This window comes from Pseudomonas sp. PDM27 (genome assembly GCF_019219205.1).
In the GTDB taxonomy this organism is placed as follows: Bacteria; Pseudomonadota; Gammaproteobacteria; order Pseudomonadales; family Pseudomonadaceae; genus Aquipseudomonas; species Aquipseudomonas laurylsulfatiphila.
This window is the reverse complement of sequence record NZ_JAHUWF010000003.1, coordinates 172,458-284,976: the sequence shown is the minus strand read 5'-3', so window position 1 is coordinate 284,976 and position 112,519 is coordinate 172,458. Positions and strand designations below refer to the sequence as shown.

Below are 112,519 nucleotides of genomic sequence, written 5' to 3'. Positions count from 1 at the left end.
AGAGCTGAAAGTCAGTCATAGCTTCAGTGAGGCTGATGACGCCTTCGCGAGCAAGCTCGCTCCCACAGGGGATTTGTGAACGGCCCAGATCTAATGTGGGAGCGAGCTTGCTCGCGATGACGCCCAAAAGAACACTACAACATTCAAGCCTTGCCGGTAATCTTGCGGTACTTCTCCATCAACTGCTCTTCAGTCTCCGGATGGGCTTCGTCCAGTGGAATGCAATCCACCGGGCAGACCTGCTGGCACTGCGGTTCGTCGTAGTGGCCGACACACTGGGTGCACAGGTTCGGGTCGATCACGTAGATCTCTTCGCCCTGGGAAATGGCGGCGTTCGGACACTCGGGTTCGCAGACGTCGCAGTTGATGCAATCGTCGGTGATGATCAGGGACATGCTAACTCCAGCCGGGGCGGCAGGCCCGGGCGCAATAAACCAATGCGTGTAATTGTGCCGCATTGGCGCCCGTGTTGCACGCAGGTGCGACGCACTGTAGGAGCCAGCCTGCTGGCGATGAAGCCGAGAACGCCGCGGGGTGTCAGGTTTCCCGCGTTATCGTTGACGTCCATCGCGAGCAGGCTCGCTCCTACAGTATTGCGGGGTTATTTCTTGAAGCGCTCGGTCAGGGCGTCCGCCACCGCAGGGTGTACGAACTTGGTGATATCGCCACCCAGGGCCGCAATTTCACGGACCAGCGTCGAGGAGATGAACGAATAACGCTCGGACGGGGTCAGGAACAGGCTTTCCACATCCGGCGCCAGTTGGCGGTTCATGTTGGCCAGCTGGAATTCGTATTCGAAGTCCGACACCGCGCGCAAACCACGCAGGAACACGTTGGCATTCTGCTCTTTGGCGAAATGCGCCAGCAGCGTCGAGAAACCGACGACTTCAACGTTCGGCAGATGTTTAGTGACCTCGCGCGCCAGTTCCACCCGTTGTTCCAGAGGAAACAGCGGGTTTTTCTTCGGGCTGGCCGCGACGGCGATGATCACGTGATCGAACAGGCGCGAGGCGCGTTCGACCAGATCGCCATGGCCCTTGGTAATAGGGTCGAAGGTACCTGGGTACAACACTCGGTTCATCGCGTCGTCCTGGCGGGAATCCGTTGGGGAGTCGGATGGTATCGCAGCCTTCCCGGTCGGCCAAGTCGCCTGTTGGGTAAGAAAGCACTATAGACGATGGGAATAATCGTCATTTTCATGAGTTTTTTAAACGCTCGGCCAGGGAAGTCGCCAGTTGTGCGGTCAGTCCGTAGACCGACAGCTGCGGGTTGGCGCCAATGCTGGTGGGGAACAGCGAGCCGTCGTGGATCGACAGATTGCCCAACTGATGGTGCCGGCCGAGGCTGTCGGTCACAGCATTTGTCGGGTCTTCACCCATGGCGCAGCCGCCCATCACATGGGCACTGCCCAGGCGCGTGCGATACAACTCCAGGCTCAGGCCATCAATCAGCGTACGGGCTTCGGCGAGGGTCTTCACGTAACGGGCGTCGGCGTGCATCGGCATGACGGCCTTGGCGCCACCGGCAAACTGGATCTCGGCCATGCTGTGGAATGCCCGGCGCAAGCCATCCCAGGCGTAAGGTGAGAGTTGGTAATCCAGCACCGGTGTGTCGTCGCTGCGCAATTCGACGCTGCCACCGGGGCTGTCCGGGTGAAAGCCGTCCCGCAGCAACGCCAGCATGGCGTGGGTATGGGGCAGATTGGCCATGTGTTGCGAATTCTCCTGCCCGAAACCGCCGAGCAAGGTTGCGGCCAGCGCCGGATGCAATGGCGGGACCTCCAGTTTGAAGGACATTTTGCCGGTTGTGCCGTCCTGCCACTGGAAATGGTCGGAATAGATCGACTGCGGCGCGCCGTAGAACGGGTTGACGACTTCGTCGAACAACGCGGCGGACATGTTCACCGGGTGCAGGAACGTACGTTTGCCCAGGCGCTTGTGCGGGTCGGGTGCCCCGGAGCGCATCAGCAAGGCCGGGCTGTTGATGCCGCCACCGGCCAGCACGAAATGCCGTGCCTTGACCGTGATGGTGCGCCCGGTCGGTGCGACGCAGCGATCATCCATCGCCGAGCAGTGCAGGCCGGTGATCTTGTCGCCGCTGATCATGAGTTTTTCGGCGCGGGCCAGATAAAGCAGCTCGCCGCCTTTTTCCAGGGTCGCCGGAATGGTGGTGACCATCATCGATTGCTTGGCGTTGGTCGGGCAGCCCATGCCGCAGTAGCCGAGGTTCCAGCAGCCGCGAACGTTGCGCGGGATGACGTGCCAGCTGTAACCGAGTTCCTGGCAGCCCTTGCGGATCACATCGTTGTTGGCGTTGGGCGGCACCATCCACGGCGCGACGCCCAGGCGCTGCTCCATTTTCTCGAACCACGGTGCCATGTCCGCCGGGCTGTGACCCTTGACGTTGTGCTCTTTGGCCCAGTGTTCCAGGGTCGGTTCCGGGGTGCGGAAACTGGAGGTCCAGTTGATCAGCGTGGTGCCGCCCACCGCCCGGCCCTGGAGGATGGTGATTGCGCCATCCTTGCTCATGCGGCCGATGCCTTCCTGATAGAGGCTGCTGTAGGCCTGGTCTTCGAGCAGTTTGAAGTCGCTGCTGGTCTTGAGCGGGCCTTCCTCGATCAGCAGCACTTTGTAACCGGCCGCGCTGAGGATTTCGGCGGTGGTGCCGCCGCCGGCACCGCTGCCGATGATCGCCACGTCTGCTTCGAGTGTCAGGTCCTGGGTCAGTTGTGAGCCGTTGTAGGTTTTCCAGCCTCGGGCCATGCCTTCGCGAAACGGATCGGGTACGGGCATCTTCGGGTTCTCTTTTTATTATTGGGGGGGCACGGTCAAATGTGGGAGCGAGCCTGCTCGCGATAGGGTCGACTCGGTTTCAGACCGTAGGCGGCCCGGGATACCCGCAATGCGCCCAGGATTCCTTGCGGCCGTACCACGCCATCATCACCAATTGCAGTAAAGAGCTGTGGCCCATGCGCAACAGGCTCAACGAGCTGTTTTCCCAGCGATCGAGGAAGTGCCGGATATCGTCGGCGCTGGCGTTTTCCCAGCTGCCCCAGATTCCGGTCAACGGTCCGCGGGTGACGGCCATGCCCAGCACATCGAACAGTTGGCGGGTCAGTTTGAGCATTTCCGGCGACAGGTGCGCGAGGTTGTAATCCAGGCTTTTAAGTGTGCCTTCGACAGTCTCGGGCATCCGATCGGAGGTCACGGCGCCATCGAGCATGACCGGAATCAACGCTCGCAAGAACAGCAGGTCGCCGCTGCGCAGCGTGACGAAGCCACTGGCCGGGACGCTCGCCGAACAGCCGCTGAGGCTGGCGCCCAACCCGGCAGTGGCGAGAAAGGCGCTGGCGCCGAGGCTGAATTTGAGCAACCCGCGCCGTGACAGTGCGGGTGTATCGGACAGACTGGGATTCATTCTTGTTATTTCCCGGCGGTGATGATCGTTAGCGGATGAACAGCTTCTGGATCAGCTTCTGGATCGATTTGCCATACGGCGGGTAAATCAGTTTCGCCGCGTTGAACCGCTGTTTGATCAAGACACCCTTGGCCTTGCTGAAGGTCAGGAAGCCTTCATGGCCATGGTAGTGACCCATGCCCGAGGCACCGATGCCGCCGAACGGCATGTCGTCCTGGGCGACGTGCAGCAGTGTGTCGTTCAGGCACACGCCGCCGGAGTGGGTTTCGTGCAGCACGCGCTGTTGTTCGCGCTTGTCGTAGCCGAAGTAATACAGCGCCAGTGGGCGCGGGCGTTGATTGATGTAGGCAAACGCCTGGTCCAGATCCTTGTACGGCACGATCGGCAGCAGCGGCCCGAAGATTTCGTCCTGCATCACCGTCATCTCGTCGGTGACATTGAGCAGCAGGCTATGGCCCATGCGGCGGCCCTGGCCCTGGTCGAACAGCGGCATCAACAACGCACCCTTGCTGGTGGCGTCGCTGATATAGCTGTTGAGGCGCGCCAGTTGTCGCTCATTGATGATCGCGGTGTAGTCCGGGTTGTCGGCCAGCGTCGGATAAAACCCGCGGACGGCAGAACGATAGGCTTCGACGAAACCTCCCACGCGATCCTCCGGCACCAGCACATAGTCCGGGGCTACGCAGGTCTGGCCGGCGTTCAGGGTTTTGCCGAAGGCGATGCGCTCGGCAGCGTCCTTGAGCGGTACATCGTGGGAAACGATGGCCGGGGACTTGCCGCCCAGCTCAAGGGTCACCGGGGTCAGGTTTTCCGCAGCGGCGCGCATCACGTGTTTGCCAATGCTGGTGGCGCCGGTGAACAGCAGGTGATCGAACGGCAGACGTGAAAACGCCACGCCAATATCTGCCTCGCCAAGGACCACGCACACCAGGTCTTCGGGGAAGATGCGCGCCAGCAGTTGCTTCATCAGCAGGCCGGTCGCGGGGGTCGACTCACTGAGCTTGAGCATCACCCGGTTGCCCGCCGACAGCGCGCCGACCAATGGACCAACGGCCAGGTACAGCGGGTAGTTCCACGGCACGATGACCCCGACCACGCCCAGCGGTTGGTAAACGACTTTGGCAGAGGCGGGCTGGAATGCGACACCGACCTTGCGCCGCGAAGCTCGCATCCAGCCCTTGAGGTGTTTGCTGGCGTAATGGATGCCGTGCAGGCTGGGCATCAGTTCGGCGACCAGGGTTTCATCGGCGCTGCGATGGCTGAAGTCCTGGCTGATCGCATCGATCAAGGCCTGGCGTTCGCTGTTCAATAAATCCTTCAGGGCCTTGAGCCATTGCTGACGCTGCGCGGCGGGTGGCATCGGGTTGGCGGCGTAGGCGACACGCTGAGCGTCGAACAGGGCCTGAAGCTCTTCCAGCGGCTGCTGTAGGTTTTGCAGGTAGGAAATGTCAGCAGTCATGGTCGGCTCCGGATTTATTGTAATGAAGCACTTTTTAGAGTGTATGCTCTAAAAAGTCAAATGACATCCTGTAACAGCTTTGTTTTATCCGCTCGCGGATAGATCTAAGATGCCCGTCAACGCACTCTGAATTAAAGCTCAAGCCATGGCCCCACGGATCAAAACCAGCGAGCGCATCGTGCAGAACAGCCTGGAGCTGTTCAACCAGCAGGGCGAGCGCAGCATCAGTACCAACCACATTGCTGCCCATATGGAAATTTCCCCGGGCAATCTGTACTACCACTTCCCTAACAAGCAGGCGATCATCGCCGTGCTGTTCAGCGAGTACGAAAGCCTGGTGGACAGCTTCCTGCGCCCGCCCCAGGGCCGCGCCGCCACGGTGGAAGACAAGCGCTTCTACCTCAAGGAGCTGCTGTCGGCGATGTGGCGCTACCGCTTTCTGCATCGCGATCTCGAACATTTGCTCGACAGCGACCCCGAGCTGGCCGACCGCTATCGACGCTTTTCCCAGCGTTGCCTGATCCAGGGTGGGGCGATTTATGAAGGTTTTGTCGCCGCCGGCATTTTGAAAATGGACAAGGTGCAGATCGAATCCCTGACTCTCAATGCCTGGATCATCCTCACGTCCTGGGTGCGCTTCCTGTGCACCACGCGGGAGAACTCCAGCCACTTGAGCGAACAGGCCATTAAACGCGGGGTTTATCAGGTGCTGGTGCTGGAAGCTGGGTTCGTCACGGATCAGTCCCGCGATGCGGTCAAGGCCTTGTTCGAAGAGTTTTACGTGCCCCTGGCCCAGGCGCTCGAGGAAGTGTCGTAGGATCGACGTCTGATAAAAATCACAGGAGCCCGTTATGCCCATTGCGCAACTGATCAGCCCGCAAGCACTGGACCTGAAAAAGGACCAGCCGGGGCTGGTGATTCTGGATTGTCGTTTTGCCCTCGAAGACCCGGTTTACGGTCAGCGCAGCTATGCCGAAGGGCACATCGCCGGTTCGAGCTACGCCGACCTCGAGCGTGATCTGAGTGGCGTGGTGGTCAAGGGCGTGACCGGGCGCCATCCGCTGCCCGAGCCGGCGCAACTGATCGAGCGCCTGCAAGCCTGGGGCATCAACGCCGATAGCGAAGTGGTTCTGTACGACGACGGTCCGGGGGCCTATGCGGCGCGGGCCTGGTGGTTGCTGGCCTGGTTGGGTAAACGCGACGGTGTATTCATCCTCGATGGCGGCCTCAAGGCCTGGCATGCGGCCGGTTTGCCGCTGAGCCTGGATGCGCCGGCGATCACTCGTGGTTCCTTCACCGGCAGTCCTGACACGGCGTTGCTGATCAGTGCCGAACAGCTGCAGAAGCGCCTCGCCCGGCCGGAACTGACCCTGCTCGATGCCCGCGCACTGCCGCGCTTCAAAGGTGAAGTGGAACCGATCGATCCGATCGCCGGGCACATTCCCGGCGCCCGGTGCGCGGCGTTTACCGACAACCTGGGCAGTGACGGGCGTTTTCTGCCGGCCGATCAGCTCAAGCAGCGTTTTGCCGCAAAACTGGGCGATCGTTCGCCGAAGGATCTGGTGGCGTACTGCGGTTCCGGCGTAACGGCGTGCCACAACCTGTTTGCGTTGTGTCTGGCCGGTTATCCGTTGGGTTCGCTGTATGCCGGGTCGTGGAGCGAGTGGATCAACGAGCCTGCGCGGGGCATTGCCACGGGCGAGTGAGCATCACGAAACCTTGTGGGAGCGAGCTTGCTCGCGATGGGGCCATCACATTCAATATTGATGCTGATTGTTAAGCCGCCATCGCGAGCAAGCTCACTCCCACAGGGATGGATGGTGTCTGTGAGATCTAGTTAAGCCTCGAGTCCCCTTTTTGCACTGCGATACGCCCCCGGTCCAACCCCATACACCTGCTTGAACTGCCGACTCAGGTGGCTCTGGTCGGCAAACCCCAGTTGCATGGCGACTTCCAGCGGCAGACAGCCACTCTGCAGCAACGCCCGTGCCCGGGCGATGCGTTGTTGCATCAGCCAGGTGTGCGGCGGCATGCCGGTGGCCCGGCGGAACACCCGGGCGAAATGGAAGGGCGAGAGGTTGACCGCCGCCGCCAGCGTCTCCAGTGAGGGTGGCGCTGCCAGTTGCGCGTGCAGCAATTCCTTGGCCAGGCTCACGGCCCGGTGTTCCTTGCCGGGCTTACCGGCATCGGGCACCGCCGCGTGACGCTGCAACAGCGACAGCACCAGTTCGCGCCAGACCGTTTGTTGCTGCAACGCGGTGGCGGGGCTTTCCAGCAGGCGATGAAGTTGGCAGAAGCCGTTCACCAGATCCTGATCGCGATACAGCGTGGCGCCGAAGGCCGGCAGGTGGTGGGTCGGCAGTTCGAGTTCGGCCAGCAGCGAGGTTATCTGCCCGCTGTCCGGATAAAACGCCCGGTAAAGCCAGCCATCCTCGGTGCCTTTGTGGCCGGTGTGCAATTCATCGGGGTTGATCAGCACCAGCGTGCCGCTGCCCGCGAGGTGTTCGGCACCGCGATAGCGATAACGCTGGGCACCGGCCATTATCATGCCGATCACATAGCCGTCATGCACGTGCGGGGCAAAACGATGATCGATGTAGCGGGCGGACAACAACTCGACCCCGGCCAGGGGCGGGGTTTGCCAGAAGTGGATTGACTCGCCCTGGTCAGCGTCCATGAGTCAGGCGCGCCCTGTGGCGGCCAGCCACTCGGGGATGCGCCGTTCAAGGTAGTAACCCGGTTGCCTTAGCGTACCGTCGACGAAGCCGACATGCCCGCCCTTGGCTTGCAGCTCGAATTGCGTGGATGCGGACAACTCATCGGCGTGCGGCAGGCTGTGGGGAAACACGAACGGATCGTCGGCGGCCTGAATCATCAAGGTCGGCGTACGAATCTCGCCGAGGAAGTAGCGGCTCGAGGCGCGGCGATAATAATCCTCGGCATCGACAAAGCCGTTCAGCGGTGCGGTAACCCGGCCATCAAAATCCCAGAACGTGCGCATGTTTTCCAGCGAGCCAAGCGCAGCCAATGCGGCCAGTCCATCCTCGCGTCCGTCGTGCTGGAACTGTCGCTGTTTGTTCTTGATGTAGGCGACCATCTCGCGCATGAAATGTGCCTGGTAAACCTTGGAGAAACCCTGGCCGATACGGTCGGCGCACTGGTCCAGGCGGAACGGCACCGATACCGCCACGGCGGCCGTCACGCCGCTGTCGCTGCCGGTTTCGCCCAGATGCTTGAGCAGGACATTACCCCCGAGGGAGTAGCCCACCGCATACAGGGGGGCGAGAGGTCGTTTGGCTCGCAAGTGTCTGATCGCTTCGGCCAGGTCTTCACTGGCACCGGAATGGTAACTGCGTGGCAGCAGATTGGGTTCGCCCGAGCAACCGCGCCAGTTCAGCGCGACGCTGGCCCAGCCCCGGTCACCCAAGGCTTTTTGTAGGCCAGCGACATAAGGTGAATTCGAGGACCCGGTAAGCCCGTGCAGCACCAGCACCAAAGGCGCGTCGGCGCTGTGCGGACCGTGCCAGTCCAGATCGAGGAAGTCGCCATCTTCAAGCCACAGGCGTTCGCGTTCGCGGCCGATGTGCACGGTTTTACGCCACAGCGGCCCCCACAAGGTTTGCAAGTGCGGATTGCCGAGGCCGAAGGCTGGGGTGAAGCGTTCTGGCGGATGGGGCACGTTCTTTCTCGATGCAGCGGTGCGTAGCAGGTACGCACCTTTTTCAGGCCGGTCGATTAACCGGCGATCTCTGCCATACGTTGCCACAACGAGTAGTAGACGCGCCCGGATTTCTGCTCGCGGTGCAGGCGCCAGTTCTCCGGCAGGCCCAGGGTCGACGGCGCGGACTCGCTTTCGGTGTACACCCAGGCATCTTCGGCCAGCCATTGGCGCTCTTCGAGCAACTTGCAAACGGCGGGCAGCAGGTTCTGGTTGAACGGCGGATCGAGGAACACCAGGTCGTAGGCCGTTGCGGTCTGGGTTTCCAGGTAGCGCAGGGCATCGGCGGTCTGGACCTGGCCGTTGGTGCACCGCAGGGTGCCCAGGTGCTCCTTCAGGCTGGACACTGCGATGCTGCTGGCGTCCAGCGCCTGGCCCATGGCCGCGCCACGGGACAGGGCTTCGAGGAACAACGCGCCGCTGCCGGTGAACGGGTCGAGCACCTTGGCGCCCGGCACGTACGGCGCGAGCCAGTTGAACAGGGTTTCACGCACGCGGTCCGGCGTCGGGCGCAGGCCCGGGGCGTCGGGGAAGCTCAGTTTGCGGCTGCGCCATTCGCCACCGATGATGCGCAACTGGTTCACGCCGTTATGGACGTTTTTGGCGGGTTTCTTGGGGCTGGCCATTAATGCTCCGGAACCCCGAGCGGCTGCTCGGAAGGTTTATCAGTAGGGGCCGGTAACGGCTTTTGCGGCACGGTCGGGCCAGCGCTGACGATGACCATTTTGTCCGTGCCCAGGTGTTTGTTCATGGCGGCTTTGACCTGTTCAACGGTCAAGGCCTGGGACTGTTGCATGAATTCTTCCAGGTGGCTCAACGGCAGGTTGTAGAAGCCGATGGCGCCCAGTTGGCCGACGATATCGGCGTTGCTGGCAGTAGACAGTGGAAAACTGCCGGCCAGTTCGCGCTTGGCGTCGTCGAGTTCCTTTTCGGTCGGGCCGGTTTCAAGGTAGTCGGCCAGGACGTCCTGCACCAGTTTCAGGGTGCCTTCGCTCATCTCGGCGCGGGTCTGCAGGTTGATCATGAACGGGCCGCGCACCTGCATCGGGGTGAAGCCAGAATACACGCCGTAGGTCAGGCCACGCTTCTCGCGCACTTCGCTCATCAACCGGGTGCCGAAACCGCCGCCACCGAGAATCTGGTTGCCCATGGACAGCGCCGCGTAGTCCGGATCGTCGCGATCGATGCCCAATTGCGCGAGCATCAGGTTGGTCTGCTTGGACGGGAATTCTATGTGGCCGATGCTCGCCTTCGGCTCAGTCGGCTGCGCGATTTTTGGCAGCGCCGGACCTTGGGGCAGGGCGGCGGAAACCTGTGCGGCAATCGTTTCGGCTTCGGCGCGGGACAGGTCGCCGACCAGCGCGATCACCACGTTACCGGCCGCGTAGGCTTTCTCGTGGAAAGCACGCAGTTGTGCCTGAGTGATCGCCGGTACGCTTTTCGCCGTGCCGTCGCTGGAATGCGCGTACGGGTGATCACCGTACAAGCGGCTCATCAGTTCCAGGCTCGCCAGTTTGCCGGGGTTCTGTTTCTGGTATTCGAAACCGGCGAGCATCTGGTTCTTGATGCGCAGCAGTGAGTCGGCAGGGAAGGTCGGCTTGCCGATGACTTCGGCGAACAGCTTCAGGGCCGGCTCGCGCTTGTCCTTGGCACTCAGGCTGCGCAGTGAAGCGATTGCCATGTCTTTGTAAGCACCGTTGCCGAAATCGGCGCCCAGGCCTTCGAAGCCCTGGGCAATGGCGCCGACGTCTTTGCCGGCCACGCCTTCGTTGAGCATGGCGTTGGTCAGAAGCGCCAGGCCTGGTGCATCGCCATCCTGGCTGCTGCCGGCGGCGAAGATCAGGCGCATGTCGAACATCGGCAGCTCATGGGCTTCGACGAACAGCACCTTGGTGCCTTCGGCCGTGTTCCAGGTCTGCACGTCCAGCTTGCGGTGGTCCGGCGCCTTGCCGTTGAGTTCGGTCAGCGATTGCAGTTTCTGGCTGGCCTTGGCTTTGTCCAGGGCTTCACTGGCACTGGTTTCGCCGGAGCGCGACAGATAGAACGCGGCAGAGCCGATAACGGCGGCAGCGATCAGCCCGATCAGGGCCAGGCGGGAGGGTTTACGCTCACTCATGAGTCGTCTCCAGAGGCAGTACATGGGCGACGCTGAGACGTTCGCGGGTGAAATACAGCTTGGCGGCTTTCTGGATATCTTCCGGGGTCACGCTTTCCAGGTCGGCCAGTTCGGTGTCCATCAGCTGCCATGACAGGCCGACGGTTTCCAGTTGGCCGATGGCGGTGGCCTGGCTGGTGATCGAGTCGCGCTCGTAGACCAGGCCGGCGATGACTTGTGCGCGAACCCGTTCGAGCTCTTCGGCCGTCGGCGCAGTGGTTTTCAACTGATCGAGCAGCTTCCACAATCCGGCTTCTGCCTGGGCGATGGTCTTGTGTTTCTGCGAGTTCGGCGACGCCGACAGGGTGAACAGGCTGTCGCCACGGGTGTAGGCGTCGTAACTCGACGAGCCGCCGGACACCAGTTCTTCTCCGCGCTCCAGTTGCGTCGGGATGCGTCCGCTGTACCCGCCATCGAGCAGTGCCGAGATCAGGCGAAGGGCATTGACCAGGCGCTTGTCTTCGGCGGTGGCAATGCTCGGCACGTTGAAGGCCAGCATCAAGCTTGGCAGTTGGGTTTGCACATGCAGGGTGATCTGGCGCTCGCCCGGTTCGGCCAGTTCCAGCGGCTTTTTCGCGGCTGGCACATCACGCTTGGCGATCGGACCGAAATAGCGTTGGGCCAGCGCCTTGACTTCGTCAGGCGTCACGTCGCCGACCACCACCAGCGTGGCGTTGTTCGGCACGTACCAGGTCTGGTACCAGTTGCGCAGTTCTTCGACCTTCATCCGCTCAAGATCGGCCATCCAGCCGATGGTCGGCGTGTGATAGCCGCTGGCCGGGTAAGCCATGGCCTTGAAGCGCTCATAGGCCTTGGACATCGGCTTGTCGTCGGTGCGCAGGCGACGTTCTTCCTTGATGACTTCAATTTCCTTGGCGAACTCGTCGGCCGGCAGGCGCAGGCTGGCCATGCGGTCGGCTTCCAGTTCGAAGGCCACGCCCAGGCGATCCCGGGCCAGCACCTGGTAGTACGCGGTGAAGTCGTCGCTGGTGAAAGCGTTCTCTTCGGCGCCGAGGTCGCGCAGGATCAGCGAGGCTTCACCGGGGCCGACCTTCTCGCTGCCCTTGAACATCATGTGTTCCAGAGCGTGGGACAGGCCGGTATTGCCCGGCGTCTCGTAGCTGGAGCCGACCTTGTACCAGACCTGGGAAACCACAACAGGTGCACGATGGTCTTCGCGCACGACCACCTTCAAGCCATTGTCTAGAGTGAATTCGTGGGTGGGTTGCGGGTCGGCAGCCAGGGCCGAAAGGGGCAGGCAAACTGTGCTGAGCAGCAGGCCTGCGGCGCGGCGGGCAAGAGCATTCATTCGTTTTCAAACCTTTGGGGCTGCCCGCTTGTTCTTAGCGTCAGCGGGCGAGAGGGTGCTAGGATACTGATCCGTTTTAGCGGCGGCCACGCCTATCAGGCCTTTATGCTTGATCAGGTTGAATGGGTTTGCGACGGAAGGTGGATATTTATCAACTGAATTCCGCGTTTTCGCCGATTTTGCTGCTTTAGTCCAATGAGAATTCGATTCCGTGAGGTGCCATTGAGCACCTCGACAAAATGTTGCGCGTGAACAAGCTGGGTGAAACACAGTCTGTTCTGCATCGATTATTTATTTGCCGGGGCGCCATTGGCGCGTCGCTACCGTGAGATAGCCGTCCTCCATGTTTGGTTCCAACGACGACAAGAAGACCCCAGCTGCGGCTGGCGAGAAAAAAAGCCTGTTCGGATGGCTGCGCAAAAAGCCGCAGGAACCCGTCGTCGAACAGCCACAAGCCATTCCTGAGCCAGCACCGACGCCGGTTCCGGTAATAGAAGAAGTGCCCGCGCCGGTTGTTCTGCCGGTTGCCGAGCCGTTGCTGCAGCCCAAGGTTGAAGCCGCTCCCGAACCTGTCAGCGAAATCGTCACCGAACAGCCGCTGGTCCCGACGGCCGAACCGTGGTTGACCCTGCCGGTAGCCGAAGAGCCCGTGGCGTTGGTCGAAAATGACCTGGCCCCCCACGTGACCCCGCCGATTCCGGCCCCGGCAGCGTTTGTGCCTGCACCGGTTCATGCGCCTGTGGTCGAAGCGATTGTTGAACCCGTCGTCGTGGCCGAGCCTGTTTCCGTTGTCAGCCAGCCAGAGGTTCCGGTATTCGATGCTCCGGTTGCTCCGGTTGCTCCGGTTGCTCAAGCACCGGCACCCGCTCCGATTCCTGCGCCGATCGCGACGCCCGTCGAAACCCCGGTAGAACCCGTACGCACCGAAGAAACCAAAGCCGGTTTCTTCGCCCGCCTCAAGCAGGGCCTGTCCAAGACCAGCGCCAGTATCGGCGAAGGCATGGCCAGCCTGTTCCTCGGCAAGAAGGTTATTGATGACGAACTGCTCGAGGACCTCGAGACCCGTCTGCTGACTGCCGACGTCGGTGTCGAAGCCACCTCGGTGATCATTCAGCGCCTGACGCAGAAGGTTGCGCGCAAGGAGCTGGCTGACGCCGATGCCCTGTATAAATCCCTGCAAGCCGAGCTGGCGGCCATGCTCAAGCCTGTCGAGCAGCCGCTGAAAATCACCTCGCAGAACAAGCCGTTCGTGATTCTGGTCGTCGGCGTCAACGGTGCCGGCAAGACCACCACCATCGGCAAGCTGGCGAAGAAACTGCAGCTGGAAGGCAAGAAAGTCATGCTCGCCGCAGGCGACACCTTCCGTGCGGCGGCGGTAGAGCAGTTGCAGGTCTGGGGCGAGCGCAACAAGATCCCGGTGATCGCCCAGCATACTGGCGCCGACTCGGCCTCGGTGATCTTCGACGCTGTGCAGGCCGCCAAGGCCCGTGGCATCGATGTGCTGATCGCCGACACCGCCGGCCGCCTGCACACCAAAGACAACCTGATGGAAGAACTGAAAAAGGTTCGCCGGGTGATCGGCAAGCTCGACGCCGACGCACCTCACGAAGTGCTCCTGGTGCTTGACGCCGGTACCGGCCAGAACGCCATCAACCAGGCCAAACAATTCAACCAGACCGTCGAACTGACCGGCCTGGCGCTGACCAAGCTCGACGGCACCGCCAAGGGCGGGGTGATTTTTGCCCTGGCCAAGCAATTCGGCCTGCCGATCCGCTACATTGGCGTCGGCGAAGGCATCGACGATTTGCGTACCTTTGAAGCAGAACCCTTTGTCCAGGCATTGTTTGCCGAGCGGGAGCGTTCATGATTCGTTTCGAACAGGTCGGTAAGCGCTACCCGAACGGTCACGTCGGCTTGCATGAGCTGAGCTTTCGAGTCCGTCGTGGCGAGTTCTTGTTTGTCACCGGCCATTCCGGCGCCGGTAAATCCACGCTGTTGCGCCTGTTGCTGGCGATGGAGCGCCCGACCAGCGGCAAGTTGCTGCTCGCCGGGCAAGACCTGAGCACCATCAGCAACGCGCAGATTCCTTTCTTGCGCCGGCAGATCGGCGTGGTGTTCCAGAATCACCAGTTGCTGTTCGATCGCACGGTGTTCAATAACGTCGCGTTGCCTTTGCAGATCCTGGGCCTGTCCAAGGCCGAGATCGCCAAGCGCGTGGACTCGGCACTGGAGCGCGTGGCGCTGTCGGATAAAACCGATCTGTACCCGGGTGACCTGTCCACCGGTCAGCAGCAGCGCGTCGGCATCGCCCGCGCCATCGTCCACCGTCCGGCCTTGCTGCTGGCGGATGAACCGACCGGTAACCTCGACCCGCGTCTGGCCGCCGAGATCATGGGGGTGTTCGAAGACATCAATCGCCTGGGCACCAGCGTGCTGATCGCCAGTCACGACCTGGCCCTGATCGCCCGCATGCGCCATCGCATGCTGACGCTGCAACGCGGTCGATTGATCGGTGACGGGGAGGCCGCGGTATGAGTGCAACACGTAGCCCCAAGGTTTCCGAGCGCGTGGCCCCGAAAGCCGCCGATCCGCAGCCGCAAAAGAAAAAACACGACGATGATGACGGGCCGGACTTCGCCACGTTGTTCCGTGCCTGGATCGAAAGCCATCGCGCCAGCATGGTCGACAGCCTGCGTCGCCTGGGCAAGCAGCCCATCGGCAGCTTTTTCACCTGCATGGTGATGGCGGTGGCCCTGAGCTTGCCCATGGGGCTGTCACTTTTGCTAAGTAACGTCGAGCGCCTGGGTGGTTCCTGGCAGCGCGCGGCGCAGATTTCCCTGTATCTGGACCTTGAGGCCAAGCCAGCCGAAGGCGAATCGCTGCGCGATCAGATCAAGGGCATGCCTGGCGTCGCCGACGCCGAATACGTTGGCCGGGATCAGGCGCTGGAAGAGTTCCAGCAACAGTCCGGTTTGGGCGAAGCCCTCAAGGAGTTGCCGGAGAACCCGTTGCCAGGCGTGGTGTTGGTAACGCCGACCGAAGTCGACAAGCCGGCCCTTGAAGCATTAAGACAAAAACTATCCGAGCTGCCGAAGGTACAGCAGGCGCAACTTGATTTAGTCTGGGTTGAGCGTCTGGCAGCCATCCTCAAGCTGGGTGACCGTTTTGTCTTCGGTTTGACCGTACTTCTGGTTTCTGCATTACTTTTGGTGATAGGCAATACCATTCGTCTTCATATTGAAAACCGCCGCACAGAGATAGAAGTGATTAAACTGGTCGGCGGCACTGACAGCTATGTCCGCAGGCCCTTCCTGTACATGGGGGCGCTGTATGGCTTCGGTGCGGGGATTCTGTCCTGGGGCGTGCTTGCGTTCGGCCTTGATTGGCTGAACGACGCGGTGGTAGGGCTGGCCGGTTTGTACGGCAGTGATTTTGCGCTGGCTGGAGTGCCAGTTGCCGACGGTCTGTCTCTCTTGCTTGGCGCGGTGCTGTTGGGGTATATCGGTGCATGGATTGCAGTCGCACGCCACCTGAGGGAGCTTGCGCCTAAGTAGTATCATTTTGCTCGTATTGACCTTTCAGCGTTTATGGGTTTTAGGGAACTTGTCTTTCGGTTTCCGGTCAATTTTCGCAGTGCTGAACTGCACGAGTTTGTAAGTCGGAGGTTTTTTCGTATGACCAATTCTTTGCAACCTGCATATGCTCTGGTCCCGGGTGCGAACCTGGAGGCCTATGTGCACACCGTCAACAGCATTCCATTGCTGTCGCCGGAGCAGGAGCGTGAACTGGCCGAGAGTCTCTATTATGAGCAGGATTTGGGGGCGGCTCGGCAGATGGTGCTCGCCCACCTGCGTTTTGTCGTACATATCGCCCGTAGCTATTCCGGCTACGGCCTGGCTCAGGCTGACCTGATCCAGGAAGGCAACGTCGGCCTGATGAAGGCCGTGAAGCGCTTCAACCCGGAAATGGGCGTGCGCCTGGTGTCCTTTGCCGTGCACTGGATCAAGGCGGAAATCCACGAGTTCATCCTGCGCAACTGGCGCATCGTGAAGGTCGCGACCACCAAGGCCCAGCGCAAGCTGTTCTTCAACCTGCGCAGCCAGAAGAAACGCCTGGCCTGGTTGAATAACGAGGAAGTTCATCGCGTCGCTGAAAGCCTGGGCGTAGAGCCTCGGGAAGTGCGCGAGATGGAAAGCCGCCTGACCGGCCATGACATGGCCTTCGACCCGGCTGCCGAAGCGGACGACGACAGTGCTTTCCAGTCGCCGGCCAACTATCTGGAAGACCACCGGTACGATCCGGCCCGTCAACTGGAGGACGCCGACTGGAGCGACAACTCCAACCACAACCTGCACGAAGCGCTGGAGGTGCTGGACGACCGTAGCCGTGACATTCTCTACCAGCGCTGGCTGGCGGAAGAAAAAGCCACGCTGCACGACCTGGCGCAGAAGTACAACGTGTCGGCCGAGCGTATTCGCCAGCTCGAGAAGAGCGCGATGAACAAGCTCAAGTTGTCGATCGCTGCGTAACTGGCGGGCAGGCAGTAAAAAAACCGAGCAGTGATCCTGTGGGAGCGAGCTTGCTCGCGATGAGGTCCGAACATTCAATACATAAGTTGAATGTCAGGCCGTCATCGCGGGCAAGCCCGCTCCCACAGTGGTTTTCAGGGCCTGAAGAATTGTGATCGGTTATTGAGACCAAGGTGCCCGACGCGAATCGTTCAGGCCCACCAGATAGCTATCCCCGCCCAACTGGCTCATCTGCTGTCGAATCCAGCCCGCTCGCCGCGAAACGTATGAAGTCGGATGGCTTGCGCTCCAGACCCGTGGGTTTGGCAGTACGGCGGCCAACAAGCTCGATTGCTGACGGCTGAGGTTCCTGGCGCTCACACCAAAATGATGCCGTGCCGCAGCCTCCGCGCCAAACACCCCGTCATCCCACTCGACACTGTTGAGGTACACCTCAAGAATCCGCTGCTTGGGCCAGAACACTTCGATCAGTCCGGTGAACCAGGCTTCCAGGCCTTTGCGCAGCCAGCTGCGGCCAGACCACAGGAACAGGTTTTTCGAGACTTGCTGGCTCAGGGTGCTGGCACCACGGATCGAACCGCCGCGCTCGTTATGGGCAAACGCCGCCTGAATCGCGCCGATATCGAAGCCCCAGTGCTCCGGGAATTTCTGGTCTTCGCCGGCAATCACCGCGACTTTCAGGTCGTCGGAGATCTCGTCCCAGGGTTTCCAGGTCCGTTGCAGGTCGATGGGTTCGCCGTCAATCCAGGATTCGATCTTGCGCTCGATCATCAGTGTCGTCCCCGGAGGCGGCACCACGCGAAAGATCAGCACCAGCAATACGCTGCCACCCATGAACCAGAGCACGGCCTTGGAGAAATGACGGAAATAGATACGCAGCATAGAGATGGCTTGGCCGAACCCGTTGAGCGGGCCATTATACAGACCCTTTGGATCGAAACTGACTGGAGTTCTGCATGCTGCGTGGCTTTCTGATGCTGGCCGCTTTTTTCGGCTTCACCGGTGTCGGCCTAGGGGCCTTTGCCGCCCATGGCCTGAAGAGCCGCCTGAGCGCCGAGTACCTGGCGATCTTCCACACTGGCGTCACCTATCAACTGGTGCACGCCTTGGCGTTGCTCGGTATCGCAGCGCTGGCCACGCAAATTCCCGGTCGACTCGTCACCTGGGCCGGTGCGTCGTTTGCCATCGGTATCCTGCTGTTCTCCGGCAGCCTGTACATCTTGACGCTGACCGGCATCAGCAAACTCGGCATCATCACGCCTTTCGGCGGTCTGGCCTTCCTGGTCGGCTGGCTCTGCCTGGGCCTTGCCGCCTGGCGCCTGACCTGATCCGGAATACGACCTCATGTAGGAGCTGCCGCAGGCTGCGATCTTTTGATCTTAAAAAACAAAAGGCAAAAGATCGCAGCCTGCGGCAGCTCCTACATGAAATGCACGAATCGCATTTCAAGACGAATGGCTTGGGTCAGCCTGACTGATCGGGCTAGAATGCCTGCCCCAAAAAATGATGGCGGCATCCGGCATGCGCATTCAGTTGAACGGCGAATCCTTTGAACTGCCCGACGGTGAAACCGTTGCGGCCCTGATCACCCGTCTGGACCTGACCGGACGCCGGGTGGCGGTCGAACTCAATCTGGATATCGTCCCGCGCAGTCAGCATGCAGACACCACGTTGAACGACGGCGATAACGTCGAAGTGGTGCACGCCATCGGCGGCGGCTAGTAGTCTCGGCCGAGAGGCCACAGAATTCTGCAAGTACCTCACCCCTACAGAGGATTTCCCATGAGCATCGTTCGCAGCGACAAGCCTTTCGTCCTGGCCGGTCGTACTTACCAGTCGCGTTTGCTGGTCGGTACCGGCAAGTACCGTGACATGGAAGAAACCCGCCTGGCCATCGAAGCCTCGGGTGCCGAGATCGTCACCTTCGCCGTGCGCCGCACCAACCTCGGTCAGATCGAGGGCGAGCCGAACCTGCTCGAAGTGCTGTCGCCGGATCGCTACACCTTCCTGCCGAACACCGCCGGTTGCTACGACGCCATCGAAGCCGTGCGCACCTGCCGCCTGGCCCGTGAGCTGCTCGACGGCCACAACCTGGTGAAGCTGGAAGTGCTGGCCGATCAGAAAACCCTGTTCCCCAACGTGATCGAAACCCTCAAGGCCGCCGAAACGCTGGTCAAGGAAGGCTTCGACGTGATGGTCTACACCAGTGATGACCCGATCATCGCCCGGCAATTGGCGGAAATCGGCTGTATCGCGGTGATGCCGCTGGCCGGTCTGATCGGTTCAGGTCTGGGGATCTGCAATCCGTACAACCTGCAGATCATCCTCGAAGAAGCCAAAATCCCGGTGCTGGTGGATGCTGGCGTCGGTACCGCTTCCGACGCCACCATCGCCATGGAACTGGGTTGTGATGCGGTGCTGATGAACTCGGCCATCGCCCACGCCCAGCAGCCGGTCATGATGGCTGAAGCCATGAAACATGCGATCGTCGCAGGCCGCCTGGCTTACCTCGCCGGCCGTATGCCGAAAAAACTCTATGCCAGCGCCTCTTCGCCGCTGGATGGTCTGATCAAGTAAGAGCCATTGATGACTGAATCGAACGACACGCCTATCCAGACGGAAGAAGGCGACGAGCGCCAACACCGCCGCATCAAGAGTTTCGTGATGCGCGCCGGGCGCATGACCGAAGGCCAGCAACGCGGCCTGGAGCAGGGCGCGCCGCTGTTCGTGCTGCCGCTGGCCGACGCGCCGGTGGACTTCGACCAGGTGTTCGGTCGCTCGGCACCGCGCTCGCTGGAAATCGGTTTTGGCATGGGCCATTCGCTGCTGGAAATGGCAGCGGCTGCACCGGACCAGGACTTCATCGGCGTCGAGGTTCACCGTCCGGGTGTCGGGGCGCTGCTCAATGGCGTGCTGACCCAGGGGCTGACCAACCTGCGAGTCTACGATTGTGATGCGATCGAAGTGCTCAACCGCTGCGTGGCCGATAACAGCCTTGATCGCCTGATGCTGTTTTTCCCGGATCCGTGGCACAAGAGCCGTCACCACAAGCGCCGTATCGTCCAGGCGTCCTTCGCCGAGCTGGTGCGCAGCAAGTTGAAGGTCGGCGGTATTCTGCACATGGCCACCGACTGGGAACCGTACGCCGAGTACATGCTGGAGGTGATGAATGTCGCCCCGGGTTACCGCAACCTCGCCGAAGACGGCAAGTGCGTACCGCGCCCGGCCGAGCGCCCGATCACCAAGTTCGAACGCCGTGGCGAACGTCTTGGGCATGGTGTGTGGGATTTGAAGTTCGAAAAACTGGCTTAAACTGCAATACAAAACAATGTGGGAGCGGGCTTGCTCGCGAAGGCGTCGTGTCAGTCGACATTAATGTTGTCTGATACACCGCTTTCGCGAGCAAGCCCGCTCCCACAGTCGTTTTGTGTGTGCTGCAGGGTCAGCGGCGATCCGCGACCACGCCAATCAACACCAACACCACCAACAACACCGGCGCCAGGCTGTAGTTGTTGAACTGGTTCAAGCCGCGCACGACCCATGGCGTGGCGTAGATCAGCGCCGCGCCGCTGCCGATCATGCACAGCAGGGACATCAGCGGCACGCGCAAGGCGCCGGCGATGCTGCCCAGGCGCTGCTCGACCCAGCCTTTGAAATCCGCACCAAACAGCACCAGCAGGCAGCCCACCAGGGCCAGGGCGATTTCCGAGAGGTTGCTGCGGCTCCAGCGAGACACGGTGGCAAGCAGGTCGAGTACCAAATCCATTCGATTTCCTTATGTCAGAAATTTCTGCAGCAAGTCGTTGAGGAAGAGTTGTCCGCGCATCGTGGCTACCAGGCGTGACGGTTCGACCTGCAACAGGCCGCTTTGTTCGGCTTCACGTCGGCTTTCAGCAAGGCTTTCCAGGGGCATGCCGGTACGTTCAGGGTACAGCCGCGATTCTACGCCTTCAGTCAGGCGCAGCGCGTTCATCAGGAATTCGAACGGCATTTCATCGTTGCCCAGCGCTTTCTCGCCGGCCCGGAAGCTTTTCGCCGGATTCAGGTAGTCCTTCGGCAGGCGGGTTTTCCAGGTGCGGACAATGCGCCCGTCCGGGTGACTGAGCTTGCCGTGGGCACCGGCGCCGATGCCGATGAAGTCGCCAAAACTCCAGTAGTTGAGGTTGTGTCGCGCCGGGCGACCGGGCAGGGCATAGGCCGAGACTTCGTACTGTGCGTAGCCGTGTTCAGCCAGCAGCGCTTGCCCGGCCTCCTGGATGTCCCACAGCGTGTCGTCTTCCGGCAGTGTCGGCGGCTGGTTCCAGAACACCGTGTTCGGTTCCAGGGTCAGTTGATACCACGACAGGTGTGTCGGTTTCAGGGCGATGGCTGTGCGCAGGTCGGCCAAGGCATCGTCCAGGGACTGATTCGGCAAGCCGTGCATCAAGTCCAGGTTGAAGTTGTCGAACCCGGCCTGCCGCGCCATGCCGGCGGCACGTACGGCTTCGTCGCCGTTGTGAATCCGCCCCAAGGCTTCAAGCTTTTCTTGCTGAAAACTCTGGATGCCGATCGACAGGCGATTGATCCCCAGTTTCCGGTATGCCACGAACTTGTCTTGCTCGAACGTACCCGGATTGGCTTCCAGCGTGATTTCGATGTCGCTGGCAAAGGGGATGCGTTGTTCGACGCCTCTGAGCAAGCGACCCAGGGAATCGGCACTGAACAGGCTCGGCGTGCCGCCACCAAAGAAGATCGAGCTCAGCTCACGGCCATAGACGGCGTGCAGGTCCTGGTCGAGATCGGCCAGCAACGCGTCGACATACTCTTCCTCCGGCAGCACAGGGCTGGCGGTGTGGGAGTTGAAGTCGCAATAAGGGCATTTGCGCACACACCACGGGATGTGGATGTACAGCGCCAGGGGCGGCAACACAGGCAGTGCCGCCCGGGGCGATGAAGCATCGCCGCCGAAGATCAGCGGCGACGCGGATGATTCACGGGTCATTTCAAGCCCAGACGCTGGCGCAGCAGATCCATTGCACGGGCGCGGTGGCTGATCTGGTTCTTGTCGGCCGGGCTCAGCTCGGCGCTGGAGCAATCGCGCTCCGGCACCCAGAACAGCGGGTCGTAGCCAAAACCGTGTTCGCCGCTGGCCTGGGTCAGGATTCGCCCGTGCCACAAACCTTCGCAGAGGATCGGCAACGGATCGTCGGCATGACGTACCAGTGCCAGCACGCAGACGAACTGCGCCCCACGCTCGGCTTCAGGCACGTCTTTCAACACGTCGAGGAGCTTGGCGTTGTTCGCCGCATCGCCCTTGCCGTCGGCATAACGCGCCGAGTAGATACCCGGCGCACCGCCGAGGAAATCCACCGCCAGCCCGGAATCGTCGGCCAGCGCCGGCAAACCGGAAATGCGCGCGGCATTACGGGCCTTGAGGATGGCGTTCTCGACGAACGACAGGCCGGTTTCTTCAGGTTCGACGCTGCTGAACTCGCCGATCGAGCGCAGATGCACCGACTCGCCGAGCATGGCCTGGAGTTCTTTGAGTTTGCCGGCGTTATGGCTGGCCAATACGAGTTGCGTGAAGTTGATCATTGGCCAGGGAAGAGCTCTTGGTTGAAATTGATGGTGTTGATTTTGTCACCGGTCTGCACCTTGATGTCGAAGGTGCGGACTTCCTGCTGATCCACCGGATATTGTGCGATGTAGTAGATCGCGCCTTGTTCGGTGATCTGTTTGAACTGCAGTGGCACGGTCTGGCTGGTCAGGTCTTTGACCGAACCGCTCACCTGGGCCATCAGTGGCTTGCCTTCCTTGAGCACCGAGACATTGATCACGCCCTGGTTCTTGCTGCGGATCAGTTCGGCGGACTTGGCAATGTCCGGGGTCAGGTAGGTGGAGTTGAACGTGTTGTAGTGCACCGTCACGTCGCCAAAGGTTTCCTGGCGCTCGCCCTTGATGGCTTCGGCGCCCATGGCGGTGACGCTCAGGCAGGCAGTGAGTAGAAACAAAGCAAGACGACCCATGATCGTTCTCCTTGAAATAGGGTGGATCAGACCGCGACCTTGTGGTCGGAAAGTCCCGGACTGCTGACGCGGTAGATTCCGATCTCACCTAACAGATTAGGCCATAGCTTACTGGCCCACCCGTGCCGATGCTGTTGATCCACGGCAAGCCGATCAATGACCTTCGCTTCACGTTCGCGACACAAGGCTTCAAAGTCCGCGAAGGTGCAGAAGTGGATGTTCGGCGTGTTGTACCAGGTGTACGGCAGGAACTCGGAAACCGGCATCCGGCCCTTGCTCGCCAGGTACCAGCGGCAGCGCCAGTGACCGAAATTGGGGAAGGTGATGATGCACTGACGGCCCACGCGCAGCATTTCTTCGAGGATCTTGTCCGGGTAGTGCACGGCTTGCAGGGCCTGGGTCATGACCACGATGTCGAAACTGTTGCTGGCGAAGTTGCCCAGGCCCTTGTCCAGGTCCTGTTCGATGACGTTGATGCCCTTGGCCACGCACTCGGCGATGTTGTCGGCGTCGTTTTCCAGGCCATAACCGGTGACTTGCTTGTTATCGCGCAGCCAGGTCAGCAGTTCGCCATCGCCGCACCCGAGGTCGAGCACGCGGCTGCCGGCGGGGATCCATTCCTGGATGATTTCCAGATCAGCTCTCATGGCTTTCTCACAGCGTAATGCGGTTCATGTAATTGCCGAATGCCTGCAGGTAGCGCGGGATCGGAATCAGGAAGGCGTCGTGGCCTTGCGGTGCGTCGATCTCGAGGTAGCAGACGTCCTTGCGCGCGGCCATCAGTGCGTCCACCAGCTCGCGCGAGCGGGCAGGGGAGAAGCGCCAGTCGGTGGTGAACGACATCACGCAGAACTTGGCTTTCGCACCTTCGAAGGTTTTCGCCAGGTTATCGTCGAAGTTCGCCGCCGGATCGAAGTAATCGAGCGCCTTGGTCATCAACAGGTACGTGTTGGCATCAAAGCGCCCGGAGAACTCTTCGCCCTGATAGCGCAGGTAGCTTTCGACCTGGAACTCGACGCTGTGGAAGTCGTAGTTGAGCTTCTCGCTCTTCAGGCCGCGGCCGAATTTTTCGCCCATGGAGTCGTCGGACAGGTAGGTGATGTGCCCGACCATCCGCGCCAGCATCAGGCCGCGCTTGGGGATCACGCCCTGTTCCTGGAACGAACCGCCGTGGAATTCAGGGTCGGTGAGGATCGCTTGGCGCGCCACTTCGTTGAACGCGATGTTCTGTGCCGACAGCTTGGGGGCCGAGGCGATGGCCAGGCAGTGACGGATGCGGTCGGGGTAGGTGATGCTCCATTGCATCGCTTGCATGCCACCGAGGCTGCCGCCGATCACGGCCGCGAACTGGGCGATGCCGAGGCGATCGGCCAGGCGCGCCTGGCTGTGGACCCAATCTTCGACGGTCAATACCGGGAAATCGGCGCCGAACGGCTTGCCGGTGTCCGGGTTGATGCTGCTCGGGCCGGTGGAGCCGTTGCAGCCGCCGAGGTTGTTCAGGCTGACCACGAAGAACTTGTTGGTATCGATCGGCTTGCCGGGGCCGATGCAGCTGTCCCACCAACCGGGTTTGCGGTCGTCGGCGCTGTGATAGCCGGCAGCGTGGTGGTGCCCGGACAAGGCGTGGCAGATCAGCACGGCATTGCTCGCCGTGGCGTTGAGCGTACCGTAGGTTTCGTAGATCAGGTCATAGGCCGGGAGCGAACGACCACAGGCCAAAGCCAGCGGCTCGCTGAAGTGCGCCACTTGCGGCGTCACCAGACCAACAGAATCGGGGGGAAAGGCAGCTGGCATCGACCCTGCTCTCATTGAAATGAGGCGTAAGTCTAAAGACCGCTGGGGTTAGCGGCAAGCAAAGGCCGGGCCTGATTTCTTTCAGTAAGTCCGAGGTGCGCCATTCGCGAGCAAGCCCGCTCCCACAGAGGAACGCATTCCCCTGTGGGAGCGGGCTTGCTCGCGAAGGCAGCGCCTCGGTATATCAGTTCTGTCGCGCCAAACCAGGCAAGTCCGGCAACTTCTTCGGCGAGCAAATGCGCACCCGTTTCTGCCGGTTCAACTCGCCACTGATCAAGCTGACCTGGCTCTTGGACACGCCAAAGGCCTTGGCCAGAAACGCCATCAGGTACGCGTTGGCCTTGCCCTCGACTGGCGGCGCGGTCAGGCGGATCTTCAGGCGATCACCGTGCAGCCCGGCGAAATCATCGCTACGGGCTGCCGGTTGCAGGTGACACTCCAGAATCAGGTCGTCACCGTCCCAGCGAAACCAGCTCACCGGGTCAGATCAGCACGCGGAGGATTTGCGGCATCATGGTCAAGGCGGCGAGGTTGTTGATCACCAGCATGTCGATCAGTTTGATCGCCAGGAACGCAAAGATCGGCGACAGATCAAGCCCGCCCAGGTTTGGCAGGAACTTGCGGAATGGCGCCAGGGCCGGCTCGCAGACGTCGTTCACCAGTTCGGCGCCCGGGTTATGGCTGCCCGGTGCGACCCAGGACAGGATCACGCTGATGATCAGGGCAAAGAAGAAGATGTTCAGGAATAGCGCGGTCACACCGATGATCGACCAGATCAGCAGTTGCAGCGGATTGCCGGTGGTGCCGTAGGTCAGCAACAGGGTCAGGGCCATCAGGGCCAGTTGCACCAGGATCGCCAGCACCAGCGAGGACATGTCCAGGCCGAACACGCTCGGGATGATCCGGCGCAGCGGCTTGAGCAGGGGCTGGGTGGCCTTGACGATGAACTGGCAGATCGGGTTGTAGAAGTTCGCCCGCACCAGTTGCAGCACGAAGCGCATCAGCACGATCAGCAGGTACAGGCTGCCGAGGGTTTGCAGCACGTAGACCGCTGCGGTGTTCAATCCAATCATGAAAAGCTCCTTATTGACCCAGTTGTTCGGCCATCTCGGCCGAGCGATGCGCGGCAGCGCCGAGTGCTTTTTCGACCAGGGCTTCAAAACCATTGGCCTGGAACGACTTGATTGCAGCTTCAGTAGTGCCCGCAGGGGAGGTGACACGGCGGCGCAGCTCGGCTGCGTCGACGTCGCTGGAGACCGCCATGTGCGCGGCGCCCAGTGCGGTTTGCAGGGTCAGTTGCGCGGCGATGTCCGCCGGCAGGCCAAGTTTCACGCCGGCGGCGGTCATGGCCTCGATCAGCAGGAAGAAATACGCCGGGCCCGAGCCGGAAACGGCGGTGACGGCATCCAGTTGCTGCTCTTCATTGAGCCATAAGGCGATGCCGACCGCAGACAGCAGCTCCTGGGCTTGCTGACGCTGTTCGGCGCTCACTTGGGCTGTTGCGAACAAGCCGCTCACGCCCTGACGCAGTAGCGCCGGGGTGTTGGGCATGCAGCGCACGATCGGCTGGGCGCCAAGCCAGTTGTTCATGCTGGCGCAGGTGATGCCTGCGGCAATCGACACCACCAGTTGATGGGGCTTGAGGCTTGGGCGAATCGCTTCGCACACGGCTTTCATCGCCTGCGGCTTGACCGCAAGGACGACGACGTCGGCGCCGTCGATGGCCTGGGCGTTGTCGGCGAAGGTTTCGATGCCGTGTTCAGCGCTCACGCGGGCGCGGGTTTCTTCGCCCGGATCGCTGGCGCGGATCTGCGCGGCTTCCAGACCCTTGGCCCGCAGGCCGCCGATCAGGCTGGCGGCCATGTTGCCGGCACCGATAAAGGCAATACGCGTCTTGCTCATGTCAGGTCCTTATAAAGAAGAGAGTCGGTCATGGGTTATGGCCGATCGTAATCGCGGGCGCCAAACAGGGCCGTACCGATACGGACCCAGGTGGCGCCCTGGGCAATGGCCGACTCAAGGTCGTGGCTCATGCCCATGGAAAGTGTGTCGAGTGGCAGGTTCAGGCTGGCTTGCAGGCTTTGCACGGCCGCAAACGCGGCGTCCTGGGCGGCGCGATCTTCGGTCGGCTCAGGGATGGCCATCAGCCCGCGCAACGTCAGGCGCGGCAGGGCGCTGATGGCACTGGCCAGGGCCGGCAGGTCAGCCGGGGTGCAGCCGGATTTGCTGGCTTCACCGCTGACGTTGACCTGAATGCAGATATTCAGGGGCGGCAAATCGGCAGGACGTTGTTCGGACAGGCGTTGTGCGATTTTCAGGCGATCCACGGAATGCACCCAGTCGAAGTGCTCGGCGATAGCACGAGTCTTGTTCGATTGAATGGGGCCGATGAAGTGCCAGATCAAGGGCAGGTCGGCCAGTTCAAGCTGTTTGCCCAGCGCTTCCTGCAGGTAGTTCTCGCCAAAGTCGCGCAGGCCGGCGGCGTAGGCTTCACGCAGGTCCTGTGCAGGTTTGGTCTTGCTCACGGCCAGCAGATGGACGCTGTTTTCGGCGCGATTGGCGGCAAGTGTTGCGGCATGGATGCGCGAACTAACTTCGAGAATGTTGTCTGCTATGGTGGACATCAAGAGGCGCCAGCGGTCTGAAGGTTCGCGGCATTCTACTGGAATTGAGAGGCGCTATGGATATCACTGAACTGCTGGCGTTCAGCGCCAAACAGGGGGCGTCGGACCTGCATTTGTCTGCTGGCCTGCCGCCGATGATTCGGGTGGATGGCGATGTGCGGCGCATCAACCTGCCGGCCTTGGACCACCAACAGGTGCAGGCGCTGATCGATGCCATCATGAACGACACCCAGCGGGCGGACTTTGAGAAGCATCTGGAAATCGACTTTTCCTTTGAGGTGCCCGGTGTGGCGCGTTTTCGGGCCAATGCGTTCAATCAGAGCCGTGGCGCGGGTGCGGTGTTTCGCACCATTGCGGCGAAAGTGCAGAGCATGGACGAACTGGGCATGGGAGAAGTGTTTCGCAAAATGACCGACGCTCCCCGCGGCCTGGTGCTGGTGACCGGCCCGACCGGTTCCGGAAAATCCACCACGCTGGCGGCGATGATCGATTACCTCAATAACCATCGCCATCACCACATCCTCACTATTGAAGACCCTATCGAGTTTGTCCACGAGCCACGCAAGTGCCTGATCAACCAGCGTGAGGTCCACCGCGATACCCGCAGCTTCGCCACGGCCCTGCGCTCGGCGTTGCGGGAGGACCCGGACGTGATTCTGGTGGGGGAGATGCGCGATCTGGAAACCATACGCCTGGCGTTGACCGCCGCCGAAACCGGCCATCTGGTGTTCGGCACGCTGCACACCACGTCGGCGGCGAAGACCATTGACCGGGTGGTGGACGTGTTTCCGGGGGACGAGAAGTCAATGGTGCGCTCGATGCTCTCCGAGTCGCTGCTGGCGGTGGTGTCCCAGACGCTGGTGAAGAAGGTCGGCGGCGGGCGCATCGCGGCCCACGAGATCATGCTGGGGACGTCGGCGATCCGCAACCTGATCCGCGAAGACAAGGTGGCGCAGATGTACTCGGCGATTCAGTCGGGAGGGGCGTTGGGCATGCAGACGCTGGATATGTGCTTGAAGGACCTGGTGAACAGGGGGTTGATCAGTCGTGATCATGCGCGGGAGAAGGCGCGGTCGCCGGAGGGGTTTTGAGGAGGATGCTTGGTGCTTTCAAGGGCCTCTTCGCGAGCAAGTCGGATCGCGGCGGGAATTTCAAATCAGCGCTGAACAACCCGCATCTGATTCGGCTCTTTCGGCAGAACCCGCTTGGCAACCACGTAGTGGTTTTCCCAGTACGGTTTCTTCAAGGTGTCGATGCTCACCGACTTGCCGCGACGTGGCGCGTGGATGAAACGGTCATTGCCCAGGTAAATGGCGACGTGATTGACCCGACGGCTCTTGATGTTGAAGAAAATCAGGTCGCCCGGCTTCAGGTCGTTGCGATCGACTTTCTCCCCATGACCGCTGGCCATGGCATTGGAGGTGCGTGGCAGGTCGAACGTGGCGTCGTTGAACGCGTATTTCACCAGGCCGCTGCAGTCGAAGCCTTTGCTTGGGCTGCTGCCGCCCCAGCGATAGGGAGTGCCAAGGACGTTTACGGCGCGGCTCAGCACGTCGCTGCTTTCCTTGGTGCCCATCGGTGGAACCAGGCCGCTTTTGCTGTTGGCCAGGCTTGGAGCATATTTGGCGGATTTCTTGTCTTTGCTCGAAGGAGCAGAGACATGGGATTTAGGGGTGTAACCATTAACGTTAGGAAGACGTTGCTCACGATTGGTGGCGTGGGCGGCCAGTGGCATCAAAAGGCAAATGGTTAGCCATGTCTTGAAAAATGAACGCATTAGGCAAGGCTCTTAATAAGTTAGCGCGCAACTTTATAACAGCTTTTTTGCCGCTTCCGAGGCCGTTGGTCGATTCAACCTGGGGGACAATGGTGGCAAAAAAGCGGCAAAATGGCGCAATTGTCGGACAGAAGTCCGGTGTTACAAGGCTTTGACGGGAGTGAAGGTAGCATTTGCCATACGTCGGGTGCCTGTAAAAAAGTCACAAAGAATTGAAGAATATTTATCTATCGTGTGAATCGAGGTCATTCATGAACCCCTATCAACAGACTTATCCGCAGCAAGACACCCACAGCAAAGTGATCGGTTATTTGCTGTGGATTTTCGGATTTACCGGCGCTCACCGCTTCTATTACGGCAAGCCGGTGACCGGGACGATCTGGTTCTTCACCTTTGGTTTGCTGGGCATCGGCTGGCTGATCGACCTGTTCCTGATCCCGGCGATGGATCGCGAGGCTGACCTTCGGTTTACCGCGGGGCCCATCGAATACAACGTGGCGTGGATTCTGCTGACGTTTCTCGGGGTGTTCGGTGTGCACCGGATGTATCAGGGGAAATGGATCAGCGGGCTGCTGTACCTGCTCACCGGCGGGTTGTTCTTTCTCGGGGTGCTGTATGACTTCTGGACGTTGAATGACCAGGTGTCCGTGCGTAACGCGCAGCGTCGATAAGCGAAGCGCAAAAGATCGCAGCCTGTAGGAGCTGCCGCAGGCTGCGATCTTTTGTTTTCAAGCCTGGTGGCTAATGCGCCCATCCACCAGGGTGTAACGCACCACACCCGGCAAGCTGTGGCCAATGAACGGGCAGTTCTCGCCCTTCGACAACCAGGTTTCGCCCGCGACGGTCGAGGCCGCCGGGTCGAACAGCACGATGTCCGCCGCGCCACCCACCGCCAGTTTGCCTGCCGGCAGGCGCATGGCCTCGGCAGGGCCGGCGCTCAGGCGCTTCAGCAACGTCGGCAGGTCCAGCAAGCCGTCTTCGACCAGGGTCATCGCCAGTGGCAATAGCAGTTCAACGCTGCTGATGCCCGGCTCGGTGGCGCCGAACGGTGCCAGCTTGGCGTCACGCTCATGGGGTTGGTGATGGCTGGAGATGGCCGAGATCACGCCGGATTTCACCGCTGCGCGCAGGCCATCGCGGTCGGCGCGGGTGCGTAGCGGCGGCTGGACGTGATACAGGCTGCTGAAGTCGATCAGGGCTTCGTCGGTCAGGATCAACTGGTACAGGGCGACATCCGCGGTCACCTTCAGGCCTCGGGCCTGGGCCTGGGCGATCAGTTCCACGCCGCGGGCACTGGTGAGCTGGCTGAAGTGCGCGCGCACGCCGGTCTGTTCAACCAGCAGCAGGTCCCGGGCCAGGGCGACGGTTTCGGCGCTTTCCGGGATGCCCGGCAAGCCAAGGAAACTGGCGGTCGGGCCTTCGTGAGCCAGACCGCCTTCGGCCAGGTCGTGATCCTGGGAGTTGAAAATCACCGTCAGGTCGAAAGTGGCCGCGTAGTCCAGTGCCCGGCACAGGGTGCGGGTGTTGCGGAAGCTCTCCAGGCCGTTGCCGAAGGCCACGCAACCGGCGTCGCGCAAGGCAACCAGCTCGGCCAGTTGCTCACCGTCCAGGCCTTTGCTCAGGGCGCCAATCGGGAAGACTTTGGTGTTACCGGCCTCACGGGCGCGGTCGAGGATCAGTTCGGCCACCGCCGAGGTGTCCAGCACCGGTTTGGTCTTCGGCGGGCAGCACAGGCTGGTCACGCCGCCAGCCGCCGCCGCGCGGGTTTCGCTGACAATCGAGCCTTTGCGGCTGTAACCCGGCTCGCGCAGGGCAACGTTGAGGTCGACCAGGCCGGGAGCGGCCACCAGGCCTTTGGCGTCGATCGTGTCGACGGCGACAAAACCGGCGGGCGCCGCGCCAAGGGCGACGACTTTGCAGGCTTCAATGTGGATATCGGTCACTTGATCCAGGCCGCTGGCCGGATCGATCACGCGGGCGCCGAGAATGCTGAGCTTCACTGTGCGTTCTCCTGTTCGAATTGGCCCTGCTCGAATTGACGCTGCGCAGTCTGCCCGCTCATGGCCATGGACAGCACGGCCATACGAATGGCGATCCCGTAGGTCACCTGGTTGAGGATCACCGAGTGCGGGCCGTCGGCCACTGCCGACTCGATTTCCACGCCGCGGTTGATCGGCCCCGGGTGCATCACGATGGCATCGGGTTTGGCGCCGGCCAGGCGCGCGGTGGTCAGGCCGAACAGGCGGTAGAACTCGCCCTCGCTCGGCAGCAGGCCGCCGGTCATGCGTTCACGCTGCAGACGCAACATGATCACCACGTCGACGTCCTTCAGGCCTTCGGTCATGTCGGTGTAGACCTTCACGCCGTATTGCTCGATGCCGATCGGCAGCAGGGTCTTCGGCGCGATCACGCGGATGTCCGGGCAACCGAGGGTTTTCAGGGCCAGCATGTTCGAGCGCGCTACCCGCGAGTGCAGGATGTCGCCGACGATGGCCACCGAAAGGTTTTCGAAACCGCCCTTGTGCCGGCGAATGGTGAGCATGTCGAGCATGCCCTGGGTCGGGTGCGCGTGCCGGCCGTCACCACCGTTGATGATCGCCACTTGCGGGCAGACATGCTCGGCGATGAAGTGCGCGGCACCGGAGTCACCGTGGCGCACGACGAACATGTCGGCGGCCATGGCTTCCAGGTTGCGCAGGGTGTCGAGCAGGGTTTCGCCCTTGCTCGCGGACGACGTGGACACGTTGAGGGTGATCACGTCCGCCGAGAGCCGCTGGGCCGCCAGTTCGAAGGTGGTGCGGGTACGGGTCGAGTTCTCGAAGAACACATTGCACACGGTCTTGCCGCGCAGCAACGGGACTTTCTTCACGGCCCGGGCGCCGACTTCGAGGAAGGAGTCGGCAGTGTCGAGGATTTCCGTCAACAGCTCACGGCGCAAACCGTCGAGCGAGAGGAAGTGGCGCAGCTGGCCCTGATCATTGAGCTGCAGCGGGCGCTTGGTGTCTAGAGGCGTCATCGCAAGGGGGACTCTCAATAGGGCGAATTAAAGGGCGAGGTCTTGCAGTTCGAGCGCGAGTTCCGGGCCGGACAGCTTCACCCGTTCGTGGGCGGCCAGCGACAGGGTCGCGCCCACCACGTTCGGGCGGATCGGCAGTTCGCCGGCGTCCAGGTCCAGCATGCACACCAGCGTCACGCTGGCCGGGCGGCCGTAGTCGAACAGTTCGTTCATGGCGGCGCGGATGGTCCGGCCGCTCATCAGCACGTCGTCGATCAGCACCAGGTGCTGGCCTTCGATCTCGAACGGCAGCGCCGAAGGGCGAACCTGCGGGTGCAGGCCGTTCTGGCTGAAATCGTCGCGGTAGAAGGATACGTCGAGGGTGCCGAGGGGCTCATTGCTGCCCAATTCCTTGAGCAGGGCCTGGGCCACCCAGACGCCGCCGGTACGAATGCCGACGAAACGCGGGTCGCTGATGCCACGGTGTTCCAGGTGGGCCTTCAGGCGCGTGGCCATCTGGCTGATCAGTTCGGCGGGATTGGGCAGGCTCATGGTTGCTCCTTCTTGGGCCCGAGCCGGGTTTCACGCGAGGTGGCTCGGGTTGTAGCTAAGAGAGACGCATCGCGGCTCTTCAGGATTCGAACAGTGCGCCATTTTCGTCGAGCCAGCCTTGCAGCAGCAGGGCGGCGGCGATGGCGTCGACCGGGTTGTCGCGGTAACTGCCTTTCTGGCCGCCACGAGCCAGGCGTTCGCCCTTGGCCTCGAAGGTGGTCAGGCGTTCATCGTGGGTATAGAAGGGCAGGTTGAAGCGGCCGTTCAGGCGCCGGGCGAACTTTTCCGCGCGGGCGCACATGTCGCTGGGCGTGCCGTCCATGTTCAGCGGCAGGCCGACCACCACGGCATCGGGTTTCCACTCGTTGATGAGGGCTTCGACCTGGTTCCAGTCAGGAATGCCGTTCTGCGCTTTCAGGGTGCATAGCTCACGGGCCTGGCCGGTAATCACCTGGCCGACCGCAACGCCGATCTGTTTGGTGCCGTAGTCAAAACCCAGAATCAGCTTCAGGGCCATCAGGCGTGCCCCGCCTGGCTGGTCAGCAGGCTGAGGTTGACGCCCAGGTGTCTGGCGGCCGCTTCCAGGCGAAGTTCGCTGCTGGTGTTGAACAGGATGTCGGCGTCAAACGGGCAGTTCAGCCAGGCGTTCTGCGCCAGTTCGGCCTCCAGTTGCCCGGCTTCCCAGCCGGCATAACCGAGGGCGATCAGGCTTTTTGCCGGGCCGACGCCGTCAGCGATGGCGAACAGGACGTCCTGGGACGTCGACAGGGACAACTCATCTTCCAGATCAACGGTCGCCTGGAAACTCTGCCCCTTGGGGTGAAGGACGAAGCCGCGATCGGTTTGCACCGGGCCGCCGATGAAGATCGGCACATGCTGGCAGAGCGCTGGTGGTTCGATTTCCGGGCGTAATTGCTCAAGGATATCGGCCAGATTCAGCTCTTGCGGACGGTTGACCACCAGCCCCATGGCACCATTGGCCGTGTGCTCGACGATGTAGGTCAAGGTGTGCGCAAAGTTCGGGTCGGCCATGTGCGGCATGGCGATCAGGAATTGATGCTTGAGGTAGCTGGGGCTGACGTTTTTCATGTGCGCTAGTGTGGCGTTCGAGGGGCGAACTGACAAGCTTGAGAGCGCCAAAAGATCGCAGCCTTCGGCAGCTCCTACAGGGGGAATGTGTACATCTGTAGGAGCTGCCGAAGGCTGCGATCTTTTAATTACTGGAAAGGCGATCGCCGCGGGCAAACTTCCAGGTCCGGATGATCTCCAGCCGGTCAACATCCGACAGATCCCCGGTAAAGGGTGCGAACGGCGCCGCCAGCCGGACGATCCGTTGCGCCGCCTGGTCCAGCAGCGGCTGGCCTGAAGATTCCAGCACCAGCACCTCATACAGCGAGCCGTCACGGTTGATCGACACCATCAGGCGCAAATTGCCGTAGATCTGTTTGCGCCGTGCTTCGTCGGGGTAATTGAGGTTGCCGATGCGCTCGACTTTCTTGCGCCATTCGTCCTTGTACCAGGCGCCCTTGTCGCGCATGGTCGAGGCGGCGCTCAAGCGGTGGATGCGCGGGCGCTTGGCGTACAGTTGTTGTTCGGCGGCCAGTTCCGCTTCGAGGCTGGCGATGTCGCTGGACAGTTGCTCGCTGTCGAACGTCGGCGCCTGGACCTGGGGTTTGACCTCGGTCTTGGGCTCCTCGGTCTTGGCGGGGGCTTTTTTCGGCTTCGGCGCCACGGTGGTCACGGCAGCCTTCGGTGGGGCTACCTGCACTTCAGGCTTGGCGGCCGGCGGTGGCGTGACTTTCTGTACCTTGTTGTCTTGGAAGGGCGCGACCTCGGTGGTCTTGGGAATTGCCTTTTTATCCAGGGTGCCGCTGCCTTGCTGGTTCTCTTGCGCCAGGAAATCGGCCTTTTCAGGCTTCTTTTCGCTTTTGAAGGTGGCGAGGGTGATTTCCAGGGTTTTGCTGATCTGCTTGGGCTCGACCACGGCAAACCCGACACCCAGCAGCAAGGCCAGGTGGATCAGCGCCGCCAGGAACAGGGTAAAACCGAGGCGATCGGCCGGGCGCACGCCACGGTGGGCGAGTTCGGCAGGCAGATCGGACGGGAGGGTCATGGCAAAAAAAACCAACATCGCGTTTTTACGGGCCCGGCATGATAACGCAATGTTGGTTTTTAGCTTCAAGCTTCAAGCTGCAAGCGACAAGCTGTAGAGGGGCAGCTTCAAGCTTGTGGCTTGTGGCTTGCGGCTTGCAGCTTCTTCTCGATGGCATCCATCAGCAGGCCGCCGATATCGGTGCCAAAGGCATTGTCGATTTCGCGGATGCAGGTCGGGCTGGTGACGTTGATCTCGGTCAGATGCTCGCCGATCACGTCCAGGCCAACGAACAACAGGCCTTTTTCACGCAGGGTCGGGCCGACTTGTGCGGCGATCCAGCGATCCTTTTCGGTCAGTGGACGGGCTTCGCCACGGCCGCCGGCGGCGAGGTTGCCACGGGTTTCGCCCTGGGCCGGAATCCGTGCCAGGCAATAATCCACAGGCTCGCCGTCGATCATCAGGATGCGCTTGTCGCCGTCCTTGATGGCCGGCAGGTAGGCCTGGCCCATGATCTGCTGGGCGCCGAGGGCCGTGAGGGTTTCGAGGATCACCGACAGGTTAGGGTCGCCCGCGCGGTGACGGAAGATCGACGTGCCGCCCATGCCGTCCAGCGGCTTGAGGATCACATCGCCGTGTTTGGCGGCGAACTCACGCAACACGTCGGCGCGGCGGCTGACCACGGTCGGCGGTGTGCACTGCGGGAACAGCGTGGCGAACAGCTTTTCGTTGCAGTCGCGCAGGCTCTGCGGCTTGTTCACCACCAGCACGCCGGCGCGCTCGGCCTGTTCCAGCAAGTAGGTGGAATAGACGAACTCCATGTCGAACGGCGGATCCTTGCGCATCAGGATCACGTCCAGATCGCTCAGCAGCGCGTCGCTTTCGGCACCCAGTTCGAACCATTTTTCCGGGTTGGCGAACACCTGCAGTGGACGCATCCGTGCCCGGGCCTCACCTTCGCCCTGATACAGGTCGCGCTGTTCCATATAGAACAGCTCCCAGCCACGCTTCTGCGCGGCCAGCAACATGGCCAGCGAGCTATCCTTTTTATAGGAAATGCTGGCGATAGGGTCCATGACAATCCCGACGCGAACGCTCATTGGGTTTTCCTCGAAATTTGGGGGCCGGACGTTGATCTTCTGTGGGAGCGAGCCTGCTCGCGATGGCGTGTCAGTCGACATCAATGCAGCTGATACACCATCGCGAGCAGGCTCGCTCCCACAAAAAGCGATCAGGCCAAAGGGCCGTATAAAAGTGGCGTCAGAGTGGCGCTGAGTGTGTTTGCGGTCAAGGAAAAACCATCGCCCCGGTCGGCCGATAGATTGGTTCTGGAGACTGTGCTAAAAAGGCTGCCATGCCGTGCTGGCCCTTGAGTATCAAGGGTTTCGAGCCGCCAATTACCCGCAAACGGACAATTTGATTCGTAAAGGCGACGCAGAGCATCTTATGGAACAGCACCCCAGCGCCTTGAAGGTCATGGTGATCGACGATTCGAAGACGATCCGTCGCACCGCCGAAACGCTGCTCAAGAACGTGGGTTGTGAGGTCATCACGGCCATCGACGGCTTCGATGCCCTGGCCAAGATTGCCGACAACCACCCCGGCATCATCTTTGTCGACATCATGATGCCGCGCCTGGATGGCTATCAGACCTGCGCCCTGATCAAGAACAACAGTGCGTTCAAGTCCACCCCGGTGATTATGCTGTCATCCAAGGATGGCCTGTTCGACAAGGCCAAGGGGCGCATCGTCGGCTCCGACCAGTTTTTGACCAAGCCTTTCAGCAAGGAAGAATTGCTCGACGCGATCCAGGCCCATGTACCTGGTTTCGCCGCCGTTTTGCCGCAGTAGGACACGCACAGTGATGCTCGGCCATCGGGCCCTGCGTCGACAAGAATGGGGAAGACCATGGCTCGTATTCTGATCGTCGATGATTCGCCGACCGAAATGTACAAACTGACCGGCATGCTGGAAAAGCACGGTCATGAAGTGTTGAAAGCCGAAAACGGCGCCGACGGCGTGGCCCTGGCCCGCCAGGAAAAGCCCGATGCCGTCCTGATGGACATCGTCATGCCCGGCCTCAATGGCTTCCAGGCAACACGCCAGTTGACCAAGGACCCGGAAACCGGACACATCCCGGTGATCATCATCACCACCAAGGACCAGGACACCGACAAGGTCTGGGGTACGCGCCAGGGCGCCAAGGACTACCTGACCAAACCGGTCGATGAAGAGACCCTGATCAAAACCCTGAACAACGTGCTGGCCGGTTGATCGTCAAGCCATGAACGAGTCGCTGACGGCTTTCGAACTGCTGCTGCAGATCGACCAGCGTTGTCGTTTGCTGGCGGCGGACTTGCCGTCCCAGCCGACCCGCCGGGACAGCTGGAGCGGTATCGGTTTTCGCCTGGGCGAGCATTGGTACGTCGCACCCATGAGTGAGGTCAGCGAAGTCTTGCATGAGCCGCGACTCACTCAGCTGCCGGGGGTCAAATCCTGGGTCAGGGGTGTCGCCAACCTGCGTGGGCGATTGCTGCCGGTCATGGATCTGAGCGGTTTTTTCGGGCACGAACTTTCGGCGGTGCGCCGGCAGCGCCGGGTGTTGGTGGTGGACCACGATGAGGTGTTTGCCGGGTTGCTGGTCGATGAAGTCTTCGGCCTCCAGCACTTTGCCCAGGACAGCCTGGAGCCGGTGCCGGCAGACGCGTTGAAGGGGGCGGTGGCGGCATTCGTCAAAGGCCGGTTTCAGCGCGGGCAGTGCTGGCAGGTGTTCAGTCCGTTTGCGTTGACGCGGTCTCAGGGGTTCATGAACGTCGCGGTGTAGCCGGAACAACACAGATCCAAAGTGGGAGCGGGCTTGCTCGCGAAGGCGGCAGTCCATTCAACATTGATTTTGGCTGATCTACCGCTTTCGCGAGCAAGCCCGCTCCCACAGGGTTCCGGGCAGGCCAGGAAGTGGGTTAACAGGCGAGGACCGATGACAAAAACAAAAGCAGGCAAGCCAATGGAAGGGTCGCGCAGCCGGTCGCAGATCATCGTGCTGTTCATCGCGCTGATCGTCTTCATCATGCTGCTGTTCGCCAACTTCGCGTACCTCAACACCCAGGCTACCTACGACAAACAGTACATCGGCCACGCCGGCGAACTGCGCGTGTTGTCCCAGCGTATCGCCAAGAACGCCACCGAAGCGGCCGCCGGCAAGGCTGCCGCGTTCAAGTTGCTCAGCGATGCGCGCAACGATTTTGCCCGGCGCTGGGGCTATCTGAAGAAGGGCGACCCGGCCACCAGCCTGCCACCGGCCCCCGCCACCGTGCGTCCTGAGATGCGTGCGGTGCAACAGGACTGGGACCGCCTGCTGAAAAACACCGACGCGATCCTCTCCAGCGAGCAAACCGTACTGTCCCTGCATCAGGTCGCCGCGACGCTGGCCGAAACCGTGCCGCAGTTGCAGGTCGAGTACGAAAAAGTCGTCGAGATCCTCCTGCAACGGGGCGCCCCGGCGGCCCAGGTGGCCATGGCCCAGCGCCAATCGCTGCTGGCCGAGCGGATCCTCGGTGCGGTCAATACGGTATTGGCCGGCGACGAAAACTCACAGCAGGCCGCCGATGCGTTCGGGCGTGACGCGACGCAGTTCGGCAAGGTGCTCAACGGCATGCTCCAGGGCGACCCGGCGCTCAAGGTCAGCCAGGTCGAAGACCGCGACGCCCGTGCGCGACTGACGGAAATCGCCGAGCTGTTCGAGTTCGTCTCGGGCTCGGTGGACGAGATCCTCGAAACCTCGCCTGAGCTGTTCAAGGTCCGTGAATCGGCCTCGAACATTTTCAGTCTCTCGCAAACCCTGCTCGACGAAGCCTCACACCTGGCCAGCGGTTTTGAAAACATGGTCGGCGGGCGCACCACCGACACCATAGGCGGTTATGTGCTGGGCTTGCTGGCGCTGACTTCGATCATCCTGATCGGCCTGGTGATGGTGCGCGAAACCAATCGCCAGCTGCGCGAAACCGCCGAGAAAAACGAGCGTAACCAGAACGCGATCATGCGTTTGCTCGACGAGATCGAAGACCTGGCCGACGGCGACCTCACGGTGACGGCCTCGGTGACGGAAGACTTTACTGGCACCATCGCCGACTCGATCAATTACTCCGTCGACCAGTTGCGCGATCTGGTCGCGACCATCAACCTCACCGCCGGCCAGGTCGCCGCCGCCGTGCAGGAAACCCAGGCCACCGCCATGCACCTGGCCCAGGCTTCGGAACATCAGGCCCAGCAGATTTCCGAGGCCTCGATGGCGATCAACGACATGGCCGAGTCCATCGACCAGGTGTCGGCCAATGCCGCTGAATCTTCGGCGGTTGCCGAACGCTCGGTGGAAATCGCCAACAAGGGCAACGAGGTGGTGCACAACACCATCCACGGCATGGACAACATTCGCGAGCAGATTCAGGACACCGCCAAGCGCATCAAGCGCCTTGGCGAGTCGTCCCAGGAAATCGGCGACATTGTCAGCCTGATCGATGACATTGCCGACCAGACCAACATCCTCGCTCTCAACGCGGCCATCCAGGCGTCCATGGCTGGCGACGCCGGTCGCGGTTTCGCCGTGGTGGCCGATGAGGTGCAGCGGCTGGCCGAGCGCTCCTCCGCCGCCACCCGGCAGATCGAGACCCTGGTGCGGGCGATCCAGACCGACACCAACGAGGCGGTCATCTCCATGGAGCAGACGACGACCGAAGTGGTGCGCGGCGCCCGACTGGCGCAGGATGCCGGTGTGGCCCTGGAAGAAATCGAGGGTGTGTCGAAGACGCTTGCGGCGCTGATCCAGAGCATCTCCAATGCCGCGCAACAGCAGACGTCGTCGGCCGGCCAGATTTCCCTGACGATGAACGTGATCCAGCAGATCACCTCGCAGACGTCGTCGGGTTCCACCGCCACGGCCGACAGCATCGGCAACCTGGCTAAAATGGCCAGTCAGTTGCGTCGTTCGGTGTCCGGTTTCACCTTGCCGGATGCCAAGGCGCAGGTTGTGGACAAAGCTTGAACCGCCCATGGGTATCTGAATTGTGATTGGAGTGGTTATGGGTGATCGGCACGACTATGTGGCCCTCGAGTGGGTCAAGGGCGAGATTGCCGAAACGCTGAAACAGGCTCATCACGCGATTGAAAACCTGCTCGATGACCCGCAGGCGACGCACGCGCTGGATGAATGCCTTGCGTGCATCCATCAGGTCCACGGCAGTTTGCAGATGGTCGAATTCTACGGTGCGGCGTTGCTCGCCGAAGAAATGGAACAGCTGGCCATGGCCTTGCAGGGCAACCGTGTCAGCCATCGCGACGAGGCGTTGCACCTGTTGATGCAGGCCCTCGGGCAGTTGCCGATCTACCTGGACCGGGTGCAAGGTGCGCGCCGCGACTTGCCACTGGTGGTGCTGCCACTGATCAACGACCTGCGCAGCGCCCGTGGCGAAAGCCTGCTGTCGGAAACCAGCCTGTTCAGCCCGCAATTGCCCGAGTTGCCTGCGCTGGACGCAGAAACGCTGGCGCAGCTGGAGCCGGCCGAATTGCCCAATGTGCTGCGCAAGCTGCGGCAGATACTGCAAATGGCGTTGGTCGGGTTCCTGCGTGAGCAGGACAACGAAACCAACCTCGATTACCTGGCCAAGGTCTTCGCCCGCCTCGAAGCACTGTGCGCCAATGCACCCCTGAGCCCGCTATGGCAGGTGGCCTCGGCGCTGGTCGAAGGCATGCAGGGCGGTGCGATTGCCAACAGCCCGGCCTTGCGCAGCCTGTTCAAGGATGCCGACAAGGAGCTCAAGCGCCTGCTCGAAGAAGGCATGCGCGGCATCAACCAACCGGCGCCACCGGAGCTGCTCAAGAGTTTGCTGTTCTACATTGCCAAAGCCGAACATCCCACCGGGCAGATGCTGACCATGAAAGAACGCTACTCACTGGACGACGCACTGCCCGACAGCGCAATGGTCGATGAAGAACGCGCGCGGCTGGCCGGTCCCGACCGTGACGCCATGCGTTCGGTGCTGGCAGCGCTCTGCGAAGAGCTGGTGCGGGTCAAGGAGCGCCTGGATCTGTTCGTGCGCAGTGACCGCCAGCACACCGCCGACCTCGACAGCCTGCTGGCACCACTGCGGCAAATCGCCGATACCCTGGCGGTCCTGGGCTTCGGCCAGCCGCGCAAGGTGATCATCGATCAATTGGCGGTGGTGCTCAGCCTCGCCCAGGGCCAGCGCGAACCCAACGATGCGATCCTCATGGACGTTGCCGGGGCCTTGCTGTACGTCGAGGCGACGCTGGCCGGCATGGTCGGCACCGTGGAGCCGGAGAGCCAGGATGACAATCGCCTGCCGACCACCGACCTGACGCAGATCCATCAGATCGTGATCAAGGAGGCCCGCATCTGTTTGCAGCAGGCCAAGGACATGATCGTCGACTACATCGACGCCGATTGGGACCGCCAGCATTTGCAGGCGCTGCCGGCCTTGCTGACCCAGGTACGCGGCGCGCTGGCGATGATTCCGTTGAGCCGGGCGGCGAGCCTGGTCGACACCTGCAATCACTTCATTCGCGAGCACCTGTTGCTCGAGCCGGGTCAGCCGGGCTGGCAGGAACTGGACAGCCTGGCCGACGTGATCACCAGCCTCGAGTACTACCTCGAGCGCCTCGGCGATGACCCGCAGGCGCAGGGTGAAAACCTGCTCGATGTCGCGGAAAAAAGCCTGGCGAGCCTCGGGTTCTTCCCCAGTGAGCAGCATGTGCCCGTGCTGGATGATGTGCTCAACCCGAGCGAAGCGCAGGTCATGCAGATGATGCAGGAGCTGGATGACCCGCAGATCGTCCAGACCCTGGCCGATGTGCTCGCCAGCCCAGTTTCGAGCCTGAACCCGCCCGCCCTGGACACCCCGGGCAGCCTGCTGCCGCCACCCCCGGGCGAAGTACCGGTGGACGAGGAACTGCGCGAGGTGTTCCTTGAAGAGACCGACGAAGTCCTGGAAATCCTGCGCGAGTATTTGCCGCGCTGGTCGGTCAACCCTGACAACCGCTCGGCCTTGAGCGAACTGCGCCGCGCCTTTCATACCCTCAAGGGCAGTGGCCGCATGGTGCGCGCCCTGGTGCTGGGCGAGCTGGCCTGGGCCGTGGAAAACCTGCTCAACCGCGTACTGGAAAACAGCGTGGAGCCGGGCGCTACGGTGCAGCAACTGATTGGCGATGTGCTGCAGCTGCTGCCGGAGCTGGTGGCTGAATACGCCGCCAATGCCCAGCGCCAGCGCAACGATGTCGACCAGTTGGCCGCCCGCGCCCATGCCTTGGCCAAGGGCGACGAACCGGTGTCCGATGAGGATACGCAGGATGTCGCGGCCCTCGATCCGCTGTTGCTGGAGATCTTCCGCAAAGAAGCGCAAACCCACTTGGGCAGCCTCAATCGCTTCCTTGATCAGGCTGCCGAGCACGTGCCGTTGCAGGCCAGCGACGAATTGCAGCGGGCCTTGCACACCCTCAAGGGCAGTGCCTCCATGGCCGGTGTCTTGCCGATTGCCGAGCTGGCCGCGCCACTGGATCAACTGGCCCGGGAATACAAGGCGCACCTGATCGCGCTGGACCTGGACGAAGTGGAATTGCTGCTGGAGGCAGAAGGGCTGTTCCGCCTCGGTTTGCGCCAGCTCAAGAGCGATCCGCTGGCGGAAATTCCCGGCGCCCGGGATTTGACCGAGCGAGCCAAAGCGCTGCTGGCCGAGCGCCTGGAAAACCTGCTGAACACTCCGAACACCGGGTTGCGGATCAAGCGCGACCCGCAACTGATCAACAACTTCCTCGCCCAGGGCATGGACATCCTGCTGGACGCCGAGAGCCTGCTGCAACGTTGGCAGCAACACCCCGGCGAACGCCAGGAACTCAGCGCGCTACTGGATGAATTGACCACCCTCGGCGAAGGCGCCCACCTGGCCGACCTGCACCCGGTGGATGAGCTGTGCGAGGCGTTGCTCGACCTCTACGGTGCCGTGGAAGAAAGCAGCCTGGCGGTCAGCGAGCGGTTTTTCCATGAGGCTCAGGGTGCCCACGAAGCGCTGATCAACATGCTCGACGAACTGGCCGCCGGTCAGGAAGTCAGCCCGCAACCGCAACGGATCAGGGCCTTGCGCGAGCTGCTCGACGAGAGCCTCGACCCGTCGGCCACGGGCCTGATCCGCAGTGATGGCAGCCGCACCCTGAGCATCCGCGAGCTGGGTGCAGCCACCGAGGAACTTGAGCGCACGCTACCCCCTGCCCCTGTGGGAGCGAGCTCGCTCGCGATGGACTCAAATGCGCCGCGCTTATCCAATGACAACGCGTCATCGTTAACGCCCATCGCGAGCGAGCTCGCTCCTACAGGAGAGGGGCGCGAACTGGACGATGAAATCGTCGCGATCTTCCTTGAAGAAGCGGTGGACATCCTCGAAAGCGCCGGTCAGGCCTTGCAGCGCTGGTTGCGCGACTCGGACAACGCCGCGCCGCTGTCGTCCCTGCAACGGGATTTGCACACCCTCAAAGGCGGCGCGCGCATGGCCGAGGTCGGGCCGGTCGGTGATCTGGCCCATGAACTGGAAAGCCTTTACGAAGGCCTGGTGGATCGGCGCTACGCCTACAGCGACTCATTGGCGGTGCTATTGCAGCAGAGCCATGACCGCTTGGCGCAGTACCTTGACCAGTTACAGCACAACCAGCCCCTGGGCGATTGCGCTGAGCTGATCGAGGCTATTCGCGCCTACCGGCTGGGCCACTCCGGCGCCGCCGAGGTCAGCGAACTGGCGGCCACCAATGACTCGGTCGCCCATGATCCGGAGTTGCTGGAGATCTTCCTCGAGGAAGGTTTCGACATCATCGAAAGCTCCGGTGCGGCGCTGGAGCGCTGGCAGGCCCAGCCTTCTAGCCGTCAGGAAGTGGAAACCCTGCTGCGCGACCTGCACACCCTCAAGGGTGGTGCACGCATGGTGGAAATCGCCGCGATTGGCGACCTGGCCCATGAACTGGAGTTCCTCTACGAAGGCCTGTCCACCGGCGTGCTGCAACCGACGGCGCCGTTATTCGCGCTGTTGCAACGCAGCCATGACCGCCTGGCGCAGATGCTCGACGCGGCCCGCGCCGGTGAGCCGATGCCGCCCGCCGACCGCTTGATCGATGCGATCAAGAACTTCAGCCACCCGGCCGTGCCCGAGGCGCCCACGCCGGTTGCGTCGCCGGCCACGCCCAAGGCCGAACCACTGGCGCCGCCGTCCGATGCCGGCGCCGACATGGTCAAGGTCTCGGCAGAGCTGCTCGACGATCTGGTCAACCTGGCCGGTGAAACATCGATCTTCCGTGGCCGGATCGAACAGCAGGTCAACGATGCGCACATCGCCCTGAGCGAGATGGAGACCACCATCGAGCGCATGCGCGACCAGTTGCGCCGCCTCGATACCGAAACCCAGGGGCGGATCCTCAGCCGCCAGCAAGTCGACGCCGAACGCCTGGGCTATGAAGAGTTCGACCCGCTCGAAATGGATCGCCACTCGCAATTGCAGCAACTGTCCCGCGCGTTGTTCGAATCGGCCTCTGACTTGCTCGACCTCAAGGAAACCCTCGAGCGGCGCAATCAGGACACGGAAAACCTGCTGCAACAGCAGGGCCGCATCAACACCGAGTTGCAGGAAGGGCTGATGCGCACGCGCATGGTGCCGTTCGAACGCATGCTCCCGCGGTTACAGCGCATCGTCCGCCAGGTGTCCAGCGAGTTGGGCAAGGACGTGGATTTCATCGTCGATAACGCTGAAGGCGAGATGGATCGCAACGTGCTTGAACGCATGGCCGCGCCCCTGGAACACATGCTGCGCAACGCCGTCGACCATGGCCTGGAGTCCGTCGAAGCGCGGCTGGCGGCGGGGAAACCGGCCAAGGGCAAGATCACCCTCGATCTGCTGCGCGAAGGCGGCGACATCATATTCGACATCCGCGACGACGGCGCCGGTGTGCCGCTGGACGCGGTGCGGCGCAAGGCGATCAAGCGCGGCATGCTCGCCCCGGACAGCGTCATCAGTGATCACGACGTGTTGCAGTTCATCCTGCAACCGGGGTTTTCCACCGCCGAGAAAATCACCCAGATCTCCGGGCGCGGCGTCGGCATGGACGTGGTGCACGAAGAGGTGCGGCAACTGGGCGGCACCATGAGCATCGACTCGGTGCCCGGGCAGGGTGTGCATTTCCGCATTCGCCTGCCGTTTACCGTATCGGTCAACCGGGCGCTGATGGTGCAGTGCGGTGAGGACCAATACGCGATCCCGCTCAATACCATCGACGGCATCGTTCGCGTCCTGCCCAATGAGCTTGAAGGCTATTTCCGTTTCGATTCGCCCACCTACGAATACGCCGGGCAGCGTTACGAGCTGTGCTATCTGGGTGAGCTGCTGAAAACCATCCCGCGCCCGAAACTGTTGGGCCAGAGCCTGCCGTTGCCGGTGCTGCTGGTGCAGTGCAACGAACGTCACATCGCGGTGCTGGTAGACGCCATGGCCGGCACTCGCGAGATCGTGGTCAAGAGCCTGGGGCCGCAGTTCGCGGCGGTGCAAGGGGTGTCCGGGGCGACGATTCTCGGCGATGGCCGGGTGGTGCTGATCCTGGATCTGCTGGCGCCGATCCGCGCCATGCAGGCCCGCGTACCCCAGCATCCCGCGGGGCAGGAGATCGAGGTCGAACCGCATCGGCCGTTGCTGGTGATGGTGGTCGACGACTCGGTCACCGTGCGCAAGGTCACCAGCCGCTTGCTCGAACGCCACGGCATGAACGTACTGACCGCCAAGGACGGGGTCGATGCCATGCTGCTGCTGGAAGAGCACATGCCCGACCTGATGCTGCTGGATATCGAGATGCCGCGCATGGACGGCTTCGAGGTCGCGACCCAGGTGCGCAATGACGAACGCCTGCAGCACCTGCCGATCATCATGATCACTTCCCGCACCGGTCAGAAACACCGCGATCGCGCCATGGCCATCGGCGTCAATGACTACCTGGGCAAGCCGTACCAGGAATCGGTGCTGCTCGAAAGCATCGCCTTTTGGAGCAAGACCCATGCTTGAACACCGCACCAGCAACCTCACCGGCCTGCTGCTGCCGTTGGCCGACCGCAACCTGATCCTGCCCAACGTCGCCGTGGCCGAGCTGATCGATTACCAGCAACCGGGGACCTTCGATCTCGACACACCGCCGTGGTACCTGGGCCTGGTGACATGGCGCGAACGGCAGATACCGCTGCTGAGTTTCGAGTCGGCCTGCGGGCAGAAAATCGTCATCGGTGAACGCGCGCGGATCGTCATCCTCAACGCCCTTGGCGGGCGCCCCGAACTGAAGTTCATCGCGCTGCTGGTGCAGGGGATTCCGCGTTCGTGCAAGCTCTACAGCCAGTTGAGTTATGTGGATGTGCCGTTGTGTGCGCTGGAGCAGGCGGCGGTGCAGGTGGCGGATCAGGTGGCGAAGGTGCCGGATTTGTTGGCGCTGGAGGCGTTGTTGGTGGATGCCGGGTTGATAGACTGATTGCGGGTTTTGTGTTGATTGTGCTGGCCTCTTCGCGAGCAAGCCCGCTCCCACACTGGATTTGTGTTCGCCGCCGACCCAGTGTGGGAGCGGGCTTGCCCGCGAAGGAGTCAGTCCAGACAACCATTACCCTGAGCGTAACGATCCGCCACTCTGCTTGATTGATGCCCCCACCCAACACTCCTAATGTGACCCCCACGACAGCGAACCCGTGGAGTGGTCATGACAACAACAATATCCCCCGACTCGCGATGGACGCGGCGGCGCAGCGAAAAGCAGCGGCGTCTCGAGCTGGTGCGAGGTCTTGCCGACGGTGTGGTGTTGCCCACCGATAACATCGTCGCGGCGCTGGAGGCGTTGATCCTGCCGGGCGACCGCGTGGTGCTCGAAGGCAACAACCAGAAGCAGGCGGATTTCCTTTCACGTTCCCTGGCCAAGGCCGACCCCGCGAAGCTGCATGACCTGCACATGATCATGCCCAGCGTCGGGCGCGCCGAGCATCTGGACCTGTTCGAACGCGGCATTGCGCGCAAGCTCGACTTCTCTTTCGCCGGCACCCAAAGCCTGCGCATCAGCCAGTTGCTCGAAGACGGCCTGCTGGAAATCGGCGCGATCCACACCTACATCGAACTCTACGCACGGCTGGTGGTGGACCTGATTCCCAACGTCGTGCTCTCGGCCGGCTTCATGGCCGACCGCGCCGGCAACATCTACACCGGGCCGAGCACCGAAGACACCCCGGCACTGATAGAACCGGCGGCCTTCAGCGACGGCATCGTCATCGTCCAGGTCAACCAATTGGTGGACGATGTCAGCGACCTGCCGCGCGTCGACATTCCCGCCTCCTGGGTCGACTTCGTGGTGGTAGCCGACAAGCCGTTCTACATCGAACCGCTGTTCACCCGCGACCCGCGGCACATCAAGCCGGTGCACGTGCTGATGGCGATGATGGCGATCCGCGGCATCTACGAAAAACACAACGTGCAGTCCCTCAACCACGGCATCGGTTTCAACACCGCGGCCATCGAGCTGATCCTGCCGACCTACGGCGAATCCCTCGGCCTCAAAGGCAAGATCTGCCGCAACTGGACGCTCAACCCGCACCCGACCCTGATTCCGGCGATTGAAAGCGGCTGGGTCGAAAGCGTGCATTGCTTCGGCACCGAACTGGGGATGGAGAACTACATTGCGGCGCGGCCGGATGTGTTCTTTACCGGGCGCGACGGTTCCCTGCGTTCCAACCGAATGTTCAGCCAACTGGCCGGGCAATACGCCGTGGACCTGTTCATCGGTGCGACTTTGCAGGTCGATGGCGACGGCCACTCCTCCACCGTGACCCGTGGGCGCCTGGCCGGTTTCGGCGGTGCGCCGAACATGGGCCACGACCCGCGCGGTCGTCGCCACGGTACACCCGCCTGGCTCGACATGCGCAACACTGACGTGGCCGAGCCGATGCTCGAACGTGGCAAGAAGCTCGTGGTGCAGATGGTCGAGACCTTCCAGGAGGGCGGCAAACCGACCTTCGTCGAAACCCTTGATGCCGTTGAGGTGGCGAAGAAAAGCGGCATGCCGCTGGCGCCGATCATGGTCTACGGCGACGACGTGACCCACTTGTTGACTGAAGAAGGCATCGCCTACCTGTACAAGGCGCGTTCGCTGGAAGAACGCCAGGCGATGATCGCCGCCGTCGCCGGGGTGACCGCCATCGGTTTGCGCCACAACCCCAAAGACACCGCGCGCATGCGCCGCGAAGGCCTGATCGCCTTGCCCGAAGACCTCGGCATCCGCCGCACCGACGCCACCCGCGAGCTGCTCGCGGCGAAGAGCGTGGCCGATCTGGTGGAGTGGTCCGGTGGCCTCTACAACCCGCCCGCCAAGTTCAGGAGCTGGTAATGCACGCATTCAACCTGCAACCCAAAACCCTGAGCCTGGCCGAGCGGCTGGCGGACCTGGCGGTGGACGCGCTGATCGACGAGGCTGATCTGTCGCCGAAACCGGCACTGGTCGACCGTCGCGGCAGTGGCGCCCACAGCGATTTGCACCTGGGGCTGATGCACGCTTCGGCGCTGTCCCTGTGGCCGGCCTTCAAGGCGATGGCCGACGCCGCGACAGCGTTCGGTGAGATCGGCTTGCCCCTGCGCGAAGCCGTCGGCCGCATCGGTCGTGAAGGCGAGCAAGCGATGCTCGACACCACGGGCGGCGTGAATACTCATCGCGGGGCGATCTGGGCCTTGGGCCTGTTGGTCACTGCCGCTGCGCTGGACCCTGAATCCACGGCTGCAAGCAGCGTATCGATTCGTGCGGCGCGTCTGGCATTGCTCGACGACCGTTACGCGCCGCGTCCACTCAGCCACGGCGCTCAAGTCGCTCAACGCTACGGCGCACGGGGCGCCCGTGAAGAAGCACAACTGGGCTTCCCGGCGGTGTTGCAACGCGCGTTGCCGCAACTCAAATGCAGCCGCGCCGCCGGCCATGGCGAACAGAACGCCCGGCTCGATGCACTGCTGGCGATCATGACGAATCTGGCCGACACCTGCGTGCTGTACCGCGCTGGAGAGCAAGGTCTGCACACCATGCAACTCGGCGCCCAGGCAGTGCTCGATGCCGGGGGTAGCGCCAGCCTCGCCGGACGTCGCCGCCTGCATGAGCTGGACCAACAACTCATCGCGTTGAATGCCTCGCCCGGCGGCGCTGCCGACCTGCTCGCAGCCTGCCTGTTCATCGACCGTATCGAGTCGGGCGACAGCCTCAAACAGGGAGCTTTCTGATGGAAACCTTATCTTTTGAATTCCCCGCCGGGCAGCCGCCACGCGGTCGTACCCTGGTGGGCTGTGTCGGCTCGGGCGATCTGGAAGTGCTGATCGAACCGGGTCAGGCCGGCAAGCTGACGATTAACGTGCAGACCTCGGTCAATGGCAGTGAACAACGCTGGCAGCATCTGTTCGCACGGATGTTCGATGGCCAGACGCCGCCGGCGATGGACATCGACATCCACGATTTCGGCGCGACCCCCGGCGTGGTGCGCCTGCGTCTGGAACAGGGTTTCGAGGAGATCGGCCATGACTGACAGCGCATCCCTGCTGAACAAACACAGCTTCGTCGAGCTCGGTGCGCGGCAACGGGCCAAGGCCCTGCTCGATGCCGGTACCTTCCGCGAACTGCTCGACCCCTTTCAACGGATCATGTCGCCGTGGCTGTCGCGCCAGGGCGTGGTGCCGCAAGCCGACGACGGCGTGGTGATCGCCAAGGGCAACCTCGATGGTTTGCCGGTGGTGATCGCCGCCATCGAAGGCGCGTTCCAGGGCGGTAGCCTGGGCGAAGTCGGCGGGGCAAAAATCGCCGGTGCGCTGGAGCTGGCCGCCGAAGACAACCGCAACGGCATCCCGACCCGCGCCGTGCTGCTGCTGGAAACCGGCGGCGTGCGCTTGCAGGAAGCCAACCTCGGCCTGGCGGCGATTGCCGACATCCACGCGGCGATTGTCGATTTGCAGCAGTACCAACCCGTGGTCGGAGTCGTGGCGGGCAGTGTCGGTTGCTTTGGCGGCATGTCGATTGCCGCCGGGTTGTGCAGCTACCTGTTGGTGACCCAGGAAGCGCGACTGGGCCTGAACGGTCCACAGGTGATCGAGCAGGAAGCCGGACTCGAGGAATACGACTCCCGCGACCGGCCCTTCATCTGGAGCCTGACCGGAGGCGAGCAGCGCTTCGCCAGTGGTCTGGTGGATCGCTATGTGGCCGACGACGTGGCGCAGATTCGCCTGCAGGTGGGTGAGTTGCTCCAGCAGGGTTTGCCGGCGCAATCACGCAGTCGTCAGGCTGAACTGTTCCTGCAACGCCTGGCGCGTCTGGACGCCGAACCGCAAATCGAGCCGTCCGTGGTTCGCGATCTGTACCAAGGAGAACGCCCATGAGCTCGTATTCCCTGCGTGGTTTGAACTGGTTCAACGCCTTGAGCGCCGGGGCGAAAGCGGTCGAGGGTTTGCCGGCTTCGCTGAAAGTCGCGGACGGTGCGCTGGGCGATCAGCCTGTGCGTTTCATCGCGGTGGTGGCCGATCCGGAAAACCGCTTCGTCCGTGCACGCAATGGCGAAGTAGGTTTGCTCGAAGGCTGGGGCCTGGCCAAGGCCGTGGATGAAGTCATCGCCGCCGATCAGAACAAGGCCCGCAAACGCGCCCTGATCGCCATCGTCGACGTGCCGAGCCAGGCTTACGGCCGACGTGAAGAAGCCCTCGGCATTCATCAGGCGCTGGCCGCAGCGGCGGGCAGTTACGCCCGTGCCCGCCTGGCCGGTCATGCGGTGATCGGTTTGCTGGTGGGCAAGGCAATGTCCGGGGCGTTCCTGGCCCACGGCTATCAGGCCAATCGCTTGATCGCCCTGCGCGATCCGGGGGTGATGGTGCATGCCATGGGCAAGGCGTCGGCGGCGCGGGTGACCTTGCGCAGCGTCGAAGAGCTCGAAGCCCTGGCGGCCAGCGTGCCGCCGATGGCCTATGACATCGACAGCTATGCCAGCCTCGGGCTGCTGTGGGAAACCTTGTCGGTGGAACAGATCGAGCAGCCGACTGCGGCGGATCTGGCGCGGGTGACCGGGTGCCTGAGTCAGGCGATGGGCGATATCGCCGAGAAGGGTGCAGATCTCAGCGGTCGTCTCGGTGCGGCCAATCGTGCGGCGTCGAGCAAGGTTCGCCAATTGCTGAGAGCACAGTGGTGAGTGCGCTTCTGGCTCACGACCTGCTGTGGGGCATGACCCCGCGGCAGTTGCCTGCGGATGCCCCGACCTGGGTGATCGACTCGATCAGTGCCGGCCAGCCGGTGGTGGTCCGTCGTGCCTTGTGCGCGGCGGGGCAGGTGGCGGTGGGTGTGCGCGGGCCGTTGCGCGAGCAGCGGTATGCGACGCAGATGGAAGTCGCCGCCATTACGCGGCGAGTGCGGCCGGAAGAACTCTGCCATGTTCAAGGCCTGCGTGATTTCCCGGCGCTGCGTGCCTTGGCGCAACTGCGCTCGCACCTTGATGAGAGTGGCTGGGTCTGGGGTGTCAGTGGCAGTGCCGGGTTTGAGTTGGCCAGCGGGTTTGCCGCGCTGCACGAGGGCAGCGATCTCGATCTGATCCTGCGTACACCGCGTCCGTTGAGTCGTGCCGATGCGCAGGCGCTGGTGGCCGTTCTCGACACGGCCGTGTGCCGCGTGGACCTGCAGTTGCAGACACCCTTGGGCGCCGTTGCCTTGCGCGAGTGGGCCGGCACTGCGTCGCGGGTCCTGTTGAAAAGTGCCACTCAGGCCAGTCTGGTCACTGACCCGTGGCATCCACAGGAGCAGGCAGCGTGAGCAGCTTGCTGGTGTTCCCCGGCCAGGGTGCGCAGCAACCCGGCATGCTGGCGCGTTTGCCTCGGGAAACGTTGAACGAGGCGAGCGATTGGCTCGGTGAAGACGTGACGCAGCTGGACTCTGCCGAAGCATTGCGGTCGACGAGGGCGGTTCAGCTTTGCCTGCTGATCGCTGGCGTCGCCGCTTCACGCCAGCTGGCCATGGCCCCGGACTACGTCGCCGGCTTGTCGATCGGCGCTTATCCGGCGGCAGTGGTGGCGGGTGCCTTGGGTTTCAGCGATGCGCTGCATTTGGTCAGCCTGCGCGGTGAGCTGATGCAGCAGGCTTATCCACAGGGCTACGGCATGACCGCGATCATCGGTCTGGAGCTGGCCTTGGTGGAAGATTTGTTGGCGCAGGTTCACAGCGCCGATGTGCCGGTCTATCTGGCCAATATCAACGCCGATAACCAGGTGGTGATTGCCGGTTGCGATGCGGCGATGAAAGCGGTGGCGGAGTTGGCGAAAGGTTGCGGAGCTGGCCTGGCCAAACGTCTGGCAGTGAGCGTGCCGTCCCACTGCCCACTGCTTGAGGTGCCCGCGCAACGGTTGGCCGAAGCCTTCGCCAAGGTGCCGCTGCAAACCCCGAAGGTGGGCTACCTGAGCGGCAGCCGTGCGCGTCCGCTGATCAAACCTGAAGCCTTGCGTGACGACCTGGCCTTCAACATGTGCCGCATCGTCGATTGGCGCGGCACGGTACAAAGCGCCTACGAGCGCGGCGTACGTCTACAGATCGAACTGCCGCCCGGTGCGGTGCTGACCGGGCTGGCGCGCCGGGTGTTCGAGCAGGGCACCGTGATTGCCTTCGACGGTGCGCGGCTCGATACCCTGCAGGCGCTGATGCGTGAGGAGGGAAGCCGCCACTCCTAAAACTCAGGCTTCGAACAACAAAAACAACATTCGAAATGCACTTTGAGGACTACGACAATGATTATTTACGGTGTGGCGCTGCTGGCGATCTGTACGCTGGCAGGGGTGATCATGGGTGACATGCTCGGCGTGTTGCTGGGTGTGAAATCAAACGTCGGCGGCGTCGGGATCGCGATGATCCTGCTGATTTGCGCACGGTTGTGGATGCACAGACGTGGCGGCATGACCCGGGAGTGCGAGATGGGCGTCGGTTTCTGGGGCGCGATGTACATCCCGGTGGTGGTGGCGATGGCGGCGCAACAAAACGTGGTCACGGCGCTGCACGGTGGCCCGGTGGCGGTGCTGGCGGCGATCGGTTCGGTGGTGGTTTGCGGTTGCACCATTGCCCTGATCAGCCGGACCCACAAAGGCGAACCCTTGCCCGATGAACCGGCGGATGTAACGCAGGTTGGCGCACCGGCAGGAGGTCGCTGATATGTGGGATCTGATCAAGAACGGTCTGGAACACAACGGTCTGGTCACCGCATTCGCCTTCGTCGGCGTGATCATGTGGGTGTCAGTGGTGATCTCCAAACGCCTGACCTTCGGACGCATCCACGGTTCGGCGATTGCCATCGTCATCGGCCTGGTGCTGGCCTGGGTTGGCGGCACGATGACCGGCGGGCAAAAGGGCCTGGCGGACTTGACGCTGTTTTCCGGCATCGGGTTGATGGGCGGCGCCATGCTGCGGGACTTCGCCATCGTCGCCACGGCATTCGAGGTGCAGGCCACGGAAGCGAAAAAGGCCGGTTTGATCGGCGTGATCGCGCTGCTGTTGGGCACGGTGCTGCCGTTCATTGTCGGTGCGTGCATGGCCTGGGTATTCGGTTACCGCGATGCGGTGAGCATGACCACCATTGGCGCCGGTGCGGTGACCTACATCGTCGGCCCAGTGACCGGAGCCGCGATTGGCGCCAGTTCCGATGTGGTGGCGCTGTCGATTGCCACCGGCCTGATCAAGGCGATCCTGGTGATGGTTGGCACGCCGATGGCGGCGCGCTGGATGGGCCTGGACAACCCGCGTTCGGCGATGGTGTTCGGTGGGCTCGCTGGCACGGTCAGCGGCGTGACCGCCGGCTTGGCGGCGACAGACCGGCGCCTGGTGCCTTATGGCGCGTTGACCGCGACCTTCCACACCGGGCTTGGCTGCTTGCTCGGGCCTTCGCTGTTGTTCTTCATTGTTCGCGGGATTGTCGGGTAGGTTCAGGGGCTGAGTTGTCGGGTCTGACGCTTTCGCGAGCAAGCCCGCTCCCACATTTGGAATGCGGTCGAATGTGGGAGCGGGCTTGCTCGCGAAGGGCGCGACTCGGTTTCAAGCCTGGCGATTGGCATACATCCGACACTCCGCCAGCAACGCCAGCAGGTTCGGATCACGCTCCTTGGCCTTCAGGAACACCACGCCAATGTGTTGCTGCAAGCGGTACTTTTCCTGCAACGGGATCAGCTTCACCCGGTTCTCGTACACCGCCGCAATCCGCCCCGGCAGCAACGCATAACCCACGCCCGAACTGACCATGCTCAGCAGGGTGAAGATGTCGTTGACCTGCATCGCCACCTTTGGCTCGAACCCTGCCTGCTCGAATACCCGCTTGCCGTCCTGATGGGTGGCGAAGCCCTGGGTCAGGGTGATGAAGGTTTCGTCGCGGACCTCGGCCAGGTCGACTTCAGTCCGTTGGGCAAACTTCGAGTCGGCGGGTGTGGCGAGGAAGATGTCGTCGGAAAACAACGGGATCTGTTCGCAATCCGGGTCGTTGATGCTGTCGTCCAGCGACACAAGGATCGCATCGACTTCCATGTTCTTGAGCTTGTAGAGCAGGTCGATGTTGGAGCCCAGAATCAGGTCGATGTTGAGTTCGCTGCGGCGGATTTTCAGGCCCATGATCAGTTGCGGTACGGTCTTCACCGTCAGCGAATACAGCGATCCCAACTTGAAACGCTCGGCCGAGAACCCGGCGGCCTCGCGGGTCAGGCGCACGCTTTCGACGACATCCTGAATCAGCTTCTGCGCCCGCTCTTCCAGCACGTAAGCGCTTTCCAGCGGCGTCAGGCTACGGCCTTCGTGCTTGAACAACGGGCAGCGCAGGGCACTTTCCAGGGAATGGATCGCCCGATGCACGCTGACGTTGCTGGTCTGCAATTCGGCGGCGGCGCGTGCCAGGTTGCCGGTGCGCATGAAGGCCAGGAACACCTCGAGTTTTTTCAGGGTCAACTCTTCATCGATCAGCATGGGGCGGACTCTCTTTGGTATCGATCAATTGTGCCCGTTAAACACTGAGCGTTGTAGGAGCTGCCGAAGGCTGCGATCTTTTGATCTTGATTTTTCGCAGCCCTTGAAGGTGCTGAAAATCAAAAGATCGCAGCCTTCGGCAGCTCCTACACGGGATTGCGCTATACGGAAAGATTGCGCTTTTAACCTTGAGGCCTGAGCCTTGCGCGTTGCGCTGATGAAATTCGAGGTGAGCACCACATGTATCACGGAGAAAGACTGAACGCCTGGACGCATCTGGCCGGGGCGGTGGCGGCGTTTATCGGCGGGGTGTGGCTGATTGTGCTGGCCAGTCTCGACGGCAGCCCGTGGAAGATTGTCAGCATGGCGATCTACGCCTTTACCTTGCTGGTGCTTTACAGCGCATCGACCGTGTACCACAGCGTGCGCGGACGCAAGAAAGCGATCATGCAGAAGGTCGATCACTTCTCGATCTACCTGTTGATCGCCGGCAGCTACACGCCGTTCTGCCTGGTGACCCTGCGCGGGCCGTGGGGCTGGACCTTGTTCGGGATTGTCTGGGGGCTGGCGCTGATCGGCATCCTGCAAGAGATCAAGCCGCGTTCGGAGGCGCGGATTCTGTCGATCGTGATTTATGCGGTGATGGGCTGGATTGTGCTGGTGGCGGTCAAGCCGCTGCTCGCGGCACTGGGCGGCGCCGGATTTGCGTGGTTGGCCTCGGGCGGGGTGTTGTACACCGTGGGGATTATCTTTTTTGCCCTTGATCATCGCCTGCGCCATGCCCACGGGATCTGGCATCTGTTCGTGATCGCCGGGAGCTTGCTGCACTTTGTGGCGATTTTCTTTTATGTCCTTTAAGGCTGTACCGGGGCCAGCCGATCCAGCTGCTCCCGGGCTCGGCGGCTGAATACCTGCAACAGATCGTTCAAGGTGTGGGGCGGTGGTTCGGCGGCGCGGGTCACTGCGTACAGGGTGATGGGTAACGGCGGTGCCAGAGGGCGGATCATTGTGTTGGCGGGAGAGGCGCCAAGGGCGGTGAACGGATCGATCACCGCCAGGCCCGCGCCGGATTCCACCATCGCCCGTGCCAGTGAGTAGGTTTGCACGGCGATGCGTACCCGGGGCGGCGGTTCGACCGCTTCCAGGTAACTGTCGAGCCGCGCGGCCAGTGGATCGGCGCTCGATAAACCGATTAGCGGCGCATCCGCCAGCGCCATCAGCGGCAACGGTTTACCCACCTCTTCCTGAGACCAGTAACCACTCGGCGCCAGCGCCACCAGCACGCCGGACGCCAGCGCCTGGGCCTTGAGCCCCGGGTGATCCGGGCGTTGCAGGGTCAGGGCGACATCCACTTCGCGCATCAACAGGTTCTGTACCAGTTCGCGACTGTGGGCGCTGGAGAGTTCGCAAGCGATGTCCGGGTAACGCCCGGTCCATTCGTGAATGGCCGGCGGCAGCAAAGACAGGGCCAGCGCCGGGGTGGCACCGATGCGCAGGCTGTGGCCCGGTTCGCGGCGTAGGCTCTGCGCCAGGCGTCGCACGCCTTGCAGGCTTTCACTGACCTTGTCCACTTCACGCTCCAGCTCCAGCGCTTCCGGCGTCGCCTGCAACTTGCCGCGTACCCGCAGGAACAGCGGGAAACCCAATTGTTGCTCGGCGTGCTGCAACACCTTGCTCACCGCCGGCTGCGAGACGTGCAGCAATTGCGCGGCAGCGCTGATCGAACCGGTCTGGCGGATGGCCTGGAAAATCTCGATATGGCGAAGACGCATGGCAAGTCCATAACCTTTGTTTATGGGTTTGCCATCTTTATGCATTGTTCAACGTCTGTCACCTGGCTCTAACCTTGGCCTCGTCTTCACAACGGTTTTAAGGACGGACATGGCTCAGCGTGTGTGCATCATCGGTGGCGGTGTGATTGGCCTGGCAACGGCCTATGCGCTGGTGCGCGACGGCTTCGAGGTGACGGTGGTCGAGGCACGGGGCTCGCTGGGCAGCGAAACCAGCTTCGCCAACGGCGGCCAGTTGTCCTATCGCTATGTCGCCCCCCTGGCCGACGCCGGTGTGCCTTTGCAAGCCATAGGCTGGATGCTGCGCGGCGACTCACCGTTGAAACTGCGCCCGCGCTTTGACCCGGCCCAGTGGCGCTGGATGGCATCGTTCCTCGGCGCCTGCCGCCGCTCGGTCAACCGCGAGAACGCCGCGCACTTGCTGCGCCTGGCGCTGTTCAGCCAGGACACATTGAAGTCCTGGCGCGAGGGCGATGGGCTGACGGGATTCCAATGGCGGCGCAATGGCAAACTGGTGACCTTCCGCCAGAACAGCAGCTTCGAGCGTGCGCGCCAGAGCCTGGCCGACCCGCAGCAACAGCAGGTGTTGTCGCCGGCCGAATGCGCGCAACTGGAACCGGCGCTGATCGATGCGCCCTTTGTCGGGGCGATCTACACCCCGGACGAAGAGGTGGGCGACTGCCACGGTTTTTGCCAGCAACTGGCCGCCCGGCTGCAAGCGTCCGGCCGTTGCGAGTTTCGTCTCGGGCAAGCGGTAACCGGCATCCGCCACAGCAACGGCAGCGTCAACGCCATCGAACTGGGCGAGCAAGTGCTGTCGGTCGATCAACTGGTGATCGCCGCCGGTCACCGCAGCCCGCTGTTGGCGCTTCCCGGGCTGCAACTGCCACTTTACCCGCTCAAGGGCTACAGCCTGACCGTGCCGATCGGCGCCGGTCACCGGGCGCCGGACGTGAGCATCACCGACTACGACCGCAAGATCGTCTATGCGCGCATCGGCAAGCAATTGCGAGTGGCGGCAATGGTCGACATTGTCGGCTTCGACCCTGCTTTGGACCCCAAACGCCTGGCGCTGATCAAGCGTCAGGCCCATGACACCTTTCCCAATGCCGGCGCCTATGACGAAGCCGTCGAGTGGGCTGGCATGCGCCCGGCCACCCCTAGCGGCGTGCCGTTGCTGGGCGCGACGGCGTATCGCAACCTGTGGCTCAACCTCGGCCACGGCGCGCTGGGTTTTACCCTGGCATGCGGCAGCGGGCGCTTGATCAGCGAACTGATCGGCGAGCGCCAGCCGTCCATCGACCTTCAGGGTTTCAGCCACCGGGCCGCCTGAATGCTGATTTCTGAAGAGGACACTGCAATGACCATTACCCGACTGCACAGCAACCCGCGCCTGTCTGGCGCCGTGACCTTTGGCGACCTGGTGTTTCTCTCCGGGCAGGTGCCGGGCGATGCCCGGGATGCCAGCGGCCAGACCCGCGAAGTGCTGGCGAAAATCGATACCTTGCTGGCCGAGGCGGGCAGCGACAAGGATCATCTGCTCAGTGCGACCATTTACCTGAAGAACATCACCGAGGATTTCGCCGCGATGAACGAGGTCTGGTCGGCCTGGCTGTCGCCGGGGCAGGCACCGAGCCGCACCACGGTGCAGGCCGAACTGGCCCGCCCGCAGGTGCTGGTGGAAATCACCGTCATCGCTGCACGCGTCTGATAAACCAACACCCACAACGGAGAATAACAATGCAAAAAATCACGTTGCTCGCTTGTACGCTTGGCCTGTTGCTCGGCAGTCAGGTTCAGGCCAATGAAGCGCCCCTGACCGGCACCCTGAGCAAAATCGCCAGCGCCAACAGCATCACCCTGGGCTATCGCGATGCTTCGGTGCCGTTCTCCTACGTGGGTGATCACAGCGGCAAGCCGATGGGTTACTCGGTGGATCTGGCGGGCAAGATCGTCGAGCGCATCCAGCAGCAACTGGCGCTGCCGGACTTGAAGGTGAAGTACAACCTGGTGACCTCGCAGACCCGTATTCCACTGGTGCAAAACGGCACCGTGGACCTGGAGTGCGGCTCCACCGGCGTGACTGCCGAACGACAGAAGCAGGTGGCGTTCTCTTATGGTTTCATCTATGTCAAAGGCCAGTTGCTGACCGCGAAGGACAGCGGGATCAAGAGCTTCGCTGACCTGCGCGGCAAGAATGTGGTGACCACCGCCGGTACCACCAACGAGCGCTTCCTGAAAAGCTACAACGTCGATCACAAGATCGACATGTTCGTGATCAGCGCCAAGGACCACGGCGAAGCCTTCCAGATGCTGCAGTCGGGCCGGGCGGCGGCGTTCTACATGGACGACGCGCTGCTCTATGGCGAGCGCGCAAAGGCCAACGACCCGCACAAATGGGTGGTGGTCGGGGAGGAGCAATCGCGGGAGATCTACAGCTGCATGGTGCGCAAGGACGATCCGCAGTTCCTGGCGCTGGTCAACGGTGCGTTGGCGGATCTGTACAGCTCGGGCGAGATCAATGGCATCTACAAACGCTGGTTCGAGCAGCCGATCCCGCCGAAGGGTTTGAACCTTGAGTTCCCGATGACCAGCGAACTCAAGGCGATCATTGCCAAACCGGTGAGCGATCCGGTGCAGTAGCAGCCAGATCGGCCTCTAGACCGTGTCGAGGCCATTCGCGAGCAAGCCCGCTCCCACAGAATGCGTTCCAATGTGGGAGCGGGCTTGCTCGCGAAGGCGGCCTAGAAATCACCCCAGAGTTGCTGGGCCACCGCCAGTGCAACAACCGGCGCGGTTTCGGTGCGCAGTACCCGTGGACCGAGGCGGGCGGCGTGGAAGCCGACGGCCTTGGCCTGATCGACTTCGGCATCGGACAAACCACCTTCCGGACCGATCAGGAATGCCAGACTTGAAGGTTTGGCATGGCTCACCAGCGGCTCGGCCACCGGATGCAGCACCAGCTTCAACTCGGCTTGCGTCTGCTTCAACCAGTCAGTCAGCAACAGCGGCGGATGAATCACCGGTACCCGTGAACGGCCGCATTGCTCGCAAGCGCTGATCGCCACCTGGCGCCAGTGCAGCAGGCGTTTGTCGGCGCGCTCGTCCTTGAGCCGGACTTCGCAGCGTTCGGTGAAGATCGGGGTGATTTCGCTGACGCCCAGTTCCGTGGCTTTCTGAATCGCCCAGTCCATGCGCTCGCCCCGGGACAGGCCCTGGCCGAGATGGATTTGCAGCGGCGATTCGATTTGCCCGGCGAAGCTTTCATCGATCTGCACCACCACGCGCTTTTTGCCGACTTCGACCAGCCTGGCGCGAAACTCCTGGCCCGAGCCGTCGAACAATTGCAACGCATCGCCCTCGGCCATGCGCAGCACGCGGCTGATGTAATGGGCCTGGGCTTCGGGCAACTCGTGCTCGCCGGTGCTCAGGGGGGCGTCGATGAAGAAGCGGGACAGTCTCATGCGGGGTCTCTGTAATTCGTGTGTAGGTCTTATGGGCGCCTTAGCGGGCAAGCCCGCTCCCACAAAGTAATGCGGTCAACTGTGGGAGCGGGCTTGCTCGCGAAGGCGTCAGCCCTGACCCCACAACAGTCCAGATAAAAACAATCAACCCGGATCACGGAACCCCGGATGGAAGTCCTTCGGCACCGCAACGCTGACGCTGTCACGGGTGGCAATGTCGATCCCTTCGCTGGCCACTTCGGCCAGGAAGTCAATCTGCTCCGGCGTGATCACGTACGGCGGCAGGAAATACACCACGCTGCCCAATGGGCGCAGTAAAGCACCGCGCTCCAGGGCGTGCTGGAACACCTTCAGGCCACGGCGCTCCTGCCACGGGTAAGCCTCTTTGCTGGCCTTGTCCTTGACCATCTCGATGGCCAGCACCATGCCGGTCTGGCGCACTTCGGACACGTTCGGGTGATCCACCAGATGCGCCGTCGACGAAGCCATGCGCTGCGCCAGGGCCTTGTTGTTCTCGATGACGTTGTCTTCTTCGAAGATGTCCAGCGTCGCCAGGGCCGCCGCGCACGCCAGCGGGTTGCCGGTGTAGCTGTGGGAGTGCAGGAAGGCGCGCAGGGTCGGGTAGTCGTCGTAGAAGGCGCTGTAGACTTCGTCTGTGGTCATGCACGCCGCCAGTGGCAGGTAGCCGCCGGTCAGGGCCTTGGACAGGCACAGGAAGTCCGGGCGGATGCCGGCCTGCTCGCAGGCGAACATCGTCCCGGTGCGGCCGAAACCAACAGCGATTTCGTCGTGGATCAGGTGCACGCCGTAGCGGTCGCAGGCTTCGCGCAGCAGCTTGAGGTACACCGGGTGGTACATGCGCATGCCGCCGGCGCCCTGGATCAGCGGCTCGACAATCACGGCTGCGACGCTGTCATGGTTCTCGGCCAGGGTCTGCTCCATCACGGCGAACATATTGCGCGAATGGTCTTCCCAGCTCATGCCCTCGGGACGCTGGTAGCAGTCCGGGCTCGGCACTTTGATGGTGTCCATCAACAGCGCCTTGTAGGTCTCGGTGAACAGCGGCACGTCGCCCACCGACATCGCCGCCATGGTTTCGCCGTGGTAGCTGTTGGTCAGGGTGACGAAGCGCTTCTTGTTCGGCTGGCCGCGATTGAGCCAGTAGTGAAAGCTCATTTTCAGCGCGACTTCGATGCAGGACGAGCCGTTATCGGCGTAGAAGCACCGGGTCAGGCCTTCCGGCGTCATCTTCACCAGGCGTTCGGACAGTTCGATCACCGGTTGATGACTGAAGCCGGCAAGGATCACATGTTCGAGCTGATCGACCTGATCCTTGATGCGCTGGTTGATCCGCGGGTTGGCGTGCCCGAACACATTGACCCACCAGGAGCTGACCGCATCGAGGTAGCGTTTGCCTTCGAAGTCTTCCAGCCACACGCCTTCCCCGCGTTTGATCGGGATCAGCGGCAGTTGTTCGTGATCTTTCATCTGGGTGCAGGGATGCCACAGCACGGCGAGATCGCGTTGCATCCACTGATTATTCAGGCCCATTTTCACTCTCCTGGAGGCGGTCCGTTATCTGCGCGGACAAACAATCGGGCAAGCCTATGCAATGCGTGCCACGGGGACAACCCATTGTGTCGAAAGAGCTACTTTGTCCAGGCCGATAGACGTTGCTGGCAGGTGCCTGATGGCTGACGTATCCTTCGCGCTTCTTGAGCCGTCTGGCTCGCAAAAACTGCTGTTTTCCTCGTGTAATTCCGGAGTTCGCTGAATGTCTGTCGGTTGGCTGCGCGCCTGTGCGCTGGTGATGTTGGGGCTGTTCAGCGTGTCTGCGCTGGCCAAGGATAAAACCGCGATCGTGATCGGCGGCGGCCTGTCGGGCCTGACTGCCGCGTACGAGCTGCAGAGCAAGGGCTGGCAGGTCACCCTGCTGGAAGCCAAGTCGAGCCTGGGCGGCCGTTCCGGCATGGCCACCAGCGAGTGGATCGGCAACGACAAGACTCAGCCGGTGCTGAACAAGTACGTATCGAACTTCAAGCTGAGCACCACGCCGGCCCCTGAATTCGTGCGGACCCCAGGGTACCTGATCGATGGCGAGTATTTCTCTGCCGCCGATCTGGCGACCAAACAGCCGGCTACCGCCGAGGCGCTCAAGCGCTTCGACAAGACCGTGGACGATCTGGCGCGTTCGATCGACGACCCGCTGAACCCGGCCGCCAACAACACGCTGCACGCGCTGGATCAGATCAACGTGTCCAGCTGGCTCGACAAGCAGAACCTGCCGGCCACCGCCCGCCAGTTGATCAACCAGCAGATCCGTACCCGCTACGACGAACCTTCGCGCTTGTCGCTGCTGTACTTCGCGCAGCAGAGCCGCGTCTACCGTGGCGTCTCCGATCGTGACCTGCGCGCTGCGCGCCTGGTCGGTGGCAGCCCGGTGCTGGCCCAGGCCCTGGTCAAGCAGCTGAAAACCATCAAGACCAACTCCCCGGTCTCGGCGATCATTCAGGACAAGGACGGCGTGACCGTCAAAGTCGATGGCGTCGGCTATCGGGCTGACTACGTGGTGTTGGCGGTGCCACTGCGCGCCCTGAACAAGATCCAGATGACCCCGGCGCTGGACGCCCAGCACCTGGCGGCGATCAAGGGCACCAACTACGGCTGGCGCGACCAGATCATGCTGAAGTTCAAGACGCCGGTGTGGGAAAGCAAGGCGCGCATGTCCGGCGAGATCTACAGCAATACTGGCCTGGGCATGTTGTGGATCGAGCCTGCCCTGAAGGGCGGCGCCAACGTGGTGATCAACCTGTCCGGTGACAACGCGCGGGTGATGCAGGCATTCGGCGACAAGCAGATGGTCGATCAGGTGTTGATCCGCCTGCACGCGTTCTATCCACAGGCCCGTGGTTCGTTCACCGGTTATGAAATCCGTCGCTACAGCACCGACCCATCGACTGGCGGCGCCTACCTGGCCTTCGGTCCGGGCCAGATCAGCAAGTTCTGGCGCCTGTGGGAACGCCCGATTCAGCGCGTAACCTTCGCTGGCGAACACACCGACACCCTGTACCCTGGCACCCTGGAAGGCGCGCTGCGCACCGGTCAGCGTGCAGCCAGCCAGGTTGAAGACCTGGCGGCGGGCAAGTCGTTCGAACCGGCCAAAGTAGTCCCGGCTGCTGCTGCGGCAGGCGCTGGTGCGGTGGCGGCGAAGAAGGGCAACTTCTTCAGCAACCTGTTCGGCGGCTCGGATGACGAGAAGAAGCCGGAACCGGTCAAGACGCCTGAGCCTGTAGTACCGCCAGCACCTGCTCCGGCACCAGCCCCGGCCGTCGCGCCGGCACCGGTGGAAGCACCGAAGCCTGCGGCACCGGTAAAAACCGAGCCAGCCAAGAAGGCACCGGCCAAACCGGCCGCCAAGACCGAGGCGAAAAAAGCCCCGGCCAAGGCACCCGCCAAGAAAGCCGAGCCGGCCAAGAAGCCAGCGGCCAAACCGGCTGCGACTCCGGCAACGGAGGCCAAGGCGCAGTAACGTTCAGACGTAAAAAAGCGCGGCTCAAGGGCCGCGCTTTTTTTTGCCTGGAGAAAAACCGGGAGCAGAATCGAATAAATCTTTTGATACAGGTGTTCTCTGGTTTGTATTCACTTTTCCTCACAATTTCGACTTTAATCTTTCCTTAACTCGCAGGCTTCAGACTGTTGATCGTATTTTTCGATATTTCAAAGCAAATTTTTCCGCTTTAATTCGATAGATAACTCGATACTCTTGGGCTAGCACTTACAGGGATCCAGGCAATGCAGCTACGTAACTCTACCTCCCGCTACGGCTGGGTCAGCATCTTCATGCACTGGGGCGTGGCACTGGCGGTCTTTGGTCTGTTCGCGCTTGGGCTGTGGATGGTCGGGCTCGACTACTACAGCACCTGGCGCAAAGACGCGCCGGACCTGCACAAGAGCATCGGCCTGGTGGTGTTGGGTGTGATGCTGCTGCGGGTACTGTGGCGCTTCATCAGCCCGCCGCCGCCAACCCTGGCCAGCTACAGCCGCATGACGCGTCTGGGCGCCAGGTTCGGTCATGGCTTCCTCTACCTCAGTCTGTTTGCCGTGTTGATTGCCGGTTACCTGATTTCCACCGCAGAAGGCGTCGGTATCCCGGTGTTTGGCTTGTTTGAAGTGCCTGCCCTGGTCTCCGGATTGCCGGACCAGGCAGATACCGCTGGGGTGATTCACCTCTATCTGGCGTGGGTGCTGGTAATTTTTTCCGGCCTCCATGCGTTGGCAGCATTGAAGCACCACTTTATCGACCGTGATGTGACCCTCAAGCGAATGCTGGGTCGCAAAGCCTGAAGTTCAACCTCGACTCCCAAGGAAAACAAAGCATGTTGAAAAAGACTCTGGCCGCTCTGGCAATCGGTTCGGCCCTGTTGTCCGCCGGTAACGTAATGGCCGCTGACTACGTGGTCGACAAAGAAGGCCAGCACGCCTTCGTTGACTTCAAGATCAGCCACCTGGGCTACAGCTTCATCACCGGTACTTTCAAGGACATCGACGGCAAGTTCAGCTTCGACGCTACCAAGCCTGAAGACAGCAAGATCGAGTTCAACGTAAACACCGCCAGCGTGTTCACCAACAACGCCGAGCGTGACAAGCACATCGCCAGCAAAGACTTCCTGAACGCCAGCAAAGCCACGTTTGTTTCCACCAGCGTCAAACCTACCGGCAAAAATGCCGCTGGCAAGGACACTGCTGACGTGGCTGGCGACCTGACGATCCTCGGCGTGACCAAGCCAATCGTGGTCAAGGCCACGTTCCTGGGTGAGGGCAAGGATCCATGGGGCGGCTACCGTGCAGGCTTTGAGGGTACTTTCAGCCTCAAGCGTTCCGATTTCGGCAAGCAGAAAGACCTGGGCCCATCGTCCGACGCGGTTGAGATGTACGTGACGTTCGAAGGTGTCAAAGCGAAATAACTTTCGCCGCTGACAGAAAAACGCCCGCTGCTCCCACGAGCACGGGCGTTTTTTATTGCCCTACACAATCCCCTGTAGGAGCTGCCGCAGGCTGCGATCTTTTGATTTTCAGGCGCAAAAGATCGCAGCCTTCGGCAGCTCCTACATAAGCGGGTTGGAGTACCAAAAAAAATGCCCCGGACCTTTCGGCGCGGGGCACTTTTTATTGCAGCGATAACTCAGCGATTGCGGGTCAGCAGCGCTGGTTTCTCACCCCGAGGACGGCTTGGCAGTTGATCCAGTTGCTCAGGTGTCGGGAAGCGGTCGGCTTTCGATTCCTTGTGCATGATCTTCGGTGCCGGGCCACGCGGGTTCTGCACAGCCGGCTCCGAACGAGGCTGGTCGTCACGGGCCGGGCGGCGATTGCGTGAGTCTTCGCGGCGGGCCTGGCCATCGCGCGGTGCGCCACTGCGAGGACCGCTACGCTTGGCCGGCGGGGTGCCGGTGCTGGCGCCATCGCTGTTGCGTGGACCGTTCTGACGACCTTGTGGTTTGCCGGAACGTGGAGTGCCTGCGGCGGTGCCCTGTGCCGGAGCACCCGGACGGCGACCACGGCCTTGTGCGGGTTTCTGCTGCGGTACGTAGTCGACGCGGTTACCGAAGTTATCGATATCGTCGTCCAGGAACTCGTCCGGGGCACGGTCAGCGGCGGCACGAGGAGGCTGCGACGGACGCTGTTCGCGAGCCGGAGTGCCTTCACGTGGCTTCTGCTGACGGGCAGGGCGCTCGCCGCGTTCGCCGGCCGGTTTTTCCTTGCCCTTGTCCTTGCCTTTGTCCTTGCGACCGCCGCCACCACCGCTGCCGTTCGGACCGTCGCCGCGCGGGCCACGCGGATTGCGCGGGTTGCGCATGTCCGGACGCTCGCGCACTTCAGGCTTTTCCGCCTCGATGGTGCTTGCATCGAAGCCCATCAGGTCGCCGTCGGCGATTTTCTGCTTGGTCATGCGTTCGATGCTTTTCAGCAGTTTTTCTTCGTCCGGGGCGACCAGCGAAATCGCCTCGCCCGAACGACCGGCACGACCGGTACGGCCGATTCGGTGCACGTAGTCTTCATCGACATTCGGCAGTTCGAAGTTGACCACGTGTGGCAACTGGTCGATGTCCAGGCCGCGGGCGGCGATGTCGGTGGCCACCAGGATGCGCACGGTGCCGGCCTTGAAGTCGGCCAGGGCTTTGGTGCGGGCGTTCTGGCTCTTGTTGCCGTGGATCGCGACGGCGCTCAGGCCGTGTTTGTCCAGGTACTCGGCCAGGCGGTTGGCGCCGTGCTTGGTGCGGGTGAACACCAGTACCTGTTCCCAGGCGCCAGCGGTGATCAGGTGCGCCAGCAAGGCACGCTTGTGGCTGGCCGGCAGACGGAATACGCGTTGTTCGATACGCTCGACCGTGGTGTTCGGCGGCGTGACTTCGATGCGTTCCGGGTTGTGCAGCAGCTTGCCGGCGAGGTCGGTGATGTCCTTGGAGAAGGTCGCCGAGAACAGCAGGTTCTGGCGTTTGGCCGGCAGGCGGGCCAAGACCTTTTTCACGTCATGGACGAAGCCCATGTCGAGCATGCGGTCGGCCTCGTCCAGCACGAGGATTTCCACGTGGGACAGATCGACGCTGCCTTGGCCGGCCAGGTCGAGCAGTCGGCCAGGGCAGGCTACCAGCACGTCTACGCCACGGGACATGGCCTGAACCTGCGGGTTCATGCCGACACCACCGAAGATGCAGGCGCTGACAAACTTCAGGTCACGGGCATAGACCTTGAAGCTTTCATGCACTTGCGCGGCGAGTTCGCGAGTCGGGGTCAGGACCAGCACGCGCGGCTGGCGCGGGCCGTGACGCTGGGATTTGTCCGGGTGACCGTTGGGGAACAACCGCTCCAGGATCGGAAGGGCGAAACCGCCGGTTTTACCAGTACCTGTCTGTGCCGCGACCATCAGGTCGCGACCTTGCAACACGGCGGGAATGGCCCGCTGTTGCACCGGAGTAGGCTCGGTATAGCCCGCTGCCTCGATGGCGCGGACTAAAGCCTCGGAGAGACCGAGGGAAGCAAAGGACATGAGTAATCCTGTTTTAGTTAGGGCTTGGCCCAATGGGAGTCTTGCCTGGCGCGAATGGCGTTTAAGAGGACGCAATCCCGTCCGGTCCTGCTGGGTCTCGAAGGCTCGTCTGCAAGCGCTCGCGCGGGCTGAAAGCTGCGCAGTAGCGGGGTTGAGATACCTTTAACGATTCCGGGCGTCCGGGCGTGAGCCTGGCGGGAAGGCCGGAGTATAACAGAGCAATCACTGCGCGCTGCTTTCCTGCTGCTCAACGGTTTTTTCCGTGGCGGCGGTGGCCTTTTCAGTCTTCATGCTGACGGCCGGTTCCGCGCCATAGCGCGCACTCAGTTCGGCGTAGGCGGGCTCGCGCTTGAAGCGTTTGAGTTCGGCACCGAAACGTTGCACCAGCAGATCCATGCCCGCATTGCGCCGCACCGCGAGAAACTGGCTCTGCTGGCTGATGATCGTCGGGTTTTCGGTGATCTTGTCGCGGATGCCCAGTTCATCGAGCAAATGCTGGCCGACCCGGCGGTCGGTAATCAACAGGTCAATCCGCCCGCGCAGCAGTTTGCCGAAGTTGGCTTCGTGGGTGGGCGCCGGCTCGCGGGTGAACAGTGTGGAGTCGCTGAAGTCCTTGCTGTACAGGTAACCCGGCGAGGTGCCGATGGTCAGGCCGCGCAAGTCATCAAGGGTGCGAAACGGATGGGGCCGGTCATTGGCGTAGAACAATACGAATTGCACTTCAGACAGTGGTTCGCTGGGGTAGAGAAGGGTCGCATCACGCTCATCGCTGTGAAAGATGTCCAGCGCGCCGTCGGCCTGGCCTGATTCAAGCATCGACAGGCAGCGTTTCCATGGCAGGAACTGCCACTCCACCTCGATGCCCAGGCGCTTGAAGACAATTGCAGTGGTTTCGTAGTCCAGGCCCAGTGATTTGCCGTTGTCCTCGTACACATAAGGCGCCCACGGCTCCGTGACAATGCGCAACTTCTCGCCCCGGGCGGCGAAGCTCAGGCAAGTGAAGGCAAGTACGGCGATTAACTGCGTGATCAAAGGCATGGGCTTGAGATTACGACGAGAAACCGGAAAGAGCCAGAAACTCACCGCAGATGCTCTAACTCCGTGGGTTGCCGCACATTAATAGTGCGTTGAAAGCAAAAGATCGCAGCCTGCGGCAGCTCCTACAAGAGCTGCCGCAGGCTGCGATCTTTTGATATTGCTTTGCTTAACGCGGCAACTTCAGGTTGTTCCACACCGCCAGACTCGCTTCAGCCTGGTTCAGTGTGTAGAAGTGCAAGCCTGGAGCACCACCCTGCAGCAGTTGTTCGCACATCTCGGTGATGACCTGTTCGCCAAAGCGCTGAATGCTCTGGGTGTCGTCGCCGTAAGCTTCCAGTTGCTTGCGGATCCAGCGCGGGATTTCCGCACCGCAGGCATCGGAGAAGCGCGCCAGCTTGCTGTAGTTGGTGATCGGCATGATGCCCGGCACGATCGGGATGTCCACGCCCAACGCCCGCACACGTTCCACGAAGTAGAAGTAGCAGTCGGCGTTGAAGAAGTACTGGGTGATCGCGCTGTCGGCGCCGGCGTTGGCCTTGCGCACGAAGTTGGCGACATCGTCTTCGAAGTTGCGCGCTTGCGGATGCATTTCCGGGTAGGCGGCGACTTCGATGTGGAAATGGTCGCCGGTTTCTTCACGAATGAATTCAACCAGGTCATTGGCGTGGCGCATTTCGCCACTGGCCATGCCCATGCCCGAAGGCAGGTCACCGCGCAGGGCGACGATGCGCTTGATGCCGGCGGCCTTGTACTGGGCCAGCAGACCGCGCAGGTCGTCTTTGCTGTCGCCCACGCAGGACAGATGCGGAGCGGCAGGGATTTTGACTTCGCTTTCTAGCTGCAACACGGTGTTCAGCGTGCGATCACGGGTCGAACCGCCGGCGCCATAGGTGCAGGAGAAGAAATCGGGGTTGTAGAGGGCCAGCTGACGAGCAGTGGCGAGCAGCTTTTCATGCCCAGCATCGGTCTTCGTAGGGAAGAACTCGAAGCTGTAGCGACGATCTTGGGACATGGGAATACCCTTGAAAACGCGTAAGCCTGTGAGGCTTGCAAATCCCATGTGGGAGCGGGCTTGCCCGCGAAAGCGGTGGGTCAGTCGACATTAATGTTGAATGATGAACCGCTTTCGCGAGCAAGCCCGCTCCCACAGGGAGAGCAGGCAGCAGAACCGATCAGTAGCGGTAAGCGTGCGGCTTGAACGGACCTTCGACGGTCACGCCGATGTAGTCGGCCTGGGTCTTGGTCAGTTGAGTCACAACACCGCCGAAGCCACGGACCATTTCCAGGGCCACTTCTTCGTCGAGTTTCTTCGGCAGTACTTCAACGGTCAGGCGCTCGGCTTTCTGGGCTGGCGACAGGTCGGCGTACTTCTGGCCGAACAGGAAGATCTGCGCCAGAACCTGGTTGGCGAACGAACCGTCCATGATGCGGCTCGGGTGGCCGGTGGCGTTGCCCAGGTTAACCAGGCGGCCTTCGGCCAGCAGGATCAGGTAGTCATCGTTCTGCGGGTCGAAATCGCCAGCGCCGGTACGGTGGATCTTGTGAACCTGCGGCTTCACTTCTTCCCATGCCCAGTTCTTGCGCATGAAAGCGGTGTCGATTTCGTTGTCGAAGTGGCCGATGTTGCAGACAACAGCGCGCTTCTTCAGGGCCTTGAGCATGTTCGCGTCGCAAACATTGACGTTGCCGGTGGTGGTCACGATCAGGTCGATCTTGCCCAGCAGCGCCTTGTCGATGCTGGCTTCGGTACCGTTGTTGATACCGTCGATGAACGGCGATACCAGTTCGAAACCGTCCATGCAGGCTTGCATGGCGCAGATCGGGTCAACTTCGGAAACCTTGACGATCATGCCTTCCTGACGCAGGGACTGAGCGGAGCCCTTGCCCACGTCACCGTAGCCGATCACCAGCGCTTGCTTGCCGGACAGCAGGTGGTCGGTGCCGCGCTTGATGGCATCGTTCAGGCTGTGACGGCAGCCGTACTTGTTGTCGTTCTTGCTCTTGGTCACCGAGTCGTTGACGTTGATGGCCGGGATTTTCAGCTCGCCCTTGGCCAGCATGTCCAGCAGGCGGTGAACGCCGGTGGTGGTCTCTTCAGTCACGCCGTGGACGCGATCCAGAACCTGTGGGTACTTCTTGTGCAGCAGTTCGGTCAGGTCGCCGCCGTCGTCGAGGATCATGTTGGCGTCCCATGGCTGGCCATCCTTGAGGATGGTTTGCTCCAGGCACCACTCGTACTCTTGTTCGGTTTCACCTTTCCAGGCGAAAACCGGGATGCCGGCAGCGGCGATGGAAGCGGCGGCCTGATCCTGAGTCGAGAAAATGTTGCAGGACGACCAGCGCACTTCGGCACCCAGGGCAACCAGGGTCTCGATCAGCACGGCAGTCTGAATGGTCATGTGGATGCAGCCGAGGATCTTCGCGCCCTTGAGCGGTTGCTCTTCGGAGTACTTGCGACGCAGACCCATCAGGGCTGGCATTTCGGATTCGGCGATGATGGTTTCGCGACGACCCCAGGCAGCCAGGGACATGTCGGCGACTTTGTAATCGGTAAAATCTGCAGGCGTGATAACAGCGCTCATGAAGAGCCTCCATTCGTAATGTATGCGAATGGGCGCCGTTGTGCGTTTAGTGTCTGGCTTAAGGCCAGGCAACGCCCCATCCGAGCCTGACAGGTCGAACCTGCTGCAGCGCCCCTCGGACAGGTGGCGGGAAAACGGTATCAAGTGATGATGACCGTTTTGAAACGGTGGCGATTATAGCGGGCTATGCCGATCTTCCAAAGCGTTTCTGTCGGTCAATGTCCGAACGGTAATCGAGACCATAGTCGATGCTCAATAGAGCTCTGGGGCGGGCTCTGCCATGATGGTCAGCATCATTCGGCAAGACGCTCAGGAGTGAACATGAATTTCCACACCCGCAAATGGGTAAAACCCGAAGACCTCAATCCTAACGGCACGTTGTTCGGTGGCAGCCTGCTGCGCTGGATCGACGAAGAGGCGGCGATCTACGCCATCGTCCAGTTGGGCAACCAGCGTGTGGTGACCAAGTACATTTCCGAAATCAACTTCGTCAGCGCCTCGCGCCAGGGCGACATCATCGAACTGGGCATCACCGCCACCGAGTTCGGCCGTACCTCGATCACCCTGACCTGCGAAGTGCGCAACAAGATCACCCGCAAGAGCATCCTCACGGTCGAGAAAATGGTCTTCGTCAACCTCGGTGAAGACGGCTTGCCGGCGCCCCACGGCCGGACCGAGATCAAGTACGTCAAAGACCAGTTCCAGGACGATGACGCCGGCTCGTAATGCGAGCCTGTAGGAGCTGCCGCAGGCTGCGATCTTTTGATCCTGATTTTAAAAGATCAAAAGATCGCAGCCTGCGGCAGCTCCTACAGAACGGAATAGAACCCCCGCGTGTCGTAGCTAAATAGCCCGCCACTGGTTGCGCACATCATGAACTCGGCACAAGACGGCAAGACCCCGAACCTTTCGGCGCAAGAGGAGCACGATGTCGAAAAGAGCCAGCCGCCCCGTGCCGCGGTGTTGCACGAGATCATCCGCACCCAGGGCGATCAGGAGCTGGAGCGCAGCATTGCCGCTTTGTGGTGGTCGGCGCTGGCGGCGGGGTTGACCATGGGCCTGTCGCTGATGGGCATGGGCCTGCTCAATTCGCGCCTGCCGGACGGCGAAGGGTTCAAGGTCATCGCCAGTTTCGGTTATTGCGCCGGTTTCCTCGCGGTGATCCTCGCGCGTCAGCAACTGTTCACCGAAAACACCCTGACCGCCGTGCTGCCAGTGATGACCAAACCGACCCTGGCCAACTTCGGCCGTCTGCTGCGGCTGTGGACGGTGGTGCTGATCGGTAACCTCTGCGGCACCTTGCTGGTGGCGTACGTAATGCTGGAGCTGCCGATTTTCGACAGCAAGACCGACGTCGCCTTCCTCGATATCGGCCGCAAGGTCATGGAAAACGACGCCAGCCAGATGTTCGCCAAGGGCATCGTTTCCGGCTGGATGATCGCGACCATGGTCTGGATGATTCCGTCCATGGAGAGCGCCAAGATGTGGATCATCATCCTCATCACCTACCTCATGGCGCTGGGAGACTTCACCCATATCGTCGTCGGCTCGCTGGAGGTTTCGTATCTGGTGTTTGCCGGCGAGTTGCCGTGGAAGGACTTCTGGCTGGTGTTCGCCGGGCCGACGCTGGTGGGGAACATCATAGGTGGCAGTTTTATTTTCGCGCTGATCAGTCATGCGCAGATTCGCAGCGAAAGCGGACCACCGAAAGCGTCAGCGGATCAGAGCCAGGCACCTGATCCGCAGAAGATCAAAAAACCATCAAGGTGATGCTCAGCCCGCCGCAATCAACGCAGCCGCACTGCGACGCTGGCGATAGATGAAGAACAGTGCGGTCAGCACGGTCAAGCCGCTGACCAGTGCGCCGGTCCACGGCAAGTCCGCCAGGTCCGCGCCGCTGGCCACTACCAGGCCGCCAATCCATGCGCCGGCGGCGTTGCCGAGGTTGAAGGCACTCTGGTTCAACGTTGAGCCGAGGTTCGGTGCTTCATGGGCCTGATCGATGATCAGCAGTTGCAGGATCGGGCACAGCGCGAAGGCGAACGTCCCCCACAACACCAGTGTGATTGCCGCCGGAATCACCGATTGGCTGGTTTGTGTGAACGCCGCCAGCACCACAAGCACCGCCAATGCCATGCCCACCAGCGATGGCAGCAAGCGGCTGTCCGCCAGACGACCGCCGAGCATGCTGCCGGCGGTCAAGCCAACACCGAACAACAGCAACATGATGGTGACGCCGTGGGGGCTGACGCCAGTGATGTCCTGCAGGATCGGCGCGATGTAAGTGAACACACTGAACAGGCTGGTGGAGGCCAGCACGCTCATGCCCAGGGCCAGCAGCACGTTGGCCTTGCCCAGCACCTTGAACTCGCTGGCCAGGTTGGCTTTATCCATCGCGATGTTTTTTGGCAGCCAGACCCATTGCGCAATCGCGGCCAGCACACCAATCACCGACACCGCCCAGAACGTCGAGCGCCAACCCGCGAATTGCCCGAGCGCGGTACCCAATGGTACGCCGAGCACGTTGGCCAGGGTCAGGCCGGTGAACATCATGGCAATCGCCTGGGCCCGTTTGTTGGGGGCAACGAGTCCGGCAGCCACCACCGAACCGATGCCGAAAAAGGCGCCGTGGCAGAGTGCCGTGATCACCCGCGCGGCCATCAGCGTGGTGTAATTCGGTGCCAGCGCGCAGAGCATGTTGCCGAGGATGAACATCAGCGTCATGCCCAGCAGGGTGGCTTTGCGCGGCATGTTGGCGGTGCCGACGGCGAGGATCGGTGCACCGAACACCACGCCCAGGGCGTAACCGGTGATCAGCAATCCGGCATCGGGAATGCTGACGCCGAGATCGCGGGCGACGTCGGGCAACAGGCCCATGATGACGAATTCGGTGGTGCCGATGCCGAAGGCGGCAACGGCGAGGGCAAGCAAAGCGAGTGGCATGCGCAAGGTCTCTGTCGGTAGTCTTGACGCTGTGATCAGGCATACGCAGGCCGACGACCGTTCTCGACGAGAGCGGGTCGGGCAGGATTTTTATTGGAATTGGTCTGTGCGCAACTGAGTGCGGCGTGGTCGTTTGCAGTATAAACAGCTGCTGACATATGGCGAATCAAATCTCTACCGGAATACTGTAGGAGCGAGCTTGCTCGCGAAAGACGTCAAGGCGACGCGTTTATCCAGACAGCACGCGTTATCGTTAACGTCCATCGCGAGCAAGCTCGCTCCCACAGGGATCGTGTAGACAACAAAAGGAGTGGGCCGTGCTTGCGACGGCGTTGGTGTTGGTGGCGGCGCTGTTGCACGCGGCGTGGAATACCCTGATCAAGTTCAGTGCGGAGCGGCTGTTGGTGGTGGCCTGCATGGACAGCGTGGCGCTGCTCTTTGTCGCGCTGATGGTGCCGTTCCTGAGCATGCCGCCGCTGGAGATCTGGCCGTGGATCCTGGCCTCGGCGGCGTTCGAGTTGCTCTATCGCTACTTGCTGATCCAGGCCTATCGGGTCGGTGACCTCGGCCTGGTCTATCCGCTGATGCGCGGCCTGTCACCCTTGGTGGTGCTGGCGCTGACGCTGATCTTTGCCGGGGAGGTGCTGACCCATCAGCAGATTTTCGGAATCCTGCTGATCCCGTTCGGCATGCTGTGCCTGCTCTGGCAGGGCGGTGGCGGTGCGCGTTTGCCGTGGTCGATGCTGCCGGTGGTGGCGTTGATCGGCCTGTGCATCGGTTGCTACACCTACATCGACGGTCAGGCCTTGCGGCGCTGGTCTCATCCACTGGATTACCTGGTCTGGGTCACCTTGCTCAGTGCCTGGCCGTTTCCATTGTTGGCATTGGTGCGCAAACGACCCGCGTTCATGCTGTTCTGGCGCGAGCAGTGGCGCCTGGGCCTGGCGGTCGGGTTTTGCGTGTTGTTCAGCTACGCTCTGGTGCTGTGGGCGATGCAATTGGGCTCGATTGCCGAAGCGGCGGCGTTGCGCGAGATCAGCGTCATTCTGGTGGTGCTGTTTGGCATGCGCTACCTCAAAGAACCTTTTGGCGGGCCACGCCTCTTAGCCTGTGGGCTGGTGCTGATCGGCATACTGGTGATGAAGTTCTGATCGCCGTTGATGGATTCGATTTTCTACAACTTGAAGAAGGGACTGCGTAATGACGGTTGCTCTATGGTGCATTTTGATTGCGATCTTCCTGCCGTATCTGTGCACGGGTGTCGCGAAGGTCAGTGGCGGGTTCCGACTGAAGGACAATCATGATCCACGAGGGTTTCTCGACTCCCTGGAGGGATTGGGCAAGCGGGCAAATGCGGCGCAGCTGAACAGTTTTGAAGTGACGCCGGCGTTTGCAGCCGCGGTGATCGTGGCGCACCTGGCGGGCAACGCCGAATTGGTGACCATCAATGTGTTGTCGGTGTTGTTCATCACCAGCCGCCTGCTTTTCATCATTTTCTATCTGGCGGACCTGGCGGCGCTGCGGTCGTTGATGTGGTTCGTGGGGATGGCGTTGATCGTGAGTTTCTTTGTGGTGTCCGTCTGAGTCTCAGGCGCTAGTCAAGGCCTCTTCGCGAGCAAGCCCGCTCCCACATTTGATCCTCAGTGGACACAGATTCTGTGTTCGACAGTGATCCGGTGTGGGAGCGGGCTTGCTCGCGAAGGCTATTTGTCAGGCGATGCGAGACTCAAGGATTGGTTTTAACCGCATCGGCCACCTGCGGCACTTGCGGCAACGCCGCACCTTTGGGCCAGAGCATCCAGATCTGCCCCTGCTGTTTCATGTCCCCGGCCAGTTGCCCGGCTGCATCGCCCGTGCCCCAGAACAGATCCGCCCGGACTTCGCCGGCAATCGCACCGCCGGTGTCCTGTGCTGCTACGGGGCGAACCAGGGCTGTGCCGTCCGGTCTGGTGGTAGACAGCCACAGCAGGCTGCCAAGCGGAATCACCTTGCGATCCACGGCTGCGCTGTAACCGGCGGTCAACGGTACGTTCAACGAACCGCGCGGCCCTTCGTTGCTGTCCGGGTTACGGGTGAAGAACACATAGCTGGGGTTGCTGCCGAGCAGTTCGGGAATCCGCGACGGATTGGCCTTGGCCCAGGTGCTGATGGCACCCATGGTCACGTCTTCTTTTTTCAACTCGCCCTGTTCCACCAGCCAGCGGCCGATCGGTCGATACGGATGGCCGTTCTGGTCGGCATAGGCGATGCGTAACTGGCGGCCGTTATCGAGCTGGATGCGACCGGAACCCTGGATTTGCAGGAACTGCAGGTTCATCGGATCGGTCAGCCAGGCCACGACCGGTGCATTGACCCCTTTGCTCTCGATGGTGGCCGCATCGTCGTACGGCTTGAGCACGCGACCTTCAAGTCGACCGCGCAGGCGTTTGCCCTTGAGTTCCGGGTAAATGCTGTCGAGGGCGACGATGATCATGTCTTCGGGGACGCCATAGACCGGGACATTGGCCATGCTGGTCTGGGTCAGGCTGCCCGGATAGACCGGCTCGTAGTAACCGGTGATCAAGCCGTTGGGGTTGTCGTTGGCGGCGCGCAGGCCATACACATCGAGGTTCTGCTTGAGAAAGCCGCGAATGTCGCTGGCGGTTTGCGGCACGTTGGCCGCGGCTGCGCAGGTGCCACCCCAGACCGGGTCGGCCTTGAGCCGGGTGCAGGCGCTGCGCCAGGAGCCGAAACCGGCGATCAGGTCGGCGTCGGACACCGCCGGCAGCGCTTCCCATGTAGCGCTGGAGTAAGTGGCCAGGGCATGGGTTTTCGGTTGTTGCTTGTCGCCACCGGTGCAGCCTGCGAGCAGGGCCATCATCGGCAGGGACCAGGCCAGGCTGTGACGCCATGCCTTGAAACGGCTGTTCATGGAGTGATTCCTTTGCCGGTTGCCTGATCGCTCCATGCGTTCAAGCAACCCTTATTGATAATAGGGCTATTGGTCTTTGCCGATGACGCGAGGATACTGGCCGCCGTTTCCCGTGACCTGAAGCCACCATGACTCTTAAAAGACTTTCTGTTGTATTGCTGGCCTGCCTGACATTGTCCGCTTGTGGCGGCGTTGACCCCAACTCGCCGCTCGGTCAACGCAAGGCCATTTTCAAGCAGATGCTCAAGACCGGCGAAGACCTGGGCGGCATGTTGCGCGGGCGGATCCCGTTCGATGGCCCGAAATTCGCCGAGGGCGCGGTGAAGCTCGATGGGTTGTCCCGTGAGCCGTGGCAGCATTTTCCGCAGGCGCGCGAGGAGGATCACACCAGCGCCAAGAGCGATGTCTGGGAGCAGCAGGCACGCTTTCAGGGCATGGCCCGCGATCTTGAGTCCGCCACCGGTGAATTGGTGATCGCCAGCCAGATTCAACCCTACAAGGCCAGCAACCTGGGGCCGGCGGTGCAGAAGGTCGAAGATGCTTGCAGTGCATGTCATAAGGCGTTTCGGGATCATTGAGTGGTGTTGTTCGGTCTGACGCTTTCGCGAGCAGGCTCGCTCCCACAGGTGGTCTCATAACCCTGTGGGAGCGAGCCTGCTCGCGAAGACTGCTTTGGCAACACCGAAATCTTTGTTCCTTAATCTGTACTTACTTATCCAGCTCATCCAGGGCGTCCTGCAATTCCTTGCGGGCATCGGCGAGTTTGTCTTTGCGCGTGTTGATCTTGTCGGGGTCGCCTTTGCTCATGGCCTTGTCGAGGTCCGCCTGACGCTTGCTGACTTCGTGCCTGGCGTCGAGCACCTTGTTTTCCCGTTCCTTCTTCAGCGAGGCGTCGGTGCAGTTGGCTTCGACTTCGCTCAGGGCTTTTTCCAGGCCGGCCTGCTGGTCGGCGTTGCCGTGGACCTTGGCCAATTCGATCTGGTTGACGATACCTTGCTTCTTGGCGGCGCAACCGGACAGCCCCGGCGCTTCCTCGTCCGCCATCAACGGGGTGGCCAGCATGCTGCACAGGGCCAGGAGGGCGAGCGGTGAAAGAAATTTCATAAAAGCTCCATGTAAGAAGGCCAGCGGGCCGGTGTGGCAATGGCTTGTTGGAGCCCAGCGGTCCCCAGGGGTTCCCGGTGGGTACGGGGCCGGCAGCTAAAAGCCGTCAATCCCCGTTTCACGTAACGTTTCACTCAAGGCCAGGACCTGCGGGTCGCGGAAAAAAGCGTTCAGTTGCGCCGCGCGTCCCGGCCCGATACCGGCCTCGGCCTGCCATTGCTCGATGTCTCGCTGCGCCAGCGTCTGCCATGAATCGCCGAGAGGCGCCGGACCTGTCGGCGGCAATCCCAGGGCTTTCAGCCAGTGCGCGAACGGGCGTTGCCGGGCCCGGTTGAAGCTGTCTGCAAGGCGAGTCGCACCGCGTTCGCCGAAACCGTCAATGGTAGCAAGCTCTTGGGCATCAAGGGTCAACCAATCCAGCAGACCGTTCAGGCGACCTGTTGCAAGAAGTTTTTCCCACGTGCCCGGACCGACATAGGGCAGCGCCAGACCCTGTTTGCCGCTGAGCCAGGTCAGGCGTGCGAGAAATTGGCCCTCACAACCCGGAGTTGGCTGCCAGCAACTCAATGAATGAAAGTCCGCTGCCGTCGGCACGTTCAGTTCGACGCGCTCGCTGCTGCGCAACACGACGTCATCGAGCCTGGGAATGGTCAGCCCGGCCAGGCTGATGGCGACCTGATCGCCCGGACGTATGTCCATTGCCCGCCAGCGTTGCAGCGAGCTGACGCTGACGTGTTTGATTTGCCGGTCATCGAGCATCACCGGGGTCAGTTCAAGTACCGGAGTGATCCGCCCGGTCCGGCCGATTTTGAAATGAACCTGGCGGACTTCGGCCAGTGCCTGGGCGAAGGGATATTTCCAGGCGATGGCCCAGTAGGGTGGCCGGACTTGCCAGCGTTCGGCGGCCGGGCGCTGGTTCTGGCGCAGGACGATGCCGTCGCTGGCAAAGGGCAGGGAGGCGCGATACCAGTGTTCGCGCCAGCGTTCGGCATCGAAGACGGAGGCGATTGGCTGGCTGTAGGCTGTGGTATTCGGGAAGCCCAGCGCCGTCAGTACTTCTGCCCGGGCAAGTGTGCCTGTCGGCCCTAGGGGCCAGTCCCAGACAAACAGGTCGATGCCGGCGGCCTGTTCGGCGCTCAGGACCTTGCGCGCCATCAGGCCCGCCACCGTGGCGCGAGCGTTGAGGCTACCGGCCCGGGCCTGCACATGATCGGTCAGGCGCCAATACAGTTCGCCTTGTACGAGCAAATCCCGAGGCTGGGATAGCTGCTGCGGGATGGCCGGAATCTGTCGTGCCGGAGCCGTCCAGTCCTGACCGCTCTCGCCGTCGCCGCGGCTGATGGCCTGAGCCAACTGACCATTACGGTAAACCAGGGTCACCGCCACCCCGTCGATTTTAGGCTGGGCCCAGACGTCCACCCGGTCACTCAGCCATTTTTCGACGGAAGGCCGATCATGAAGTTTGCCCAGGCCGGTATGGACGATGGGGTGGGGCAGCGCGCCGCGCGCAGTGCGCAAGGGGTCTGCGGGTGGGTTCAGGTTGAAGCAGTGGAGCCATTGGGTGAGTCGCGCGCGGGACTGGTCGTAGAGTTCATCGGCGACCAGTGAATGTCCCTGACGGTGATAGCTGTCGTCCCATAAGTCGATTTGATGTTGCAGTTTGTTGACTTCCTTCAGGGCGCGTTCGGATGGCCAGTCCGGGCACTCGGTGGCACTGGCATTCAGGCAGGCAAGGGTCAGTAGGGCGGCGAAAAACAGGCGCAGGTCGGGAAGCATCTTGAGCGTCCTTGCTCGGTGAGGTGTGTGAAGGCTAGGTCAGTATCTGTTGGCGCAGCGAGGGGGTGTTTTGCCGGGTATTTCCGGTGTCTGTGCTGGCCTCTTCGCGAGCAGGCTCGCTCCCACAGGGTTATGAGTTAGTCATGTGGGAGCGAGCCTGCTCGCGAAGGCCGCGACGCGGTCTCAAGCGAAAGCCAATAAAAAGCCCCGCAGGGCGCGAACCGTGCGGGGCTTCGGGTGTTGCGGGGAAGTCTTACAGGCCGGCGGCAGAACGCAGGGCGTCGGCGCGGTCGGTTTTTTCCCAGGTGAACGTGGTGAAGGTGTCGTCACCAACGGTCTTGGTTGCCGGGGTGCGACCGAAGTGGCCGTACGCAGCGGTTTCCTGGTACATCGGGTGCAGCAGGTCGAGCATGGTGGTGATCGCGTATGGACGCAGGTCGAATACTTCGCGAACCAGTTTGACGATCTTGTCGTCGCTGATCTTGCCGGTGCCGAAGGTGTTCAACGAGATCGAAGTCGGTTGAGCAACACCGATCGCGTAGGAAACCTGGATCTCGCAACGCTCGGCCAGGCCGGCGGCAACGATGTTCTTGGCCACGTAACGACCGGCGTAGGCCGCCGAACGGTCAACCTTCGATGGATCTTTACCGGAGAACGCGCCACCGCCGTGACGGGCCATGCCGCCGTAGCTGTCGACGATGATCTTGCGACCGGTCAGGCCGCAGTCACCCACCGGGCCGCCAATGATGAACTGGCCGGTCGGGTTGATGTGGAACTGGGTGTCCTTGCTCAGCAGTTCGGCAGGCAGCACGTGCTTGACGATCAACTCCATCACGCCTTCGCGCAGGTCGTTGTACGACACTTCCGGGTTGTGCTGGGTCGACAGGACGACCGCGTCGATACCGACAACCTTGCCGTTTTCGTAGCGGCAGGTCACTTGCGACTTGGCATCCGGACGCAGCCAAGGCAGCAGGCCGGATTTGCGGGCTTCAGCCTGGCGCTGCACCAGCTGGTGCGAGAAGGTGATAGGCGCTGGCATCAGCACGTCGGTTTCGTTGCTGGCGTAGCCGAACATCAGGCCTTGGTCGCCAGCGCCCTGATCTTCAGGCTTGGCACGGTCGACGCCCTGGTTGATGTCAGGGGACTGCTTGCCGATGATGTTCATCACGCCGCAGGTCGCGCCGTCGAAGCCGACGTCGGAGCTGGTGTAGCCGATGTCGGTGATCACGTCACGAACGATCTGCTCCAGGTCAACCCAGGCCGAAGTGGTGACTTCGCCGGCGATGATGGCCACGCCCGTTTTCACCAGAGTCTCGCACGCCACACGGGCGAACTTGTCTTCAGCAATGATGGCGTCCAGCACCGCATCAGAAATCTGGTCGGCGATTTTGTCCGGATGCCCTTCAGACACGGACTCGGAGGTGAAAAGGGAGTATTCGCTCATCTCGATGTTTTCCTGAAATTACCGATGGTGAGTGTCGCCAGCCGGTCGCTGAAAGTGGCGAACCTGGATCTGGAAACCATTACGTAAGCCTACATAGAGGCTTTCCCCGGGAACGAGTCCCGCAGCGGTGGCCCAACGGGCCAGATCGTCCTGTTCAAACCCCAGCCAGAGATCACCGCAGGCCTCCTTGGCCCAACTCTGGTTGTGGCTACATAACTCTGTCACCAACAGGCTACCGCCTGGTTGCAGCAAGTGGGCCATGTGCTTGAGCGCATCGGCCGGCGCGGCAAAATGATGCAGCACCATGTTCAGTACCACGCAATCGGCCTTGAGGCTGACGCCGTTCAATGCATCGGCCAATTGCAGGCTGACGTTAGTCAGCTTGTCGCGTTCGCAGACCTGGCGCGCCAGTTCGAGCATCGCGGTGCTGTTGTCCAGTGCCGTGACCTGCGAGAAGCGGCGCGCCAGTTCCGGCAGGAATGCGCCATCGCCGGGGCCGACTTCAATGGCCGTGGCGTCTTTGCCCAGGCTCAACTTGTCGAGCAGGGCCACCACGCTTTCGCGGTACTGCGGCAGGCCGGCGATCAAGTCTTGCTGGGCGCGAAACTTCTCCGCTACCCGTGAGAAAAAGTCCTGGCTGGCGGCTGCTCGTTGCCCGTGGACCTGGGCGATGCGCGCCTGCACATCGGCCGGCAGCGTCAGGTTGTCCACTTCTTCGAGCAGGGCTGCGTGCAATTTGCCGCCCAGCAGTTCGGTGTGGGGCAGGGCACGACGGTAAAAAATCGCATTGCCTTCGCGGCGCGTTGCCACCAGGCCGGCCTGGGCCAGTACCTTGAGGTGGTGGCTCATGCCTGACTGGCCGATGCCGAAGATCTGCGCCAGTTCCAGCACGCCAAACGAATCGTTGGCCAGTGCGCGCAAAACATTCAACCGCAGAGGATCGCCGCCAGCCTTGCACAAGGCCGCCAGCTCATCGCAATCATCATGTTGAATGGAGGGCACGCGTAAATTCATAAGGCCGGCAGTCTAGTCACGGGTCGAAGGCATCGCAAGAGCAATATCAAAAAGTTTTGATATTGCTCGATAGATGGCACTTCTTGACGTTAGCTTCAGTCAACAAACGAACAGCGGAAAGGTTTCATCAGGCGAATACGTCGTTATCCATTGGAAAAACGCCTTCAGATGACTATCTGTCATTGCCCCGAGGCGGCCCGGTGAGGGAAAATGCTCGCCTTTTTTCCGTTTCGTTTTATTCAAGTCCCCCAGGAGAACAGCGATGCCTAGCCGTCGTGAGCGTGCCAACGCCATTCGTGCCCTCAGCATGGATGCCGTGCAAAAAGCCAACAGCGGCCATCCCGGTGCCCCAATGGGTATGGCGGATATCGCCGAGGTACTTTGGCGCGACTACCTCAAGCACAACCCGAGCAATCCATCGTTCGCCGACCGTGACCGCTTCGTGCTGTCCAACGGCCATGGCTCGATGCTGATCTACTCGCTGCTGCACCTGACCGGCTACGACCTGTCGATCGATGACCTCAAGCAGTTCCGTCAACTGCACAGCCGCACCCCGGGCCACCCGGAACTCGGCTACACCCCGGGCGTGGAAACCACCACCGGTCCACTGGGCCAGGGCCTGGCCAACGCCGTGGGTTTTGCCCTGGCTGAAAAAGTCATGGCGGCGCAGTTCAACCGTCCTGGCCACAACATCGTCGACCACCACACCTATGTGTTCCTGGGTGATGGCTGCATGATGGAAGGCATTTCCCACGAAGTCGCTTCCCTGGCCGGTACCCTGGGCCTGGGCAAGCTGATCGCCTTCTACGATGACAACGGCATCTCCATCGATGGCGAAGTCGAAGGCTGGTTCACCGACGACACGCCGAAGCGTTTCGAATCCTACAACTGGCAAGTGATCCGCAACGTCGACGGTCACGATCCGGAAGAGATCAAGACCGCGATCGACACGGCACGCAAAAGCGCGCAGCCAACCCTGATCTGCTGCAAGACCACCATCGGCTTCGGTTCGCCGAACAAGCAAGGCAAGGAAGACTGCCACGGCGCCCCGCTGGGTGACGCGGAAATCGCCCTGACCCGTGCGGCACTGAAGTGGAACCACGGCCCGTTCGAAATCCCGGCCGATATCTACGCCGAGTGGGACGCCAAGGAAGCAGGTAAGGCCGTCGAAGCCGAGTGGGACCAGCGTTTCGCTGCCTACTCCGCTGCCTTCCCGACTGAAGCCAACGAACTGGTGCGTCGCCTGAGCGGTGACCTGCCAGCTGACTTCAGCGAAAAAGCCGCGGCCTACATCGCCGAAGTGGCTGCCAAGGGCGAAACCATCGCCAGCCGTAAAGCCAGCCAGAATGCGCTGAACGCATTTGGCCCGCTGCTGCCCGAGTTCCTCGGCGGTTCGGCTGACCTGGCCGGTTCCAACCTGACCCTGTGGAAAGGTTGCAAAGGCGTTACCGCCGAAGACGCCAGCGGCAACTACATGTACTACGGCGTGCGCGAGTTCGGCATGACCGCGATCATGAACGGCGTTGCCCTGCACGGCGGCCTGGTGCCTTACGGCGCGACCTTCCTGATGTTCATGGAATATGCCCGCAACGCAGTGCGCATGTCGGCCCTGATGAAGCAGCGTGTGATCCACGTCTACACCCACGACTCCATCGGTCTGGGCGAAGACGGCCCGACTCACCAGCCAATCGAACAACTGGCCAGCCTGCGCTGCACGCCGAACCTCGACACCTGGCGTCCAGCCGACGCCGTTGAGTCGGCGGTGTGCTGGAAGTACGCGCTGGAGCGCAAGGACGGTCCTTCGGCCCTGATCTTCTCGCGCCAGAATCTGCAGCACCAAACCCGCAATGCGATTCAGATCGAAGAGATCGCGCGTGGCGGTTACGTGTTGAAGGACTGCGCGGGCGAGCCTGAGCTGATCCTGATCGCTACCGGTTCGGAAGTCGGCCTGGCTGTTCAAGCCTTCGACAAACTGACCGAGCAGGGCCGCAAGGTGCGCGTGGTTTCCATGCCGTGCACCAGCGTGTTCGATGCCCAGGACGCCGGCTACAAGCAATCGGTCCTGCCGTTGCAGGTCAGTGCACGTATTGCCATCGAGGCTTCCCATGCGGACTACTGGTACAAGTACGTGGGCCTGGAAGGCCGCGTGATCGGCATGACCACCTACGGCGAGTCGGCGCCTGCGTCGGCCTTGTTCGAAGAGTTCGGCTTCACCCTGGAAAACATCCTGGGTCAGGCTGAAGAACTGCTGGAAGACTAAATCCGGAAATCGGGTTGTCTGAACTGACGCTATCGCGAGCAAGCTCGCTCCCACATGGACGGTGTATACCCTGTGGGAGCGAGCTTGCTCGCGATGACAATGGAACATTCAACGCTGCACTAACGGATTCACCACGGTAATCGAGAACCCCATGCCTCAACCGCGTCCCTACAAAGTTGCACTCAACGGCTACGGCCGGATTGGTCGTTGCGTCTTGCGTGCGTTGTTCGAGCGAGGCGACAAGGCCGGGTTTGAAATTGTCGCGATCAACGATCTGGCGGACATGGCCAGCATCGAATACCTGACACGCTTCGACTCCACCCATGGCCGGTTCCCCGGCGAAGTGAAAGTCGACGGCGATTGTCTGCATATTAATGGCGACTGCGTGAAGGTCCTGCGCAGTGCCACCCCCGAAGGCATCGATTGGGCATCCCTGGGCATCGATCTGGTGCTGGAGTGCTCCGGCGCTTACCACACTCGCGAAGACGGCCAGCGTTTCCTCGACGCCGGCGCCCCGCGTGTGCTGTTTTCCCAGCCGATGGCCAGCGAGACCGATGTCGACGCGACCATCGTCTACGGCGTGAACCAGGATTGCCTGACCGGCGATGAACTGCTGGTGTCCAACGCGTCCTGCACGACCAACTGCGGCGTGCCGCTGTTGCGCCTGCTGAATCAGGCCATTGGCCTGGATTACGTGTCGATCACCACCATTCACTCGGCGATGAACGATCAGCCGGTCATCGATGCCTATCACCACGAAGACCTGCGCCGCACCCGTTCGGCGTTCCAGTCGGTGATTCCGGTGTCCACCGGTCTGGCGCGTGGTATCGAACGCCTGTTGCCGGAACTTGCCGGACGAATTCAGGCCAAAGCCGTGCGGGTGCCGACGGTCAACGTGTCCTGCCTCGATATCACGATGCAGACCGCCACCGCGACCGACGCCACCGAGGTCAACCGGATCCTGCGCGAAGCCGCCACCAGCGGCCCGCTCAAAGGCCTGCTGGCTTACACCGAGTTACCCCACGCAAGCTGTGATTTCAACCATGACCCACATTCGGCGATCGTCGATGCCAGTCAGACCCGCGTTTCCGGCCCACGGCTGGTGAACATCCTGGCCTGGTTCGACAACGAATGGGGTTTTGCCAACCGAATGCTGGACGTTGCAGAACACTATCTGCAAACAGCAACTTCAAAAAAACCGTAGGAAGTGCGACCCATGACCGTGTTGAAGATGTCCGACCTCGATCTGCAAGGTAAGCGCGTATTGATCCGCGAAGACCTCAACGTCCCAGTCAAGGACGGTGTTGTCACCAGCGATGCGCGTATCCTGGCCTCGCTGCCGACCATCAAGCTGGCCCTGGAAAAAGGCGCGGCCGTGATGGTCTGCTCGCACCTTGGCCGTCCGACCGAAGGCGAGTTCTCGGCCGAGAACAGCCTCAAGCCGGTTGCCGACTACCTGAGCCGTGCCCTGGGCCGTGAAGTGCCGCTGGTGGCCGATTACCTGGGCGGTGTTGACGTCAAGGCCGGCGACATCGTGCTGTTCGAAAACGTGCGCTTCAACAAAGGCGAGAAAAAGAACGCCGACGAACTGGCCAAGCAATACGCCGCCCTGTGCGACGTGTTCGTGATGGATGCCTTCGGCACCGCTCACCGTGCCGAGGGTTCGACCCACGGCGTGGCCAAGTTCGCCAAAGTCGCCGCTGCCGGCCCGCTGCTGGCCGCTGAACTGGACGCACTGGGCAAAGCCCTGGGCGCCCCGGCCCAGCCGATGGCGGCCATCGTCGCCGGCTCCAAGGTGTCGACCAAACTCGACGTGCTGAACAGCCTGAGTCAGATCTGCGATCAGTTGATCGTCGGCGGCGGCATTGCCAACACCTTCCTGGCCGCTGCCGGTCACCCGGTCGGCAAGTCGCTGTACGAGCCGGACCTGCTCGACACCGCTCGCGCCATCGCCGCCAAAGTCAGCGTGCCGCTGCCAGTGGACGTAGTGGTTGCCAAGGAATTCGCGGAAAGCGCCGCTGCGACCGTCAAGCTGATCGCTGACGTCGCTGCCGACGACATGATCCTGGACATCGGCCCGCAGACCGCGGCGAACTTCGCCGAACTGCTGAAATCGTCCAAGACCATCCTGTGGAATGGTCCGGTCGGTGTGTTCGAATTCGACCAGTTCGGCAATGGCACCAAAGTGCTGGCCCAGGCCATCGCAGACAGCGCGGCGTTCTCCATTGCTGGCGGTGGCGACACCCTGGCTGCTATCGACAAATATGGCGTGGCCGAGCAGATCTCCTACATTTCTACCGGTGGCGGCGCGTTCCTCGAGTTCGTCGAAGGCAAGGTGCTGCCAGCCGTTGAAGTCCTGGAAAGCCGGGCCAAGGCCTGAGGGTCGCCCGTTTGACCAGGCAAGGGAGTGTTGACATGGTCAAGACGTTAGCGCTGTTGATCGTCGCAAGTTCGCTGGTGGCGTGCGGGAGTAACCCGAAGGCCACTGCGGAACCGGCGCCGTCCGAGTCGGACAAGGGCTGCTACCAGGCTGACTGGCAGGCCGAAACCAACCCGGTGCTCAACAAGCGTTCCGGGCCGGAAGGCCTGGACAAATACGAGACCCGGACGCCCGCCAAGGAACATGGCTGCCCTTGACGGGTCTGACTCATTACTCAGGGCTGGCAGCGTGCGCCGCCAGTCGAGGGACACGGATGAAAGGTTTTATCGCCGTTACGGCGCTGGCGCTGTTGGCCGGTTGTGCTCAGATGGATCAGTTGAACCCGTTCCAGTCGTCCGCGCCTGTGGATAACTGGACCACCTGGACCTGCGACAGCCAGGCCAAAGTGCTGTGGCGCTACACCGACGACAGCCTTAGGGAAGTCGACGTGCGCCTGGGCGGTGCCGATCAGGTCTACCGCTTGAAGCAGGAACCGGGTGCATCGGGTTCGCTGTACAGCAATGACATGCTGGCGTTTCACATAAAAGGTGAGGAAGGCCTGGTTTACTGGGTCGCCACCAATGATTTGATCGGCCGTGGCTGTAAAGCGCAATAAACGGACTACGCCGTACCTGTAGGAGCGAGCCTGCTCGCGATGGTCGTTAACGATAACGCGGGGCACCTGAATGCCCGCGCTGTCTGGGCCACCATCGCGAGCAGGCTCGCTCCCACAGGGTTCCGGGGAAGTTCTTGAGATTTTCGCAACACCGAATTCGCAGCCCGGGCCAACCCCCGATCTGCAATAACTTGAATAGCCGCCGCCGCTACGGCAGGCTGGCACGATTAACGACCCTCAACCGGGAGAGACACACACAATGGCACTTATCAGCATGCGCCAGATGCTGGACCACGCAGCCGAGTTCGGCTACGGCGTTCCAGCCTTCAACGTCAACAACCTTGAGCAGATGCGCGCCATCATGGAAGCCGCTGACAAGACTGACTCCCCGGTGATCGTCCAGGCTTCGGCCGGTGCTCGCAAATACGCCGGTGCACCGTTCCTGCGTCACCTGATCCTGGCGGCAATCGAAGAATTCCCGCACATCCCGGTGTGCATGCACCAGGACCACGGCACCAGCCCTGACGTCTGCCAGCGCTCCATCCAGCTGGGCTTCAGCTCGGTGATGATGGACGGTTCCCTGGGCGAAGACGGCAAGACCCCGACCGACTACGACTACAACGTGCGCGTCACCCAACAGACCGTGGCCATGGCTCACGCCTGCGGCGTTTCGGTAGAGGGCGAGCTGGGTTGCCTGGGTTCGCTGGAAACCGGCATGGCCGGTGAAGAAGATGGCATCGGCGCCGAAGGCGTTCTGGATCACAGCCAGATGCTGACCGACCCGGAAGAAGCCGCTGACTTCGTAAAACGCACTCAGGTTGATGCCCTGGCCATTGCCATCGGCACCAGCCACGGCGCCTACAAGTTCACCAAGCCGCCTACCGGCGACGTGCTGGCGATCGACCGCATCAAGGAAATCCACAAGCGCATTCCGAACACTCACCTGGTGATGCACGGTTCGTCTTCGGTTCCGCAAGAGTGGCTGGCGATCATCAACCAGTACGGCGGCGACATCAAGGAAACCTACGGCGTACCGGTTGAAGAAATCGTCGAAGGCATCAAGCACGGCGTGCGCAAGGTCAACATCGACACCGACCTGCGCCTGGCATCCACTGGCGCCATGCGTCGCCTGATGGCCACCAACCCGAGCGAATTCGACCCGCGTAAATTCTTCGGCGCCACCGTCACCGCCATGCGCGACGTGTGCATCGCTCGCTACGAAGCTTTCGGTACCGCCGGCAACGCTTCGAAGATCAAGCCGATCTCCCTGGAAGGCATGTATCAGCGTTACCTGAAAGGTGAGTTGAACGCCAAGGTCAACTAAGACCATCAGCGTTTCAGTCGCATGAAAAACCCGCAGAAATGCGGGTTTTTTTATTGAAGTTCAGGCGGGCCTGTTATTTCGAATAGTAGGCGACGGTTTTTATAATCTGCAGTATCTGACTTCAATCAATTGTTGGAGTTGGAAAATCATGAAACAAGTATTCAAAAAAATGACTGTCGCCGGGCTGTTTAGTTTGTTTGCCTTCGCCGGTACCAGCTATGCCGCTGAATCATGCCCCACCGTGAACAGCATTACGGCTACACCGATCAGCGAAACCCGCGGATTCAACTATGCAGCCAATTCTATTCGTGGCGGCTGGAAGGGTGAAAATCCTCGAGCAACCGAGTCGTACCTGGATAAAGTCGAGTTCACCTCGGCGGCGATCAGGCAAACCACTGATAATGGCAACACCGTCTACTTTGTCGCTTGTGACTATGAAGGCGAGGGCCCGGCGGGCGTGCGGATGTCGCAGCGCTTTGCAACACCTGCCAAACCTGTAGGTCCTGCATGGAAGGACGAGTACTGCACGGCTGGTTTGAGCGAGTGCTCGTTCAAATTTGATTAAGTCGTTTTTTATCACACAACTAATAGCCTTATATTTAAGGCTGTTAGTTGTGCTAAGTGTTTCGGGCTTATTGGAGAGTTTAATTCTCGGCTGGGTGTCACGCTACCGCGCGTCCTTAAATGAAGTCGCTATTTGTTGTGATCGATGTCCAGTTTGCTGAACGTCACCTTGCCGCCTTCGCTGGTGTACCCGGTGTTGTCCTGCACATAGACCCCGGCCTTGAAGTACAGCGGCTTGTTGCGCCAGGTTGTGCTGATTTGCGTATCCCACTGATAACCTGCCGCGCTGATGCCCAAGGCCCCGCCGGGGCTGAGGTGGATGAGGTAGTTGAACTCCTGGTCGAGTTTCACCCCCGTCGCAACAATGATCACCCGGCCTGTATCGTCATCGGGATGCATCCGGACCTTGGCGACGATATTGCCGGTGGCCGTACTGGTTTTGTATTGGTACTCGACCTTCACCAGAGGTTTCTGGCTTTGATAGGCATGGATCTGGCCGATAACGACTTTGCCGGAGCTCGGCACCTGGTTCACTGCCAGCGTGGCATACAGCAAATTGTCGGCTTCCGGGTAATACCAGTTTTTCAACGTGCCGTTGCTGTAGGTTTCACGTAATTCGGTGCGCGGATAAATCGCGTTTTCGGTACGGGAACCGGTCACGGGCGTCCAGAAAAATAATGTGCCGGTATCGGAATGGAAGTATTGATCCTTGAAGCCATCCACCAGTTTGGCGGTTTCGACGGTGTACGGCGGGCTGCCAACGGGAACGCTGAGGTTCCAGGTTGCGAGATCGATCATGTCGGTTCTTCCACTGGGTTCATGCTGCACGGACGTGCCAGAAGCTCTAGGCCGCGCCTTTTGGGCGGCCTTTATAAGCGTAGCGGGGGATTTTGTTAATGCTTGCCTGACGGGTGGTTGACGTCAACATCCTGTCGAAATGCCATCTTTTCCGGTTTTCATCGGACTGAACATTCGACCGTTAGTCGGTAAAAAGACACAATGATTAAATGATGGCTCACTGATACCTTCTGCTTTTGCAGAACGGGGTCTAGAGTGAAGGCACAGTATTTGTCCGGTTTTCACGAGAAACCGGCCTGACACCCCGCAATTAGAGAAGCAGCATGGAATGCGCGCAACCCACGCCAGTAGAAGGCGGCTCAACCCTTTTAGTCGTAGACGATTACCCTGAAAACCTGATCAGCATGCGCGCGTTGTTACAGCGCCAGGGCTGGCGGGTCATTACCGCCACCTCGGGTTTCGAGGCTCTCGGCCTGTTGCTTGAACACGATATCGACCTGGTGCTGCTGGACGTGCAGATGCCGGGCATGGACGGTTATGAAGTGGCGCGCCTGATGCGCGGTAGCCAGCGGACCCGCCTCACGCCGATCATTTTCCTGACCGCCAATGAACAGTCCCAGGACGCGGTGATCAAGGGCTATGCCAGCGGTGCGGTGGATTACCTGTTCAAGCCGTTCGACCCGCAGATCTTCACGCCCAAGGTCCAGGCATTGCTCGAACACCAGCGCAACCGCCGGGCCTTGCAGCGCTTGAGTCATGATCTTGAATCCGCCCGGGCCTTTAATGCGTCGGTGCTGGATAACGCGGCCGAAGGCATCCTGGTATTGGGGGAGGACGGTCTGATCGGTTTTGCCAATCCGGCGATGTCGCGGCTGCTCAATGCCCCGGTGCAGGAACTGCAAGGCAAGGAATTTCTGGACTATCTGCAAAAACCCCATGTCCCGGTCTGGGCCGATTCCGAGTTTTTCACGGGCTACAAACGTGGCGAAACCTTGCGCCTGCACGATGCTCTGCTGCGTACGACGCGCGGCCAGCAGGTGCCGGTGGCCTTGTCCTGTGCGCCTTTGCCTGCCGAGCAACATGCAATGGTAGTGACCGTGCTGGACATGTCGGTGGTGCGCCATCTGCATCAGCAACTGGAGTTTCAGGCGGTCACCGATCCGCTGACCGGATTGCTCAACCGCCGCGGTTTCTACCAGACCGTAGAGAACCTGCTGTTGCGCGGTGAGCGTTCCGACAGTTCCTGGGTCTTGATGTATCTGGATCTCGACGGCTTCAAGCGCGTCAATGATTCGCTCGGGCACGATGCCGGTGATCGGGTGCTGCGCTGGGTCTCCGAACAGTTGAAGGCGTGCTTGCGGCCCTTCGACATCCTGGCGCGGATGGGCGGCGATGAATTCACCGCGCTGCTGGATCTGGAGTTCCCCGAGCAAGCGGCGAAGATTGCCGAGAAGCTCATCGAGCGCGTGTCGATCTGTCAGCAGGTCGACGGCCTCGATATCGCCCTGGGTGCCAGCATCGGCATTGCTACGTTCCCCGATTGTGGTGCCAATCTCGACGGGATGCTGCGGGCGGCCGACATCGCCATGTACGAAGCCAAGCGTGCCGGGCGTCAGCAATATCGCTTCTACGATCACGAAATGAACGGCCGGGCGCGCTCGCGGCTGATGCTGGAAGACAGTGTGCGCACGGCCATCGAGAACCGGGATTTCAACCTGGTGTATCAGCCTCAGGTTGCGATTGCGGACGGTCGGATTCGTGGTTTCGAGGCCTTGCTGCGCTGGCAGCATCCAAGCGTTGGCGACGTGCCGCCGGGGCTGTTTTTGCCATTGCTGGAAGAGGCGCGGCTGATCAGTCGTCTGGGCAGCTGGATCTACCACCGCAGCGCCGGGCAGCGTAAAGCCTGGGAAACCCTGTTCACCGAGGATCTGGTGCTCGGCGTCAGCTTGAGCAGTACACAGTTCGGCATGCCCAATCTGGCCACCGAACTGCGCCAGGTGCTGGAGCGCCATGGCTTGCAACCGCGTCATCTGGAGGTCGAGATCACGGAAGAGGCCTTGATGCATCACCCCGAGGAAACCCGCAAGCAGTTACGCCTGTTGCACAATCTGGGCGTACGAGTGGCATTGGATGACTTTGGGGCCGGCCCGTGCTCCCTGTCGCACCTGCGTGACCTGGAGCTGGACACCCTCAAGCTCGACCGCCATTTGATAGCCCGGTTGCCGGACTCGGTACGGGATGCGGCGCTAGTGCGCAGTGTGATCGACCTGTGCAAACAGTTCGGGGTGCTGGTGATTGCCGAAGGGGTGGAAACCGTCGCGCAGTATGAATGGTTGCGGGCCAACGGCTGCGAATATGTGCAAGGCTTTCTGGTGGCCCGGCCGATGATGGCCGAGGACGCCGGGGTCTTTGTCCAGCCGTTTGACTGGAGCGCGCTTCCCTGCTGAATTCGCTACACTGGCGACCTTTCAGTGACCTGTATTGCCGCCCCGATGACCGTGTTGAAATATCTCCAGGCCTATCCCGCCACCTTGCAGGATCAGGTGCGCCAGCTGATCGCCGACGGTCGGCTGGGCGATTACCTGAGCCAGCGTTACCCGCAAAAGCACGGTGTGCAGAGCGACAAGGCGCTGTACACCTATGCCCTGGACCTCAAGCAGGAATACCTGCGTAATGCTCCGGCCATCGACAAGGTGCTGTTCGACAACCGCCTGGACCTGACTCACCGTGCCCTTGGCCTGCACACCACGATCTCCCGGGTGCAAGGCGGCAAGCTCAAGGCCAAGAAGGAAATCCGCATCGCTTCGCTGTTCAAGGAAGCGCCTTGCGAGTTCCTGAAAATGATCGTGGTGCATGAGTTGGCGCACTTCAAGGAATCGGACCACAACAAGGCTTTCTACAAACTGTGCGAGCACATGCTGCCGGGGTATCACCAGGTGGAGTTCGATGTGCGGGTGTACCTGACGTGGCGGGATCTGTAGGAGCTGCCGCAGGCTGCGACCTTTTAAGGAGCATCAGATGGACGTGAGCAAGACCAAAAGCAGCTTCTACCGCCGGTTGTATGTGGCGTACCTGATCGACAGCGGACTGGCCAGCAGCGTCCCGGCGCTTACCGAAGTGACCGGCATGCCCCGGCGCACGGCGCAGGACACCATAGCGGCGTTGGCGGATCTGGATATCGTCTGTGAATTCGAGCAGGAAGAGGGCGCGCGCAACCATGCGGGGCGCTATCGGATTCGCGAGTGGGGTGCGATTGATCGGGGGTGGATCGAGCGTAATCTGCGGCAGATCAAGGCGGTGCTGGAGTATCCCTGAAATCTGTAGTGTCTGAGCCGACGCCTTCGCGGGCAAGCCCGCTCCCACACTGGATTGCGGTCCCCTGTGGGAGCGGGCTTGCTCGCGAAGAGGCCCTCAAGGACGACGCATGCCAATGTGTGGAATGCCATCTTCCACATACTCCTCACCCGCCACGACAAACCCATAGCGCCCGTAATACCCCTGCAAATGCGCCTGGGCCGAAAGGTAGACCGGCAGGCCGGGCCAGTACTTCTCGATCTGTTTCAGCGCCTGGTCCATCAGTTCATGCCCCAGGCCCACCCCGCGCGCCTGCGGGGCAATGATCACCCGCCCGATCACCACGTCGCCGCCCTGCGATTGCGGGTCAAGCAACCGCAGGTAGGCCACCAGCCGGTTACCGTCCCAGGCCATCACGTGGCAGGTGTCGCCATCCAGGTCCTGGCCATCGATATCCTGGTAAACGCATTTCTGCTCGACGACGAACACTTCCGCGCGCAGCTGCAAAATGGCGTACAGCTGCTCCTTGCCCAGGTCACTGTGATGTTTGCAGATCCAATCGACTGTCATGTTTTGATTCCCTGAAAACGTCGTTCCGATACTAAGCGCACTCACGCCAGAAGTCTTTATGGCGGAAGAATCTGTGACAAAGGCCAAAATGCCATCATTCATTTCTCGCGTGGATGTCTTCTTTGTGTAATCTGGATCGAAGCGCTGTGCTATGGCTTCGATGAGCTAATGTTGAGTACCCGGGTATTGCCGGATCAGGGGCCTTGGGGTTTTGGCTGAAAACACGTCGGGCAATCGCCCGCTAAGGATTTTCTAGCATGCCGCGATTGCATCGAGCTTTTGCCTTGATTGGATTGCTGTTGCTGGTTCAGGGAGCGGCGGCAGAAAAACTGCGGTTGGTCGCTGATGCCTGGCCACCCTTTACCGATGCCACGCTCGTCAACGGTGGTCTGGCCACGGACATTGTCAGTACCGCGCTCGCCAGGGCCGGCTATGCCAGTGAGTTTGAACAAGTGCCCTGGGCGCGGGCCTTGATGGGATTGGGTGAGGGCCGATACGACGTGCTGGTCAACGCCTGGTACACCGAGGAGCGTACAAGACTCGGCCAGTTTTCCGGCGAATACCTGCTCAACCGCGTACGCTTTCTCAAGCGTAAAGACGCGCCCATCGAATTCAATAACCTGCAGCAATTGCACACTTATCCGATTGCCATCGTGCGCGGTTACGCCTATTCGCCTGGGTTCGACAATGATGACTCGTTGCAGAAAGTCCCCGTGCACAGCTTCGCCATGGCCGTGCGTATGGTCGCTGCCGACCGGGTCAAACTGACGCTGGAAGATGAGTACGTCGCCCGCTATTACCTGGCCCGCGAGTCACCCAAGGTACGAAACGCCGTGGAATTCCTGCCCAAGGCTTTGAGCGAGAACAGCCTGCATATTCTGGTCAGCCTGAAGAACCCGCAGCATGAGCAGATCGTTGCCGGATTCGACCGGGAGATCGCGGCGATGAAGGCGGACGGGAGTTATGAAAAGTTGATGAAGCAGCATGGGATGTGAGTGGGTTGTGCCAGTTTCTGTACTGTTGCTGATGGCCTCTTCGCGGGCAAGCCCGCTCCCACAGTGGGCGAGGGTGAACACAAATCTTGTGACCATCAGATAACCCTGTGGGAGCGGGCTTGCCCGCGAAGAGGCCGGTACAGCCAGCCTGAATCTCAATCCTCACTCGTATCCTTGATGAGATGCGCCGCCAGTGTCCGCAACGGCCCGAGCTGCCGGCAGATCAATGCCAACTGCGTCTGCACCAGTCGCTGGCCTTCATCGATTTCATCCGGCATCTGTTCCAGTTCATTGGCCAGTGCTTCTTCTTCATCGCTCTGAATTGCAATCGAAGCCTTGCTCGCCAGCCCCTGGGCGATCTCGTCGATGCTGGCAGCCAGTTTCACCCCGGCCCCCTCGATCAACTGTTCACGCACGTCTGCCGGCAGTGGGGTTTCCCGGTGCGCACCCAGGCCCGACAGGTAACTGAGCAGCGTGTGCGACAGCACCAGGAAGCGGAAGCCCACGTCCGCTTCCTTTCGGAAATGCCCCGGCTCCATCAGCATATTGGCCAGCGTGGTCGACAGCGCCGCGTCGGCGTTGTGCGCGTTGCGGCGGGCTAGGCGGTAGGCCAGGTCGTCGCTTTTGCCCGCCGCGTACTGCTGCATGATCTGGCGCAGGTAAATGCTGTTGCAGGCCAGGGTGTTGGCCAGCACTTTGTTCAGGCGCCGGCCTTGCCAGTCCGGCAGGAACAGGAACACCGCCAGCCCGGCGATCAGGCTGCCGAGCAAGGTATCGAACAGCCGTGGCAGGAACAGTCCATAACCGTCACCCACCTGGTTGAAGCAGAACAGCACCATCAGGGTGATTGCCGCCGTCGCCAGGGTGTAGCGGGTGGTGCGGTTGGTAAAGAACACCACCCCGGCAGCAATGGCAAAGCACGACTGGATCAGCGGGTTCGGGAACAGGTCGAACAGCGCCCAGGCCAGCGTCAGGCCGATGGCAGTGCCAATGATCCGTTGACCGAGTTTGCGGCGGGTGGCGCCGTAGTTCGGTTGGCAGACGAACAGCGTCGTGAGGATGATCCAGTAGCCCTGGGACGGGTGGATCAAATGCACCATGGCGTAGCCGATGCTCAACGCCAGGGGCAATCGCAGGGCATGACGGAACAGCAAGGAGGTCGGCGTCAGCTGCGTGCGCAGGCGAACCCACACGTCCTTGAGGTTGCGTGGCGAACGGTCGAGCAAGCTGCTGTCGGTGGCGTCGGCCAGGGCGTCGGGGTTGCTGGCATCGCTGAGCAAGCGGTCGAGGGTGCCGAGGTTGGCCGCCAGTGCCCGCAGCGAACGCAGCAGGCCGCGCCAGGCCGGGTTGCTCTGGATGCGCAGGTGTTCGAGAGAGGCATCCAGATCGCTGAGGGCCTCGGTGAAACTGGCGTCATAGGTGAACGGTTGACGCATTTGGATCGATTCGGCCAGGGCACGGCAGGCTTTGCCTTGCTGACGCAACAGGCGTTGGCAGCGGAACATGACGTCACTGTGGAAAAACGCTTCTGCGAGTGCGTTGTACGGATAGTGTGAAGAGCTGGCGCGTTCGTGGATGTCCTGGGCGAGGAAGTACAGTTTCAGGTAGCGGCTGACCTTCGACCCCGGGCGCCCGTTGCCGACCCGGTGCAGGATGATTTCCTTGGCGGCATTCAGTGCCGCCACCACTCGACCGTTCTGCTGGGCCAGTTCCAGGCGCCGCGCTTCCACGTCCATCTGCCGGATCGGCTCGAACAGTGAAGATTTCAGCTTCAGGTAATAGCCCAGCTCGCGGAACAGCCGCGCCAGGCTCTGCTGCACCGGCTGATTGGAAAACAGTGCCTGCCACAACACCGACAGCAGGCCATACCAGGCGGCACCGGCCACCAGCAGCACCGGCTCGTGCCAGACGTCGGTCACCGCGCCGCCACGCTGGTCCACGCCGATCATGGTGTAGACCGACAGGATCAAGGTTGCCGAAGCAATCGCGCCGTAGCGCTCGCCTAGGGCGCCGAGCATGGTCAGGCAGAACGCGGCCAGGGCGAAAGCGATGATAAACAGCGAGGGGTAGGGGAAGAGCAGTTCGACGGACAGGGCAGCGACAGCGAAACACACCAGTGTCACCGCCAGCGCGTTGAGACGACCCTGCCAGCTGTCATCGGTCTCGGCCAGGGCACTGGCGATAATCCCCAGGAACAACGGGATCAGCAGGCCCATTTCGTCCTGGTACCAACACAGCGCCATGGTGCCGGTCAGGGCAATGAATACCCGCACGCTGTAGCTGAATTTATCCAGCGCCCAAAGGCGCCGCAGAGACTGGCGGAACGAAGTCGATGACATGAAGTGCGAAGGCCTTCCGAGGCAATGACGCTAAATTGAGCCACTAATGACGCCGACGCAATGGCGCCGATCACATCAGACAGCAAAATCTGTTCCTTTGAGCATTGGTGATCTGGGTTGATCACAAGTTTTGTGGCTGGCCTGGAAACCTGTGGGAGCGAGCTTGCTCGCGATGAGGCCATAACATTCAACAGAGATGTTGACTGATAGGCCGCCATCGCGAGCAAGCTCGCTCCCACAGGGGGATTGTGTAGGTTTCTGAATCAGACGTACTGCGCCGCCGCGTAGCCCGAAGCCCAGGCCCACTGGAAGTTGAATCCGCCCAGATGCCCGGTGACATCCAGCACTTCACCGATGAAATACAGGCCCGGGCTTTTCAGCGATTCCATGGTCTTGGACGACACTTCATTGGTGTTGACGCCGCCCAGGGTCACCTCGGCGGTGCGATAACCTTCGGTGCCCGCCGGCACGACTTTCCAGCTCGCCAGTTTCTCGGCGATGTCAGCCAGTTCCGCGTGGGTGTACTGCTTCATCGGTTTGGAGACGAACCAGTTGTCCGCCAGCAGGTTGGCCATCTTCTTGGTGAAGATTTCACCGAGCAGGGTTTTCAGCTCGCTGTTGGGGCGTTCGGCCTGTTGCTGTTGCAGCCAGCCCGGCACGTCGTGATCGGGCATCAGGTTGATCTCGACGGTATCGCCGGACTCCCAGAACGACGAGATCTGCAAGATCGCCGGGCCGCTGAGGCCGCGGTGGGTAAACAGGATGTTCTCGCGGAAGCTCTGGTCGTTGCAGCTCACCAGGCAATCCACCGAGGTACCGGACAACTCGGTGCACAACACCTTGAGCTGATCGGTGATGGTGAATGGCACCAGGCCGGCGCGGGTCGGCAGCAGCTCGTGGCCGAACTGCCTGGCCACCTGGTAACCGAAGCCGGTGGCGCCCAGCGTCGGGATCGACAGACCGCCGGTGGCGATCACCAGGGATTCGCAGGTGATCTGGTCGAGCGTCGTGTCCAGCAGGTAGCCGTTTTCGAGCTTCTCGATGGTCTGGATAGAGGTGTCCAGGTGCAGGCTGACGCCGACCTGGTCGCACTCGTTCAGCAGCATTTCGAGGATGTCGCTGGATTTGTTATCGCAGAACAACTGGCCGAGTTTTTTCTCGTGGTACGGCACGCCGTGCTTGGCCACCATGCCGATGAAATCCCACTGGGTGTAACGAGCCAGGGCGGATTTGCAGAAATGGGCATTCTGCGAGAGAAAATTGCCCGGTTCCGTGTACATGTTGGTGAAATTGCAGCGGCCACCGCCGGACATCAGGATTTTCTTGCCAGCCTTGTTCGCGTGGTCGAGCAGCAGCACCTTGCGCCCGCGCCCGGCGGCGGTCAGCGCACACATCAACCCTGCGGCGCCAGCGCCAATGATCACGACTTCGGTAGAGCGCAAAACGGTGTCCTCTTGATGATTCACCACAAAACAAACCTGTAGGAGCGAGCCTGCTCGCGATGGACGTCAACGATAACGCGGGGTGTCTGATACCCAGCGGTGTTCTGTCGTCCATCGCGAGCAGGCTCGCTCCTACAGGGGGCGATGCGTTTTTACAGGATGCGCACGCGCAACGAACGGCCCTTGATCTTGCCGTCGTTCAAACGCTGCAAGGCCTGTTTGGCGACGCCGCGCTCCACGGCCACATAGGCCTGGAAGTCGAAAATCGCGATCTTGCCGACCTGGGCGCCGGGGATGCCGGCGTCGCCGGTCAGTGCGCCAAGAATGTCGCCCGGACGGACCTTGTCCTTGCGGCCGCCAGCGATGCACAGGGTGCTCATCTGCGGCAACAGCGGACCACCGCCCTTGGAGGTGAGGTTGTCCACCTGATCCCAGGTCAGCGGTGTTTTCTGCAATTGCTCGATAGCTTGTGCACGCTGCGCTTCGGACGGCGCCACCAGGCTGATCGCCAGGCCTTTCTCGCCGGCGCGGCCGGTACGGCCGACGCGGTGGATGTGGATTTCCGAATCGCGGGCCAGCTCGACGTTGATCACCATGTCCAGGGAATCGATGTCCAGACCACGGGCCGCGACGTCGGTGGCGACCAGTACCGAAGTACTGCGGTTGGCGAACATCGCCAGCACCTGGTCGCGGTCACGCTGTTCCAGATCACCGTGCAGGCCAACGGCGGAGATGCCTTTGGCGGTCAGGTGATCGACGGTTTCCTGAACCTGCTGCTTGGTGAAGCAGAAGGCTACGCAGGACGCCGGGCGGAAGTGGCCAAGTACCTTGGTCACCGCACTCATGCGGTCATCCGGGGAGATTTCGTAGAAGCGCTGCTCGATCTGTGTGTCGTCGTGGAATGCTTCGGCCTTCACTTGCTGCGGGTTGCGCATGAACTTCGAGGCCAGCTGCTTGATGCCCACCGGGTAGGTCGCGGAGAACAGCAGGGTCTGGCGACGCTCCGGGGCCTGCATGATGATTTCTTCGATGGAGTCGTAGAAACCCATGTCGAGCATGCGGTCGGCTTCGTCGAGGATCAGGGTGTTGAGGCCGTGAAGGACCAGCGAGCCCTTGCGCAGGTGCTGCTGGATGCGCCCCGGAGTGCCGACGATGATGTGCGCGCCGTGCTCCAGCGAAGCGATCTGCGGGCCGAGGGACACGCCGCCGCACAGGGTCAGGACCTTGATGTTGTCTTCGGCACGGGCCAGGCGACGGATTTCCTTGGCGACCTGGTCGGCCAACTCGCGGGTCGGGCACAGGATCAGTGCCTGGCAACCGAAGTAGCGCGGATTGATCGGGTTCAGCAGGCCGATGCCGAAGGCCGCGGTCTTGCCGCTGCCGGTCTTGGCCTGGGCGATCAGGTCCATACCCTTGAGGATCACCGGCAAGCTTTGCGCCTGGATCGGCGTCATCTGGGCATAACCGAGGGATTCGAGGTTAGCCAGCATGGCGGCAGACAGCGGCAAAGTATTAAATTCGGTGGCGATGGTGGTCACGGGACTGGCCTGCAAAACAAAATGTCGCGCAGTGTACCAGTCCGATGGCCATTCGCCCTAAGGCTCTATGTGCTCTTCCGGACGTTTAACACGCCGTCCGTCATTCTTTGACAGCTGCGAGAAGATCGTCGCGGCCAGCATCGCCATGATTCCAACGGTCACAAAGGTCAGCTGGAACGCGCCCAAAACCGTCTCCACGCCATCATTGCCGATCTCCGCCGTAAAGCCGCCGAGCAACGCACCGGCGCAGGCAACGCCCAGGCTCAGGGACAATTGCGCGACCACCGACAGCAGGCTGTTGCCGCTGCTGGCGCTGGCGTCGTCGAGGTCGATCAGGGTCACGGTGTTCATCGCGGTGAACTGCAGGGAGTTGATCGCGCCAAGGATCGCCAGCAGGCACAGCAGTAGCCAATACGGCGTCTGCTCGCTGACCAGGCCCATGCTCGCCAGCATGATGCCCAGTGCCAGGGTATTGCCGGTCAGCACGATGCGGTAACCCAGACGTTCGATCAGCGGCCGCGCCACCCACTTGGCGATCATCGCCGCAGCGGCCAGCGGCAGCATGCTCATCCCGGCCTGGGACGGCGAGTAGCCCAGCGCCACTTGCAGCAGTAACGGCACCAGAAAGGGCAGGGCGCCGCTGCCGAGGCGGGCGAACAGGTTGCCGAGAATGCCCACGGCAAAGGTTCGGGTCTTGAACAGCGACGGCGCGAACAACGGGTTTTCGATGTGCCCGGCGCGCAGCCAGTACGCCGCCAGGCACGCCATGCCGCCGAACAGCAGCAACATTACCCGCAGGTGCGGCAGGTGCAACTCGCCCAGGCCTTCCATGGCGATGGTGATCAGAATCATCGCCGCGCCGAACAGCACGAAGCCCAGGCTGTCGAAACGGGTGCGTTCCGAGCCGCGCAGGTCCGGGATGAATTTCCATACGGCGTAGCAACCGACCAGCCCCACCGGCAGGTTGATCAGGAAGATCCAGTGCCAGGTCAGGTACTGCACCATCCAACCGCCCATGGTCGGGCCGATCAGCGGGCCGAGCAGCCCGGGAATGGTGATGAAGCCCATGATCCGCACCAGTTCCGAACGCGGGTAGGCGCGCAGCACCACCAGCCGCCCGACCGGCAGCATCAACGCTCCGCCCAGGCCCTGGATCACCCGGGCGCCGATCAGCAGGCTCAGGCTGCTCGACAATGCGCAGAGCAACGAGCCGAGACTGAACAGCAGGATTGCGCTGAAGAAGATCTTCCTGGTGCCAAAACGGTCGGCGATCCAGCCCGAAGCCGGGATCAGCAAGGCGACCGTGAGCATGTAGGCGATGATCACCCCCTGCATGCGCAATGGGTCCTCGGCCAGGTCGCGGGCCATGGCCGGCAGGGCGGTGTTGAGGATCGTCCCGTCGAGGGACTGCATGAAGAAGGCTATGGCGACGACCCAGGGTATCCAGCGGGCGGTGACAGCGTCGAGAGGCGGGCGGTTGGGCATGGGACCTCTTGTGGTGGTCAGGTAACCGGACCCTGTGGGAGCGGGCTTGCCCGCGAAGAGGCCGTAACATTCAACATCAATGTCGACTGATCCGCCGCTTTCGCGGGCAAGCCCGCTCCCACAGGTATTGCGTTTACAGGGTCAGAGTCAATCGGCTGACCAACGCCCCAGGCAATAGCGCCGAAGCCGTCGCCCGCTGGCTGTAGGTACTCGCCGACAACAACAACTCCCGCTCCGCGGTCAACGCTTCCAGCCGCGAACCGAGCAGGCTGAAGGCGCTGTCATCAAAGCGCATGGTGTTGACCGGTGCCTGAATCTCGCCGTTCTCGACCCAGAACGTGGCGAAGCGGGTCATGCCGGTCAGGCGTGCGGCCGGTTGATCCGAAAAGTTCAGGTACCACAGGTTGCTGATGTACAGCCCCGTACCCAACCGCTTGAGGATGTCCGCGTCAGGCAATGCCCCGGCTTTCATGTTCAGCGCGCTCGGGGATTCACCGCCGCTGGCGCCGTTGGCGGTCAAACCGTATTCCGCGGCGCTGCGCGAACTGACCAGTTGTGCCCCGGCCTTGCCGTTGACGATCAACCCCAGGTCGCTGCGCGGATAACCTTCATCGGAAAACGCCGGGCTCAGTGAGCCGCTGACTTTTTCGTCCAGCGAGACCAGCGGGCTGAACGCGCTGTCGCCACCGTAGAGCCTTTGCAGCGGGCTGCTTTTGCTGGCAATCGACTGTGCCGAGAAACCACCCCAGCACAGCATGCCCATGATCTCTTCCAGCGCCGCCGGTGCCAGGTAAGCGCGGTACTGGCCGGGCGCCAAAGTGCGTAGCGGCCGTCCCAGAAACTCAAGCTGCTCGCGGGCTTGCTCGAAGCGTTTGGCAAAGCCTTCGCTGTTCCAGTCCTGCCCGGCATAGCTGGCTTTTACTGCCTGGCCGTTCTCGTGGAACAGGCTGAAGTCGAAATTGAAGCTGTTGGCCTGATGCCAGCCGAAGGCGCCCGAAGAACTGGCAAAGCCACGACTGATCGGTCCGGCAGCGTAGAAACCGACAAGATCCAGGCCTTCGGCGGCCTGGGTGATTTGCGCGACCACCTGTTCGGTGTCCGGCAGCGGTTGGGCCTGCACGTTGTTGCTCTGCCAGCCATTGTGGTTGAGCAGCAGATACGGGTCTGGAGGCAACAACGGCAAGGTATCGCGCAGCTGTTGCAGGCCTTCGTTCAAACGTTGCAGATCAACCTGGGGATCGCCGGCCAACGTGATTTGCAGATCGGCATGGCGGCCTTCGTTGATCAGTTTCAGGCCGATGCTCGCCTGCTGCACCTGACCGGCCTGACGCACCTTGGCGTGGTTGAAACGTATGAAGGCCGAGGATTCGGCGGCGTAGCTGAGGGTGAACTGTTCGGGCTCGTGAAGCGCTGCACGCAGGCTGTTGACCAGCGCCTTGAACGATGCGGACTGGCTGATTGACGGATGCATCAGGCGTCTCCTCCGAATACATCAACGTTACTGAACACGCAGGCCGGTGACGCGTGGCCGACGCGGATCACCTGGTTCGGCTCGCCCTTACCGCAATTCGGTGTGCCGAGGACCTTGAAGGTACTGGCATCGCCGACGGCGCTGAGGCTTTTCCAGAACTGCGCGGAGATGCCCCTGTAATTGGGATTCTTTACCACGCCCTTGAGTTCGCCGTTTTCTATCAGTTGGCCCCATTCGCAGCCGAACTGGAATTTATTGCGGGCATCGTCGATCGACCAGGAACGGTTGGTCGACATCAGCACGCCGTGCTCGATACCGCCGATCAGCTGCTCGATGGACTGATCGCCCGGCTCGATGTTGAGGTTGGCCATGCGATCGATCGGCGGACGGTTCCAGCCGCAGGCGCGACTGTTGGCGACGCCGTCCATGCCGGCACGGAATTGCGACAACGCACCGCCCAGCGGGCGCAGCAACAGGCCTTCACGGATTAGGAACTGTTTGCTGGCGGGCGTGCCGTCGTCGTCATGGCCATAGCTGGCGAGTTCTTCGGGGATCTCCGGGTCGAAGGTCACGTTGAGCAGGCCGGAGCCGTATTGCAGTCGGCCGAAATCCTCGGCTTTGACGAAACTGGTGCCGGCGTAATTGCGTTCGTCTCCCAGAATGCGGTCCAGCTCCAGCGGATGGCCGATGGATTCGTGGATTTGCAGCATCATCTGGTCGGGCATCAGCAGCAGGTCGCGCTTGCCTTGCGGTGTGTTTGGCGCCAGCAGCAGTTGCAGCGCCTGATCAGCCACCTGGGCGCCGGCACCGATCAGGCCGCAGCGGCTGATAACGTCTGCCGCGCCTTGCTGGCCGAAGTTCTCGCGCCCCAGGCTGCGGGTCTGGCTGTCGTTGCCGTCGTAGGCCGTGACGTCCAGGCCGGGGTACACAAAGCGTTGCGCCTGGCGCAGTTCGGCACCGGCGCTATTGAGATAAATCTGCTCGACGTGAGTGATGCCGAGGCTGACCTGCCAGTTCACCAGACGCTCGTCCCTGGGCACGGCGGCCGACTCGGCGCCGAGCAGTTGGTAGCAGTCGTTCAGTGACGGGAAGGGCTGGTCGAGGTTCGGCGAAAAATAATCGGCACGGTCGCTGGAAACAGCCTGCGAACGCAGGTCCAGCAAGGCGTGGGGCTTGAGTCGACGGGCCTGGAGTTCGGCGCGCTCGAGGGCGGCCTGCAGGCCTTGTTGTGACAGATCGTTGGTCGCCGCATAAGCCTCGACGCCATTGACCCGCACGGTCAGCATTGCCCCTTCGTCACGGCTCAGGCTCGGCGGTTCTGCGACGTTCTTGCGCACCGACAGGTACTGCCCGGATTCGCGCACATAACGCAGGGAAAAGAATTCAGCACCCGTGCGCAAGGCAGCGAAGCGCTGCTTGAGCTGGGGGTAGAAGTCGAACATTCGTGAACCTCCTGGGTATGGAGTGGTGATGGCGCGGTGCTGCGAGGGGAAGGGGTGAAACGATTGCGTGGCGCTAGATTAGGCCTGCGAGGGGGGGAGGATCAAGGGTGGTGCGGTGTTGGGAGGGATTACTGGGAGGGGCGGGAGATATGTGTTGCTTGGTAAGGCCCCTTCGCGAGCAGGCTCGCTCCCACAAAGGATCTGAGTCGTAAACAGATCAAATGTGGGAGCGAGCCTGCTCGCGAATAGCCGTACCGCGGTGTTATGCCTTAAGCGATCTGGCTCACTTCCCGCACCGGCTTGCCCTTCACCGGCGCTTCACCGGCCACATAGTAAGTGGCTGTGCTGCGCGGCAATGGCTTGCGACCACGGATCTTGTCGGCGATTTTCTCGGCCATCATGATCGTTGGTGCGTTCAGGTTGCCGGTGGTGATGATCGGCATGATCGAGGCATCGACCACGCGCAGGCCTTGCATGCCATGCACGCGACCTTCGCCATCGACCACGGCCATCTCGTCGGTGCCCATCTTGCACGAGCAGGACGGGTGGAACGCGGTTTCGGCGTGTTCGCGGATGAACTTGTCCAGTTGCTCGTCGGTTTGCACCTCGATGCCCGGACTGATCTCGCGACCACGGAAGGCGTCCAGCGCCGGCTGTTGCATGATTTCACGGGTCAGGCGGATGCCGTCGCGGAATTCCTGCCAGTCCTGCTCGGTGGCCATGTAGTTGAACAGGATGCTCGGGTGCTGGCGTGGGTCCTTGGACTTGGCCTGGATGCGACCACGGCTTGGCGAGCGCATGGAGCCCATGTGCGCCTGGAAGCCGTGCTCTTTCACGCCGTTGCTGCCGTTGTAGTTAATCGCTACCGGCAGGAAGTGGTACTGGATGTTCGGCCATTCGAATTCCGGACGGGTACGGATGAAACCGCCGGCTTCGAACTGGTTGCTGGCGCCGATGCCGGTGCCGTTGAACAGCCACTCGGCACCGATGGCCGGCTGGTTGTGCAAGAGCAGCGACGGGTAGAGCGAGACCGGTTGGGTGCAAGCGTATTGCAGGTACAGCTCAAGGTGGTCCTGCAGGTTTTCACCGACGCCCGGCAGGTCGTGGACCACCGGAATGTCGAGCTTGTTCAGCAGTTCGGCCGGGCCGACGCCGGAGCGTTGCAGGATCTGCGGCGAAGCGATGGCGCCGGAGCACAGCAGTACTTCCTTGCGTGCTTTGACTTCAACGCGCTCTTCAGCGTCGCCCACCAGGTAACGCACGCCGACCGCACGCTTGCCTTCGAACAGGATCTTGTCGGTCAGGGCGTGGGTGACGATGGTCAGGGTCGAACGCTTCTTGGCGACGTCCAGGTAACCACGGGCGGTGGAGGCACGACGACCTTTCGGTGTCACGGTGCGGTCCATCGGGCCGAAGCCTTCCTGCTGGTAGCCGTTCAAGTCTTCGGTGCGCGGGTAACCGGCCTGTACGCCGGCTTCAACCATGGCGTGGAACAGCGGGTTGTTGCCGGCTTTTGGCGTGGTCACGCTGACCGGGCCTTCGCCACCGTGGTAGTCGTTCGGGCCGATGTCACGGGTTTCCGCCTTGCGGAAATAGGGCAGGCAGTCCAGGTACGACCAGTCTTCCAGGCCTGGCAGTTTCGCCCAGCCGTCGTAGTCCATGGCGTTGCCGCGGATGTAGCACATGCCGTTGATCAGCGAAGAACCGCCCAGGCCCTTGCCGCGACCGCACTCCATGCGACGACCGTCCATGTGTGGCTCTGGATCGGTTTCGTAGGCCCAGTTGTAGCGACGGCCTTGCAGCGGGAACGCCAGGGCGGCCGGCATTTGCGTGCGGAAGTCGAAACGGTAGTCCGGGCCGCCCGCTTCGAGCAGCAGGACGGTGACGCCGGCGTCTTCGGTCAGACGGGTCGCCAGGGTGTTACCGGCCGAGCCGGCACCGATGATGATGTAGTCGAATTCTTGGGACATTGAATGCACCCTCTTTGAAGTTGGTTCAGGTCGCCTGTCGCCTGGACGCCGCGCAACCTGTGGCGAGGGGGCTTGCCCCCGTTCGGCTGCGCAGCAGTCGTAAAATCTGCGACTGCTTTCTATCTGAAGACTTGCGGTGTCTGGAGAGGGGCTGCTTCGCAGCCCAACGGGGGCAAGCCCCCTCGCCACAGAGACCTCGCAGTGCTTAGAACACCGAGACGTAATCGCCCAGCTCGACCTGTACCGATTTGATGCGGGTGAAGTTGTTCAGCGAGCTGATGCCGTTCTCACGGCCGACACCCGACTGCTTGTAGCCGCCAACCGGCATCTTCGCGTCGGACTCGCCCCAGGCGTTGATCCAGCAGATACCGGCTTCCAGTTGGTGAATCACGCGGTGCGCGCGGTTCAGGTCGCGGGTGACGATACCGGCGGCCAGGCCGAATTCGGTGTCGTTGGCGCGACGGATCACTTCTTCTTCGGTTTCGTAGGTGAGGATCGCCATCACCGGGCCAAAGATTTCTTCACGGACGATGGTCATGTCGTCGGTGCAGTCGGTGAACACGGTCGGGGCCACGAAGGCGCCTTTGGCGAAGTCGCCGTCGGTCAGGCGCTCGCCGCCGCACAGTACGCGGGCACCTTCTTCCTTGCCCTTGGCGATGTAGCCCAGCACGTTTTCCATGTGGGCGAAGCTGACCAATGGGCCGAAGTTGGTGTTTTCGTCTTCAGGGTTGCCGACGCGGATGCGCGCAACGCGCTCAACGATCTTGGCTTCGAAAGCAGCTTTCAGGTGGGCCGGTACGAACACGCGGGTGCCGTTGGTGCACACCTGACCGGAGCTGTAGAAGTTGGCCATCATCGCGGTGTCGGCAGCGCGATCGAGGTCGGCGTCGTCACAGATGATCAGCGGCGACTTGCCGCCCAGTTCCATGGTCACTTCCTTGAGCGAAGAGCTCGAAGCGCTGGCCATGACTTTCTTGCCGGTGTCGGTGCCGCCGGTGAACGAGACTTTCTCGATGCGCGGGTGCTCGGTCAGCCAGGTGCCGACTTCACGGCCGCTGCCGGTCAGGACGTTGAACACGCCGTTTGGCACGCCGGCTTCGGTGTAGATCTCGGCCAGTTTCAGGGTGGTCAGCGAGGTGACTTCGCTTGGCTTGAAGATCATCGCGTTACCGGCCGCCAGGGCTGGCGCGGATTTCCACAGGGCGATCTGGATCGGGTAGTTCCACGCGCCGATACCGGCCACGACGCCCAGCGGCTCGCGACGGGTGTAGACGAACGAGGTGGTGCGCAGCGGAATCTGCTCGCCTTCGATGGCCGGAACCAGGCCTGCGTAGTACTCCAGCACATCAGCGCCGGTGACGATGTCAACGTAGCGGGTTTCGGAGTACGACTTGCCGGTGTCCAGGGTTTCCAGGGCGGCCAGTTCGTCGTTGCGCTCACGCAGGATTTCCACGGCGCGACGCAGGATGCGCGAACGCTCCATGGCGGTCATGGCAGCCCAGATTTTCTGGCCCTTTTCGGCGCTGACGACGGCGCGCTCGACGTCATCGAAGGTGGCACGTTGTACTTTTGCGAGGACTTCACCGTTAGCCGGGTTGATGGCTTCGAAAGTGGCGTCGCTGCTGGCGTCAGAGTAAGCGCCATCGATGTAGAGTTTTTGCAGTTCGAAACGGGCCATAAAGTCCTCGCAAGTGCATCAGTGATTGGCGCGGTCCGGTGGTTGAGCGTTCTGTGTGCTCTAACTCACCTGCTTGGCCAGTTGGAAATCCATGTATTCGTAAGCGATCTGGTGCGCCTGCCCGGTGTCGAAAGCATCTCCCGACAGCGCGCCGCGCAACCACAAACCGTCAATGAGGGCTGCCAGGCCACGGGCTGCACTGCGCGCATCGTCGAGCGGCAGTACGCGGCGGAACTGGCAGCACAGGTTGGAATACAGACGGTGATCGTTGATCCGCTGCAACCTGTGCAAAGACGGGTGGTGCATGCTGGTGGCCCAGAAGGCCAGCCAGGTTTTCATTGCCGGGCCATTGACCTGGCTGGCGTCGAAGTTGCCTTCGATGATCACCTGCAGATGCGCCCGCGGGCTTGCATCTGTCAGCGCCTGACGGCGTGCGGTGACGTTCTCGCTGAGGACACTCATCAGGTACTGCGCCGTGGCAGCGATCAGGCCGTTCTTGTCCTGAAAGTAATGACTGATGATGCCATTCGAGACACCGGCCAAACGGGCGATCAGCGCAATGCTGGCGTCCCCCATTCCGACCTGGTCGACCGCCAGCAATGTGGCTTCGATCAACTGTTGGCGACGGATGGGTTGCATACCGACCTTGGGCATCTTGCACATCTCCTTAGGCCTTCCGGCAGACGTCAAACGACTACCGGCTTGAGGGCCAGTCTATTTTGTTTTGATTGAACGTTCAATCAACAAAGAATAAGATCTGCGACAAATCGTCGCTGCCTACAGATTTTCCCAACATGTAGCGGCGGAAAAAATGACTTCCGAATCTGCTCGAAACCTACGCGCTGTGGCGCTCAAGGGGTTTCGGGCTTTTTTCGGGGTGTCTTTATATCACCCGCTGGTCGGCTGCCCACTAACCGATTGGTCGGGTAACTCGTTTGCCTTGCGTTCTTCTCTCGCACTGCCCGGAGCATCTGTGCCATGAGTTCTGCCTCGCTAATAAAGACCCCACCGCAGAAGGTGTCGGTCAACGGTTGGGTGTTCTACACCTCTACCGCGTTGATTCTGTTGTTGACCGCCATTCTGATCATCGCCCCGCAAGAGGCCGGCAGAATGCTGGGTACGGCGCAAGCCTGGTTGTCCCGCAGCTTCGGCTGGTACTACATGGTGGTAATTGCCGCCTATCTGATTTTCGTCGTCGGCCTGGCGTTTTCGTCCTACGGCAAACTCAAGCTGGGCAGCAAGGATGACACCCCGGACTTCAGCTACGGCGCCTGGGCGGGGATGCTGTTTTCCTCGGGTATCGGCATCTCGTTGTTGTATTTCGGCGCGTCCGAACCGCTGGACCACTACTTCAACCCGCCGGAAGGCGTGGCTGGCAGTAACCTCGCGGCACGTCAGGCAGTACAACTGACGTTCCTGCATTGGGGCCTGCACGGCTGGGCGATTTACGCGCTGGTCGGTTTGGCGGTGGCGTACTTTGCCTACCGCCATAACCAGCCGCTGGCATTGCGTTCGGCACTGTATCCGCTGGTGGGTGAGCGCTGGGTCAAGGGCGCGGCCGGTCACGCGGTGGACGGCTTCGGCATGTTCGTGACCCTGCTGGGTCTGGTGACCAACCTGGGGATTGGTTCGCTGCAGGTGTCGTCGGGCCTTGAAAACCTGTTCGGCATGGAGCACAGCAACACCAACCTGCTGATCGTGATCATCGTGATGAGCACCGTGGCGACCATCGCCGCTGTGTCGGGTGTGGAAAACGGCATCCGTCGTCTGTCCAACCTGAACATCGTGCTGTTCAGCGGCCTGCTGATTTTCGTCCTGCTGTTCGGCCCGACCCTGCACCTGCTCAACGGCTTCGTGCAGAACGTCGGCGACTACCTGAACGGCGTGGTGCTGAAGACCTTCGACCTCTATGTGTATGAAGGCGACGCCGAGAAGTCCGACCGCTGGTTGGGCCTGTGGACCCTGTTCTACTGGGCCTGGTGGATTTCCTGGGCACCATTCGTGGGCATGTTCATCGCACGTATTTCCCGTGGTCGCACGGTGCGTGAACTGGTGGCCGGCGTACTGCTGATTCCGCTGGGCTTCACTTTGGCGTGGCTGTCGATCTTCGGTAACTCGGCCCTGGACCTGGTGATGAACCATGGGGCGGTGGAGCTTGGAAAAACGGCGCTGGAACAGCCGTCCATGGCGATCTACCAGTTGCTTGAGCATTACCCGGCGTCGAAGGTGGTGATCGGCGTATCGATTTTCGTTGGTTTCGTGCTGTTCCTGACCCCGGCGGATTCCGGCGCGGTGATGATGGCCAACCTGTCGTGCAAGGGCGGTACCGTCGATGAAGACGCGCCGCACTGGCTGCGGATCTTCTGGTCGGCGGTGATCACCCTGGTGACCATCGGCCTGCTGTTCGCCGGTAACTTCGAAGCCATGCAAACCATGGTGGTGCTGGCTGGTCTGCCGTTCTCGGTGGTGCTGGTGTTCTTCATGTTCGGCTTGCACAAGGCCATGCGCCAGGACGTGCAGATCGAACAGGAGCAAGCGGAGCTGGCGGCGCGCGGTCGTCGTGGTTTCAGCGAGCGTTTGACCCAGTTGGACCTGCAGCCGAGCCAGTCGGTAGTGCAGCGCTTCATGGACAAGCAAGTGAGCCCGGCGCTGGAAGATGCGACGGCGCAAATGCGTGCTCAAGGCCTGCAGGTTCAGACGCTGCTGGGTAAGTCCAAGCGTTGCATGGGCGTGCGCGTCGAGATGGAAGAGGGCAACCCGTTTGTCTACGAAGTGAGCCTGGATGGCTACCTGGCTACGCCGACTGAATCGGCACAGTCGGATGAGGCGCGTCAGCGCTTCTATCGCGCCGAGGTTTACCTGCATAACGGTAGCCAGGACTACGACTTGATGGGTTTCACCCAGGATCAGATCACCCGTGACGTGCTCGATCAGTTTGAAAGCCATCGGCAGCTGCTTGGCCGGGTTTACAGCTAAAGCTTGGGTCTGCGGTGTACGGAATGCACCGCAATCCCTGTGGGAGCGAGCTTGCTCGCGATAGCGGAGGGACAGTCAACACTCATGTTGAATGTTAAGCCCTCATCGCGAGCAAGCTCGCTCCCACAGGTTGTTCACCGTACATATGGGAGCGGGCTCGCCCGCGAAGGGGTCATCAGCATCAACGCTGCATTACCCGATACCCCATAAACAAAAACGCCGCGATTCTCTCGCGGCGTTTTTGTGTCTGTTGCCTTACCCCAGGTTCTTGCCGAGCAGTGCGTGATACAGCTCGCTGTCGCCCAGAATCCCCACCACCTTGTTGTTGTCATGCAGCACCAGCTTGTTGCCGGTCTGATAACGAATCTGCAGCGCATCGCGCATGCCGATGTTCGAGTCCACCAGGGTTGGTCGACGACCCAGGCCTTCAACGGCCTGGCCCGGTATCCAGTTCTGCAAGTCCAGCGCAGACCCGTTCTGGCGAGCGCCCTTGATGGTGTTGCCTTCGGCCAGGTCCAGCCACGAATCACCGCCTGGATCCAGGCACACCGAACCGTTGATGCGTTTGCAGTTGTCCAAGGTGCGCATCAGGCTGCGGCCGCACAGTACGTTCAGCGGGTTGGTGTGGGCCACGAAGGTCCGCACGTAGTCGTCCGCCGGGTTGAGGACGATTTCTTCCGGCTTGCTGTACTGGATGATCCGGCCGTCTTTCATGATCGCGATACGGGAGCCCAGTTTCAGGGCTTCGTCGAGGTCGTGGCTTACGAACACGATGGTCTTGCTCAGCTTGCGTTGCAGTTCCAGCAGTTCGTCCTGCAGACCCTGGCGGATCAGCGGGTCGAGTGCCGAGAACGGTTCGTCCATCAGCAGGATGTCGGCGTCCATCGCCAGGGCACGGGCCAGGCCCACGCGTTGCTGCATACCACCGGACAGCTCGTTGGGTTTCTTGTTGCGCCACTGGGTCAGGCCCACCAGCTCAAGCTTGTCGTCCACCAGTTTGCGTCGTTCCTTCTCAGGCCGACCCTGCATTTCCAGGCCAAAGCTGATGTTCTCGCGAACGGTCAGCCAAGGCATCAAGGCGAACTTCTGGAACACCATCGCGATGCGTTTGGTGCGCATCATTTTCAGTTCGGCCGGGGTGCAGGAGGCGATGTCGATCTGCTTGCCTTCGTGCTCGACGAACAACTTGCCACGGCTGACGGTGTTCAGGCCGTTGATGCAGCGCAGCAGGCTGGACTTGCCGGAGCCGGACAGGCCCATCAGTACGCAGATTTCACCTTTTTCGATATCCAGGCTGGCTTTTTCAACACCGACGATCTGCCCGGTCTTTTTCAGGATCTCGTTGCGGGTCATGCCCTGATCCAGCAGCTTGAGCGCCTCGCGTGGATCTTTGGAGAAGATAACGTCAACGTTATCGAAGCGAATAATGCTCATGCGTCACCCCCTACCTTGGCGTCGGGTTGTTTGCAGATACGGTCGAGCATGATCGCCAGCAGTACGATCGCCAGGCCTGCTTCGAAGCCCAGGGCGATATCAGCAGTGTTCAGTGCGTTGACCACCGGTTTGCCCAAACCATCGGCGCCCACCAGTGCCGCGATCACCACCATCGAAAGAGACAGCATGATGCACTGGGTGATGCCTGCCGCGATGCTTGGCATGGCGTGGGGCAGTTCGATTCGCGAGAGCAGTTGACGCCGGGAGCAGCCAAAGGCCTTGCCGGCGTCCATCAGTTCTTCCGGAACATCGCGGATA

The 112,519-nt window shown here is 61.5% G+C and carries 108 protein-coding genes and 1 riboswitch (2 of these 109 only partly in view); of the genes, 52 read left to right on the top strand and 56 right to left on the bottom strand.

What is annotated here, in order from left to right:
• Positions 1–8, top strand: the 3' portion of a protein-coding gene (gene mutM, locus KW838_RS09150) for a bifunctional DNA-formamidopyrimidine glycosylase/DNA-(apurinic or apyrimidinic site) lyase (RefSeq protein ID WP_015097228.1). The gene continues 805 nt to the left of window position 1, outside the view; 8 of the gene's 813 nt are visible here — the last part of the coding sequence; the start codon falls outside the window, past its left edge; the stop codon is at positions 6–8.
• A 135-nt stretch (positions 9–143) separates the two neighbouring features.
• On the opposite strand, the gene KW838_RS09145 is transcribed toward mutM, so the two are convergent.
• The 5 genes from KW838_RS09145 to KW838_RS09125 all read right to left on the bottom strand — a co-directional run bounded on the left by KW838_RS09145 (position 144) and on the right by KW838_RS09125 (position 4,876).
• Complete coding sequence (locus KW838_RS09145; RefSeq protein ID WP_003195146.1) at positions 144–395, bottom strand: YfhL family 4Fe-4S dicluster ferredoxin; 252 nt, start codon at positions 393–395, stop codon at positions 144–146.
• Between the two features lie 206 nt (positions 396–601).
• The gene (coaD, locus tag KW838_RS09140; RefSeq protein ID WP_007975368.1) at positions 602–1,081 is read right to left on the bottom strand and encodes a pantetheine-phosphate adenylyltransferase; all 480 of its coding nucleotides are present in this window, start codon (positions 1,079–1,081) and stop codon (positions 602–604) included.
• A gap of 115 nt (positions 1,082–1,196) precedes the next feature.
• Entirely contained in the window at positions 1,197–2,792 is a 1,596-nt protein-coding gene (locus tag KW838_RS09135; RefSeq protein WP_218500937.1) for a GMC family oxidoreductase, read from the bottom strand.
• Between the two features lie 79 nt (positions 2,793–2,871).
• Entirely contained in the window at positions 2,872–3,417 is a 546-nt protein-coding gene (locus tag KW838_RS09130; RefSeq protein ID WP_218500936.1) for a twin-arginine translocation pathway signal protein, read from the bottom strand.
• 28 nt (positions 3,418–3,445) lie between these two features.
• Entirely contained in the window at positions 3,446–4,876 is a 1,431-nt protein-coding gene (locus KW838_RS09125; RefSeq protein ID WP_218500935.1) for a coniferyl aldehyde dehydrogenase, read from the bottom strand.
• A 145-nt stretch (positions 4,877–5,021) separates the two neighbouring features.
• Between KW838_RS09125 and KW838_RS09120 the strand changes: the two genes are divergently transcribed.
• Both KW838_RS09120 and KW838_RS09115 read left to right on the top strand, forming a co-directional pair.
• Entirely contained in the window at positions 5,022–5,693 is a 672-nt protein-coding gene (locus KW838_RS09120) for a TetR/AcrR family transcriptional regulator (RefSeq protein ID WP_015097223.1), read from the top strand.
• A gap of 34 nt (positions 5,694–5,727) precedes the next feature.
• Positions 5,728–6,582, top strand: coding sequence for a sulfurtransferase (locus tag KW838_RS09115; protein WP_218500934.1), 855 nt, complete (start codon positions 5,728–5,730; stop codon positions 6,580–6,582).
• A gap of 131 nt (positions 6,583–6,713) precedes the next feature.
• On the opposite strand, the gene KW838_RS09110 is transcribed toward KW838_RS09115, so the two are convergent.
• The 5 genes from KW838_RS09110 to KW838_RS09090 are packed head-to-tail and all read right to left on the bottom strand — an operon-like array spanning position 6,714 to position 12,058.
• Positions 6,714–7,553, bottom strand: coding sequence for an AraC family transcriptional regulator (locus KW838_RS09110; RefSeq protein ID WP_007975374.1), 840 nt, complete (start codon positions 7,551–7,553; stop codon positions 6,714–6,716).
• A 3-nt stretch (positions 7,554–7,556) separates the two neighbouring features.
• On the bottom strand, positions 7,557–8,555 hold the full coding sequence (locus KW838_RS09105; RefSeq protein ID WP_218500933.1) for a hydrolase: 999 nt from the start codon (positions 8,553–8,555) through the stop codon (positions 7,557–7,559).
• A gap of 56 nt (positions 8,556–8,611) precedes the next feature.
• Positions 8,612–9,220 carry a 16S rRNA (guanine(966)-N(2))-methyltransferase RsmD gene (gene rsmD / locus KW838_RS09100; RefSeq protein WP_015097219.1) on the bottom strand — a complete coding sequence of 203 codons (609 nt, stop codon included), beginning with the start codon at positions 9,218–9,220 and terminating at the stop codon, positions 8,612–8,614.
• Complete coding sequence (locus tag KW838_RS09095) at positions 9,220–10,710, bottom strand: pitrilysin family protein (RefSeq protein ID WP_218500932.1); 1,491 nt, start codon at positions 10,708–10,710, stop codon at positions 9,220–9,222. Before KW838_RS09095 ends, rsmD begins: the two co-directional genes overlap by 1 nt.
• Positions 10,703–12,058 (bottom strand): pitrilysin family protein, encoded by a 1,356-nt coding sequence (locus KW838_RS09090; protein ID WP_102699970.1) that lies wholly within the window; start codon positions 12,056–12,058, stop codon positions 10,703–10,705. The genes KW838_RS09095 and KW838_RS09090 overlap by 8 nt, the downstream gene beginning before the upstream one ends.
• A gap of 343 nt (positions 12,059–12,401) precedes the next feature.
• Between KW838_RS09090 and ftsY the strand changes: the two genes are divergently transcribed.
• From ftsY to rpoH, 4 genes are all read left to right on the top strand, one after another.
• On the top strand, positions 12,402–13,925 hold the full coding sequence (ftsY, locus tag KW838_RS09085; RefSeq protein WP_218500931.1) for a signal recognition particle-docking protein FtsY: 1,524 nt from the start codon (positions 12,402–12,404) through the stop codon (positions 13,923–13,925).
• Entirely contained in the window at positions 13,922–14,593 is a 672-nt protein-coding gene (gene ftsE / locus KW838_RS09080; protein WP_007975383.1) for a cell division ATP-binding protein FtsE, read from the top strand. Before ftsY ends, ftsE begins: the two co-directional genes overlap by 4 nt.
• Positions 14,590–15,612 carry a permease-like cell division protein FtsX gene (gene ftsX, locus KW838_RS09075; protein WP_095964214.1) on the top strand — a complete coding sequence of 341 codons (1,023 nt, stop codon included), beginning with the start codon at positions 14,590–14,592 and terminating at the stop codon, positions 15,610–15,612. The genes ftsE and ftsX overlap by 4 nt, the downstream gene beginning before the upstream one ends.
• A gap of 120 nt (positions 15,613–15,732) precedes the next feature.
• Positions 15,733–16,587 (top strand): RNA polymerase sigma factor RpoH, encoded by an 855-nt coding sequence (rpoH, locus tag KW838_RS09070; protein WP_007975386.1) that lies wholly within the window; start codon positions 15,733–15,735, stop codon positions 16,585–16,587.
• Positions 16,588–16,746: 159 nt separating this feature from the next.
• On the opposite strand, the gene mtgA is transcribed toward rpoH, so the two are convergent.
• Positions 16,747–17,469, bottom strand: a complete 723-nt coding sequence (gene mtgA / locus KW838_RS09065; RefSeq protein ID WP_218500930.1) for a monofunctional biosynthetic peptidoglycan transglycosylase — start codon at positions 17,467–17,469, stop codon at positions 16,747–16,749.
• Between the two features lie 74 nt (positions 17,470–17,543).
• On the opposite strand from mtgA, the gene KW838_RS09060 reads away from it, so the two are divergent.
• The 4 genes from KW838_RS09060 (at position 17,544) to trmB (ending at position 19,899) form a co-directional block, all read left to right on the top strand.
• Positions 17,544–17,915: a DUF423 domain-containing protein gene (locus KW838_RS09060; RefSeq protein ID WP_218500929.1), complete on the top strand. Its 372-nt coding sequence runs from the start codon at positions 17,544–17,546 to the stop codon at positions 17,913–17,915.
• A 193-nt stretch (positions 17,916–18,108) separates the two neighbouring features.
• Positions 18,109–18,309: a sulfur carrier protein ThiS gene (gene thiS, locus KW838_RS09055; protein ID WP_160386128.1), complete on the top strand. Its 201-nt coding sequence runs from the start codon at positions 18,109–18,111 to the stop codon at positions 18,307–18,309.
• 60 nt (positions 18,310–18,369) lie between these two features.
• Entirely contained in the window at positions 18,370–19,164 is a 795-nt protein-coding gene (locus KW838_RS09050; RefSeq protein WP_007975390.1) for a thiazole synthase, read from the top strand.
• Between the two features lie 9 nt (positions 19,165–19,173).
• The gene (gene trmB, locus KW838_RS09045; protein ID WP_057398140.1) at positions 19,174–19,899 is read left to right on the top strand and encodes a tRNA (guanosine(46)-N7)-methyltransferase TrmB; all 726 of its coding nucleotides are present in this window, start codon (positions 19,174–19,176) and stop codon (positions 19,897–19,899) included.
• 130 nt (positions 19,900–20,029) lie between these two features.
• Here the strand turns inward: trmB and KW838_RS09040 are convergent, their stop codons facing one another.
• The 10 genes from KW838_RS09040 to KW838_RS08995 all read right to left on the bottom strand — a co-directional run bounded on the left by KW838_RS09040 (position 20,030) and on the right by KW838_RS08995 (position 27,010).
• Positions 20,030–20,353 (bottom strand): DUF3392 domain-containing protein, encoded by a 324-nt coding sequence (locus tag KW838_RS09040; protein WP_218500928.1) that lies wholly within the window; start codon positions 20,351–20,353, stop codon positions 20,030–20,032.
• Between the two features lie 9 nt (positions 20,354–20,362).
• Complete coding sequence (gene hemW / locus KW838_RS09035; RefSeq protein WP_256358783.1) at positions 20,363–21,568, bottom strand: radical SAM family heme chaperone HemW; 1,206 nt, start codon at positions 21,566–21,568, stop codon at positions 20,363–20,365.
• Entirely contained in the window at positions 21,565–22,161 is a 597-nt protein-coding gene (rdgB, locus tag KW838_RS09030) for an RdgB/HAM1 family non-canonical purine NTP pyrophosphatase (protein ID WP_007975395.1), read from the bottom strand. The genes hemW and rdgB overlap by 4 nt, the downstream gene beginning before the upstream one ends.
• Entirely contained in the window at positions 22,158–22,592 is a 435-nt protein-coding gene (locus KW838_RS09025) for a DUF4426 domain-containing protein (protein ID WP_102699963.1), read from the bottom strand. The genes rdgB and KW838_RS09025 overlap by 4 nt, the downstream gene beginning before the upstream one ends.
• Before the next feature lie 26 nt (positions 22,593–22,618).
• Positions 22,619–23,239 (bottom strand): methionine biosynthesis protein MetW, encoded by a 621-nt coding sequence (gene metW, locus KW838_RS09020; protein WP_007975398.1) that lies wholly within the window; start codon positions 23,237–23,239, stop codon positions 22,619–22,621.
• Between the two features lie 7 nt (positions 23,240–23,246).
• On the bottom strand, positions 23,247–24,386 hold the full coding sequence (locus KW838_RS09015; RefSeq protein WP_015097209.1) for a homoserine O-acetyltransferase: 1,140 nt from the start codon (positions 24,384–24,386) through the stop codon (positions 23,247–23,249).
• A gap of 184 nt (positions 24,387–24,570) precedes the next feature.
• The gene (locus KW838_RS09010; protein ID WP_102699961.1) at positions 24,571–24,864 is read right to left on the bottom strand and encodes a DUF167 domain-containing protein; all 294 of its coding nucleotides are present in this window, start codon (positions 24,862–24,864) and stop codon (positions 24,571–24,573) included.
• 4 nt (positions 24,865–24,868) lie between these two features.
• Positions 24,869–25,459 (bottom strand): YggT family protein, encoded by a 591-nt coding sequence (locus KW838_RS09005; RefSeq protein WP_007975402.1) that lies wholly within the window; start codon positions 25,457–25,459, stop codon positions 24,869–24,871.
• A gap of 10 nt (positions 25,460–25,469) precedes the next feature.
• Entirely contained in the window at positions 25,470–26,288 is an 819-nt protein-coding gene (gene proC / locus KW838_RS09000) for a pyrroline-5-carboxylate reductase (RefSeq protein ID WP_218500927.1), read from the bottom strand.
• Between the two features lie 35 nt (positions 26,289–26,323).
• The gene (locus KW838_RS08995; protein ID WP_015097206.1) at positions 26,324–27,010 is read right to left on the bottom strand and encodes a YggS family pyridoxal phosphate-dependent enzyme; all 687 of its coding nucleotides are present in this window, start codon (positions 27,008–27,010) and stop codon (positions 26,324–26,326) included.
• 56 nt (positions 27,011–27,066) lie between these two features.
• Between KW838_RS08995 and KW838_RS08990 the strand changes: the two genes are divergently transcribed.
• A complete protein-coding gene (locus KW838_RS08990) occupies positions 27,067–28,101 on the top strand; it encodes a type IV pilus twitching motility protein PilT (RefSeq protein WP_218500926.1) in 1,035 nt (344 codons plus the stop codon).
• 65 nt (positions 28,102–28,166) lie between these two features.
• On the opposite strand, the gene KW838_RS08985 is transcribed toward KW838_RS08990, so the two are convergent.
• Positions 28,167–28,787, bottom strand: coding sequence for a C40 family peptidase (locus KW838_RS08985; protein WP_104450138.1), 621 nt, complete (start codon positions 28,785–28,787; stop codon positions 28,167–28,169).
• 251 nt (positions 28,788–29,038) lie between these two features.
• Here KW838_RS08985 and KW838_RS08980 point away from each other — a divergent pair, with 251 nt between their 5' ends.
• A complete protein-coding gene (locus KW838_RS08980) occupies positions 29,039–29,458 on the top strand; it encodes an NINE protein (RefSeq protein WP_102699957.1) in 420 nt (139 codons plus the stop codon).
• 57 nt (positions 29,459–29,515) lie between these two features.
• Here KW838_RS08980 and KW838_RS08975 read toward each other — a convergent pair whose 3' ends face one another.
• The 7 genes from KW838_RS08975 to gshB form a co-directional block, all read right to left on the bottom strand.
• Entirely contained in the window at positions 29,516–30,787 is a 1,272-nt protein-coding gene (locus KW838_RS08975; RefSeq protein WP_218500925.1) for a dihydroorotase, read from the bottom strand.
• Positions 30,784–31,803, bottom strand: a complete 1,020-nt coding sequence (locus KW838_RS08970; protein ID WP_104450136.1) for an aspartate carbamoyltransferase catalytic subunit — start codon at positions 31,801–31,803, stop codon at positions 30,784–30,786. The genes KW838_RS08975 and KW838_RS08970 overlap by 4 nt, the downstream gene beginning before the upstream one ends.
• 27 nt (positions 31,804–31,830) lie before the next feature.
• On the bottom strand, positions 31,831–32,334 hold the full coding sequence (pyrR, locus tag KW838_RS08965; protein ID WP_218500924.1) for a bifunctional pyr operon transcriptional regulator/uracil phosphoribosyltransferase PyrR: 504 nt from the start codon (positions 32,332–32,334) through the stop codon (positions 31,831–31,833).
• 79 nt (positions 32,335–32,413) lie between these two features.
• On the bottom strand, positions 32,414–32,851 hold the full coding sequence (gene ruvX / locus KW838_RS08960; protein ID WP_218500923.1) for a Holliday junction resolvase RuvX: 438 nt from the start codon (positions 32,849–32,851) through the stop codon (positions 32,414–32,416).
• Complete coding sequence (locus KW838_RS08955) at positions 32,851–33,423, bottom strand: YqgE/AlgH family protein (protein WP_015097200.1); 573 nt, start codon at positions 33,421–33,423, stop codon at positions 32,851–32,853. The genes ruvX and KW838_RS08955 overlap by 1 nt, the downstream gene beginning before the upstream one ends.
• Positions 33,424–33,547: 124 nt before the next feature.
• Complete coding sequence (locus tag KW838_RS08950) at positions 33,548–34,447, bottom strand: energy transducer TonB (protein ID WP_102700007.1); 900 nt, start codon at positions 34,445–34,447, stop codon at positions 33,548–33,550.
• A gap of 107 nt (positions 34,448–34,554) precedes the next feature.
• Positions 34,555–35,526 (bottom strand): glutathione synthase, encoded by a 972-nt coding sequence (gshB, locus tag KW838_RS08945; RefSeq protein WP_102699955.1) that lies wholly within the window; start codon positions 35,524–35,526, stop codon positions 34,555–34,557.
• A gap of 346 nt (positions 35,527–35,872) precedes the next feature.
• On the opposite strand from gshB, the gene pilG reads away from it, so the two are divergent.
• The 15 genes from pilG to madM all read left to right on the top strand — a co-directional run bounded on the left by pilG (position 35,873) and on the right by madM (position 53,449).
• Positions 35,873–36,277, top strand: a complete 405-nt coding sequence (pilG, locus tag KW838_RS08940) for a twitching motility response regulator PilG (RefSeq protein ID WP_007987791.1) — start codon at positions 35,873–35,875, stop codon at positions 36,275–36,277.
• Positions 36,278–36,334: 57 nt separating this feature from the next.
• Positions 36,335–36,700 (top strand): twitching motility response regulator PilH, encoded by a 366-nt coding sequence (pilH, locus tag KW838_RS08935; RefSeq protein WP_007975417.1) that lies wholly within the window; start codon positions 36,335–36,337, stop codon positions 36,698–36,700.
• Positions 36,701–36,710: 10 nt separating this feature from the next.
• Entirely contained in the window at positions 36,711–37,250 is a 540-nt protein-coding gene (locus KW838_RS08930; protein WP_218500922.1) for a chemotaxis protein CheW, read from the top strand.
• 153 nt (positions 37,251–37,403) lie between these two features.
• A complete protein-coding gene (locus KW838_RS08925) occupies positions 37,404–39,464 on the top strand; it encodes a methyl-accepting chemotaxis protein (protein WP_218500921.1) in 2,061 nt (686 codons plus the stop codon).
• A gap of 37 nt (positions 39,465–39,501) precedes the next feature.
• Positions 39,502–45,522: an Hpt domain-containing protein gene (locus KW838_RS08920; RefSeq protein ID WP_218500920.1), complete on the top strand. Its 6,021-nt coding sequence runs from the start codon at positions 39,502–39,504 to the stop codon at positions 45,520–45,522.
• Positions 45,515–45,976, top strand: coding sequence for a chemotaxis protein CheW (locus KW838_RS08915; RefSeq protein WP_218500919.1), 462 nt, complete (start codon positions 45,515–45,517; stop codon positions 45,974–45,976). Before KW838_RS08920 ends, KW838_RS08915 begins: the two co-directional genes overlap by 8 nt.
• A gap of 222 nt (positions 45,977–46,198) precedes the next feature.
• A complete protein-coding gene (gene mdcA, locus KW838_RS08910; protein ID WP_102699950.1) occupies positions 46,199–47,869 on the top strand; it encodes a malonate decarboxylase subunit alpha in 1,671 nt (556 codons plus the stop codon).
• Positions 47,869–48,744 carry a triphosphoribosyl-dephospho-CoA synthase gene (locus KW838_RS08905; protein ID WP_102699949.1) on the top strand — a complete coding sequence of 292 codons (876 nt, stop codon included), beginning with the start codon at positions 47,869–47,871 and terminating at the stop codon, positions 48,742–48,744. Before mdcA ends, KW838_RS08905 begins: the two co-directional genes overlap by 1 nt.
• Positions 48,744–49,043 carry a malonate decarboxylase subunit delta gene (locus KW838_RS08900; RefSeq protein WP_007975424.1) on the top strand — a complete coding sequence of 100 codons (300 nt, stop codon included), beginning with the start codon at positions 48,744–48,746 and terminating at the stop codon, positions 49,041–49,043. Before KW838_RS08905 ends, KW838_RS08900 begins: the two co-directional genes overlap by 1 nt.
• Positions 49,036–49,887, top strand: coding sequence for a biotin-independent malonate decarboxylase subunit beta (locus KW838_RS08895; RefSeq protein WP_218500918.1), 852 nt, complete (start codon positions 49,036–49,038; stop codon positions 49,885–49,887). The genes KW838_RS08900 and KW838_RS08895 overlap by 8 nt, the downstream gene beginning before the upstream one ends.
• Complete coding sequence (gene mdcE, locus KW838_RS08890) at positions 49,884–50,687, top strand: biotin-independent malonate decarboxylase subunit gamma (protein ID WP_218500917.1); 804 nt, start codon at positions 49,884–49,886, stop codon at positions 50,685–50,687. The genes KW838_RS08895 and mdcE overlap by 4 nt, the downstream gene beginning before the upstream one ends.
• Positions 50,681–51,301: a malonate decarboxylase holo-ACP synthase gene (locus KW838_RS08885; protein ID WP_218500916.1), complete on the top strand. Its 621-nt coding sequence runs from the start codon at positions 50,681–50,683 to the stop codon at positions 51,299–51,301. The genes mdcE and KW838_RS08885 overlap by 7 nt, the downstream gene beginning before the upstream one ends.
• Positions 51,298–52,209, top strand: a complete 912-nt coding sequence (gene mdcH, locus KW838_RS08880; protein ID WP_218500915.1) for a malonate decarboxylase subunit epsilon — start codon at positions 51,298–51,300, stop codon at positions 52,207–52,209. Before KW838_RS08885 ends, mdcH begins: the two co-directional genes overlap by 4 nt.
• A gap of 57 nt (positions 52,210–52,266) precedes the next feature.
• Positions 52,267–52,683: a malonate transporter subunit MadL gene (gene madL / locus KW838_RS08875; protein ID WP_008050285.1), complete on the top strand. Its 417-nt coding sequence runs from the start codon at positions 52,267–52,269 to the stop codon at positions 52,681–52,683.
• A gap of 1 nt (position 52,684) precedes the next feature.
• A complete protein-coding gene (gene madM, locus KW838_RS08870) occupies positions 52,685–53,449 on the top strand; it encodes a malonate transporter subunit MadM (protein ID WP_102673448.1) in 765 nt (254 codons plus the stop codon).
• 111 nt (positions 53,450–53,560) lie between these two features.
• On the opposite strand, the gene KW838_RS08865 is transcribed toward madM, so the two are convergent.
• Positions 53,561–54,475, bottom strand: a complete 915-nt coding sequence (locus KW838_RS08865) for a LysR substrate-binding domain-containing protein (RefSeq protein ID WP_015097186.1) — start codon at positions 54,473–54,475, stop codon at positions 53,561–53,563.
• Between the two features lie 240 nt (positions 54,476–54,715).
• On the opposite strand from KW838_RS08865, the gene KW838_RS08860 reads away from it, so the two are divergent.
• Entirely contained in the window at positions 54,716–55,333 is a 618-nt protein-coding gene (locus KW838_RS08860) for a hemolysin III family protein (protein WP_007975433.1), read from the top strand.
• Here the strand turns inward: KW838_RS08860 and KW838_RS08855 are convergent.
• On the bottom strand, positions 55,330–56,247 hold the full coding sequence (locus KW838_RS08855; protein WP_104450120.1) for a LysR family transcriptional regulator: 918 nt from the start codon (positions 56,245–56,247) through the stop codon (positions 55,330–55,332). The genes KW838_RS08860 and KW838_RS08855 overlap by 4 nt on opposite strands.
• A 109-nt stretch (positions 56,248–56,356) precedes the next feature.
• On the opposite strand from KW838_RS08855, the gene KW838_RS08850 reads away from it, so the two are divergent.
• Genes KW838_RS08850 through KW838_RS08840 form a run of 3 tightly spaced genes read left to right on the top strand, consistent with a single transcriptional unit; the run spans position 56,357 to position 58,908 of the window.
• On the top strand, positions 56,357–57,598 hold the full coding sequence (locus tag KW838_RS08850) for a D-amino acid dehydrogenase (RefSeq protein ID WP_218500914.1): 1,242 nt from the start codon (positions 56,357–56,359) through the stop codon (positions 57,596–57,598).
• 27 nt (positions 57,599–57,625) lie between these two features.
• Positions 57,626–57,976 carry a RidA family protein gene (locus KW838_RS08845; RefSeq protein WP_007975437.1) on the top strand — a complete coding sequence of 117 codons (351 nt, stop codon included), beginning with the start codon at positions 57,626–57,628 and terminating at the stop codon, positions 57,974–57,976.
• A gap of 29 nt (positions 57,977–58,005) precedes the next feature.
• Positions 58,006–58,908: a transporter substrate-binding domain-containing protein gene (locus KW838_RS08840; RefSeq protein WP_008050279.1), complete on the top strand. Its 903-nt coding sequence runs from the start codon at positions 58,006–58,008 to the stop codon at positions 58,906–58,908.
• Between the two features lie 101 nt (positions 58,909–59,009).
• On the opposite strand, the gene KW838_RS08835 is transcribed toward KW838_RS08840, so the two are convergent.
• On the bottom strand, positions 59,010–59,729 hold the full coding sequence (locus tag KW838_RS08835) for a 16S rRNA (uracil(1498)-N(3))-methyltransferase (RefSeq protein WP_102699941.1): 720 nt from the start codon (positions 59,727–59,729) through the stop codon (positions 59,010–59,012).
• 144 nt (positions 59,730–59,873) lie between these two features.
• Positions 59,874–61,280: an adenosylmethionine--8-amino-7-oxononanoate transaminase gene (locus tag KW838_RS08830; RefSeq protein WP_218500913.1), complete on the bottom strand. Its 1,407-nt coding sequence runs from the start codon at positions 61,278–61,280 to the stop codon at positions 59,874–59,876.
• Between the two features lie 223 nt (positions 61,281–61,503).
• On the opposite strand from KW838_RS08830, the gene KW838_RS08825 reads away from it, so the two are divergent.
• The 3 genes from KW838_RS08825 (at position 61,504) to KW838_RS08815 (ending at position 64,693) form a co-directional block, all read left to right on the top strand.
• Positions 61,504–63,258: a flavin monoamine oxidase family protein gene (locus KW838_RS08825; RefSeq protein WP_218500912.1), complete on the top strand. Its 1,755-nt coding sequence runs from the start codon at positions 61,504–61,506 to the stop codon at positions 63,256–63,258.
• A 263-nt stretch (positions 63,259–63,521) separates the two neighbouring features.
• Positions 63,522–64,073 (top strand): cytochrome b, encoded by a 552-nt coding sequence (locus tag KW838_RS08820; protein WP_015097180.1) that lies wholly within the window; start codon positions 63,522–63,524, stop codon positions 64,071–64,073.
• 32 nt (positions 64,074–64,105) lie between these two features.
• On the top strand, positions 64,106–64,693 hold the full coding sequence (locus KW838_RS08815) for a YceI family protein (RefSeq protein WP_218500911.1): 588 nt from the start codon (positions 64,106–64,108) through the stop codon (positions 64,691–64,693).
• A gap of 218 nt (positions 64,694–64,911) precedes the next feature.
• Here the strand turns inward: KW838_RS08815 and KW838_RS08810 are convergent, their stop codons facing one another.
• The 4 genes from KW838_RS08810 to ahcY all read right to left on the bottom strand — a co-directional run bounded on the left by KW838_RS08810 (position 64,912) and on the right by ahcY (position 70,394).
• A complete protein-coding gene (locus KW838_RS08810) occupies positions 64,912–66,774 on the bottom strand; it encodes a DEAD/DEAH box helicase (RefSeq protein WP_102699937.1) in 1,863 nt (620 codons plus the stop codon).
• Between the two features lie 222 nt (positions 66,775–66,996).
• Positions 66,997–67,812, bottom strand: a complete 816-nt coding sequence (locus KW838_RS08805) for an ABC transporter substrate-binding protein (RefSeq protein ID WP_218500910.1) — start codon at positions 67,810–67,812, stop codon at positions 66,997–66,999.
• A gap of 166 nt (positions 67,813–67,978) precedes the next feature.
• Positions 67,979–68,824 carry a methylenetetrahydrofolate reductase [NAD(P)H] gene (gene metF / locus KW838_RS08800; RefSeq protein WP_007975449.1) on the bottom strand — a complete coding sequence of 282 codons (846 nt, stop codon included), beginning with the start codon at positions 68,822–68,824 and terminating at the stop codon, positions 67,979–67,981.
• Positions 68,825–68,984: 160 nt separating this feature from the next.
• On the bottom strand, positions 68,985–70,394 hold the full coding sequence (gene ahcY, locus KW838_RS08795; protein ID WP_102699935.1) for an adenosylhomocysteinase: 1,410 nt from the start codon (positions 70,392–70,394) through the stop codon (positions 68,985–68,987).
• A 23-nt stretch (positions 70,395–70,417) separates the two neighbouring features.
• Positions 70,418–70,517, bottom strand: a riboswitch (S-adenosyl-L-homocysteine riboswitch).
• Between the two features lie 198 nt (positions 70,518–70,715).
• Between ahcY and KW838_RS08790 the strand changes: the two genes are divergently transcribed.
• Together KW838_RS08790 and KW838_RS08785 are read left to right on the top strand one after the other, a co-directional pair.
• Positions 70,716–71,120, top strand: coding sequence for an acyl-CoA thioesterase (locus KW838_RS08790; protein WP_102699934.1), 405 nt, complete (start codon positions 70,716–70,718; stop codon positions 71,118–71,120).
• A gap of 147 nt (positions 71,121–71,267) precedes the next feature.
• Positions 71,268–72,164, top strand: a complete 897-nt coding sequence (locus tag KW838_RS08785; RefSeq protein ID WP_218500909.1) for a formate/nitrite transporter family protein — start codon at positions 71,268–71,270, stop codon at positions 72,162–72,164.
• A 3-nt stretch (positions 72,165–72,167) separates the two neighbouring features.
• On the opposite strand, the gene KW838_RS08780 is transcribed toward KW838_RS08785, so the two are convergent.
• Positions 72,168–73,337 (bottom strand): MFS transporter, encoded by a 1,170-nt coding sequence (locus tag KW838_RS08780; RefSeq protein ID WP_218500908.1) that lies wholly within the window; start codon positions 73,335–73,337, stop codon positions 72,168–72,170.
• A 317-nt stretch (positions 73,338–73,654) separates the two neighbouring features.
• Here KW838_RS08780 and KW838_RS08775 point away from each other — a divergent pair, with 317 nt between their 5' ends.
• Both KW838_RS08775 and KW838_RS08770 read left to right on the top strand, forming a co-directional pair.
• Complete coding sequence (locus KW838_RS08775) at positions 73,655–74,488, top strand: EamA family transporter (RefSeq protein WP_102699931.1); 834 nt, start codon at positions 73,655–73,657, stop codon at positions 74,486–74,488.
• A 49-nt stretch (positions 74,489–74,537) separates the two neighbouring features.
• Positions 74,538–74,921: an MAPEG family protein gene (locus tag KW838_RS08770; RefSeq protein WP_102699930.1), complete on the top strand. Its 384-nt coding sequence runs from the start codon at positions 74,538–74,540 to the stop codon at positions 74,919–74,921.
• Positions 74,922–75,063: 142 nt separating this feature from the next.
• Here the strand turns inward: KW838_RS08770 and KW838_RS08765 are convergent, their stop codons facing one another.
• Positions 75,064–76,248 carry a murein transglycosylase A gene (locus KW838_RS08765; RefSeq protein WP_218500907.1) on the bottom strand — a complete coding sequence of 395 codons (1,185 nt, stop codon included), beginning with the start codon at positions 76,246–76,248 and terminating at the stop codon, positions 75,064–75,066.
• A gap of 128 nt (positions 76,249–76,376) precedes the next feature.
• Between KW838_RS08765 and KW838_RS08760 the strand changes: the two genes are divergently transcribed.
• Entirely contained in the window at positions 76,377–76,826 is a 450-nt protein-coding gene (locus KW838_RS08760; RefSeq protein ID WP_015097171.1) for a cytochrome c, read from the top strand.
• A gap of 130 nt (positions 76,827–76,956) precedes the next feature.
• Here the strand turns inward: KW838_RS08760 and KW838_RS08755 are convergent, their stop codons facing one another.
• From KW838_RS08755 to KW838_RS08740, 4 genes are all read right to left on the bottom strand, one after another.
• Positions 76,957–77,352 carry a DUF1090 domain-containing protein gene (locus KW838_RS08755; RefSeq protein WP_102699240.1) on the bottom strand — a complete coding sequence of 132 codons (396 nt, stop codon included), beginning with the start codon at positions 77,350–77,352 and terminating at the stop codon, positions 76,957–76,959.
• A 96-nt stretch (positions 77,353–77,448) separates the two neighbouring features.
• A complete protein-coding gene (gene ligB, locus KW838_RS08750) occupies positions 77,449–79,128 on the bottom strand; it encodes an NAD-dependent DNA ligase LigB (protein ID WP_218500906.1) in 1,680 nt (559 codons plus the stop codon).
• A 253-nt stretch (positions 79,129–79,381) separates the two neighbouring features.
• On the bottom strand, positions 79,382–80,572 hold the full coding sequence (gene metK, locus KW838_RS08745) for a methionine adenosyltransferase (RefSeq protein ID WP_007975460.1): 1,191 nt from the start codon (positions 80,570–80,572) through the stop codon (positions 79,382–79,384).
• Positions 80,573–80,590: 18 nt separating this feature from the next.
• Entirely contained in the window at positions 80,591–81,586 is a 996-nt protein-coding gene (locus KW838_RS08740) for a metalloregulator ArsR/SmtB family transcription factor (RefSeq protein WP_102699239.1), read from the bottom strand.
• 262 nt (positions 81,587–81,848) lie between these two features.
• On the opposite strand from KW838_RS08740, the gene tkt reads away from it, so the two are divergent.
• The 7 genes from tkt (at position 81,849) to KW838_RS08705 (ending at position 88,770) form a co-directional block, all read left to right on the top strand.
• On the top strand, positions 81,849–83,846 hold the full coding sequence (tkt, locus tag KW838_RS08735) for a transketolase (protein WP_218500905.1): 1,998 nt from the start codon (positions 81,849–81,851) through the stop codon (positions 83,844–83,846).
• Positions 83,847–83,997: 151 nt separating this feature from the next.
• On the top strand, positions 83,998–85,050 hold the full coding sequence (epd, locus tag KW838_RS08730) for an erythrose-4-phosphate dehydrogenase (RefSeq protein WP_007975463.1): 1,053 nt from the start codon (positions 83,998–84,000) through the stop codon (positions 85,048–85,050).
• 12 nt (positions 85,051–85,062) lie between these two features.
• Positions 85,063–86,226 carry a phosphoglycerate kinase gene (locus KW838_RS08725; protein WP_102699237.1) on the top strand — a complete coding sequence of 388 codons (1,164 nt, stop codon included), beginning with the start codon at positions 85,063–85,065 and terminating at the stop codon, positions 86,224–86,226.
• 35 nt (positions 86,227–86,261) lie between these two features.
• Positions 86,262–86,483 (top strand): hypothetical protein, encoded by a 222-nt coding sequence (locus tag KW838_RS08720; RefSeq protein WP_102673433.1) that lies wholly within the window; start codon positions 86,262–86,264, stop codon positions 86,481–86,483.
• 56 nt (positions 86,484–86,539) lie between these two features.
• Positions 86,540–86,881: an MliC family protein gene (locus KW838_RS08715; RefSeq protein ID WP_218500904.1), complete on the top strand. Its 342-nt coding sequence runs from the start codon at positions 86,540–86,542 to the stop codon at positions 86,879–86,881.
• A gap of 259 nt (positions 86,882–87,140) precedes the next feature.
• Positions 87,141–88,205: a class II fructose-bisphosphate aldolase gene (gene fba / locus KW838_RS08710; RefSeq protein ID WP_007975467.1), complete on the top strand. Its 1,065-nt coding sequence runs from the start codon at positions 87,141–87,143 to the stop codon at positions 88,203–88,205.
• A gap of 148 nt (positions 88,206–88,353) precedes the next feature.
• A complete protein-coding gene (locus KW838_RS08705; protein WP_218500903.1) occupies positions 88,354–88,770 on the top strand; it encodes a DUF3757 domain-containing protein in 417 nt (138 codons plus the stop codon).
• Positions 88,771–88,898: 128 nt separating this feature from the next.
• Here KW838_RS08705 and KW838_RS08700 read toward each other — a convergent pair whose 3' ends face one another.
• The gene (locus KW838_RS08700; protein WP_218500902.1) at positions 88,899–89,567 is read right to left on the bottom strand and encodes a polysaccharide lyase family 7 protein; all 669 of its coding nucleotides are present in this window, start codon (positions 89,565–89,567) and stop codon (positions 88,899–88,901) included.
• 323 nt (positions 89,568–89,890) lie between these two features.
• On the opposite strand from KW838_RS08700, the gene KW838_RS08695 reads away from it, so the two are divergent.
• Genes KW838_RS08695 through KW838_RS08685 form a run of 3 tightly spaced genes read left to right on the top strand, consistent with a single transcriptional unit; the run spans position 89,891 to position 92,882 of the window.
• Complete coding sequence (locus tag KW838_RS08695; RefSeq protein WP_218500901.1) at positions 89,891–92,014, top strand: bifunctional diguanylate cyclase/phosphodiesterase; 2,124 nt, start codon at positions 89,891–89,893, stop codon at positions 92,012–92,014.
• Positions 92,015–92,059: 45 nt separating this feature from the next.
• A complete protein-coding gene (locus tag KW838_RS08690; RefSeq protein ID WP_095964161.1) occupies positions 92,060–92,548 on the top strand; it encodes a YgjP-like metallopeptidase domain-containing protein in 489 nt (162 codons plus the stop codon).
• 37 nt (positions 92,549–92,585) lie between these two features.
• Positions 92,586–92,882: a helix-turn-helix domain-containing protein gene (locus KW838_RS08685; protein WP_007894945.1), complete on the top strand. Its 297-nt coding sequence runs from the start codon at positions 92,586–92,588 to the stop codon at positions 92,880–92,882.
• Positions 92,883–92,978: 96 nt separating this feature from the next.
• On the opposite strand, the gene KW838_RS08680 is transcribed toward KW838_RS08685, so the two are convergent.
• Positions 92,979–93,431 carry a GNAT family N-acetyltransferase gene (locus KW838_RS08680; protein WP_102699231.1) on the bottom strand — a complete coding sequence of 151 codons (453 nt, stop codon included), beginning with the start codon at positions 93,429–93,431 and terminating at the stop codon, positions 92,979–92,981.
• Between the two features lie 257 nt (positions 93,432–93,688).
• Here KW838_RS08680 and KW838_RS08675 point away from each other — a divergent pair, with 257 nt between their 5' ends.
• A complete protein-coding gene (locus tag KW838_RS08675; RefSeq protein WP_102699230.1) occupies positions 93,689–94,426 on the top strand; it encodes an ABC transporter substrate-binding protein in 738 nt (245 codons plus the stop codon).
• Between the two features lie 155 nt (positions 94,427–94,581).
• Here the strand turns inward: KW838_RS08675 and yccS are convergent, their stop codons facing one another.
• From yccS to betI, 9 genes are all read right to left on the bottom strand, one after another.
• Positions 94,582–96,765, bottom strand: a complete 2,184-nt coding sequence (gene yccS, locus KW838_RS08670; RefSeq protein ID WP_218500900.1) for a YccS family putative transporter — start codon at positions 96,763–96,765, stop codon at positions 94,582–94,584.
• 263 nt (positions 96,766–97,028) lie between these two features.
• On the bottom strand, positions 97,029–98,207 hold the full coding sequence (locus KW838_RS08665; RefSeq protein WP_218501018.1) for an NAD(P)/FAD-dependent oxidoreductase: 1,179 nt from the start codon (positions 98,205–98,207) through the stop codon (positions 97,029–97,031).
• Positions 98,208–98,359: 152 nt separating this feature from the next.
• Positions 98,360–99,697, bottom strand: a complete 1,338-nt coding sequence (dbpA, locus tag KW838_RS08660; protein ID WP_238540823.1) for an ATP-dependent RNA helicase DbpA — start codon at positions 99,695–99,697, stop codon at positions 98,360–98,362.
• 105 nt (positions 99,698–99,802) lie between these two features.
• Complete coding sequence (gene mdtD / locus KW838_RS08655; protein WP_007975478.1) at positions 99,803–101,230, bottom strand: multidrug transporter subunit MdtD; 1,428 nt, start codon at positions 101,228–101,230, stop codon at positions 99,803–99,805.
• Positions 101,231–101,363: 133 nt separating this feature from the next.
• Entirely contained in the window at positions 101,364–102,701 is a 1,338-nt protein-coding gene (locus tag KW838_RS08650) for a TldD/PmbA family protein (protein WP_218500899.1), read from the bottom strand.
• Positions 102,701–104,143 (bottom strand): TldD/PmbA family protein, encoded by a 1,443-nt coding sequence (locus tag KW838_RS08645; protein WP_102699226.1) that lies wholly within the window; start codon positions 104,141–104,143, stop codon positions 102,701–102,703. Before KW838_RS08645 ends, KW838_RS08650 begins: the two co-directional genes overlap by 1 nt.
• 269 nt (positions 104,144–104,412) lie before the next feature.
• The gene (betA, locus tag KW838_RS08640; protein ID WP_102700681.1) at positions 104,413–106,113 is read right to left on the bottom strand and encodes a choline dehydrogenase; all 1,701 of its coding nucleotides are present in this window, start codon (positions 106,111–106,113) and stop codon (positions 104,413–104,415) included.
• A gap of 205 nt (positions 106,114–106,318) precedes the next feature.
• Positions 106,319–107,791 carry a betaine-aldehyde dehydrogenase gene (betB, locus tag KW838_RS08635; protein WP_102700682.1) on the bottom strand — a complete coding sequence of 491 codons (1,473 nt, stop codon included), beginning with the start codon at positions 107,789–107,791 and terminating at the stop codon, positions 106,319–106,321.
• Between the two features lie 60 nt (positions 107,792–107,851).
• Positions 107,852–108,445, bottom strand: a complete 594-nt coding sequence (gene betI / locus KW838_RS08630; protein ID WP_007975486.1) for a transcriptional regulator BetI — start codon at positions 108,443–108,445, stop codon at positions 107,852–107,854.
• Positions 108,446–108,826: 381 nt separating this feature from the next.
• Between betI and KW838_RS08625 the strand changes: the two genes are divergently transcribed.
• The gene (locus KW838_RS08625; RefSeq protein WP_240629017.1) at positions 108,827–110,767 is read left to right on the top strand and encodes a BCCT family transporter; all 1,941 of its coding nucleotides are present in this window, start codon (positions 108,827–108,829) and stop codon (positions 110,765–110,767) included.
• Positions 110,768–111,022: 255 nt separating this feature from the next.
• On the opposite strand, the gene choV is transcribed toward KW838_RS08625, so the two are convergent.
• Positions 111,023–112,201, bottom strand: coding sequence for a choline ABC transporter ATP-binding protein (choV, locus tag KW838_RS08620; protein ID WP_007975488.1), 1,179 nt, complete (start codon positions 112,199–112,201; stop codon positions 111,023–111,025).
• Positions 112,198–112,519 carry the end of a choline ABC transporter permease subunit gene (gene choW, locus KW838_RS08615; protein WP_102700684.1) on the bottom strand. It continues 524 nt past the right edge of the window, so the window shows 322 of its 846 coding nt (coding positions 525–846); its start codon lies beyond the right edge, outside the window — the gene reads right to left on this strand; the stop codon is at positions 112,198–112,200. Before choW ends, choV begins: the two co-directional genes overlap by 4 nt.

What these genes read in the sequence shown, in the direction of transcription:
- KW838_RS08815 (WP_218500911.1), top strand. Translation starts at nt 64,106, where the DNA reads ATGTTGAAAAAGACTCTGGCCGCTCTGGCAATCGGTTCGGCCCTGTTG.
- betI (WP_007975486.1), bottom strand. Translation starts at nt 108,445, where the DNA reads ATGCCCAAGGTCGGTATGCAACCCATCCGTCGCCAACAGTTGATCGAA.
- betB (WP_102700682.1), bottom strand. Translation starts at nt 107,791, where the DNA reads ATGGCCCGTTTCGAACTGCAAAAACTCTACATCGATGGCGCTTACTCT.
- KW838_RS09095 (WP_218500932.1), bottom strand. Translation starts at nt 10,710, where the DNA reads ATGAGTGAGCGTAAACCCTCCCGCCTGGCCCTGATCGGGCTGATCGCT.
- KW838_RS09025 (WP_102699963.1), bottom strand. Translation starts at nt 22,592, where the DNA reads ATGGGTCGTCTTGCTTTGTTTCTACTCACTGCCTGCCTGAGCGTCACC.
- pilG (WP_007987791.1), top strand. Translation starts at nt 35,873, where the DNA reads ATGGAACAGCACCCCAGCGCCTTGAAGGTCATGGTGATCGACGATTCG.
- KW838_RS08920 (WP_218500920.1), top strand. Translation starts at nt 39,502, where the DNA reads ATGGGTGATCGGCACGACTATGTGGCCCTCGAGTGGGTCAAGGGCGAG.
- KW838_RS08700 (WP_218500902.1), bottom strand. Translation starts at nt 89,567, where the DNA reads ATGATCGATCTCGCAACCTGGAACCTCAGCGTTCCCGTTGGCAGCCCG.
- KW838_RS08825 (WP_218500912.1), top strand. Translation starts at nt 61,504, where the DNA reads ATGTCTGTCGGTTGGCTGCGCGCCTGTGCGCTGGTGATGTTGGGGCTG.
- mdtD (WP_007975478.1), bottom strand. Translation starts at nt 101,230, where the DNA reads ATGCCCAACCGCCCGCCTCTCGACGCTGTCACCGCCCGCTGGATACCC.
- metK (WP_007975460.1), bottom strand. Translation starts at nt 80,572, where the DNA reads ATGAGCGAATACTCCCTTTTCACCTCCGAGTCCGTGTCTGAAGGGCAT.
- tkt (WP_218500905.1), top strand. Translation starts at nt 81,849, where the DNA reads ATGCCTAGCCGTCGTGAGCGTGCCAACGCCATTCGTGCCCTCAGCATG.
- yccS (WP_218500900.1), bottom strand. Translation starts at nt 96,765, where the DNA reads ATGTCATCGACTTCGTTCCGCCAGTCTCTGCGGCGCCTTTGGGCGCTG.
- KW838_RS09145 (WP_003195146.1), bottom strand. Translation starts at nt 395, where the DNA reads ATGTCCCTGATCATCACCGACGATTGCATCAACTGCGACGTCTGCGAA.
- KW838_RS08840 (WP_008050279.1), top strand. Translation starts at nt 58,006, where the DNA reads ATGCAAAAAATCACGTTGCTCGCTTGTACGCTTGGCCTGTTGCTCGGC.
- KW838_RS08725 (WP_102699237.1), top strand. Translation starts at nt 85,063, where the DNA reads ATGACCGTGTTGAAGATGTCCGACCTCGATCTGCAAGGTAAGCGCGTA.
- KW838_RS08680 (WP_102699231.1), bottom strand. Translation starts at nt 93,431, where the DNA reads ATGACAGTCGATTGGATCTGCAAACATCACAGTGACCTGGGCAAGGAG.
- KW838_RS08915 (WP_218500919.1), top strand. Translation starts at nt 45,515, where the DNA reads ATGCTTGAACACCGCACCAGCAACCTCACCGGCCTGCTGCTGCCGTTG.
- KW838_RS09090 (WP_102699970.1), bottom strand. Translation starts at nt 12,058, where the DNA reads ATGAATGCTCTTGCCCGCCGCGCCGCAGGCCTGCTGCTCAGCACAGTT.
- KW838_RS08760 (WP_015097171.1), top strand. Translation starts at nt 76,377, where the DNA reads ATGACTCTTAAAAGACTTTCTGTTGTATTGCTGGCCTGCCTGACATTG.
- KW838_RS08850 (WP_218500914.1), top strand. Translation starts at nt 56,357, where the DNA reads ATGGCTCAGCGTGTGTGCATCATCGGTGGCGGTGTGATTGGCCTGGCA.
- KW838_RS08645 (WP_102699226.1), bottom strand. Translation starts at nt 104,143, where the DNA reads ATGTTCGACTTCTACCCCCAGCTCAAGCAGCGCTTCGCTGCCTTGCGC.
- madL (WP_008050285.1), top strand. Translation starts at nt 52,267, where the DNA reads ATGATTATTTACGGTGTGGCGCTGCTGGCGATCTGTACGCTGGCAGGG.
- gshB (WP_102699955.1), bottom strand. Translation starts at nt 35,526, where the DNA reads ATGAGCGTTCGCGTCGGGATTGTCATGGACCCTATCGCCAGCATTTCC.
- madM (WP_102673448.1), top strand. Translation starts at nt 52,685, where the DNA reads ATGTGGGATCTGATCAAGAACGGTCTGGAACACAACGGTCTGGTCACC.
- KW838_RS08785 (WP_218500909.1), top strand. Translation starts at nt 71,268, where the DNA reads ATGAACTCGGCACAAGACGGCAAGACCCCGAACCTTTCGGCGCAAGAG.
- KW838_RS08675 (WP_102699230.1), top strand. Translation starts at nt 93,689, where the DNA reads ATGCCGCGATTGCATCGAGCTTTTGCCTTGATTGGATTGCTGTTGCTG.
- KW838_RS08970 (WP_104450136.1), bottom strand. Translation starts at nt 31,803, where the DNA reads ATGACGCCTCTAGACACCAAGCGCCCGCTGCAGCTCAATGATCAGGGC.
- KW838_RS08925 (WP_218500921.1), top strand. Translation starts at nt 37,404, where the DNA reads ATGACAAAAACAAAAGCAGGCAAGCCAATGGAAGGGTCGCGCAGCCGG.
- pyrR (WP_218500924.1), bottom strand. Translation starts at nt 32,334, where the DNA reads ATGAGCCTGCCCAATCCCGCCGAACTGATCAGCCAGATGGCCACGCGC.
- KW838_RS08650 (WP_218500899.1), bottom strand. Translation starts at nt 102,701, where the DNA reads ATGCATCCGTCAATCAGCCAGTCCGCATCGTTCAAGGCGCTGGTCAAC.
- KW838_RS08770 (WP_102699930.1), top strand. Translation starts at nt 74,538, where the DNA reads ATGACGGTTGCTCTATGGTGCATTTTGATTGCGATCTTCCTGCCGTAT.
- KW838_RS08930 (WP_218500922.1), top strand. Translation starts at nt 36,711, where the DNA reads ATGAACGAGTCGCTGACGGCTTTCGAACTGCTGCTGCAGATCGACCAG.
- betA (WP_102700681.1), bottom strand. Translation starts at nt 106,113, where the DNA reads ATGTCCCAAGAATTCGACTACATCATCATCGGTGCCGGCTCGGCCGGT.
- rsmD (WP_015097219.1), bottom strand. Translation starts at nt 9,220, where the DNA reads ATGGCCAGCCCCAAGAAACCCGCCAAAAACGTCCATAACGGCGTGAAC.
- KW838_RS09050 (WP_007975390.1), top strand. Translation starts at nt 18,370, where the DNA reads ATGAGCATCGTTCGCAGCGACAAGCCTTTCGTCCTGGCCGGTCGTACT.
- fba (WP_007975467.1), top strand. Translation starts at nt 87,141, where the DNA reads ATGGCACTTATCAGCATGCGCCAGATGCTGGACCACGCAGCCGAGTTC.
- KW838_RS09130 (WP_218500936.1), bottom strand. Translation starts at nt 3,417, where the DNA reads ATGAATCCCAGTCTGTCCGATACACCCGCACTGTCACGGCGCGGGTTG.
- ftsX (WP_095964214.1), top strand. Translation starts at nt 14,590, where the DNA reads ATGAGTGCAACACGTAGCCCCAAGGTTTCCGAGCGCGTGGCCCCGAAA.
- KW838_RS09110 (WP_007975374.1), bottom strand. Translation starts at nt 7,553, where the DNA reads ATGGACGCTGACCAGGGCGAGTCAATCCACTTCTGGCAAACCCCGCCC.
- KW838_RS08990 (WP_218500926.1), top strand. Translation starts at nt 27,067, where the DNA reads ATGGATATCACTGAACTGCTGGCGTTCAGCGCCAAACAGGGGGCGTCG.
- KW838_RS08810 (WP_102699937.1), bottom strand. Translation starts at nt 66,774, where the DNA reads ATGTCCTTTGCTTCCCTCGGTCTCTCCGAGGCTTTAGTCCGCGCCATC.
- KW838_RS08895 (WP_218500918.1), top strand. Translation starts at nt 49,036, where the DNA reads ATGACTGACAGCGCATCCCTGCTGAACAAACACAGCTTCGTCGAGCTC.
- KW838_RS08715 (WP_218500904.1), top strand. Translation starts at nt 86,540, where the DNA reads ATGAAAGGTTTTATCGCCGTTACGGCGCTGGCGCTGTTGGCCGGTTGT.
- KW838_RS08865 (WP_015097186.1), bottom strand. Translation starts at nt 54,475, where the DNA reads ATGCTGATCGATGAAGAGTTGACCCTGAAAAAACTCGAGGTGTTCCTG.
- KW838_RS08705 (WP_218500903.1), top strand. Translation starts at nt 88,354, where the DNA reads ATGAAACAAGTATTCAAAAAAATGACTGTCGCCGGGCTGTTTAGTTTG.
- coaD (WP_007975368.1), bottom strand. Translation starts at nt 1,081, where the DNA reads ATGAACCGAGTGTTGTACCCAGGTACCTTCGACCCTATTACCAAGGGC.
- KW838_RS09125 (WP_218500935.1), bottom strand. Translation starts at nt 4,876, where the DNA reads ATGACTGCTGACATTTCCTACCTGCAAAACCTACAGCAGCCGCTGGAA.
- KW838_RS08985 (WP_104450138.1), bottom strand. Translation starts at nt 28,787, where the DNA reads ATGCGTTCATTTTTCAAGACATGGCTAACCATTTGCCTTTTGATGCCA.
- thiS (WP_160386128.1), top strand. Translation starts at nt 18,109, where the DNA reads ATGCGCATTCAGTTGAACGGCGAATCCTTTGAACTGCCCGACGGTGAA.
- KW838_RS09120 (WP_015097223.1), top strand. Translation starts at nt 5,022, where the DNA reads ATGGCCCCACGGATCAAAACCAGCGAGCGCATCGTGCAGAACAGCCTG.
- rpoH (WP_007975386.1), top strand. Translation starts at nt 15,733, where the DNA reads ATGACCAATTCTTTGCAACCTGCATATGCTCTGGTCCCGGGTGCGAAC.
- KW838_RS08780 (WP_218500908.1), bottom strand. Translation starts at nt 73,337, where the DNA reads ATGCCACTCGCTTTGCTTGCCCTCGCCGTTGCCGCCTTCGGCATCGGC.
- KW838_RS08855 (WP_104450120.1), bottom strand. Translation starts at nt 56,247, where the DNA reads ATGCGTCTTCGCCATATCGAGATTTTCCAGGCCATCCGCCAGACCGGT.
- mtgA (WP_218500930.1), bottom strand. Translation starts at nt 17,469, where the DNA reads ATGCTGCGTATCTATTTCCGTCATTTCTCCAAGGCCGTGCTCTGGTTC.
- ruvX (WP_218500923.1), bottom strand. Translation starts at nt 32,851, where the DNA reads ATGGCCCTGAAGCTGATTCTGGGTTTTGACTACGGCACCAAACAGATC.
- KW838_RS09060 (WP_218500929.1), top strand. Translation starts at nt 17,544, where the DNA reads ATGCTGCGTGGCTTTCTGATGCTGGCCGCTTTTTTCGGCTTCACCGGT.
- KW838_RS08905 (WP_102699949.1), top strand. Translation starts at nt 47,869, where the DNA reads ATGCACGCATTCAACCTGCAACCCAAAACCCTGAGCCTGGCCGAGCGG.
- KW838_RS08740 (WP_102699239.1), bottom strand. Translation starts at nt 81,586, where the DNA reads ATGAATTTACGCGTGCCCTCCATTCAACATGATGATTGCGATGAGCTG.
- KW838_RS08860 (WP_007975433.1), top strand. Translation starts at nt 54,716, where the DNA reads ATGTATCACGGAGAAAGACTGAACGCCTGGACGCATCTGGCCGGGGCG.
- KW838_RS08685 (WP_007894945.1), top strand. Translation starts at nt 92,586, where the DNA reads ATGGACGTGAGCAAGACCAAAAGCAGCTTCTACCGCCGGTTGTATGTG.
- KW838_RS08820 (WP_015097180.1), top strand. Translation starts at nt 63,522, where the DNA reads ATGCAGCTACGTAACTCTACCTCCCGCTACGGCTGGGTCAGCATCTTC.
- KW838_RS08955 (WP_015097200.1), bottom strand. Translation starts at nt 33,423, where the DNA reads ATGAAAAACGTCAGCCCCAGCTACCTCAAGCATCAATTCCTGATCGCC.
- proC (WP_218500927.1), bottom strand. Translation starts at nt 26,288, where the DNA reads ATGAGCAAGACGCGTATTGCCTTTATCGGTGCCGGCAACATGGCCGCC.
- ftsE (WP_007975383.1), top strand. Translation starts at nt 13,922, where the DNA reads ATGATTCGTTTCGAACAGGTCGGTAAGCGCTACCCGAACGGTCACGTC.
- KW838_RS08995 (WP_015097206.1), bottom strand. Translation starts at nt 27,010, where the DNA reads ATGTCCACCATAGCAGACAACATTCTCGAAGTTAGTTCGCGCATCCAT.
- KW838_RS08950 (WP_102700007.1), bottom strand. Translation starts at nt 34,447, where the DNA reads ATGACCCTCCCGTCCGATCTGCCTGCCGAACTCGCCCACCGTGGCGTG.
- KW838_RS08755 (WP_102699240.1), bottom strand. Translation starts at nt 77,352, where the DNA reads ATGAAATTTCTTTCACCGCTCGCCCTCCTGGCCCTGTGCAGCATGCTG.
- KW838_RS09135 (WP_218500937.1), bottom strand. Translation starts at nt 2,792, where the DNA reads ATGCCCGTACCCGATCCGTTTCGCGAAGGCATGGCCCGAGGCTGGAAA.
- KW838_RS08720 (WP_102673433.1), top strand. Translation starts at nt 86,262, where the DNA reads ATGGTCAAGACGTTAGCGCTGTTGATCGTCGCAAGTTCGCTGGTGGCG.
- KW838_RS08835 (WP_102699941.1), bottom strand. Translation starts at nt 59,729, where the DNA reads ATGAGACTGTCCCGCTTCTTCATCGACGCCCCCCTGAGCACCGGCGAG.
- dbpA (WP_238540823.1), bottom strand. Translation starts at nt 99,697, where the DNA reads ATGCTGGCTAACCTCGAATCCCTCGGTTATGCCCAGATGACGCCGATC.
- KW838_RS08830 (WP_218500913.1), bottom strand. Translation starts at nt 61,280, where the DNA reads ATGGGCCTGAATAATCAGTGGATGCAACGCGATCTCGCCGTGCTGTGG.
- KW838_RS08805 (WP_218500910.1), bottom strand. Translation starts at nt 67,812, where the DNA reads ATGCCTTTGATCACGCAGTTAATCGCCGTACTTGCCTTCACTTGCCTG.
- rdgB (WP_007975395.1), bottom strand. Translation starts at nt 22,161, where the DNA reads ATGATCAACTTCACGCAACTCGTATTGGCCAGCCATAACGCCGGCAAA.
- KW838_RS09005 (WP_007975402.1), bottom strand. Translation starts at nt 25,459, where the DNA reads ATGATTGGATTGAACACCGCAGCGGTCTACGTGCTGCAAACCCTCGGC.
- KW838_RS08790 (WP_102699934.1), top strand. Translation starts at nt 70,716, where the DNA reads ATGAATTTCCACACCCGCAAATGGGTAAAACCCGAAGACCTCAATCCT.
- ligB (WP_218500906.1), bottom strand. Translation starts at nt 79,128, where the DNA reads ATGCTTCCCGACCTGCGCCTGTTTTTCGCCGCCCTACTGACCCTTGCC.
- KW838_RS08690 (WP_095964161.1), top strand. Translation starts at nt 92,060, where the DNA reads ATGACCGTGTTGAAATATCTCCAGGCCTATCCCGCCACCTTGCAGGAT.
- KW838_RS08845 (WP_007975437.1), top strand. Translation starts at nt 57,626, where the DNA reads ATGACCATTACCCGACTGCACAGCAACCCGCGCCTGTCTGGCGCCGTG.
- metF (WP_007975449.1), bottom strand. Translation starts at nt 68,824, where the DNA reads ATGTCCCAAGATCGTCGCTACAGCTTCGAGTTCTTCCCTACGAAGACC.
- KW838_RS08980 (WP_102699957.1), top strand. Translation starts at nt 29,039, where the DNA reads ATGAACCCCTATCAACAGACTTATCCGCAGCAAGACACCCACAGCAAA.
- KW838_RS08900 (WP_007975424.1), top strand. Translation starts at nt 48,744, where the DNA reads ATGGAAACCTTATCTTTTGAATTCCCCGCCGGGCAGCCGCCACGCGGT.
- mdcA (WP_102699950.1), top strand. Translation starts at nt 46,199, where the DNA reads ATGACAACAACAATATCCCCCGACTCGCGATGGACGCGGCGGCGCAGC.
- hemW (WP_256358783.1), bottom strand. Translation starts at nt 21,568, where the DNA reads ATGACCCGTGAATCATCCGCGTCGCCGCTGATCTTCGGCGGCGATGCT.
- KW838_RS08765 (WP_218500907.1), bottom strand. Translation starts at nt 76,248, where the DNA reads ATGAACAGCCGTTTCAAGGCATGGCGTCACAGCCTGGCCTGGTCCCTG.
- metW (WP_007975398.1), bottom strand. Translation starts at nt 23,239, where the DNA reads ATGAGAGCTGATCTGGAAATCATCCAGGAATGGATCCCCGCCGGCAGC.
- choV (WP_007975488.1), bottom strand. Translation starts at nt 112,201, where the DNA reads ATGAGCATTATTCGCTTCGATAACGTTGACGTTATCTTCTCCAAAGAT.
- trmB (WP_057398140.1), top strand. Translation starts at nt 19,174, where the DNA reads ATGACTGAATCGAACGACACGCCTATCCAGACGGAAGAAGGCGACGAG.
- KW838_RS09115 (WP_218500934.1), top strand. Translation starts at nt 5,728, where the DNA reads ATGCCCATTGCGCAACTGATCAGCCCGCAAGCACTGGACCTGAAAAAG.
- ahcY (WP_102699935.1), bottom strand. Translation starts at nt 70,394, where the DNA reads ATGAGCGCTGTTATCACGCCTGCAGATTTTACCGATTACAAAGTCGCC.
- KW838_RS08695 (WP_218500901.1), top strand. Translation starts at nt 89,891, where the DNA reads ATGGAATGCGCGCAACCCACGCCAGTAGAAGGCGGCTCAACCCTTTTA.
- KW838_RS09015 (WP_015097209.1), bottom strand. Translation starts at nt 24,386, where the DNA reads ATGCCAGCTGCCTTTCCCCCCGATTCTGTTGGTCTGGTGACGCCGCAA.
- ftsY (WP_218500931.1), top strand. Translation starts at nt 12,402, where the DNA reads ATGTTTGGTTCCAACGACGACAAGAAGACCCCAGCTGCGGCTGGCGAG.
- KW838_RS09040 (WP_218500928.1), bottom strand. Translation starts at nt 20,353, where the DNA reads ATGGATTTGGTACTCGACCTGCTTGCCACCGTGTCTCGCTGGAGCCGC.
- mdcE (WP_218500917.1), top strand. Translation starts at nt 49,884, where the DNA reads ATGAGCTCGTATTCCCTGCGTGGTTTGAACTGGTTCAACGCCTTGAGC.
- epd (WP_007975463.1), top strand. Translation starts at nt 83,998, where the DNA reads ATGCCTCAACCGCGTCCCTACAAAGTTGCACTCAACGGCTACGGCCGG.
- pilH (WP_007975417.1), top strand. Translation starts at nt 36,335, where the DNA reads ATGGCTCGTATTCTGATCGTCGATGATTCGCCGACCGAAATGTACAAA.